This window comes from Slackia heliotrinireducens DSM 20476 (genome assembly GCF_000023885.1).
Lineage (GTDB): Bacteria > Actinomycetota > Coriobacteriia > Coriobacteriales > Eggerthellaceae > Slackia > Slackia heliotrinireducens.
Genome location: NC_013165.1, coordinates 3041327 through 3156669 on the forward strand (window position 1 = coordinate 3041327; position 115343 = coordinate 3156669).

General features: G+C 59.8%; 90 protein-coding genes, 8 tRNA genes, 2 pseudogenes and 1 riboswitch (2 of these 101 running past the window's edge). Of the genes and pseudogenes, 34 read left to right on the forward strand and 66 right to left on the reverse strand.

All coding sequences use genetic code 11. The features are described from left to right. The 5 genes from SHEL_RS13525 to purE all read right to left on the reverse strand — a co-directional run. On the reverse strand, positions 1 to 383 hold the 5' portion of the coding sequence (locus SHEL_RS13525; RefSeq protein WP_012799841.1) for a DMT family transporter. 487 nt of this gene lie to the left of the window's left edge; the window shows 383 of its 870 coding nt (coding positions 1–383); it begins with the start codon at positions 381 to 383; its stop codon lies off the left edge, out of view. Positions 384 to 528: 145 nt separating this feature from the next. Continuing rightward, a complete protein-coding gene (locus tag SHEL_RS13530) occupies positions 529 to 1767 on the reverse strand; it encodes a phenylacetate--CoA ligase family protein (RefSeq protein WP_012799842.1) in 1239 nt (412 codons plus the stop codon). A 359-nt stretch (positions 1768 to 2126) separates the two neighbouring features. Next, the gene (locus SHEL_RS13535; protein ID WP_012799843.1) at positions 2127 to 2723 is read right to left on the reverse strand and encodes an indolepyruvate oxidoreductase subunit beta; all 597 of its coding nucleotides are present in this window, start codon (positions 2721 to 2723) and stop codon (positions 2127 to 2129) included. Positions 2724 to 2726: 3 nt separating this feature from the next. Then, positions 2727 to 4640 carry a thiamine pyrophosphate-dependent enzyme gene (locus SHEL_RS13540; protein WP_012799844.1) on the reverse strand — a complete coding sequence of 638 codons (1914 nt, stop codon included), beginning with the start codon at positions 4638 to 4640 and terminating at the stop codon, positions 2727 to 2729. 599 nt (positions 4641 to 5239) lie between these two features. Then, complete coding sequence (gene purE, locus SHEL_RS13545; protein ID WP_012799845.1) at positions 5240 to 5704, reverse strand: 5-(carboxyamino)imidazole ribonucleotide mutase; 465 nt, start codon at positions 5702 to 5704, stop codon at positions 5240 to 5242. A 284-nt stretch (positions 5705 to 5988) separates the two neighbouring features. On the opposite strand from purE, the gene SHEL_RS13550 reads away from it, so the two are divergent. Continuing rightward, positions 5989 to 7095 (forward strand): IS110 family RNA-guided transposase, encoded by a 1107-nt coding sequence (locus tag SHEL_RS13550; protein ID WP_012799846.1) that lies wholly within the window; start codon positions 5989 to 5991, stop codon positions 7093 to 7095. A 587-nt stretch (positions 7096 to 7682) separates the two neighbouring features. Here SHEL_RS13550 and SHEL_RS13555 read toward each other — a convergent pair. Beyond that, the gene (locus SHEL_RS13555) at positions 7683 to 9692 is read right to left on the reverse strand and encodes a DUF2207 domain-containing protein (RefSeq protein WP_012799847.1); all 2010 of its coding nucleotides are present in this window, start codon (positions 9690 to 9692) and stop codon (positions 7683 to 7685) included. A gap of 58 nt (positions 9693 to 9750) precedes the next feature. On the opposite strand from SHEL_RS13555, the gene SHEL_RS13560 reads away from it, so the two are divergent. After that, a tRNA-Ser gene (locus SHEL_RS13560) sits at positions 9751 to 9841 on the forward strand. Between the two features lie 346 nt (positions 9842 to 10187). Here the strand turns inward: SHEL_RS13560 and SHEL_RS13565 are convergent. Together SHEL_RS13565 and SHEL_RS13570 are read right to left on the reverse strand one after the other, a co-directional pair. Beyond that, the gene (locus SHEL_RS13565) at positions 10188 to 11294 is read right to left on the reverse strand and encodes an IS110 family RNA-guided transposase (protein WP_012799846.1); all 1107 of its coding nucleotides are present in this window, start codon (positions 11292 to 11294) and stop codon (positions 10188 to 10190) included. 181 nt (positions 11295 to 11475) lie between these two features. Further along, positions 11476 to 12951 (reverse strand): PucR family transcriptional regulator, encoded by a 1476-nt coding sequence (locus SHEL_RS13570; protein WP_083762389.1) that lies wholly within the window; start codon positions 12949 to 12951, stop codon positions 11476 to 11478. Positions 12952 to 13083: 132 nt separating this feature from the next. Between SHEL_RS13570 and SHEL_RS13575 the strand changes: the two genes are divergently transcribed. From SHEL_RS13575 to SHEL_RS13590, 4 genes are all read left to right on the forward strand, one after another. Next, positions 13084 to 15873, forward strand: a complete 2790-nt coding sequence (locus tag SHEL_RS13575) for a molybdopterin-dependent oxidoreductase (protein WP_012799849.1) — start codon at positions 13084 to 13086, stop codon at positions 15871 to 15873. 12 nt (positions 15874 to 15885) lie between these two features. After that, a complete protein-coding gene (locus tag SHEL_RS13580) occupies positions 15886 to 16464 on the forward strand; it encodes a 4Fe-4S dicluster domain-containing protein (RefSeq protein ID WP_012799850.1) in 579 nt (192 codons plus the stop codon). A 144-nt stretch (positions 16465 to 16608) separates the two neighbouring features. Beyond that, complete coding sequence (locus tag SHEL_RS13585; protein WP_012799851.1) at positions 16609 to 17421, forward strand: TorD/DmsD family molecular chaperone; 813 nt, start codon at positions 16609 to 16611, stop codon at positions 17419 to 17421. 226 nt (positions 17422 to 17647) lie between these two features. Further along, complete coding sequence (locus SHEL_RS13590; RefSeq protein WP_012799852.1) at positions 17648 to 18412, forward strand: hypothetical protein; 765 nt, start codon at positions 17648 to 17650, stop codon at positions 18410 to 18412. Between the two features lie 5 nt (positions 18413 to 18417). Here the strand turns inward: SHEL_RS13590 and SHEL_RS13595 are convergent, their stop codons facing one another. Next, the gene (locus SHEL_RS13595) at positions 18418 to 19083 is read right to left on the reverse strand and encodes a TetR/AcrR family transcriptional regulator (protein ID WP_012799853.1); all 666 of its coding nucleotides are present in this window, start codon (positions 19081 to 19083) and stop codon (positions 18418 to 18420) included. An 80-nt stretch (positions 19084 to 19163) separates the two neighbouring features. Further along, positions 19164 to 19937, reverse strand: a complete 774-nt coding sequence (locus tag SHEL_RS14635) for a spermidine synthase (RefSeq protein ID WP_012799854.1) — start codon at positions 19935 to 19937, stop codon at positions 19164 to 19166. Between the two features lie 236 nt (positions 19938 to 20173). Between SHEL_RS14635 and SHEL_RS13605 the strand changes: the two genes are divergently transcribed. The 6 genes from SHEL_RS13605 to nrfD (SHEL_RS13630) all read left to right on the forward strand — a co-directional run bounded on the left by SHEL_RS13605 (position 20174) and on the right by nrfD (SHEL_RS13630) (position 28804). Further along, positions 20174 to 21337 carry a hypothetical protein gene (locus SHEL_RS13605; RefSeq protein ID WP_041422605.1) on the forward strand — a complete coding sequence of 388 codons (1164 nt, stop codon included), beginning with the start codon at positions 20174 to 20176 and terminating at the stop codon, positions 21335 to 21337. Positions 21338 to 21741: 404 nt separating this feature from the next. Continuing rightward, positions 21742 to 23895 (forward strand): hypothetical protein, encoded by a 2154-nt coding sequence (locus SHEL_RS13610; protein ID WP_012799857.1) that lies wholly within the window; start codon positions 21742 to 21744, stop codon positions 23893 to 23895. Positions 23896 to 23918: 23 nt separating this feature from the next. Further along, positions 23919 to 24185, forward strand: a complete 267-nt coding sequence (locus SHEL_RS13615; RefSeq protein WP_012799858.1) for a hypothetical protein — start codon at positions 23919 to 23921, stop codon at positions 24183 to 24185. Positions 24186 to 24569: 384 nt separating this feature from the next. Continuing rightward, positions 24570 to 27011, forward strand: coding sequence for a molybdopterin-dependent oxidoreductase (locus tag SHEL_RS13620; protein ID WP_012799859.1), 2442 nt, complete (start codon positions 24570 to 24572; stop codon positions 27009 to 27011). A 10-nt stretch (positions 27012 to 27021) separates the two neighbouring features. After that, positions 27022 to 27639, forward strand: coding sequence for a 4Fe-4S dicluster domain-containing protein (locus SHEL_RS13625; RefSeq protein WP_012799860.1), 618 nt, complete (start codon positions 27022 to 27024; stop codon positions 27637 to 27639). Between the two features lie 10 nt (positions 27640 to 27649). Next, positions 27650 to 28804, forward strand: coding sequence for an NrfD/PsrC family molybdoenzyme membrane anchor subunit (gene nrfD, locus SHEL_RS13630; protein WP_012799861.1), 1155 nt, complete (start codon positions 27650 to 27652; stop codon positions 28802 to 28804). 153 nt (positions 28805 to 28957) lie between these two features. Here the strand turns inward: nrfD (SHEL_RS13630) and SHEL_RS15505 are convergent, their stop codons facing one another. From SHEL_RS15505 to SHEL_RS13645, 4 genes are all read right to left on the reverse strand, one after another. Further along, the gene (locus SHEL_RS15505) at positions 28958 to 29581 is read right to left on the reverse strand and encodes a P1 family peptidase (RefSeq protein WP_197720364.1); all 624 of its coding nucleotides are present in this window, start codon (positions 29579 to 29581) and stop codon (positions 28958 to 28960) included. After that, on the reverse strand, positions 29482 to 29964 hold the full coding sequence (locus tag SHEL_RS15510; RefSeq protein WP_197720365.1) for a P1 family peptidase: 483 nt from the start codon (positions 29962 to 29964) through the stop codon (positions 29482 to 29484). Before SHEL_RS15510 ends, SHEL_RS15505 begins: the two co-directional genes overlap by 100 nt. 312 nt (positions 29965 to 30276) lie before the next feature. Next, a tRNA-Phe gene (locus tag SHEL_RS13640) sits at positions 30277 to 30352 on the reverse strand. 85 nt (positions 30353 to 30437) lie between these two features. Continuing rightward, a complete protein-coding gene (locus tag SHEL_RS13645; RefSeq protein WP_012799862.1) occupies positions 30438 to 31010 on the reverse strand; it encodes a TetR/AcrR family transcriptional regulator in 573 nt (190 codons plus the stop codon). A 245-nt stretch (positions 31011 to 31255) separates the two neighbouring features. Here SHEL_RS13645 and SHEL_RS13650 point away from each other — a divergent pair, with 245 nt between their 5' ends. From SHEL_RS13650 to SHEL_RS13665, 4 genes are all read left to right on the forward strand, one after another. Further along, positions 31256 to 33661 carry a molybdopterin-dependent oxidoreductase gene (locus SHEL_RS13650; RefSeq protein WP_012799863.1) on the forward strand — a complete coding sequence of 802 codons (2406 nt, stop codon included), beginning with the start codon at positions 31256 to 31258 and terminating at the stop codon, positions 33659 to 33661. A gap of 3 nt (positions 33662 to 33664) precedes the next feature. Continuing rightward, positions 33665 to 34282: a 4Fe-4S dicluster domain-containing protein gene (locus tag SHEL_RS13655; RefSeq protein WP_012799864.1), complete on the forward strand. Its 618-nt coding sequence runs from the start codon at positions 33665 to 33667 to the stop codon at positions 34280 to 34282. A gap of 12 nt (positions 34283 to 34294) precedes the next feature. Then, on the forward strand, positions 34295 to 35461 hold the full coding sequence (gene nrfD, locus SHEL_RS13660) for an NrfD/PsrC family molybdoenzyme membrane anchor subunit (protein WP_012799865.1): 1167 nt from the start codon (positions 34295 to 34297) through the stop codon (positions 35459 to 35461). Between the two features lie 189 nt (positions 35462 to 35650). Continuing rightward, a complete protein-coding gene (locus SHEL_RS13665) occupies positions 35651 to 36979 on the forward strand; it encodes an ATP-binding protein (RefSeq protein WP_012799866.1) in 1329 nt (442 codons plus the stop codon). A gap of 119 nt (positions 36980 to 37098) precedes the next feature. On the opposite strand, the gene SHEL_RS13670 is transcribed toward SHEL_RS13665, so the two are convergent. Then, a complete protein-coding gene (locus tag SHEL_RS13670) occupies positions 37099 to 37629 on the reverse strand; it encodes an acyl-CoA dehydrogenase family protein (RefSeq protein WP_041422606.1) in 531 nt (176 codons plus the stop codon). 17 nt (positions 37630 to 37646) lie between these two features. Between SHEL_RS13670 and SHEL_RS13675 the strand changes: the two are divergent. The 3 genes and pseudogenes from SHEL_RS13675 to SHEL_RS13685 form a co-directional block, all read left to right on the forward strand. Then, positions 37647 to 37847 (forward strand): annotated as a pseudogene (locus tag SHEL_RS13675) (FAD-binding protein); the annotation flags it as partial. Between the two features lie 374 nt (positions 37848 to 38221). Further along, complete coding sequence (locus SHEL_RS13680) at positions 38222 to 39541, forward strand: FAD-dependent oxidoreductase (protein ID WP_012799868.1); 1320 nt, start codon at positions 38222 to 38224, stop codon at positions 39539 to 39541. Then, positions 39538 to 39849, forward strand: coding sequence for a ferredoxin family protein (locus SHEL_RS13685; protein ID WP_012799869.1), 312 nt, complete (start codon positions 39538 to 39540; stop codon positions 39847 to 39849). The genes SHEL_RS13680 and SHEL_RS13685 overlap by 4 nt, the downstream gene beginning before the upstream one ends. Before the next feature lie 424 nt (positions 39850 to 40273). On the opposite strand, the gene SHEL_RS13690 is transcribed toward SHEL_RS13685, so the two are convergent. From SHEL_RS13690 to rpsF, 10 genes are all read right to left on the reverse strand, one after another. Then, positions 40274 to 41686: a radical SAM protein gene (locus SHEL_RS13690; RefSeq protein WP_050749600.1), complete on the reverse strand. Its 1413-nt coding sequence runs from the start codon at positions 41684 to 41686 to the stop codon at positions 40274 to 40276. A gap of 11 nt (positions 41687 to 41697) precedes the next feature. Continuing rightward, entirely contained in the window at positions 41698 to 42963 is a 1266-nt protein-coding gene (gene purD, locus SHEL_RS13695) for a phosphoribosylamine--glycine ligase (protein ID WP_012799871.1), read from the reverse strand. Positions 42964 to 43044: 81 nt separating this feature from the next. Then, positions 43045 to 44361 carry an adenylosuccinate synthase gene (locus SHEL_RS13700; RefSeq protein WP_012799872.1) on the reverse strand — a complete coding sequence of 439 codons (1317 nt, stop codon included), beginning with the start codon at positions 44359 to 44361 and terminating at the stop codon, positions 43045 to 43047. A gap of 33 nt (positions 44362 to 44394) precedes the next feature. Continuing rightward, on the reverse strand, positions 44395 to 46584 hold the full coding sequence (locus SHEL_RS13705; RefSeq protein WP_012799873.1) for an ATP-binding protein: 2190 nt from the start codon (positions 46582 to 46584) through the stop codon (positions 44395 to 44397). Then, a complete protein-coding gene (locus SHEL_RS13710) occupies positions 46581 to 47843 on the reverse strand; it encodes a metallophosphoesterase family protein (RefSeq protein ID WP_012799874.1) in 1263 nt (420 codons plus the stop codon). Before SHEL_RS13710 ends, SHEL_RS13705 begins: the two co-directional genes overlap by 4 nt. Before the next feature lie 9 nt (positions 47844 to 47852). After that, a complete protein-coding gene (dnaB, locus tag SHEL_RS13715) occupies positions 47853 to 49247 on the reverse strand; it encodes a replicative DNA helicase (RefSeq protein ID WP_012799875.1) in 1395 nt (464 codons plus the stop codon). Positions 49248 to 49708: 461 nt separating this feature from the next. Further along, entirely contained in the window at positions 49709 to 50254 is a 546-nt protein-coding gene (gene rplI / locus SHEL_RS13725; RefSeq protein WP_012799877.1) for a 50S ribosomal protein L9, read from the reverse strand. Positions 50255 to 50265: 11 nt separating this feature from the next. Beyond that, complete coding sequence (rpsR, locus tag SHEL_RS13730; protein WP_012799878.1) at positions 50266 to 50526, reverse strand: 30S ribosomal protein S18; 261 nt, start codon at positions 50524 to 50526, stop codon at positions 50266 to 50268. A gap of 48 nt (positions 50527 to 50574) precedes the next feature. Further along, a complete protein-coding gene (locus SHEL_RS13735; protein ID WP_012799879.1) occupies positions 50575 to 51027 on the reverse strand; it encodes a single-stranded DNA-binding protein in 453 nt (150 codons plus the stop codon). A gap of 58 nt (positions 51028 to 51085) precedes the next feature. Continuing rightward, complete coding sequence (gene rpsF, locus SHEL_RS13740) at positions 51086 to 51379, reverse strand: 30S ribosomal protein S6 (protein ID WP_012799880.1); 294 nt, start codon at positions 51377 to 51379, stop codon at positions 51086 to 51088. A gap of 392 nt (positions 51380 to 51771) precedes the next feature. Here rpsF and SHEL_RS13745 point away from each other — a divergent pair, with 392 nt between their 5' ends. Beyond that, complete coding sequence (locus SHEL_RS13745) at positions 51772 to 52260, forward strand: hypothetical protein (protein ID WP_012799881.1); 489 nt, start codon at positions 51772 to 51774, stop codon at positions 52258 to 52260. 82 nt (positions 52261 to 52342) lie between these two features. Here the strand turns inward: SHEL_RS13745 and SHEL_RS13750 are convergent, their stop codons facing one another. The 3 genes from SHEL_RS13750 to SHEL_RS13760 form a co-directional block, all read right to left on the reverse strand. Then, positions 52343 to 52909, reverse strand: a complete 567-nt coding sequence (locus SHEL_RS13750) for an MptD family putative ECF transporter S component (RefSeq protein WP_012799882.1) — start codon at positions 52907 to 52909, stop codon at positions 52343 to 52345. A gap of 99 nt (positions 52910 to 53008) precedes the next feature. After that, a complete protein-coding gene (locus SHEL_RS13755; RefSeq protein WP_012799883.1) occupies positions 53009 to 53632 on the reverse strand; it encodes a TetR/AcrR family transcriptional regulator in 624 nt (207 codons plus the stop codon). A 600-nt stretch (positions 53633 to 54232) separates the two neighbouring features. After that, a tRNA-Ser gene (locus tag SHEL_RS13760) sits at positions 54233 to 54325 on the reverse strand. Between the two features lie 229 nt (positions 54326 to 54554). On the opposite strand from SHEL_RS13760, the gene SHEL_RS13765 reads away from it, so the two are divergent. Beyond that, a complete protein-coding gene (locus SHEL_RS13765) occupies positions 54555 to 55148 on the forward strand; it encodes a DUF4126 domain-containing protein (RefSeq protein ID WP_012799884.1) in 594 nt (197 codons plus the stop codon). A 51-nt stretch (positions 55149 to 55199) separates the two neighbouring features. Here the strand turns inward: SHEL_RS13765 and SHEL_RS14640 are convergent, their stop codons facing one another. Then, a complete protein-coding gene (locus SHEL_RS14640) occupies positions 55200 to 57101 on the reverse strand; it encodes a C40 family peptidase (protein WP_169304531.1) in 1902 nt (633 codons plus the stop codon). Between SHEL_RS14640 and SHEL_RS15355 the strand changes: the two genes are divergently transcribed. Continuing rightward, positions 57100 to 57360, forward strand: coding sequence for a hypothetical protein (locus SHEL_RS15355; protein ID WP_169304532.1), 261 nt, complete (start codon positions 57100 to 57102; stop codon positions 57358 to 57360). The genes SHEL_RS14640 and SHEL_RS15355 overlap by 2 nt on opposite strands. 392 nt (positions 57361 to 57752) lie before the next feature. Here the strand turns inward: SHEL_RS15355 and SHEL_RS13775 are convergent. From SHEL_RS13775 to SHEL_RS13800, 6 genes are all read right to left on the reverse strand, one after another. Next, positions 57753 to 57844 (reverse strand) — tRNA-Ser (locus SHEL_RS13775). A gap of 307 nt (positions 57845 to 58151) precedes the next feature. Next, positions 58152 to 59468, reverse strand: a complete 1317-nt coding sequence (locus SHEL_RS13780; protein WP_012799886.1) for a peptidylprolyl isomerase — start codon at positions 59466 to 59468, stop codon at positions 58152 to 58154. Between the two features lie 207 nt (positions 59469 to 59675). Beyond that, positions 59676 to 61487, reverse strand: coding sequence for a translational GTPase TypA (typA, locus tag SHEL_RS13785; RefSeq protein WP_012799887.1), 1812 nt, complete (start codon positions 61485 to 61487; stop codon positions 59676 to 59678). Further along, positions 61488 to 62021 (reverse strand): J domain-containing protein, encoded by a 534-nt coding sequence (locus tag SHEL_RS13790; protein WP_012799888.1) that lies wholly within the window; start codon positions 62019 to 62021, stop codon positions 61488 to 61490. It lies immediately after the preceding gene. A gap of 212 nt (positions 62022 to 62233) precedes the next feature. Continuing rightward, positions 62234 to 63130, reverse strand: coding sequence for a zinc ribbon domain-containing protein (locus SHEL_RS13795; protein WP_083762393.1), 897 nt, complete (start codon positions 63128 to 63130; stop codon positions 62234 to 62236). 210 nt (positions 63131 to 63340) lie between these two features. Next, positions 63341 to 64570: a zinc ribbon domain-containing protein gene (locus tag SHEL_RS13800; protein WP_012799890.1), complete on the reverse strand. Its 1230-nt coding sequence runs from the start codon at positions 64568 to 64570 to the stop codon at positions 63341 to 63343. Positions 64571 to 64765: 195 nt separating this feature from the next. On the opposite strand from SHEL_RS13800, the gene SHEL_RS13805 reads away from it, so the two are divergent. Further along, positions 64766 to 66196, forward strand: a complete 1431-nt coding sequence (locus SHEL_RS13805; protein WP_012799891.1) for an NCS2 family permease — start codon at positions 64766 to 64768, stop codon at positions 66194 to 66196. A 173-nt stretch (positions 66197 to 66369) separates the two neighbouring features. Here SHEL_RS13805 and SHEL_RS13810 read toward each other — a convergent pair whose 3' ends face one another. From SHEL_RS13810 to SHEL_RS13825, 4 genes are all read right to left on the reverse strand, one after another. Further along, positions 66370 to 66984, reverse strand: coding sequence for a TetR/AcrR family transcriptional regulator (locus tag SHEL_RS13810; protein ID WP_012799892.1), 615 nt, complete (start codon positions 66982 to 66984; stop codon positions 66370 to 66372). 253 nt (positions 66985 to 67237) lie between these two features. Beyond that, positions 67238 to 68536: a YjiH family protein gene (locus tag SHEL_RS13815; RefSeq protein WP_197720367.1), complete on the reverse strand. Its 1299-nt coding sequence runs from the start codon at positions 68534 to 68536 to the stop codon at positions 67238 to 67240. 194 nt (positions 68537 to 68730) lie between these two features. Then, a complete protein-coding gene (locus SHEL_RS13820) occupies positions 68731 to 69129 on the reverse strand; it encodes a LemA family protein (RefSeq protein WP_012799894.1) in 399 nt (132 codons plus the stop codon). A 567-nt stretch (positions 69130 to 69696) separates the two neighbouring features. Then, a tRNA-Ser gene (locus SHEL_RS13825) sits at positions 69697 to 69784 on the reverse strand. A 218-nt stretch (positions 69785 to 70002) separates the two neighbouring features. Here SHEL_RS13825 and SHEL_RS13830 point away from each other — a divergent pair. Next, positions 70003 to 74445: an acyl-CoA dehydratase activase gene (locus SHEL_RS13830; RefSeq protein WP_012799895.1), complete on the forward strand. Its 4443-nt coding sequence runs from the start codon at positions 70003 to 70005 to the stop codon at positions 74443 to 74445. 86 nt (positions 74446 to 74531) lie between these two features. Here SHEL_RS13830 and pstB read toward each other — a convergent pair whose 3' ends face one another. The 8 genes from pstB to SHEL_RS13870 all read right to left on the reverse strand — a co-directional run bounded on the left by pstB (position 74532) and on the right by SHEL_RS13870 (position 82137). Beyond that, positions 74532 to 75284, reverse strand: a complete 753-nt coding sequence (gene pstB / locus SHEL_RS13835) for a phosphate ABC transporter ATP-binding protein PstB (protein WP_012799896.1) — start codon at positions 75282 to 75284, stop codon at positions 74532 to 74534. A gap of 1 nt (position 75285) precedes the next feature. Next, on the reverse strand, positions 75286 to 76143 hold the full coding sequence (gene pstA, locus SHEL_RS13840; protein WP_012799897.1) for a phosphate ABC transporter permease PstA: 858 nt from the start codon (positions 76141 to 76143) through the stop codon (positions 75286 to 75288). Next, a complete protein-coding gene (pstC, locus tag SHEL_RS13845) occupies positions 76144 to 77010 on the reverse strand; it encodes a phosphate ABC transporter permease subunit PstC (RefSeq protein ID WP_012799898.1) in 867 nt (288 codons plus the stop codon). 74 nt (positions 77011 to 77084) lie between these two features. Beyond that, a complete protein-coding gene (locus tag SHEL_RS13850; protein WP_012799899.1) occupies positions 77085 to 77942 on the reverse strand; it encodes a phosphate ABC transporter substrate-binding protein in 858 nt (285 codons plus the stop codon). Between the two features lie 512 nt (positions 77943 to 78454). Next, entirely contained in the window at positions 78455 to 79147 is a 693-nt protein-coding gene (dapD, locus tag SHEL_RS13855; RefSeq protein WP_012799900.1) for a 2,3,4,5-tetrahydropyridine-2,6-dicarboxylate N-acetyltransferase, read from the reverse strand. A gap of 67 nt (positions 79148 to 79214) precedes the next feature. Further along, positions 79215 to 79925, reverse strand: coding sequence for a 4-hydroxy-tetrahydrodipicolinate reductase (gene dapB / locus SHEL_RS13860; RefSeq protein ID WP_232001659.1), 711 nt, complete (start codon positions 79923 to 79925; stop codon positions 79215 to 79217). A gap of 1 nt (position 79926) precedes the next feature. Next, positions 79927 to 80817 (reverse strand): 4-hydroxy-tetrahydrodipicolinate synthase, encoded by an 891-nt coding sequence (gene dapA / locus SHEL_RS13865; RefSeq protein ID WP_012799902.1) that lies wholly within the window; start codon positions 80815 to 80817, stop codon positions 79927 to 79929. Between the two features lie 21 nt (positions 80818 to 80838). Next, positions 80839 to 82137, reverse strand: coding sequence for a diaminopimelate decarboxylase (locus tag SHEL_RS13870; RefSeq protein WP_012799903.1), 1299 nt, complete (start codon positions 82135 to 82137; stop codon positions 80839 to 80841). A gap of 61 nt (positions 82138 to 82198) precedes the next feature. Next, positions 82199 to 82364, reverse strand: a riboswitch (Lysine riboswitch). A gap of 136 nt (positions 82365 to 82500) precedes the next feature. Between SHEL_RS13870 and SHEL_RS13875 the strand changes: the two genes are divergently transcribed. After that, positions 82501 to 83637: a M20 metallopeptidase family protein gene (locus SHEL_RS13875; RefSeq protein ID WP_012799904.1), complete on the forward strand. Its 1137-nt coding sequence runs from the start codon at positions 82501 to 82503 to the stop codon at positions 83635 to 83637. Positions 83638 to 83847: 210 nt separating this feature from the next. Here SHEL_RS13875 and SHEL_RS13880 read toward each other — a convergent pair whose 3' ends face one another. From SHEL_RS13880 to serC, 4 genes are all read right to left on the reverse strand, one after another. Next, positions 83848 to 84987: a pyridoxal phosphate-dependent aminotransferase gene (locus SHEL_RS13880; RefSeq protein WP_012799905.1), complete on the reverse strand. Its 1140-nt coding sequence runs from the start codon at positions 84985 to 84987 to the stop codon at positions 83848 to 83850. A gap of 65 nt (positions 84988 to 85052) precedes the next feature. Further along, positions 85053 to 86390, reverse strand: coding sequence for a citrate/2-methylcitrate synthase (locus tag SHEL_RS13885; RefSeq protein WP_012799906.1), 1338 nt, complete (start codon positions 86388 to 86390; stop codon positions 85053 to 85055). Between the two features lie 213 nt (positions 86391 to 86603). Continuing rightward, positions 86604 to 87518, reverse strand: a complete 915-nt coding sequence (locus SHEL_RS13890; protein WP_012799907.1) for a 3-phosphoglycerate dehydrogenase — start codon at positions 87516 to 87518, stop codon at positions 86604 to 86606. 65 nt (positions 87519 to 87583) lie between these two features. Next, positions 87584 to 88666: a 3-phosphoserine/phosphohydroxythreonine transaminase gene (gene serC / locus SHEL_RS13895; RefSeq protein WP_012799908.1), complete on the reverse strand. Its 1083-nt coding sequence runs from the start codon at positions 88664 to 88666 to the stop codon at positions 87584 to 87586. Between the two features lie 518 nt (positions 88667 to 89184). Here serC and hcp point away from each other — a divergent pair. The 5 genes from hcp to SHEL_RS13925 all read left to right on the forward strand — a co-directional run bounded on the left by hcp (position 89185) and on the right by SHEL_RS13925 (position 94978). Further along, on the forward strand, positions 89185 to 90762 hold the full coding sequence (gene hcp, locus SHEL_RS13900) for a hydroxylamine reductase (RefSeq protein WP_012799909.1): 1578 nt from the start codon (positions 89185 to 89187) through the stop codon (positions 90760 to 90762). A 311-nt stretch (positions 90763 to 91073) separates the two neighbouring features. After that, positions 91074 to 91856, forward strand: a complete 783-nt coding sequence (locus tag SHEL_RS13905) for a hypothetical protein (RefSeq protein ID WP_126513847.1) — start codon at positions 91074 to 91076, stop codon at positions 91854 to 91856. Between the two features lie 340 nt (positions 91857 to 92196). After that, entirely contained in the window at positions 92197 to 92814 is a 618-nt protein-coding gene (locus SHEL_RS14645) for a TetR/AcrR family transcriptional regulator (protein WP_012799912.1), read from the forward strand. A gap of 91 nt (positions 92815 to 92905) precedes the next feature. Beyond that, a complete protein-coding gene (locus SHEL_RS13915) occupies positions 92906 to 93478 on the forward strand; it encodes an MptD family putative ECF transporter S component (protein ID WP_012799913.1) in 573 nt (190 codons plus the stop codon). 402 nt (positions 93479 to 93880) lie between these two features. Further along, positions 93881 to 94978 carry a PD-(D/E)XK nuclease family transposase gene (locus tag SHEL_RS13925; RefSeq protein WP_012799915.1) on the forward strand — a complete coding sequence of 366 codons (1098 nt, stop codon included), beginning with the start codon at positions 93881 to 93883 and terminating at the stop codon, positions 94976 to 94978. A gap of 200 nt (positions 94979 to 95178) precedes the next feature. On the opposite strand, the gene SHEL_RS13930 is transcribed toward SHEL_RS13925, so the two are convergent. Together SHEL_RS13930 and SHEL_RS15710 are read right to left on the reverse strand one after the other, a co-directional pair. Next, entirely contained in the window at positions 95179 to 96927 is a 1749-nt protein-coding gene (locus SHEL_RS13930; RefSeq protein ID WP_012799916.1) for an ABC transporter ATP-binding protein, read from the reverse strand. Continuing rightward, positions 96924 to 97322 (reverse strand): annotated as a pseudogene (locus SHEL_RS15710) (hypothetical protein); the annotation flags it as partial. The gene SHEL_RS13930 and the pseudogene SHEL_RS15710, both read right to left, overlap by 4 nt. Before the next feature lie 36 nt (positions 97323 to 97358). Between SHEL_RS15710 and SHEL_RS15860 the strand changes: the two are divergent. Then, complete coding sequence (locus tag SHEL_RS15860; protein WP_420542169.1) at positions 97359 to 97562, forward strand: hypothetical protein; 204 nt, start codon at positions 97359 to 97361, stop codon at positions 97560 to 97562. Between the two features lie 377 nt (positions 97563 to 97939). Continuing rightward, on the forward strand, positions 97940 to 98200 hold the full coding sequence (locus tag SHEL_RS13940) for a hypothetical protein (protein WP_012799917.1): 261 nt from the start codon (positions 97940 to 97942) through the stop codon (positions 98198 to 98200). 378 nt (positions 98201 to 98578) lie between these two features. On the opposite strand, the gene SHEL_RS13945 is transcribed toward SHEL_RS13940, so the two are convergent. Together SHEL_RS13945 and SHEL_RS13950 are read right to left on the reverse strand one after the other, a co-directional pair. Next, positions 98579 to 98654: transfer RNA gene (locus SHEL_RS13945), tRNA-Ala, on the reverse strand. A gap of 59 nt (positions 98655 to 98713) precedes the next feature. After that, positions 98714 to 98790: transfer RNA gene (locus SHEL_RS13950), tRNA-Ile, on the reverse strand. 217 nt (positions 98791 to 99007) lie between these two features. Between SHEL_RS13950 and SHEL_RS13955 the strand changes: the two genes are divergently transcribed. Further along, a complete protein-coding gene (locus tag SHEL_RS13955; RefSeq protein ID WP_050749604.1) occupies positions 99008 to 100687 on the forward strand; it encodes a KAP family P-loop NTPase fold protein in 1680 nt (559 codons plus the stop codon). A 102-nt stretch (positions 100688 to 100789) separates the two neighbouring features. Here the strand turns inward: SHEL_RS13955 and SHEL_RS13960 are convergent, their stop codons facing one another. The 8 genes from SHEL_RS13960 to SHEL_RS13995 all read right to left on the reverse strand — a co-directional run bounded on the left by SHEL_RS13960 (position 100790) and on the right by SHEL_RS13995 (position 112198). Beyond that, positions 100790 to 101374 carry a hypothetical protein gene (locus SHEL_RS13960; RefSeq protein ID WP_012799919.1) on the reverse strand — a complete coding sequence of 195 codons (585 nt, stop codon included), beginning with the start codon at positions 101372 to 101374 and terminating at the stop codon, positions 100790 to 100792. A gap of 75 nt (positions 101375 to 101449) precedes the next feature. Further along, positions 101450 to 102787 (reverse strand): VirD4-like conjugal transfer protein, CD1115 family, encoded by a 1338-nt coding sequence (locus tag SHEL_RS13965; protein WP_012799920.1) that lies wholly within the window; start codon positions 102785 to 102787, stop codon positions 101450 to 101452. A 70-nt stretch (positions 102788 to 102857) separates the two neighbouring features. Beyond that, positions 102858 to 103451, reverse strand: a complete 594-nt coding sequence (locus SHEL_RS13970) for a ClpP family protease (RefSeq protein WP_012799921.1) — start codon at positions 103449 to 103451, stop codon at positions 102858 to 102860. Between the two features lie 721 nt (positions 103452 to 104172). Then, positions 104173 to 104247: transfer RNA gene (locus SHEL_RS13975), tRNA-Gly, on the reverse strand. A 187-nt stretch (positions 104248 to 104434) separates the two neighbouring features. After that, the gene (locus SHEL_RS15165; protein WP_050749678.1) at positions 104435 to 104587 is read right to left on the reverse strand and encodes a DUF5679 domain-containing protein; all 153 of its coding nucleotides are present in this window, start codon (positions 104585 to 104587) and stop codon (positions 104435 to 104437) included. Between the two features lie 243 nt (positions 104588 to 104830). Continuing rightward, positions 104831 to 107794 carry a hypothetical protein gene (locus SHEL_RS15170; RefSeq protein WP_012799923.1) on the reverse strand — a complete coding sequence of 988 codons (2964 nt, stop codon included), beginning with the start codon at positions 107792 to 107794 and terminating at the stop codon, positions 104831 to 104833. A gap of 54 nt (positions 107795 to 107848) precedes the next feature. Continuing rightward, on the reverse strand, positions 107849 to 109105 hold the full coding sequence (locus tag SHEL_RS13990) for a hypothetical protein (RefSeq protein ID WP_012799924.1): 1257 nt from the start codon (positions 109103 to 109105) through the stop codon (positions 107849 to 107851). A gap of 36 nt (positions 109106 to 109141) precedes the next feature. Beyond that, the gene (locus SHEL_RS13995) at positions 109142 to 112198 is read right to left on the reverse strand and encodes a helicase C-terminal domain-containing protein (protein WP_012799925.1); all 3057 of its coding nucleotides are present in this window, start codon (positions 112196 to 112198) and stop codon (positions 109142 to 109144) included. 53 nt (positions 112199 to 112251) lie between these two features. Here SHEL_RS13995 and SHEL_RS14000 point away from each other — a divergent pair, with 53 nt between their 5' ends. Then, a complete protein-coding gene (locus SHEL_RS14000) occupies positions 112252 to 112911 on the forward strand; it encodes a hypothetical protein (protein WP_012799926.1) in 660 nt (219 codons plus the stop codon). 3 nt (positions 112912 to 112914) lie between these two features. Here SHEL_RS14000 and SHEL_RS14005 read toward each other — a convergent pair whose 3' ends face one another. From SHEL_RS14005 to SHEL_RS14975, 3 genes are all read right to left on the reverse strand, one after another. Continuing rightward, positions 112915 to 113868: a D-alanine--D-alanine ligase family protein gene (locus tag SHEL_RS14005; RefSeq protein ID WP_012799927.1), complete on the reverse strand. Its 954-nt coding sequence runs from the start codon at positions 113866 to 113868 to the stop codon at positions 112915 to 112917. Between the two features lie 144 nt (positions 113869 to 114012). Continuing rightward, positions 114013 to 115047: a dual-specificity RNA methyltransferase RlmN gene (gene rlmN, locus SHEL_RS14010; RefSeq protein WP_012799928.1), complete on the reverse strand. Its 1035-nt coding sequence runs from the start codon at positions 115045 to 115047 to the stop codon at positions 114013 to 114015. Between the two features lie 80 nt (positions 115048 to 115127). Next, positions 115128 to 115343: the 3' end of a ParB/RepB/Spo0J family partition protein gene (locus SHEL_RS14975; protein ID WP_012799929.1), read on the reverse strand. The gene runs 1053 nt beyond the window's last position; the window shows 216 of its 1269 coding nt (coding positions 1054–1269); its start codon lies beyond the right edge, outside the window; the stop codon is at positions 115128 to 115130.

Sequence of the window (115343 nt, forward strand, 5' to 3'; positions counted from 1 at the left end):
ACCGCCTTCGGCAACGTAATCTTCTCTTTGAACACGAGTACCGACCCAAGCACCACGAGCGCCGGATAGGTGTACAGCAGAAGAGCCGCAACGCTGGCCGTCGTGTACTCCAGCGCTGCAAAATAGAAGAACGACTGGGCCACATAGCCTATGCCGCCCAACAGGAGAAACGTGATTATTTCCCGCCGCGAGGGCATGGGCAGCTTCAGGATGAACATCAGCGGGAAAATGCATACCGCCCCGAACACGAACCGCAGGAACAACGTGGTATACACGCTGGCGCCGGCCGCGTAGGCCATTTTGATGAAGACGGGCATGACGCCGAAAGCGAACGCCGATCCGGCAACAAGAAGCAAGCCTACGGCACGGGACGAATGGTTCATTGGCATATCTCTAAACTACGCGTGGTCGAACAATGCAAAGCAAAAGCGGGGACAAGGAGCATTCCTTGTCCCCGCGAGGGCACACTATACTACATCGTACGCATATGGGACAGACGGGGCTTGCTTTTTTCACCCTGCCGTTCCGCTAGTCGTAACGCTCGTCGAACACGCGCTTGGTCTTCTTCTCGCTGCGAGGCAGAAGGCCCAGCTCGACGATCTTGACCAGCGGCGTGAAGCCGATCTTCGCCTTGACGCTGCTTGCCACGCGCTTACGCAGGTCTTCCCAGTCCACGCTGCCGTTGGTCTCGACGTAGATGCGCATGGTGTCGCGGCCGTCCAGGTGCGACAGGCGAATCTGGTACTCGCTGGACAGCTCGGGGAAGGTGGCCAGAATCTCTTCGATCTGCGCCGGGAACACGTTGACGCCGTGAATCTTCATCATGTCGTCGGAACGGCCCGTAATGGTGTCGATGCGCGGATGCTCGTTGTGGCCGCAGGCGCACTCGCCGGGGATGATGCGCGACAGGTCGTGGGTGCGGAAGCGGATCAGCGGCGCGCCCTCTTTCTGCAGCGTGGTCAGGACGATTTCGCCCCACTCGCCATCGGGCAGGACCTTTCCGGTATCGGGGTCGATGATCTCCAGATACACGTAGTCGCTCCACACGTGCATGCCGTGGCTGTGCTGGCAGCTGATGCCGATGCCGGGGCCGTACACCTCGGTCAGGCCGTAGATGTCGTAGTACTCCACACCCAGCGCCTCGATGATACGGTTGCGAATCTTCTCGCCGGCGCGCTCGGAACCGGTGATGAGCTTCTTGAGCTTGATCTTATCCTGGATGCCGCGCTTCTCGATTTCCTCGGCGAGCAGCAGGGCGTAGCTGGCGGTGGCGGTCAGCACCGTGGTTTCCATATCCATCATGAACTGAATCTGCTTCTCGGTGTTGCCCGGACCCATGGGCACGGCCATCGCGCCCAGAAGCTCGGCACCCGCCTGGAAGCCGATGCCTGCGGTCCACAGACCGTAACCTGGCGTAATCTGCACGCGGTCGGCGGGCGTGACGCCTGCGTATTCGTAGCAGCGGGCGAACTGGACAGCCCAATCCTCGACGTCCTTCTTGGTGTAGGGCACGATGACCGGCGTGCCCGTGGTGCCCGAAGAGCTGTGGATACGCACGATCTTCTCCATGGGAACGGCGGTCAGTCCCAGCGGATAGGCCTCACGCAAGTCGCCCTTGTCCGTAAACGGCAGGGTTTCGAATTCCTCTTGCGTTTTGATGGCGGCCAAATCGATGCCGTCGAACTTCTTAGCGTAGAACGGCGAACGATCTTTCAGCGTTTTGAACTGCTCGGTAATCATCTCGAGCTGCTCGGGCATGATATTCATGATGTCTCCTGTCGTGGATGAGGTCATCGGCGCCGATGGCGATGTGCCATTCGTGTTGCCGTGCGCCGATTAGCGAATACGAATCGTAGGCGCTTCAAGCTTGCATGCAGAGCAAGGCTTGAAGCTAATGCCATCGACCCGCCGAAACCACGGCTGGCATATGATTCGGTATGTTCGTATAGAAACGCATGCCGCTATTGTACGCTAAAGCACCTGTCTCGGACCGAGAATTTCAATCATGCACACAAAGGCTTGCGCCCGTCCCGCACCGAACACCGAAAAGCGGCGGTCCGCATGGGGAATCCGCCGCTTGAAGGTTCGATGTCCGTTGCCCGGCTGCGTCGCCGCCGGGCCGGAGGCTAGTTGCCGGCCAGCCGCTTCGTCACCAGGTCGATGGCCTGCATGTTCATGTCCACGAACCGCGGCTTCACGCACTCGGACACGGCGGTTTTGTACTCGTCCGGCGAAAGGTCCAGCACGCCTTGGGCCATGGCCACCGTGAGCAGCACGATGTTCAGGGTTTTCGGGTTGCCGATTTCCGCCAGCAGCGGCACCTCGTCCACCACAACGGTGCGACCTTCACGCTGCTGCAGCGCCTGGATGACCGGCTCGGAGGCGTACACCGTATTAGACAGCGACGCGGTGACCGGCTGGATGGCACGGCTCGCCGTGATGAGCACTCCGTCGCGCCTGAGCAGGGGCAGCGTGCGGGCCGCTTCGCCTGGCTCGAAGGCAATCAGCATGTCGGCCTGGCCAGTCGGGACCAGCGGGGCGTTCACCACCTCGCCGCAATCCCCCATGCGCACGTGGCTGACCACCGAACCGCCGCGCTGGGCCATACCGATGGTTTCGGCGGTACGCACGTTCCATCCGCGGTTCTGCGCGGCCTGGGCCAGGATTTTCGCCGCAAGGACGGTGCCCTGTCCGCCGATGCCGGTAAGGACAACGTTCTTCATGGGTTAGCCCTCCTTCACAATCGCGTCGAACGGGCAGACCTGCATGCACAGGCCGCAGCCGTTGCACAACGACCTGTCGACGACGGCCTTTTCGCCGTCGAAGCCGATGGCCGGGCAGCCGATCTGCGTGATGCAGCGCTTGCAGCCGATGCAGGCATCCGTAATGGCAGCCGGCGCTGCGGGCTTGATCAGGTTGACGCAGGGCGCCCGGAAGATGACTGCGCTGGGACCTTCGAACTCGATAGCCTCGCGAGCTGCGGCGATGCTTTCGTCCAGATGGTGCGGGTTGGCGAAGGTGATGCACTTCACGCCCAGCGCCCGCAGCACGTCCTCGATCACCAGAGGCTCGGAGGCCGTGCCCATGAGCGTGTTGCCCGTGCCCGGGTGGGGCTGGCCGCCGGTCATGGCCGTGATGCGGTTGTCCAGCACGCACACCGTGATGTCGTGGTTGTTGTAGACCGCATTGGCCACACCCGTCATGCCGCTGGCGAAAAACGTGGAGTCGCCCACGAATGCAAGCTGCTTGACCTCGGGGTTCGCCACGGATAAACCCTGGGCCATGGTGATGCCGGCACCCATGCACAGGCAGGTGTCCACCGCGTCCAGGGGCTTGGCGTTGCCCAGCGTATAGCAGCCGATGTCGCCCGAGAAGGTGGCCTTGACGCGCATCTTGCGCACGGCCTGCTTGCATGCGTAGAACGCGCCGCGATGGGGGCACCCCGCGCACAGCACGGGCGGACGGACGGGCAGCTCGCAGTCGGCTGCGTCGCCCTCGTCGGCAAGGGTTGGGGGCACGTCGGCTTCCAGACCGAAGCATTCAACCAGCAGCTGATAGCTGCTTTCGACGGTGTTTTCGCCCGCCACCTGGCCGAACCCCGAATTGCGACCCACGACGCGCACCGTCGGGAAACCCGCCATGGCACGCATGCCCTGCAGCTTGACGAACTCGTCTTCCAGCACGTGGTCCAGCTCTTCGAACACGACGATGCGGTCCAAACCCTCGCAGAATTCGTGGGCCCGCTGCTCCGGGAAGGGATACGGGGTTCCCACCTGCATGAGCCTATAGGCGGGCAGCTCGGCGCGCTGCGCCAGGATGCTCAGGGCCTCGCGCACGTACGCCGTCGACACACCGCCGCACACGATGCCCAAGCGGGGCGCTTCGCCCACCGTCTCGACGGGGTTGAACCGCGACAGGTCCACCGGCTCCTCATCGGTTTGGGACAATGGGGGCTGCCCCTTTTGTCCCACGCCCGAGAACTCGGCGGCGGTGCGGCGCAGGCGCTGGTCAATGTCGAGATGCGCGCGGTAGGATCGGCGCGGGAAGATGACGAAGCGGCTGTCGTCCTTGGTGAACCCCTTGGCCTGAACGCCCTGGGTGGACGGCTCCACCTCGACGAAGGTGGACGAATGGCACACGCGGGTGGTAGACCTGAAGATGACCGGCATCTGGTAGCGTTCGGACAGCGCGAAAGCCTCGCCCATCATGTCCATACCCTGTTCGATGTTGCAAGGATCGAAGACCGGCACCTTGGCGAAGGACGCGAAACGCCTGGTGTCTTGCTCAGTCTGGCTGGAAATGGGACCCGGGTCGTCGGCCACGTACAGCACGCAGCCGCCTTCGACGCCGACGTAGTTCAGGCTCATGAGCGGGTCGGACGCCACGTTCAGACCCACCTGCTTGCAGGTGAACAGGGTCCGCGCGCCGGAATAGGCGGCGCCGGCCAGCACCTCCAGAGCGGCCTTCTCGTTGGTGGACCATTCCACATGCACGCCCGTTGCCGAGCCGTCGGCCACGCGCTTGGCCACGGTCTCGATGACCTCGCTGGACGGCGTGCCGGGGTAGCCGGCGATCACCGATGCGCCGGCCTCGAGCGCCGCGCAGGCAAAGGCTTCGTTTCCCATCAGGAGTTTCTTCATGGATATCCCCCTGTACATACAGTTATCGTAGGAGCATTGTACCCATACTTGCCGCGCACGAACGTCGCAAGGCGTCAATCGGCATGTTTTTCACGTGCCGACAGGGCAGGCCGCCCGAAGGGTTGCCTACGAAACGCGTCTGAACCTCACCCGTGCAACGAAAACCTCAAGTGCTCCGCGGTTTCGATTTTCGTTGCACAGCCAGTCCATACGCGGCAAGATGCCCATTTGCGCCGGCCTGGCGGCTGCTGCCGAGCCGCCTCCGCAGCAGACATGCCGGCATGCTGTTGGCGAAATCGCCGTTTTTTGCATCAGACTGGAAATTGTGCATTCCCGTTGGGTGAAAGTGGCTCGCAGCGGGTTTCGCGACCTGGGCAAACGCCGTTCCCAATATCTGAAAACGCGCAGCACCCGCAAAACCGAACGCACAACTTGGGATCTCGTGCAGCAAACGGCGATTCAGCCAACAAAAAAGACGACCCCGAAGGGCCGTCCGAAACGACTGCACTACAATGCCTTGGTCTCCGGCCGGCAAGCCTGGAGACCCGACGCGCCGCCCGAGCCGGCCACGTTGGCCGAATCCGGCGGACCATCTGGGCTTACTGGGCCATATCGGCCTTCAGGTCCTTGATCTTCTGGCGCATGGCCTCGTCGCCGGTGCCCAGCATCTGAACAGCCAGGATGGCGGCGTTCTTGGCGCCGTTGATGGCCACCGTGGCCACGGGCACGCCGGAGGGCATCTGCACCATGGACAGCAGCGAGTCAAGTCCGCCCAGGTCAGAGGTCTTCATCGGCACGGCGATCACCGGCAGCGGGGTGTAGGCCGCAACCACGCCGCCCAGATGGGCCGCCTTGCCGGCAGCCGCGATGATCACGCGCAGGCCGCGCTCCTCGGCGGTGGATGCCCACTCGTGGACCTCCAGCGGCTTGCGGTGGGCGCTGGCCACCTTGAGCTCGTAGGGAATGCCCATGTCCTCGAGCTGCTTGGTGCAGCCTTCCATGGTGGGCAGGTCGGAGGTGCTGCCCATGATGATGCCGACGATCGGCGTTGCGGTTTCGGTCATAACGTCCCCTTTCGCAAGCGGCCGGCGCACGCCGCGCCGCGGAACTGACAGGTATGCGCCCAAGTATAAGGCCCTCTGCACCCGATTCGGCCCAACCGTCAGAATTCAAGCGAAATCACCAGGTTGGCGAAGCATGCAAGAGGTCCGGAAAGACGATATGAGCAGAGCATTAGGTGAGCCCCTTCTGCATGTCGCCTTTGGTGTTCGTGGGTCAGGGCCGATAATGGTCTCATCGTAGAAACCGGCGACCGGCCAGGTTGCCACAGACATGGAAGGGGCCCACCATGGCACATGTTACCTCCATCGGACTAGACGTGCACGCCAGATCGATCAAGGCGTGCGCCTTCAACCCGTTCACAGGGGAGGTCGCGCGGCGCTCTTTCGCGTACGCCCCCTCGGAGGTGGCCGCATGGATCGCCTCCTTCGAGGCCCCCAAGGCGGTCTACGAGTCCGGCGTGACCGGGTTCCACCTGCAGCGGGAGCTCGAGGCGCTCGGCGTCGACTGCGTGATCGGCGCCGTGTCCAAGATGGACAAGCCGGCGGCCGACAGGCGCAAGAAGACCGACAGGCGCGACGCCGCCTTCCTCGCGAGGCAGCTCGCGCTCGGCACCGTGACGGAGGTGCACGTCCCCGACCCCGAGTGCGAGGCCTGCCGCGACATCTCCCGCGCCCTGGAGGACGCGCGCGAGGACGTCGTCGCGTGCAAGCAGCGCCTCTCGAAGATGCTCCTGCGCTACGGCTACGTCTACGACGAGGTCAACGAGAGGGGGCAGCGGAAGAAGGCGTGGACGAAGGCGCACTGGGCCTGGATCGAGTCGATAAGGCTGGCGGAGCCGGCCGCGCAGGAGGCCCTCGACTACTACGTCGACCGCTGCAGGCGGGCCATCGACGAGAAGCGCGCGCTGGCGGCGAAGGTCGCGGCACACGCGTCCGGGCCGCGGTGGAAGCCCGAGGTCGACGCGCTCAGGCTGTTCAAGGGCGTCGAGGTCGTGACGGCCTTCGCCTTCGCGTGCGAGGTCGACGGCTTCTCGAGGTTCCGCAGCGCGTCGGCTTTCGCGTCGTGGCTGGGCCTCGTCCCCTCGGAGGCGTCCAGCGCCGACGCCAGGCGCCAGGGCGGGATAACGAAGTCCGGCAACAGGCACCTGCGGAGGCTGCTCGTCGAGGCGGCCTGGCACTACGCGAGCGCGACGAGGAGCCCGAAGAGGCCCGCGGCCGGCTGCGAGGTCCCTCCCGAGGTTGCCAGGCATGCGGCGAAGGGGGTGCGCAGGCTCGTGGACAGGCGCGCCGCGCTGTCCGCAGCGGGAAAGAAGCCGGTCGTCGCGAACTGCGCGACGGCGCGCGAGCTCGCGTGCTGGATCTGGGCCGTGGGCTGCATGGTGGAGGCCGAGTAGCGCGACCCGTCTGAGACAATGGCGTCCGACCCCGTTCCGCCCGCGCTCGGAGCCGTTGGCCCCACCCACGTATTTTTTTCGCGCAGCGCGAACGCGCCACGCGCGCCCAAAGACCGATGACGAGGGGCCAGCCGTAGCAACGAGATGCACCGGCGCACGCCGCGCCACGGGCGAATATTAAACCGCAAAACGAGCGTCCGAAGGACACGCGATCCTGGCGGGCGGGCTACGGGTGAAGATACAGGGCCAGGCCGGCAGTAGGCTGGTCTGGCCCATTTTGCCCTCTTGACAATGCTCTGCTCATATTAAACAAAAATGGCGGGCCGACTGAAGCACGTTAAGGGGGAAGAAACGTGTCTTCTGTGTCGCCCGCCTTCGGATAGGTGAGGAAGTTGCCAGCGTTTGTTAGCTGGTGGAAACTTTATACAGCACCTCAGGAGTTAATGCAAGGAAACTTTTCCCAAACGGCGTTTGCCGACGGTTTCTCCACAAGTCGGCCCGATGGCACAACGAAGCGTCGGCCGTTGGCGACGGCAGTCGGCTCGCCGTTGGCACCGGGCGTTCGCGCCATCCATCAGCACCGGCCGTTAGCGTGCGCCGCCACCGCCGCCGCCGAAGCCTCCGCCTCCGCCGCCGGAGAATCCGCCGCCACCGCCGCCGCCGCTAGACATGACGTCGCCGATGAAGTTGCCGGTCTCCGCCGCCGCGATGGTCGCCTTGGCTGTGCGCACCGTGTTGGAATACATGGTCGAGAACATGTCGAGGGGGCTGACCGGCGCCGCGTTCGGACCCACGACGTAGCCGTTGCGATACCCCATCCATGTGGACGTGCTCACGAAACCGGCGTCGGAAACCACGTTCGGCAGGCTTACCTGAAGCTGCTCCATGGCGCGCTTCGCCACCCCGAAAACGTAGGCGTACACCATGAAGGCGCCCCACACCTTGACGTCGGTGGGAAGCCGCTCGTTGAGCAGGCTGAAGTCCTTCAGCCAGTTGCGCAGGCCCTCGCATCGGCCGTAGATCTCCGCCGCGACCCAAGAGCGGCGCGGCATGAAGAAGCTGATCACGAGCAGGACCACCGCCGCGATGGACAGGGCGATCAGCTCGATGAGCTCCATGAACATAATCGAGCAGAACACGCCGATGATGACGCACAAAGCCGCAAAGATACGCATGGTGTAGCAGTACAGCTCCCCGTTGTCCTCGAAGTAGCCGCGCTGGTCGGTCTGGGACGTGACGATTTCCTGCCACCGATCCATCATCCTGACGAGGGATTCGGGGTGCTGTTTGCCGTACACCTCGATGTTGCCGAACCAGATGGCGTCGGCCCCGCGTCCGACCTTGTCGAACAGGATGCGCATGGCCTCCTTGTCGATGGGGCTGTTGTTCACCTTGTCCTGCCACCCGTCGAGCCGCGTGATGTAGTAATCGCTGACGGTCTTACGTTTGCGCTGGTAGGTGCCGGGGTCGATGCGGATGGCGCCGATGTTGCACAGGTGCATGAGCGTGGCCACGAAGTCGTTGTTGTCCTCTCGGTTCCACGACCACAGGCGGCTGATGACCGCAGGGTGCACGCCGGGGGCCGGCAGGTCGCGCCAGTATTTGTCCTTGGGCAGCCTGTATTCCCGCCCATGCCGGAAGAACATGACGATCGACCAGATGATCAAGCCGATGGAAGCGAGTATGCCCATGGCCATGTGCGACACGGCCATGATGCGCTGCGTGTTGGCCTTGTCGGCCCACTCCTGCTCTTCGGCCAGGATCTCGTCCATCTTCTCGGTGCCGCTCTGGTCGTTGTAGGCGCCCGGCGCGACGCCCGACAGCCACTCGGTGGGAATGGTCGCGCGCACCTCGGCGAACTCGCCCGACGGAACAACGGGGACATCGGCCGTGACCAGGCCCGTCTGGTCCACATGGACCGTCGCATCCAAAGGCCCGTGGCCCCAGACACGCACGTTCTCGCCGGCCGTGACGGTTTCGCCGTCGGGCACCGGCAGCTGCAGGTTCAGCGTGACGTCGTAGGAGTCTATGGCCCAGTCGCCGCCGACGAACTGCCAGTACACCTCACCCGTGTCGGCATACAGCGTGGCCATGTTCTCGGCGTGCCATTCCAGCGTAATGGTGTAGGTGCCATCCGCCATGGGGCAGAACACGTACACGGTGTTCTGCTCGGCGTCCCAGGTCCAGGCGGGTTCGTCGGAGGCGCCGTACTCGCGCCAATACTCCTGGAAGGGCACTTCGTCCAGGTCCAGGGACTCCCCCGTAGCATCGTTGGTGACCACGGCGTTGTCGATCACAATCTGCGCGTCGTAGCCGAGCTGCTCGAACACCCACCAGATCGCCGTGAAGCTTCCGTCGAAATCGAAGGTGCGGTTCTCCTGGACGGTCAAGGTACCGTCGTCGGACACGTCGGCGTTCATGACGGTTTGCGGGCAGGTGTATTCCTTGGCGTACGCTTCGGCCGGGCGCATGAACATGAACAGAGCAAGCACCGCCGCCATGACGACGGCAAGCACCAAGAGGGATTTCGAGAAGACCTGCAGCCTGCCCAGGCTCCTGCCCTTTGGAAGGTGTGTGTATGAGGTGTTTCTCCGCATAGTGAATCCTTGCATTCGTCGCGTTGCAACGGTATCATTCATAACCGCATCTTTTTATGGAGAGCTGACCGAGAGGCCGAAGGTGCTCGCCTGCTAAGCGAGTATACCCCAAAAGGGTATCTGGGGTTCGAATCCCCAGCTCTCCGCCAGATATTCCAGCAGGTTCGGTAACGGACCTGCTCTTTTTTAATATGAGCAGAGCATTGTCAAGAGGGCAAAATGGGCCAGACCAGCCTACTGCCGGCCTGGCCCTGTATCTTCACCCGTAGCCCGCCCGCCAGGATCGCGTGTCCTTCGGACGCTCGTTTTGCGGTTTAATATTCGCCCGTGGCGCGGCGTGCGCCGGTGCATCTCGTTGCTACGGCTGGCCCCTCGTCATCGGTCTTTGGGCGCGCGTGGCGCGTTCGCGCTGCGCGAAAAAAATACGTGGGTGGGGCCAACGGCTCCGAGCGCGGGCGGAACGGGGTCGGACGCCATTGTCTCAGACGGGTCGCGCTACTCGGCCTCCACCATGCAGCCCACGGCCCAGATCCAGCACGCGAGCTCGCGCGCCGTCGCGCAGTTCGCGACGACCGGCTTCTTTCCCGCTGCGGACAGCGCGGCGCGCCTGTCCACGAGCCTGCGCACCCCCTTCGCCGCATGCCTGGCAACCTCGGGAGGGACCTCGCAGCCGGCCGCGGGCCTCTTCGGGCTCCTCGTCGCGCTCGCGTAGTGCCAGGCCGCCTCGACGAGCAGCCTCCGCAGGTGCCTGTTGCCGGACTTCGTTATCCCGCCCTGGCGCCTGGCGTCGGCGCTGGACGCCTCCGAGGGGACGAGGCCCAGCCACGACGCGAAAGCCGACGCGCTGCGGAACCTCGAGAAGCCGTCGACCTCGCACGCGAAGGCGAAGGCCGTCACGACCTCGACGCCCTTGAACAGCCTGAGCGCGTCGACCTCGGGCTTCCACCGCGGCCCGGACGCGTGTGCCGCGACCTTCGCCGCCAGCGCGCGCTTCTCGTCGATGGCCCGCCTGCAGCGGTCGACGTAGTAGTCGAGGGCCTCCTGCGCGGCCGGCTCCGCCAGCCTTATCGACTCGATCCAGGCCCAGTGCGCCTTCGTCCACGCCTTCTTCCGCTGCCCCCTCTCGTTGACCTCGTCGTAGACGTAGCCGTAGCGCAGGAGCATCTTCGAGAGGCGCTGCTTGCACGCGACGACGTCCTCGCGCGCGTCCTCCAGGGCGCGGGAGATGTCGCGGCAGGCCTCGCACTCGGGGTCGGGGACGTGCACCTCCGTCACGGTGCCGAGCGCGAGCTGCCTCGCGAGGAAGGCGGCGTCGCGCCTGTCGGTCTTCTTGCGCCTGTCGGCCGCCGGCTTGTCCATCTTGGACACGGCGCCGATCACGCAGTCGACGCCGAGCGCCTCGAGCTCCCGCTGCAGGTGGAACCCGGTCACGCCGGACTCGTAGACCGCCTTGGGGGCCTCGAAGGAGGCGATCCATGCGGCCACCTCCGAGGGGGCGTACGCGAAAGAGCGCCGCGCGACCTCCCCTGTGAACGGGTTGAAGGCGCACGCCTTGATCGATCTGGCGTGCACGTCTAGTCCGATGGAGGTAACATGTGCCATGGTGGGCCCCTTCCATGTCTGTGGCAACCTGGCCGGTCGCCGGTTTCTACGATGAGACCATTATCGGCCCTGACCCACGAACACCAAAGGCGACATGCAGAAGGGGCTCACCTAATGCTCTGCTCATATCGTCTTTGCCGGAATTCGTGCCCGCGTCGCTTCGCCGAGCCCCCTCGACCCGCTACTCGCCCATCGCCAGCCGACACGACAGCAGGAGCAGCAAAACGACATCCTTCCCCTGAACAGGGACGGAAAGGTCGATTCCATACTCATCGCGGAAGCGCTTCAAGCGATACGAAATGGTGTTGCGATGCACATGCAGGGCCTCCGCCGTAGCGCCCAAACTGAATCCGGTCTCGATGTAGGCGCACAGCGTTTCGACGTTATCGGTCCCCGCGGCTTCGTCATCCGCCCGCATGCGGGCAATCCGCCCATCCACGATCAGCGATTTGTTCTCGTCAAGGTCGCACAGCTCGTTCAGATAGGCGAATCGGCATTCCTCAAAGCACACCGCCCCGCCTTTCTTGCTTTTCGAGATGCGGGCCGCGAATTCCGCGTGTTCATACCCTTCATGCAACAGGCCGACGCCCTGCATGATCTCACTGGCACCAATATAGATAGGCATTTTGAGCTGCGTAAGGAAATCGGCAACCGAATCAAGAGCCTTCTCCCGGCCGATGAAACGCCCATTGACCACGGCGACCACCATTTCGCCCATCTGCTGGCTGACGGAATACGGCAGCAGAAGCCTCAGCATGCGAACGACATGATCCACGGAAAGCTTGTCGCCGGTTTTCTCTTCAGGCAGGCACACCGCAATAACGTAGGTGCCGTCGTCTTTGGCCCAATGCAATGCCGAAAACCAACTTGACGTAAGGTCTCCCTTGACGCCGCGCCCCTCCAGACGACTGATGAGGAATCCGCTCTCCTCGAAGGAATAGGGCGATGCCGAAGCTATGTCTGCAGCCGCCTCCAGCGCAACCATTTCCCCGTCGGTAATGGGCTTATAGACCTCGAAAATCTCGATATAGCCCATGAACTCGCCTTTGAACAGCACATTGACCGCCGCTGTAGGCTGATCTCCCGAGCTGTCGGAGATCCTCTTCGCGCCCACGCGGGTGAACACGTCCTCGTTGTTCTCGCGTTTCCAGTCGGGAACGGTATGGAGTACAAACTCCTTGTTCGCCTTTTCGGCCCCGAACATCTGCAGCGCGATGTCTTTGGGAATGATCGATTGCGCCACAGGCAGCAACGACGCATCGTAGGCCACCACGGGATTGCCGACGAATTCCGACAGGGCCTGGCAGAAGCCCTGCAGGTCTTTATTGCGGTAATACGCTTCTCTCATGGCGTCGCAGCATGATTGAAATTCGTTTGTGTATTTTGATAGGGCGTTGACCAGCTGCGCCGCATTCGCCCCCATGACAGCAGCAGTTCCGTTTGTGCTTTTATCACTACGACTCCATAGCAGCTGGGATTGTGTATAGGGGCCTTCAGCCAGGTCGTTGTGCACAATATATAAAATACCTGGCTCAATAGATTGCGTTGTAAACAATTCTACTCGCTTGAAAACAATCGGGTCTTTTGCGTTGTCTTCAGATATCAGCAGGTCAAATTCGGATAATGCATCTCTAAGCTGAGAAATAGTGAGATTCATACATTTCCTCTCTAACGTGCATTTTGCATAATTATACGACAGTCTCTTTTCGATTAGGCACAATGACACCGACTATTTCCCTCTTTAAACTGAACCCACCGTTTGAAACAAAGATATATAGAAGGGGGAACTATGGGGATTATCGACCATCCTATGGATCGTAGGAAGTTCTTGCGCGCTGGCGCCATCGCAGGCGTTGCGGCAGCCGGACTGGCCGGCTGCACGCCCGAAGCAGGAACGCCCGACGGCGGATCGACCGACTCAAAATCAAGCGCAAACGGCGACGTCCAAGCGACCGTCTGCGAAAACGACCAGGCCATCATCGACGGCCTCGGCGAATGGAAGTGCGGCCTGTGCTGGGCCAACTCCAGCTGCGGCGGCTACTGCGTCAACTACCGCTACGTCGTCGACGGCGTCGTTGTCCGCAGCGGCACCGACAACGGCCATGAGGACACCGAGGAAACGCCCCAGTGGCGCGCATGCCCCCGCGGACGCTCCAAGAGCCAGAACGTATACGGCGCAGAGCGCCTTCGTTATCCCCTGAAGCGCAAGAACTGGCAGCCCGGCGGCGTGGATTACCACCCCGAACTGCGCGGTAAGGACGAATGGGAGCGCATCACCTGGGAAGAGGCCATCGAACTGGCCGGCGGCGAAATCAAGCGCATCTACGACAACTTCGGCCCCGAATCCGTCCTTCTGACCAGCTACTACGTCGTGCCCAGTCTGTTCGGCAAACTGGGCGGCTACTGGAGCTGGGAAGACACCGTTTCCTACGGCTCCTACACCGCAACCTGCGAGACGCTGGGACTCGGCTACTACGGCGAACCCGGTCTGCCCGCCATGAACGACCGCCTCGACCTCAAGAACGCCGAGTACATCGTCATGGCCAGCGGCAACCCCGCCTGGGCAGCCACCGGCAATCCTCTGTACTACCTGCAGCTGGCCCGCGACAACGGCACCCAGTTCGCCTACATCGGCCCCTCCTACAACGTAAGCGCTTCCGCCCTGGACGCCAAGTGGATTCCCGTGCGCAACGGCACCGACACGGCGTTGTGGCTGGCCGTCGCCTACGAAATGATCCGCATGGACGAAGAGACCGGCGACATCATCGACTGGGACTTCCTGAATACATACACCCTGGGCTTCGACATGAACCACATGCCCGAAGACGCCAAGCTCGAGGAATGCTTCAAGGACTACATCCTGGGCGAATACGACGACCTGCCGAAGACCCCCGAATGGGCCACCGAGATCTGCGGCACGCCCGTCGAGGACATCACCTGGCTCGCCGACGTCATGAGCAAGAAGTACAAGACCATGCTGCTGCACTCCTTCGCCGCATTCCGCACCACCGGTTCTGAGAACCTTTCCCAGGCCATGATGACCGTCGCCCTGATGGGCGGCCATGCGGGCAAGTCCGGCCACTGCTTCGGCCCCGGCCTGTACGCCCAGTTCGCAGCCAACGGCGGCGAGCACCTGGTTCGCTTCGGCAAGTACGACTACATCTGGAGCGACGACCCCTTCTCCGCTTCCGCCCTCATCCCCGGCATCAAGGGCTGGACTGCTGTCGCCGACGGCCACTTCACGTCGTACAGCAACTCCAACCTTGCAGGCACCACCAGCGATTTCCATGCGGCCGAAGAGCACGACCTTGACATCCGCCTGTGGTATAGCTGCGCCAACAACTCGCTGCACACCAAGGGCAACGGACAGCTCGAGGGCGTCCGTGCGGTCCGCGAAGGCAACATTGAATGCATCATCGCCCAGGATCTTCTGGTCACCGACACCGTGATGTTCTCCGACATCATCCTGCCGGCAACCACGCCCTGGGAAGGCAACCTGGATCCGGCGGAAGGCGACGTCATGTGGGTGGGCAACACCACCGCCATCGACGGCGACCTCAACGGCGACCACAACAAGGAGATCTTCCCCGCCATCCATCCCATCATCAAGCCCCTCTTCGACACCAAGAGCGACGGCTGGATCTGGCGCAAGCTGACCGAGGCCGTGGGCGTTGCCGTCGAGGACATCTTCCCCGTCAGCGAGGTCCAGTTCTGGTTCGACCTGACCGCCGACGCCACCTTCTGCAACGAGAACGGCGAATGGCAGCACATCTTCAACGTGACCCAGGAGACCATCGACAAATACGGCGTCGATTACCAGGTCCAGACCGACGGCGTCATGGATCTGGAAGAGTTCTTCAAGCAGGGCTATTTCAGCGTCGACCGCAAGCTTGAAAACGACCCGCACCTGTTCATCAAGTTCAAGGACTTCATCGACGACCCCGAGGCCAACCCCCTGACCACCGCCACCGGCAAGTTCGAGATCTATTCCCAGTCCAAGGCGGACGGCTACAACACCACCGGCCTTTCGGAAGAGCCCATCAAGCCCTATGCGAACTACTTCACCCCCAACAACGGCTACGTCGCCTCCTTCAAGAATTGGGAGACCAAGGAGCCGGGCGACTATCCCTTCGTGCTGAGCCAGCCCCACTACCTGCGTCGCGCCCACACCCAGAACGACGGTTCCACCTGGCTGCGCGAGGCCCTGCAGAACCCCTTCTTCGTCAGCCGCCCCGACGCGGACGCCAAGGGCATCAAGACCGGCGACACCGTCCGTGTGTGGAACGAATACGGCCAGATCCTGCGTCAGGCATCCGTCTTGAGCTCGCTGGTCCCCGGATGCGTGGCACTGCCCCATGGCGCCCACTTCGACCTGGACGAGAGCGACCCCGACAACCCCATCGACCTCGGCGGATCCGAGGCCATGCTGCTCGGCCCGAAGGTGAGCAACTACCACTACGCCCTGTCCGGCTACAACAGCACGCTGGTGAACTTCGAGAAGTACGATGGCGATCCCATCCCCCACGATGGCGAGCGCATGGTTGCCCACATCGATTTCGATCAGTTCGACGCCGAGTAAGGAGAAGCAGCAATGACCTACGGTTTTTATTTCAACATGCAGCGCTGCATCGGATGCGGCGCCTGCCAGATCGCCTGCAAAGACAAGTTTGATTTCCAGGAATGCGGTCCCCGTCCGCGTCGTGTAGACACGTACGAAACCGGCGACTTCCCCAACTGCAGCATTTTCACCATGTCCATCGGCTGCAACCACTGCGACAACCCCGCATGCACCGCCGTGTGCCCGACCGGCGCCATGTTCAAGAACGACGAGGGCCTGGTCCTGCACGACGACAACGTGTGCATCGGATGCCAGTCCTGCGTCAACGCATGCCCCTACAGCGCCCCGCAGTACATCGAGTCGAAGAACATCGTCCAGAAATGCGACACCTGCCACGCCCTGCGCGAGATCGGCGAGCTTCCGATCTGCGTGGCCGCCTGTTCCCAGCGCGCGCTGGACTTCGGCGACGTCGACGAGCTACGCGCCAAGTACGGCGACGACCTGGTCAGCGAGTGCGTGGCCATCGAAAGCGCCAGCACCACCAACCCGAACCTGCTGATCCTGCCTCGCGAGGCAAGCCTGTCCGGAGAATGCTTCCCGGTCATCCTCTAGCCTACCTCGGCCGTCGCGCCTGAGACGCGACGGCAACCCATCCCTCCCCCTCCGGGCTGAAGGAGGCGCTCCGAAAACCGCGCCTCCTTCAGCCGAATCGAGCATCGGCAAGCCCCGCCCGACCGACGACGAATCGAGTACACCATGCAAGAAGAAATCCGCTCCATCGGCAGCCTCATCGTTTCCCGCGCCTGGCTGTATGAACTGTTCCGCAAAGCCATAGGCGGCCAGCCCACCGAGGATATCGTTTCCTTCCTCACGTGCGCCACCACCGCCGACGTCTTAAGCGAGTACGCTGCGGACGACACCGAGGACTGTGCTGTTGTGCGGAATTTAGCTGAGATGTGCAGCAGGCAGGATGCGGTTACCCTTGAAGTCTGCGCCAGCGACTACAATTCCGTGGTCAATGCGCTTGGCAGCCGCAGCGTGCCTCTGTGGGAATCCTCCTGGATTGCACCGGACGGAGCCCTGTTCAGCGCGCGGACGCTCGCCGTTCGTCAGGCGTTTCGCAGCAAGGACCTGCAGGCGAAACGCTTCAACCGCGTTCCCGAAGACAGCCTGGCCATGATGCTCGAATTCGGAGCGAAGCTCGCAAAAGACGACTACCGCTCCTTCGTCAACGGCGACGCCGCAAAGCTTGCGTCGTGCCTGTCCGACGAGGCCGCGTTCATCAACGAGCACCTGCTGAACTGGCTGCCTCAAGCCGTAGCGAAGGCCCAGGAGAAGAACGGCGCCGAAAACCTGTACGTTGTCATGCTCAAGACCATCGAGGCGTTCCTCCGTCTGGATGCGGCATTCGCAGCCAACGCCGTCGCATGGCTGCAAGGCCAGCCGAGCTATGGCGCGGTGGAGGACGGTCCGGAACTCAGGGCGTTCGACGCCATCATGGTCGAGCTGAAGGAGCTCGAAACCATACAGCCACCGTTCATCGTCGATTCGGAGATCGTCTCGATCTAACCGAGGGAGCACATACCAACCTGCAACACGCAGGGCCGGAAAGCTTCTTCTCCGGCCCTGCGCGTTCCGCATGCCGGAACAAGGACGCCCTCCGCTTCAAACGGCATGCGCGCGGCCGAAGGGATTCCGATTGCGAGAACTTCACGGTCCTCTTCTATTGACTATATGCATATAGGGTGATAGGATGCCCCCAACGTCCTATACGCATATAGTCGAGAGGAGCATCATGCACGAAGACTACACCGTTCAGCACATCATCGACACGTTCTCGCTGAGCAACCCGGATTTCACGGGAATCATCATCGCATTCGCCATCGCCAACGCCATCGGCCTGCTGGAATACGCCTGGGCCGTCGCCCTTAGCCTGAAGGAGAACAAGACGCCGTTCCCGGCCTGGTGCCACGCGTTCATGTTCGCCCACGACCTCACCGCCGGCATCGTGTTTGCGACCCTCGCCTTCCAGCATCATTTCTTCTGGCTTTTCGTCGTGTACGGTTTGGGCATGCTGACCTGGACGTGCCTCGAAGCCATCAACATACGCACCGTCATCAAATACGAGAAGGAGGAGGCTTTCGGCATCGGCGTATCCACCCGGGACGCGGTCATCGCCCTCGTCCTTATGGTGGCGTTCTTCCTGTGCGTAGTGAACATCCTGCGCTGGAACATGAACGATGTGGCCATGTTCTACTGGCTACCGCTGACCAACGTGGTCATGGCGGTCGCGCCCGGTTACGTGCTGGCCAAGCGCCGCAGCCGCGAAGGCAGCTCCGTCATGGTCTACATCTTCGTCGTGATCGGCACCGTCTTCAACTTCATGCCGGCGCCCATCGGCCTGTTCACCAGCACGACGCCGTGGATCTACAACCAGCCCATCTGGTTCGCGGTCGGCGCGGTATGCACGGTTACCGCCGTGTACAACCTGTATCGCATCCTGCAGCTCCCGCCGAAGACGATCGACATGGGCACCTACAAGAAGAAGCCCATCTGGTAAGCATTCTACGCAAGCATCCCTCGACGCACAGATTCGACCAGGCTGTCCACTACGGCCTGGTCGATTTTTTCTGCCATAAGCCGGTCGTAGGCCGCAACGTACGGCGACGCCCCGACAAGAGCCAGAAACGCAGCCGTGTTCTGTGCGGAAAGGTCGGCGGGATCGACGGGCGTCTTCTCCTTGATGCGGAGCCAGAGCATCTCGTACACGCCGCCTGTCGCCTTGATGCTGGCCTCGCGCATAGCGACGGCCGCATCCTCGTCTTGACCGACGGAATACAGCGGCAAGGATTCTTCGGCGTTCACTTTGACGATGCGCCCCGTGATGCCGCGGTCCGAGAGAAGGTCGAAGGTGAGCGACGTCGTCTGCGCGTCGCGAAGCAGGAACGAATAGTAGACCTGTCCCATATGCATGATGCGCAGTTCAGGCGCTTCGCCTGGCACGTCCGCCGTCTCGAGAGCCTTCGCGATACCGCGCAGGATTTCGAGCACGAGCGCCACGGCCATGTCCTCTTTTTTCGGGAAGTAGTACTGCACCAACGGACGGCCTTGCCCCGACTCTGCCGATATGCGCGTGTAATTCGCCTGCTTATAGCCCTCTTCGAGCATGAGTTTGAATGCGGCGGATTGAATCTGCTCGCGGCTCGTTTGCTCTTCGGATGACGTAGCCATGGTACCTCCTTGCGGTCACAGCCATTATATACGTCCGCGCCGCAGAACGCCCTTCGCAACGTCCGACTGCGCCCATGGCGCTACAGCACCAGTAGCCCCGGCAGGTCGACCGACGCATCCGACGCGATGATCAGGTTGTTTTCGGACCCGTCGAAATCCTCGTCGGGGCAGCGCAACAGGTGCACGTGGACGAACACCTCGTGCAGCGTCCATACGAAGGCCTCGATGTCGCCGATGGTTTCTGACACGGCGTTAACCAGGTACAACCCGCCATCGGTCATGGCGTATTTCGTGGCCTGCAGGGTTTCCGGAGCAAGCAGGCCGCTGGTGGGGTTGGTGCCGTCGAAGGAATCGTTCACCACCACGTCATAGGTCGAAGGCGCCGCAGCCCGCACTGCCTCTACCCCGTCGCCGACGATGATGCCCAAACGCCCCGTTCCGGCCGGTCCGTGCAAACGTTCGACCTCGTCAAGAAAGAAATGACGCCGCGCGATGTCCACAATGGCCGGATCGATTTCCACCACGTCTATGGAAGCCTTCTGCAGGCGCACATCGTCGCTGGTCAAAAGGTGTTTTGGGTAGGAGAATGCCCCGCCGCCGATCATGAGCATGCGCCGCACGGGGCGCACGTCGAACGCGCGGTCGATGGCTCGGCAATAGGCGAACACGGGCTCGAAGCGCCGCCCGCCCAGATACGTGGCCGACTGGAACCCGCCTCCCACATACAGCGCCCGTACAGGCACGCCGTCGTCGGTTTCCATCGTGAATACGTCCGCATCGCCGAACATGGTGGGGTACGTGTATTTTTCCAGCAGCGGGCCTGCTTCGTTTCCGCAGACGAGCGAATCAGGCATGATGGCGTTTCCTTTCCTGAAAAGCGGCAGCTCGAAAGGTCCGTGTCGATAATCGCCGCGTTACATTTCGCTCTTGATGATAGTGCAAAAGCCAGACTCTTGCAGGCATTTCGCACGAATGCCGCGCGGCGCAAACAGGCCAGGGGCAGCCAGGCCGTTTCAGCATCGTTTGACGCAAGAGGGGGAAGAGTCGATATAATTACCCACGTTGAACCAACAAATTAAAGGAGATGCCCATGAAGAAAGCCTTGATTGCAGTTGCAATGGTTTGCTCGCTCTGCCTGTTTGCCAGCTGCGGGTCGGGAATCCAGCCTGGTTCGTCTTCCGGTTCGACTCTAGAGGAGAGAAGCGCATCGGCGCCCGAGCCCATGGACATCCAGCTGGGCAGCGAAACACTCGATTACCACGGCGTTCGCATGACCCTTCCCGATTCCATGATCATCTACGACGACGGCGACGACATCGACAACGGCATCGTCAGCCTCAACGACACCAGCATTCCGGAATCGGGCGAGATCTCGCTCACCGTCTACAGCGAGGGAGCCGCCGATTTGTTCAGCGTTGAAACGCTCGACCCGGAAACGTACACGCCGGAAGCCGCCCTGTTTAACTTTGCGGAAGGTAACTTCGAAGGCAGGGTTGCCGAGCAGGAGATGCACCGCGTGATGGTCGGCGGCACATATGCGCTGGTCAGATACTGGGATTGGGATGTGGCGGAAACGTACGCCACCATTGTCGACCTGGTTCTGAAGGACGAGGTCATCGAGATCACGTTCATGGACAAGTATAACCTTTACGGCGATGTCATCCAGCAGTGCATCGACAGCATTACCATCGACGAGGAGTGCATCCCCGATGTGGCCACCAGGCTCTCCCCCGAAGGCTTGCAAGCGGCCGGCCTCCGCACGCAGGCGTGGGAGGCCTACGGCCTGTACATGAACGTGCCTGAGGGCTACACGCTCATCGACCTCGGCGACGGCAACCTCGTTTGGGGAGCCCCGGAAGGGCAGACGTACTTTGCCGTGCAGCAAACCGACACTGCGATTCTCCAGGCTATGGTCTATGCCCCCGAAGAGGCTGAACAGATCCTTGTGGACGGCTTGTCCGCTAACCCGAGCTTCGTCGAGCTGTCGGGCTACAGCGTCGGCACGCTCAACAGCATGCTTGCCCTGAACTATCAGTACAGGGCCGTCGACTCGAGCGGCGTGGAGTATATCGCCTATGTACTGGTGGTGCAGCCCTACCAGTATTCCGACATGGCGGTTTCCGTCTTGTCATTCTGCTACTCCAACGAGGCGCTCGACCTCATGAGCAACATGCAGCAGACGATCCGCGTCGCTGACGGATGGGTGGGCGACGGCCTGGTCGAAGACGAGCCCGTGCCGGCTGACGAACTCTAACGAGCCGAAAACCGCATAGCGAACCCCGAGCATCAACGCTTCGGCAATCAACGCCGGCCCGGTCAATCCAGGTCGGCGTTTTGATTGCAGCGTATGGCATCGCAGCTCATCTTCAGCCGAAAGAAAACAAGCGGACCACTGAATGCAACCTGGGGAAATCGACCCCTTTTGTCGTATTTTTGCCCGCTCTGAGAGATGTGACGCTCGCCCGTTCGCAAAACAAAAAGGGCGCCCGAGAACCGAGCGCCGAAGCTGTCACGAGGGCCGGAGAAGATTAAGAGTCTAAAAGTAGCCGACCCAACGACTGCGATGCCAGTATAGCGCACCTCAGGCCCAAGCGCACGACCCCGGCCTTGCACGCACGGCTATAATGAAGGAACCATCCGCAACGCAAGGAGCGCACTATGATTCAGGCCGACCGCGACGCATTCGAAGGCTTTGGCATCCTGTATTACGACATCTACGGGCTGGGACGGAACATCCTGTTCCCGGAAAACGTTTCCATAACCGACGCCGACATGACCGCAGCTGTGACCTGCGCCATGAACATGAACGGAACCGGGTTCGCGCTCACGCCCGCTTCCGTGGCCACGCTGGCCGCCCACTTCGCCGTCCTGCGCGAACGCGCCTCGGAGCCCGCGCTTGAAGGTGCGCTCGTCAACCCAGGCATCGACATCCGCATGCTGGTACCGTCCATCAAAGTGGCGCCCATGTACCCCAAATTCCCGCACCAGGTCATGGATATGTCTGAAGCCCGGTTCCGCTTCGACCAGCTGCTGCACTATGCGTCCACCTACGGCGTCGAAGACGTCGCAGCGCAGCTCGGCATCCCCCTCACCGTCAGCAAAGGATGGCTTCCCGAAGGCGGCGGCCAGACCGCCGAACCACCCGAGTCGGCCGCAGAAGCGCCCAACGCCCCACGTGGCGAAACCCCCTTCGCAAACGCAAAGCTGCTCACCTTGGTGGTCGACCGGACGCAGCTGATGCACATGGTCATCGAGCGTTTAGAGCGGCCCACGCGCATGCATCCGGCCGAAGCGCGCGTGGCCGTGGGCGTCTTGCGGGACATCCCCACCATGCACATGCCGCGCATCGCGTTCCACGAGAACATTTTGGAAATCATCGCGGCTGCCATCGACGAGCCCAACGCGGTGCTGACCGACGCGTTGGAAAGGACCGTTCAGCACCCCGGTGACGTGCTGAAAGCCCTCACGCATATCATCCGCGTCAAGGGCCGCAAGCACCTGACCACCCGCCAGAAGAAGGTGTTCTGCAACTTCCTCAACCAGTACACGTTCGAATCGCTGGCTGGAAACTTCGCCGACGCGCACCCCATCGACTACCGCTCGCTGAACTACCTTTCGGTCGAACGGTTCGGCGGCGTAACGCTGCGCCAGGCCATGCAAGCCGTGGAGGAAGGGCGCTTCCGCTCGTGGTATTCCCAGATAGAACGCGAATGGGACCGCTCCGCCGAAGTCGGCTTCGCTCCGCTTCTGGACAAATACATGGAACGTCCCGGCGTGTTGTTGCGTTCCATGACGCGCCTGATCAAGGCAGGCGTCACGGCCGAGCAGCTTACCGAGGCCATGGGCCGGTCGAACGCCTACTCGCTGCCCAGCATCGTCCGCACGCTGACCCTGATGGCAGCCGAGGACGTGACGCCCGGCCGCAACTGGCATGATGACGAAGAACCAGATGAACGCATGAAAGCCGAACGCATCAAGCGCCAGCAAGACGCCTACAAGGTTGCCGAAACCGTCCTGCGCAACCTGCTCGAGCGCCGCCTACGCACCCTGGACACCCCGCTGCAGGGCAAGCGCGTGTACGTGGATGCGGGCCCGTTCTCGCTGCTTGGATCGGTGCTACTCCCCAACGACACGGGCTCCACCGGCACCGCGTATCCGCCCATCGGCATGGCATACCGTATACCGCGTGACGGGCGCTTGCGTTTCTTCACCTTCTGGGACGACCGCGCCAAGCGTGTCGATGTGGACCTGCACTTCAAGGGGAGCCTGCGCGACGGCAGCCCCTTCTCCATCGGCTGGAACGCCGATTACAATCTTGCCGGCATGGTGACCAGCGGCGACATCACGCATAGCACCAACGCCGTCGAGTATCTGGACATCGACATGAACGTCGCGCGCGAACAGGACGTGGATTATGTCATGCAGCGGTGCCACATCTTCGCTGGCGCCGAAAAATGGGGCGACATCGCAACCTGCTTCTCCGGTGCGCTGCTCGTGGATTCGATCGATCCTGGCAAGCCCATCTATCAGGGCGAAAACCTGATCTTCCGGGACTCCATGACGGGTGCGGATCGCGAAATGGACTATGCGCTGGTTGATGTCCAGGCATGCTACGTGCGCCTGCTGCGCGGCGCCAACCCGATGTTCGTCCGCACGCGCTTCACGCTGAACAACTATATCGACATGCTTTTGACCTGCCAAAACGCTGTGCGTGTAGGCTCGTCTGACGAAGCGGACGTGGTGCTTTCCGTCGGCCGCAACGATAACAAGGACGCCGTATGCCTGATTGACGAGGGGTTCTTCCTGAAATAGGCTGCGCAAAACAGCCCTACAATATGGGTCACTTCTACGAGCGGGCCCGCCACGAGCGCGCCAAGGTCGTCGAGAAGGCGACGGGCACCCGGCCCTCCGACGGGGCGGTCGCAGAGGCGCTGCGCAACATGACCGGACATCGGCTGGACGCCAACGTCTACCACTTCGACTACCGCACCGACCTCACCGACGCGCTCTGCTCCTGCGTCGGCATCGACCTGTCGCGCGAGGCCATGACGAAGTCCCAGATGAACAAGGTGATGTCGGTTGTGAAGAAACCGCGCAGCTAAGCTGTTGCACTACAAAGAATGTCACTGGAAAAACGGCCGTTTGCCCAGCTCGTATTGGGCAGACGGCCGCTTTGCGCTGCAAAAGTCAGGTTATACCAATGCCCGCGAATCGGGTCAATGAACGATTTCCCTTCCCAACAAAGTCTGCCAATCGACCGACGGTCCAACCGACAGCTCCGCAACCTCCCTCAATCCTGCGGCAATACAATTACGCAGCCCCAACGCTGGGCGCATTCGTTTCGCGTGGCCCCGTTCATCCATGCGTCTTAAAGGATTATCTCAATCTGCCCGTATCAAATAACATCGTTCTGACCATTTTGCACAGGTCAGTTTGTCATTACTCTACCGAGGTATAGGGGCAAACCAACAACAGAGGAGATGAATATGAAGGGTTCTTCCACCTTTGGTGCGTCGTCGTCCGCGCATGCGCTGACACGTCGTTCCTTCCTCAAGACCACCGGCACCCTTGCTGCGGCCGGAGCCTTGGGGGTCGGATGCTCGCTCGCCCATAACGAGCTCCAAGCGCTCGCCGACGAGAACGCCGACGAAACCGCCGAAAAGACCTGCTATCTGTGCCACAACTTCCACTGTCTGGGCGGTTGCGGCCTTAAGGTCACGGTCCGCGACGGCCACCTAGCCAAGATCGAGCCTCGCCAGATGCCCGACGACCGCTACCGCAAGGTGTGCCTGCGCGGCATCAACGAGGTGCAGCACGTGTACGCCACCGACCGCCTGCAGTATCCCATGCGCCGCACCGGCGAGCGCGGCGAGGGCAAGTTCGAGCGCATCAGCTGGGAAGAGGCCATCCACGAGATCGCCGAGAACGTGAAGGCCGTCCAGGAAAAGTACGGGGCAGGTTCGCTGTACGTAAAGAAGTCCGTAGAAGCGAGCCTTGGCCAGGGCTTTTCCTTCACCGACGTGCTGCTGAACGCCGAGGGCGGCGGGCTCACCGGCCTGGACCGCGGCATCGCCAACGGCTGCGAGCCCGCGCTGCAGACCGTGAACGCCAACTCCGTGAACAGCATTTGGGAGTGGAAGAAGGCCGCCACGGTCATCAACCTGGGCAACAACATCTGCGAGTCCGGCATCATCTGGTCGCAGGCGCTGGTTGAGGCCCGCGAGGCCGGCGCCAAGGTCATCACCTTCGACCCGCGCTTCAGCCCCACCGCCGCCAAGAGCGACCAGTGGGTGCCCGTGAAGCCCGCCGAGGACGGCGCCGTGGTGCTGGGCATGATCTACCACATCCTTGACCAGGGCTGGTACGACCAGGAGTTCATGGCCGCGCACACCTCGCTGCCGTTCCTGGTGGACGTGGAAACCGGCCAGCTGGTGGGCGAAGTGGAAACCGGCGTGAACCGCCTGGGCAAGGAAGAGCAGCCCATCGTGCACTCCGTGGTGTTCAGCCAAAGCGCCGGCATGCCCGTGCCCTACGACGCTCCCGAAGCCGCCGACGCCATGCTGGAAGGCACCTGGAGCTACGAAGGCCGTCAGGTGACCACCCAGTTCATGCTGCTGAAAGACCAGATGGCGCAGTACGACCTGGCCTGGGCCGCCGGCCGCTCGGGCATCTCCGAAGACGTTATCATGCAGCTGGCCGACGACTATGCCAACCGCGGCCCGGCCATCATCAACTACGGCATCGGCGGCCCCGACAAGTACGCCAACGCCGACGTTCTGGGCCACAGCATCGCCATCCTGGTGGCGCTCACCGGCAACTACGGCAAGGCGGGCGCAGGCTGCGGCTTCTACAACTCCGGCGGCGGCGGACTGTCCGGCGCGCTGAACCCGTGGCCCCTGCCCGAGTTCGCCGGCCTGGCCGAGAACAAGATGCGCCTGTACGAGGTGGCCAGCAAGCCCAACGACATCCATGCCGCCATCACCTTCGGCGACGCCTTCACCCTGCGCGCGGCCAACGCAAACGCCACGGTGGAATGGATCAAGTCCATGGACTTCTTCGCCATCATCGACATCTACCATTCGTCCGCCGTGGACTACGCCGACATCGTGCTGCCCGCCTGCAGCAAGTTCGAGAACACCGAGGACTACAAGAACGTGCGCATCTCGCAGAACCACGTGTACATTGCCCAGAAGTGCATCGATCCGCTGTTCGAGAGCAAGACCGACCTGGAAATCGAGCGCCTGCTGATGGCCGAGTGGGGCTACGACCAGTACCTGCCGCAGTCCTATGACGAGCTGAACCGCCACCAGCTGGAGAACCTGGAGGGCCCGCTGGCCGGCATTACCTACGACAAGCTCATCGAGAACGACTGCTGCCTGCCGCTGGCCGGCGGCGACGACCCCATCGAGCCGCAGGTCGGCTACCACGAGCCCGTCATCAAAACGCCGACCGGCCGCATTGAGCTGTATTACGAGGACCTGGTCGACGAAGGTCAGGCGCTTCCCACCTACGAGCCCTGCAACGAGGCCTACGACGAGAACCCCGCCAAGGACACCTACCCCCTGGTGTTCATGCAGGGCAAGACGCGCTACCGCATCCACGCGTTCTTCAGCGCCAGCGAATGGTTCCGCCAGAACTACACCCCGTGCGTGACCATGCACCCCTCCGACGCGGCGGCGCGCGGCATTGCGGAAGGCGACGACGTGCACATCTTCAACGACCGCGGCGAGTTCGTGTGCCGTGCGGTGCTTGACGAGGGCATCCGTCCCGGCGTGCTGTTCATGGCCGAAACCACTTACAGCAGCTACTACAAGCAAGGCTTCCTGCAGAACGTGACGAACTCCAACCTGCAGGAGCGCTGCTACAAGATGAAGTTCGGCCCGCAGATCAACTACAACGACGTGCTGGTGCAAGTCGAGAAAGCGTAAGGTGTGAACCATGACCAAATTAGCAATCGGCATTAAGCTGGAGCGCTGCATTGGGTGCCAGACCTGCGCCTTCAGCTGCAAGATGCAGAACAACGTGCCCGACGGCATGCTGTGGAACCGCGTGATTTCCGAAGGCGCCGACAACGAGGACGGCAGCGTGGGCACCTATCCCAACGTGAGCCGCACCTACCTGCCGCTGGCCTGCCAGCACTGCGAGAACCCCGCCTGCCAGAAGGTGTGCCCCACCGGCGCCACCTACAAGGACGAGATGGGCCGCGTGGAAATCGACTACCAGAAGTGCATCGGCTGCCGCATGTGCATGGCCGCCTGCCCGTTCAACGCACGCGTGTTCAACTGGGTGAAGCCCGAGCGCGCCACCGGGTTCGACTACGGCGACGCCGAGGTGCCCGCGCGCAAGAAGGGCGTCATGGAGAAGTGCACCCTGTGCAAGGAGCGCACCGACCGCGGCGAGAACCCCATGTGCGTCGAGTGCTGCCCGGCCCGCGCCCGCGTGTTCGGCGACCTGGACGACCCCGAGTCCGAGATCTCGAAACTGCGCGCCTCGGGCAACGTCCGCATCCTGCTGGAAGAAAAGGGCACGCGCCCGCAAGTCTTTTACGTCAAATAAGGGGGCTGCAATGCAACTTTCTAGCAAATCTAAGGGCGTGCTGGGCGTACTTGCCCTGATCACGCTGGCGGGCGTTGGCTGCTGGTGCTACCAGTTGGCTAATGGCCTGGGCGTCACCGGCATGTCGAACGTGAACTCGTGGGGCGCTTACATCTGCATGTTCATGCTGTTCGTGGGCCTTTCGGCCGGCGGCCTTATCGTGGCCAGCTCGGCGCACGTGTTCGGCATCGAGGACTTCAAGCGCATCAGCATGCCGGCGGTCATTCTTTCCACGGTGTGCATCTGCGTGGCGGGCGTGCTGATCCTCATCGACATGGGCGGCATCCAGCGCGTGTGGCGCCTTTTCACCGGCCCGAACTTCACGTCTCCTTTGATTTGGGACGTGTGCATCATCACTGCGTACCTGGTCATCAACATCCTCGACCTGGTGTGGATGAGCCGCGGCCAGGAGGAGAAGGTCCGCAAGCTTTCCTATGTGGCGCTGCCGGTGGCCATCCTGGTGCACAGCGTGACCGCGTGGATCTTCGGCCTGCAGATCGCCCGTGCCTGGTACACGGCCATCATGGCCCCCATCTTCGTGGCTTCGGCCCTCGACTCCGGCCTGGCGCTGCTCATCCTGGCGCTGTTGGGCCTACGCGCAGCCGGCATCTTCAACGTCGAGCAGGGGCTTTTGAGCAAGCTGGCGCGCCTGCTGGCGGTGTTCATCTGCGTTGACGCGTTCTTCGTGGGCTGCGAGCTTCTGACCATGGGCTATCCCGGCGCCGGCGAGGCCAATGCGCTGGCCATCATGACGAGCGGTGTCACTGCCCCGTACTTCTGGTTCGAGCTGGTGGGCGGCCTGCTGATCCCCTTCCTGCTGCTGGCTTCGGCCAAGCGCCGCGAGTCCATGGGCATCGTGGCATGCGCAAGCGCCCTGGTGGTACTGGGCGTCGCCTGCAAGCGCATCTGGCTGCTGTTCACCAGCTTCGTGCAGCCGAACGTGTTCGGCGGCCCCGGCATCACGCTGGGCACCGCACAGGCGGCGAACGACCCCGTGTTCGAGAACGTGTGGGCCATCATCGGCTCCTACGCCCCCACGCTGCCCGAGCTGGTCATCATCTGCGGCGTCATCGCGCTCGGCGTCATCGCGTTCTACCTGCTGGCGCAGAAGCTCTGCACCAAGTAGCTTCCAACCCCAAACCCCCTCCGCGAAAGAGGCCTGCCGGTTCGTCCGACAGGCCTCTTCGTTGAAACGGGGGTCATGAACCGTGTTTCACGAATGGGAGTTCCTGCCAAGTAGAAAACTCCCATTGTGGGAAACTTACCTGATAGAAAAACTTCAACTCAGGGACTTGACGCTGGGGAGGCCGTATGCCGGCTCGGCGTTGCGCGCCGCCACGAGAATGGCTTGCTCCATCACCTTTGCCGCAAGCACGCCCACCGTGTCGGAATCGGCGACCTCGTCGCCCACCGACAGCGCATAGATGCTGTCGCCGTCCATGGACGTGTGAACAGGGCGAATGGTGCGTGCAAACCCGTCGTGCGCCATCGAGGCCACCTTGCACAGGCGGGCCTTGGGAAGCTTTGCATTGGTGATGACGGCGGCGATCGTCGTGTTCGTTACCACCTGAGAATCGGCTGCCAAGGCGTCCGCCTCCGCATCGCGCGCAGTTGCGGCCTGAGCTTCGTAGCCCGCGACAAAGATGTCTTCGGTGCTGCGAAAACCCGTCTTGTCCTGGCTCAACACCCCCGCAACGCATGCGCCCGTCGCAGGGTCAATCACGTCGCCGATCGCGTTCACCGCAACGATGGCGCCGACCTTCAGGTCGCCCGCCTGCACAGCGAAGCTGCCGATGCTTGACTTCATGCAGAACTCGCCACCGAGAATCTTGCCCACCGTGGCGCCGCATCCCGCTCCGTAATTGCCGTCGCGATAGTTGCCGCCCTGCAGGCCGCCTCGCACGCTGCATGCCCCATGGCGGCGTCGGGGCGCACGTCGCTTCGGCCGATGAGCAGGTCGAAGATGTCGGACTGGCACACCAGCGGCACCTTCACGGGGCCCACGTCCAAGCCGATGCCGTGCTCTTCCAGATAGCGCATGGCGCCGCCCGCCGCGTCGAGGCCGAACGCGCTGCCGCCGCCCAAAAGCACGGCATGCACGAACTCGGCGTTGGCCAGGGGATCCAGCGTGCGCGAGTCGCGCGACGCCGGTCCGCCGCCCCGCACGTCAATGCCCGTCGCCATTCCGTCTGGCGCCACGATGGCCGTCACGCCCGTTGCCGCTTCGGCGTTTTCAGCCTGTCCGATGAAAAACCCCGGAATATCCGTTATGGCGATTGGTTTCATGGTCATCCCCTTTCAGGCCCGATTGGCCTCATGATACCGAAAACCATCGCGGGTTTCCGCTGCACTGCAAAGTTGGCGTTACGGTTTCAGCTTCTTTTCAGGAGTCGGACGTATCATTCCAGCATTGCTTGTTCAATGCATCGCACTGTCGCAGAAATGTGTTGTTCGTTGTTTCGTTACTTTACTGCACTAACGTGTTATTGCAGGAACGGGGGCCCTGTGTTCCTAGCGTCCGATTTGCACTAGATTTGCTTCAACGACGCCGCCCAAGGCATCAAAAAAGGCCAACCATGCGGCTGACCTGAGAATTCATGGTGGTTAGGGAGGGACTTGAACCCCCGGCACGGGGATTTTCAGTCCCCTGCTCTACCAACTGAGCTACCTAACCAGTTGCTTAAACGCGAATATGTATGTTACCGTTTGCCGCTCGTTCGCGCAAGTACTTTTTCAAATTCACGAAATGTGCGTGTCCGCTAGCTGCGCAACAGCGGCTCCACACCGCGGCAGGTCAAATCGCTCAACAGCTGAGCAGCTTCTTCAGGATCCACCTTCTTGCCCTCGGCCACCCACACCCGATAGAAATCGAGCGCCGTCGCACGGATGAACCGATACAGCAAGGTTTGCGCGCCCTCCGACATCGGCACGAACGGATTGCCTGCTTCCCTATAGCGATCCATCTGCTCGTAATACACCTTTTCGCCGAATCGGTAATAGCTGGGCGTACACACCAGCTTCTCCACATACTCCGGCTGCCCCGCCAGGAACAGAAAGAACCGCTGAGCATGGCCGTCGATGTCCTCGGGCACGTCGGGCGTGGTCTCATAATTCGCGAAATAGTCGTCCATAACCTCGGTCAACACGTCTTCGAACAGCGCCTCGATGGTCTCGTAATGCAGATAGAACGTCTTGCGGTTGATGCCCGCACGCTCGGTCAGGCTTTTAACCGACATCCTGTCCAGCCCCACCTCGACCACCAACTCGATGAATGCCTGCTTGATGGCGGCCCTCGTACGCAACACGCGCAAGTCGGTCTTTTCTTGATCCATGGAACCTCCGTGCACCTCGCAAATCATCCCCATGCGCATTGTCTCATACGCGCGCGGCATTGTTGACCAGCGATAATGCCCACTTTTTTCTTTGTGGGGTTTAAACACCTCGAACAAGACTCTGGGCAGTGCATTCGGCGCATACGCCCCGTAAAGTGCAAGCCAGCGAAGGACCTGGCGGCGGAACAGCGAAAATCCGCTTGTCAGGATTCATATTGGGGGAACAATTCGAGAAGGAGAAACGCATGACCAAGAGCATCGCACGTACGGCGCTCACCCGTCGCGGGTTCCTGAAGACCGCTGCCGCCGGCATGGCAGGCGCGGGACTGAGCGGCCTGACCCTGACCGGCTGCGCCGCGACCACGCCCGGTGCCGAGGACACATCCGGCGACACGCTGGCCTACACCTACCACAACGAGCACTGCCTGTGCAACTGCATGTTCCAGTGCACCGTGCGCGACGGTAAGCTGGTGAAGATCCAGCCCCGCCCGAACGAGGACCATCGCTATCAGAACGTGTGCCTGAAGGGTATTTCCGAAATCCAAAACATCTACGGCGAGGCCCGCATCCAGCAGCCCATGAAGCGCGTGGGCGAGCGCGGCAGCGGCGAGTTCGAGGCCATCAGCTGGGACGAAGCCTTCCAGATGTGCGCGGATGCGTTCAAGGCCTGCGACGAAACCTACGGCGAAGGCCACATTTGGATGCAATTCTCCACCGAAGCGCAGCAGCGCTTTGCCCCGCTTCTGCCTTCGCTCGTGAAGGCGCAAACCGGTATCCCGCCGCTGAACGGCTACGACATGGGCCAGGGCAACGGCCAGAACCAGGCATTCGCCTGGAGCGGCATGTTCGCGCAGAACACCATCTGGGAGTGGCCCATGGCGCGCACCGTCCTGATGGTGAACTGCAACGTGGTCGAAACGGGCATGATGTGGTCCCGCGGCATGCTGGACGCGCAGGAGGCCGGCACGAAGATCATCGTGGTGGACCCCCGCTTCTCCCCCACGGCCGCCAAAGCCGACGAATGGGTGCCGCTGACTGCCGGCACCGACCCCGCCCTGTTCATGGGCATGATCCATCACATCCTTGAGAACGACCTGTACGACCGCGAGCACGTGATCGCCCACACCGCCCTTCCGCACCTGATCGACGCCGCAACGGGCACCACGGTGGGTACATCCCGCGAGGTCCAGGACCCCGAAACCGGCGAGACCAGCACCGTGGTCGACCCCTACGTGTGGGACGCGAAGTCGAACACGTTCAAGCCGTACAACCAGGAGGGCGTCGAGCCCGAGCTGGAAGGCACCTTCAAGGTGAACGGCGTCGAGTGCGTGACCCAGTTCACGAAGCTCAAGAACGACTACGCCGGCTACACCCTGGAGTGGGCCGAAGGCATTACCGGCACGCCGGCCGCACAGATCGCCCAGGTGGCCGAAGAATACGCCAAGGGCCCGTCCATCATCTGCAACGGCGTCGGCGGCATCGACAAGTTCCAGGCCTCCGACATCGCGGGCCACTGCTACGCGCTCATCGCCAGCCTCACCGGCAACTACGGCAAGCGCGGCACCGGCTTAGGGATCTACTGCTATCACACCAGCCTGTACGAAGCCGCGCTGGGCGGTTGGCCGCTGCCCGAGGAGTACCATGTCACCGCTCCGATGGGCTTCTACGACGTGGTGCAGAAGTCCGACGACGTGCACGCCGCCATGTTCTTCGGCGACATTCCCACGCAGAAGGCCGCGAACTGGGCTAAGACCGAGGAGTGGCTGAACTCGCTGGACTTCGTGGCCCTGGCCGACATCTACAAGAGCTCGGTTATGGACTACGTCGATCTGGTGCTGCCCGTATGCTCGAAGCTCGAGTGCCCCGACAGCGTGGGCGGCGTGAAGAACGCCAACGGCTACATCCTGCAGAACCAGAAGGTGCTGGACCCACTGTTCGAAAGCAAGAGCGACTTCTACATCGAGCGCGGCATCGCCGAGGCCATGGGCCTGGGCGACCTGATGCCCAAGGACGGCGAGGAATACGCCCGCGCCATTCTGACCAGCGACGACCCGCAAATCGCCGGCTTCACGCTGGAGAAGCTGACCGAGGCGAACGGCGCCCTGAAGCTGCTGGGCTCCGAAGACGAGCTCGGCCCCGAAGTCGGCTTCGAGTACCACACCCCCACCGGCAAGCAGGAGCCCTACTACGAGAACATGCTGAAGTGGGGCCAGGCCTTCCCCATGTGGGAAGAGCCCAATGAGACCTACGCGGACAACCCGCTGCGCGAGAAGTACCCGCTGCAGTTCGGCCAGGCGCGCACCCGCTTCCGCGTGCATTCCGCCTACTCCGGCGCCGGCTGGATCCAGGACCTGTACGAGCCGCATATCGAGCTCAACCCCGTTGACGCCGCCGAGCGCGGGCTGTCCGACGGCGACCAGGTGGAGGCCTTCAACGACCGCGGCAGCTTCACCACGAAGCTGCGCGTGAACAACGCCATCCGCCCGGGCAGCGCGTTCATGGCCGAGAGCACGTACCGCCAGTACATGGACGGCACGATGATGCAGAATGTAACGAACGACCAGCTCAGCGAGCGCGGCTACGACCTCATCTTCGGCCCCATGATTCCCTACAACGACACCCTCATCGAGATCAAGAAGGTTGGTGCATAACCCATGACGAAGCTCGCCATTGCCATTGACCTGCATCGTTGCCTCGGCTGCAACACCTGCTCGCTGGCCTGCAAGATGCAGAACAACATCCCCGACGGCATGCTGTGGAACCGCGTGCTCACCGAGAACTGCGACATCTTCGACGGCGCCGAAGGCACCTACCCGAACCTGAGCCGCACCTACCGCCCCGTGGCCTGCCAGCACTGCACCAACGCCGCGTGCAAGCGCGTGTGCCCCACTGGCGCCACCTACCGCGACGAGATGGGCCGCATCGAGATCGACTACGACAAGTGCATCGGCTGCCGCATGTGCATGGCAGCCTGCCCGTTCAACGCCCGCACCTTCAACTGGAACGAGCCCGTGCGCTCCACCGGCTTCAGCTACGGCGACGCCCGCGTGCCCGAGCGCCACAAGGGCGTCATGGAGAAGTGCACGCTGTGCAAAGAGCGCACCGACGAGGGCGAAGAGCCCATGTGCGTGCACTGCTGCCCGGGCGACGCCCGCATCTTCGGCGACCTGGACGACCCCGATTCGCGCATCTCGCAGCTGCGCCGCAGCTCAACCGCGCACGTTCTGTTGGAAGAAAAGGGCACGCAGCCCCAGGTCTTCTACTTCAACTAGGAAGGGTGCATCATGGCTAAACTTATGAAAAACCCGCTGGTCATTGGACTGGCTGCCATTGTCCTCATCGGCTTCGGCATGTATGTGTACCAGCTGGCGAACGGCCTGGGTGTCACCGGCATGAACAACTCCACCAGCTGGGGCGCGTACCTGACCTGCTTCATGTTCTTCGTGGGCCTGTCCGCGGGCGGTCTGATCGTGGCCAGCTCCGCCAGCATCTTCCACGTTGAGAAGTACAAGGCCGTGGCGCTGCCCGCCGTCATCTGCTCGCTGGTGTGCATCTGCGCCGCAGGTCTGTGCGTGCTCATCGACCTGGGCGGCATCCAGCGCATCTGGCGCATGTTCACGGGTATGAACTTCCTCAGCCCCCTGGCATGGGACGTGTGCGTGATCACCATCTATATCATCATCAACCTGTTCTACCTGTACTTTATGTGCTCGAAGAAGGCCGATCCTGCAAAGGTTTCCATCGTGTCGCGCTTCGCCTTGCCCGTGGCTATCCTGGTGCACAGCGTCACCGCTTGGGTGTTCGGCATGGAGATTGCCCGCGAGGCCTGGCACACCGCCATCCTGGCCCCCATCTTCGTGGCGTCCGCCCTTGACTCCGGCCTGGCGCTGCTGCTGTTGGCCCTGTTCGCGCTGCGTGTCCGCGGCATCTTCCACACTGCCGACGAGCTGATCACCAGCCTGGCCGGCCTGCTGTGCGCCTGCGTGTCCGTGGACTTCTACTTCATCTTCTGCGAGATCCTGACCACGGCCTACAACGGCACCGAGGGCGGCATGGCGGTCATCAACACGCTGCTCTTCGGCGGCACGGCCCCCTTCTTCTGGTTCGAGATCGTGTGCGGCTTAGGTGTTCCCTTCATCATCCTGGTGTTCGCGAAGAACCGTCGCAACATGAAGCTGGTCGGCATCGCAAGCGCCCTGATTGTGGCCGGCGTCTTCTGCAAGCGCTGCTGGCTCATGTTCACCGGCTTCGCCACGCCGAACATCGTGGGCGCCAACGGCATTACGCTGGGCACCACGGCGGCCCAGACCGGCGGCGCGGCCAACATGTGGTCGGTGCTGGGCACCTACATGCCCACCCTGCCCGAGGTGTGTATCTCGGTGAGCGTGTTCGCCCTGGCAGGCCTTGCGTTCATCGTCCTGTGCCACGCGCTCATCAAGCCGCAAGCCTAACTACCGCAGCAATCCAACCAGATTGATTTGCCACAAAGCGAAGGAGCGGCCCGGGGGCTTTCCCGGGCCGCTCCTCTGTATTACAATTGCTTCAAAAAAGTGCGGAAATCTGCAATTTTGACTTGATAAAAAGTGCGGAAATCGGTAAATTCTGCTCATTAAAAAGTGCGGAAATCGGGGTGAACCTTTATGTTCAGGCGAAAAGTATATGATGAACTGGTCAAATGGAAACGCTCGTCTCAGGGACGCACTGCGTTGTTGATTGAAGGCGCCCGCCGCGTGGGCAAATCTACCGTCGTCGAAGAATTTGCCAAAAACGAGTATCGCAGCTACATCCTCATTGACTTCGCTTTTGCATCGAAACAGGTCCGCGAGCTGTTTGAAGACGTATCCGACCTTGATTATCTGTTCCTTCAGTTGCAGCTCCAATATGGAGTACGGCTTTTCAATCGCGAGTCGCTCATTGTGTTCGACGAGGTGCAGTTATGCCCGCTCGCCCGTCAAGCTGTAAAGCGCTTGGTGCAAGACGGCCGATACGACTATGTAGAAACCGGCTCGCTCATCAGTATTAAGCGAAACACGACGGGCATACTCATCCCCAGCGAAGAGCAAAAGCTGCAGATGCACCCCATGGACTTCGAGGAGTTTCGTTGGGTCTTAGGAGACAATGCCACCATTCCCCTTCTCCGTCAGGCATTCGAGGCACACGCGCAGTTGGGCGAGCAAACGAATCGCAAGCTCATGCGCGATTTCCGTCTCTATATGCTTGTGGGGGGCATGCCGCAGGCGGTCGACGCGTATCTTTCAACGAATAACCTCCAGGAGGTCGACCAGACTAAACGCACTATTATTTCCCTCTACGAAGATGACTTCCACAAAATAGATCCCAGCGGAGCCGTCTCTCGCTTGTTCGATGCCATTCCAGCCCAGCTTGCGAAGAAGGCCTCGAGGTATCAGGTGTCCAGCATCTTGGCCAATCGGCAGGCTTCAGATTTAATTGAAGAACTGTCCGAGCTTCGGGAATCGAAAACCGTCCTGTTCGCCCATCACGTCAGCGATCCCAATGTCGGGATGTCAGCAACCGTAGACCTCGAGAAGTTCAAGTTGTATCTTGCCGACACGGGGCTGTTCGTGACCCTTATGTTTAAGGACGCAGGTTTTACAGAAAACATCGTCTACGACAGGCTGCTTTCCGATAAGCTGCCGGTCAATTTGGGCGCGGTATATGAAAACGTTGTAGCCCAGGAGCTGGCCGCTCAGGGAAACGGGCTTTTCTATCATACGTGGGAAAAGGAAGGCGCCCATCGTAACTACGAGATTGACTTCGTCCTTTCAAGAGGCAAAAAGATTTGCCCCCTAGAGGTTAAGTCTTCCAGCTACAAGACGCACGCTTCGCTTGACGCGTTTGCGTTGAAGTACCCCTCGCGCATCGGCGACCAGTATCTCGTATACACAAAGGACCAGCATAAAAGCGGCGCCATCTCCTGCATACCCACCTACATGGCACGATTCATCTAAGCCCAAAACGCAAGACGAATGGAGCGTCCAACGCCTTCAAAACAAAACGCGGCCCCGAGCTTTCATCGCTCGGGGCCGCGTCGTTCAGCTTACGCCAGGCCGCGCAGTGCGCTCCTGGCCTACTCCTGGGGCTGGTTGTAGCCTTCGTACGCAACGTCGGTCCAATGGACGAAGTCGAGCTGCGTCTCGACCGGCAGGCCTTCCTTCTGCGCGATGATGTCGAGCAGAAGGAAGGTCGGGTACTCGCCCGGGCCAGCGGCGATAGCGTCGCGCATGTAGCGGGCCACGCAGGCTTCCTCGGTGACGCCCACGCCGCCCCAGAGCTCGAGCAGCGACTCGATGGTCTTCATGGCCGTCTGGCGGCAGTACACCTTAGCGCCGAAGCACAGGACCGAGTTGGCGTTGCCCGTGGTCACGTTGTCGATGGCGTTCAGGATCAGACCGCGCATAGCCTCGATGTTGACCTTGGCGTTGGCAACGGCATGGGCCACAGCCTGGAAGGTGCCCAGCGGCTTGTCCATGCGGGTGCGCTGCATGACGTATTCCTTGGCCATCTCGTACACGCGCTCGGTCATGCCCAGGAAGTTGGCGGCATAGGTGATCCAGATGGTGCCGTTCAGGCCGGAAAGGGCGGTCGCGGGAGGCAGCACGTTGGCGGGATCTGTGCGTGGCCGGCGCTGTCATCAAGCCGAAGGCCTACTTCGCGCTGGGCATCTCCGGCCAGATGCAGCACATGGTGGGCTGCAACGGCGCCGGCACCGTGGTTGCGGTGAACAAGGACAAGAACGCCCCCGTGCTCAAACAGTGCGACCTCGGCTTCGCGGGCGACCTCAGGGCCGTCCTGCCCGAGCTGACCGCCGCCCTGTAGGCCCGGCGGGCCCTTCCCCACGAATCGGTTCACACCGTCGTTGGGAAAGGCGCCTTCTTCAGCGAACGCCTCGCTGCCAGATCGGCGGCGAGGCGTTTCAGGTCCGAAGAGGTCGATTCGCACCTGGCAGGAAGGCTGATCATCCTTTTCGGACCATCGGTTTATCGACTTTGGCTTCCGAAGACCTATTGAGCAAAGCCTTGCGGAGCAGCACAATGACCCCAATGGTTCCGCACGTCGGGACTCCCACTTAAGGACTGATATATGCAACCTTAAGTTGATGGGTTTTCAACCTTTTAGTATGTGGTTGCGCCAGGTCGGCGCGGCTAGAATGAACGCAACAGAAGACCACTCTTACTCAGAAGGGGGCAAAGATGGCACTAGAAGAGCGCGACTTCGACGTCATCGTGGTCGGGTGCGGATGCGCCGGCGCGATTGCGGCCTATGTCGCGGCCAAGAAGGGCAAGAGCGTTTTGGTCGTCGAGCGCGGCGAGTATGCCGGCGCCAAGAACATGACCGGCGGGCGCATCTACGCGCACAGCCTGCGTGCGGTGTTCGACGAGTACGCCGACGGCGAGGTCGACTGGGACGAGATCCCGTTCGAGCGCAAGATCACGCATGAGCGCATCGCGATGATGGACCCCGCGTCCAACATGACCATCGATTACACCAGCGAGAACCTGGGCGAGGCCGGCCAGGAATCCTACTCGGTGCTGCGCGGCGAGTTCGACCAGTGGCTCATGGGCCTGGTCGAGGAGGGCGGCTGCGAGATCATCCCCGGCATCGCCGTTGAGGCGCTGCTGAAGGACGAGGGCGGCTGCGTCACCGGCATCCGCGCAGGCGAGGACGAGATCACCGCGCACGTGGTCATCGTGGCCGAAGGGCAGAACAGCCTGCTGGCCGAGCGCTTCCTGGGCGCCCCGCGCCCCAAGGCCAACCAGATGGCCGTCGGCATCAAGGAGGTCTTCGAGCTGGACGAGAAGACGATCGAGGACCGCTTCCTCACCCCCGAGGGCGAGGGCGCCGCGATGCTGTTCGTGGGCGACTGCACCCACGGCGTGGTCGGCGGCGGCTTCATGTACGCCAACAAGACCAGCGTGAGCCTGGGCCTGGTCTCGACGATTTCCGAGATGGAGAAGGCGGACACCACCATCTACCAGGCCATGGAGGATTTCAAGAACCACCCGGCCGTGGCGCCCATCATCCGCGGCGCCGAGATGGTCGAGCATTCCGGCCACATGGTGAGCGAGGGCGGCGCCGAGATGGTGTCCGAGCTTGTGCACGACGGCGCACTGGTCGCCGGCGATGCCGCCATGCTGTGCATGAACCTGGGCTACATGGTCCGCGGCATGGACCTGGCCGTGGCCTCCGGGCGGTTCGCCGCCGAGGCCGCGTGCGAGGCCATCGACGCCGAGAACGTGAGTCGCGCAGGCCTTGCCGGCTACAAGACCCGCATGGACGGCTCCTTCGTCATGAAGGACCTGCGCACCTTCGCCAAATGGCCCCACACCATGGAGACGTGGGAGCGCATGTTCACCGACTACCCCAAGATGGTCGGCGAGATCTTCGATTCGATGTTCGTCGTCGACGGCACGCCGCAGCAGCCGCTGCGCAAGCGCATCATGCCCATCGTCAAGCAGCGCGGGCTGTTCAAGCTCGCCAAGGAAGTGAAGGGAGCTCTGAGCGCGCTATGATGAAGCTGTCCGAGATCACGGTAAACGTCGACGAGCTCATCGGCGTTAACAAGTACAACGTGGACGAGGAGAACGCCCATATCGAGCTGTGCGCCGAGGACCTGGACACGCTGCCCGACGACGAGTTCGGCAAGCTGGTCCGCGTGTGCCCCGCCGCCCTGTACAAGGTGGACGAGGACGGCCATAAGACATTCGACTACGCCGGCTGCCTGGAGTGCGGCACCTGCCGCATCGCCTGCGAGGGGACCATCGTCTCCAAGTGGGAGCAGCCCGGCCCCACCATGGGAGTGCAGTACCGGTTCGGCTAAGAAGAAACGAGCCCATCCGGTTGGCTGGTCCTCATTTCAGGAACCCGCTAAACCCAAACCGGCAAATAACCGGTTCCGCACAACCAAATGCACGCAGCGACCCGCCATGTGGCGGGTCGCTTTGGTCTGTGCTGGGGTTGGCGTGCATCGCGCGGGCGTTTTGGGCGATTTTTGCACGAGAATTGAAGTTGTGCATTCTATTTCGGGAGCATGCTCCGAATTCGGGCGTTTCGGTAAATTCCCACCTGGGCAAACGCACCGACGGCAAGCCTTGATTCAAGCAAGGCAATGCACAACTTCGAATCCGGTGCAGATTTCGCAGGATTCGCCAACGCAAACTCGATACACCACTCATATGCCCGATGCGCCAATGCGCTCGTTAGTGTCGGTTTGGCGGTTTCCTGATTTCAGGAACCCGACAAACCTATTCCATGGCGCATCCGGCACCGAAGAGCAGTTCACGCTCGTCGGCGGGCAGGGCCGCACGAGCCTGGTCGCGCAGGTTGTTTACGCCGATGAAGAACTGGCGCATCATAACCACCATGAGGTAGCGGCCCTTTGGCGTCAGGGTGATCTGCTCGTCGTCATCGAGGGCAAAGGCGCCGTTGAGCTTCATGAACAGGTACTCCACAGGCAGGCCGGCGGCCACGGTGCAGCCGAAGTCCCGTTCCCACTGACGCTTGTCCAGGCGCAGGCCGAACAGCTGCATCATGAAGCGGTAGCGCATGCGGTTCGTCTTGCTGAACTTGGCCTTGCCCATGATGGACATGCTGCCGTTTTCGATAAGCTCGTTGTACTCGCGGATGCTGAAGGTGTTCACATACTGCGTATGCCCCAGATAAGTCATACCGCCGGATCCGATGGCCGGGTACTCCTCGTAATCGACGATATACTCGTCGATCATCTGGCCCTCTTCGCGGGCAGCCACACGACCATCGTGGTCGAGCACGTCACCCGCCGCATTCACGCCCACCTTCGAGGCGACGTTCGCTTTCTTGGCACCTTGCGGTCCCTTCAGCAGCGCGTTGAACGTCCACGCCGACCCCAGCTTGAAAGCGGGGTTATCGCCACCGATAAGGGTGTCGCAGATGATTTCGTAAAAGCGCTGCTCGCGCTCGTAGTCCACCTTGCCCACCGTACGGGCCAGAGATTTCTCCACCGAAGGCGACGCCATGAGCGGGTAGAACGTGGTCTGCGAGGTGCCGGACTCCAGAATCATCTCCAAATCGCGGCGCAGCGACTTCTCGGTCTGGGCCGGGAAGTTGTAGATCATGTCCACGTTGAGCGACTTGAAGTACGGCACCGCAACCTTGATGCGCTCCAGCGCCTCTTCGCCGCTGCCGTACTTCTCAAAGCGATCCATTTGCTTGAGCAGGTCGTTGTCGAAGCTTTGCACGCCGACGCTCATGCGGTCCACGCGGCCCCGCAGCTGTTCGAGGTAGAGCGGGGTCAGGTGGTTCGGGTTGGTCTCGCAGGAAACCTCCTGGATGGAGAATTCGCTGCGAGCCAGGTCGATGGTGTCGCAGAGCTCGTCCATCATGATGGTGGGCGTGCCGCCGCCGATGTAGAGCGAGTCGAAATCGTATCCCAGCTCCTTCACCATCATGAGCTCGCGACGCAGGTTTTTGAAGTACCTGACCGTACGCTCCTCAGAGTGCGGGAAGCGGTTGAACGAGCAGTACGGGCAGAGCCTCTCGCAGAACGGAACATGCATGTAGAGCATGTAGGGCTGCCCAGGTTCTGGCTCGGGAATCCGTGCCTCGTGGCACGGTTCGATTTTCATATACGAGTCGGCGCAAAAACGCACCACGCGGGATAGAAGTCTTTCGCTCAGCATTCCTTTACGACCTAAAGTGCACGTTTTCCAATGTCGAGGCGGAGCTGCTTGCCTTCGAAGTCGATCTTGTCGCATGCCTCGTAGGCACGTGCAATGGCTTCGGCGAAGGTGTCGCCCATGGCCGTCACGGTGAGCACGCGGCCGCCCGAAGTGACCAGCTGCCCGGCGTCGTTCACAGCCGTGCCCGCATGGAAGACGATGACGTCGTCCATGGCCGCAGCGTCTTCGATACCCGTGATGACCTTGCCTTTTTCGTATGAACCGGGGTATCCGCCGCTGGCGAGCACCACGGTGACGGCGCAGCGGGGGTCCCACTCGGCGCCGATTTCGTCAATCTTGCCGTCGGCCACGGCCTTGAAAGCAGTCAGCGCGTCGCTGGCCAGACGCGGCATGATGACCTGGGTTTCCGGGTCGCCGAAGCGCGCGTTGAACTCCAGCAGCTTCGGGCCTTCGGGGGTCAGCATGAAGCCGCCGTACAGAACGCCGCGATAACCTGCCGCGAAATCCTCCATGGTGGCAGCCGCAGCGTCAGCCATGACCTTCTGCATGGCCGCTTCGGTCTCGGCGTCCACGCAGGGCACCGGCGAATAGGCGCCCATGCCGCCCGTGTTGGGACCCTTGTCGCCGTCGTAGGCGCGCTTGTGGTCCTGGGAGCAGGGCATGCAGGATGCCTTGCCGTCGGCCAGAAACGCCAGCATGCTGCACTCGGGGCCGACGAGCATCTCCTCGATGACCACAACAGCGCCGGCATCGCCGAAGGCACCGTCGAAGCAGCTGCGGACGCCCTCTTCGGCGGTTTCCATGTCATCGGCAACGATGACGCCCTTGCCGGCGGCCAAACCGTCGGCCTTCACGACGATGGGAGCGCCCACCTCGTGCAGATAGTCCATGGCCTCCTCCAGCGTGACGCACTTCTTGTACGCCGCGGTGGGCAGATTATGGGCCAGCATGAATTCCTTGGAGAAGCTCTTCGAGCCTTCGAGCTGCGCCGCGTCCTGGTTGGGACCGAACACGGAGACACCTTCGGCACGCACGGCATCGGCGATGCCGGCCACCAGCGGAGCCTCAGGGCCGATGACGACGAGCTCGATGCCGTGCTCCTTCACGAAGGCGACAACTTCGTCAGCATTCAGCGGATCAACCGTCACATTCTGCGCAATGGCGGCCGTACCGCCGTTACCGGGGGCGACAAACAGGTCGCCAATGTTCTCGGAGCGCGAAAGTGCCCAGGTCAGAGCATGTTCGCGGCCGCCGCTGCCCAAAACGAGTACGTTCACTAGAATCCTCTCCTTCGCCTGAATTCGGATTTACAGCAAAAAACGGGACAAAGGGGACAGTCCCCTTTGTCCCACATGTTGTTACAGGTCCCAGCCGCGCAGCAGGGTTTGGTCGTGGTCCGGGCCCACCGACACGATGGAGGCGCGCACGCCGCTCAGACGCTCGATTTCCAGAACGTAATCCTGGCAGGTCTGGGGCAGGTCCTCGAAGGACTTGGCGCCGGTGATGTCCTGACCCTTCCAGCCAGGCATGGTCTTATACAGCGGCTTCGCGTGGAACAGCACGCTCTGCTGCATGGGGAAGTAATCGTAGGTCTCGCCGTTGCACTCGTAGGCGACGCAGATTTTGATCTCGTCGAAAGCGCTCAGCACGTCGAGCTTGGTCAGCGCGATATCGGTCAGGCCGTTGACCTCGGCGGCATAGCGCGCGATGACCGCGTCGAACCAACCGCAGCGGCGCTTACGGCCGGTGGTCACGCCATACTCGTGGCCTTCGGTGCACAGGATGTCGCCATCGATGGCGTCCTGGCCCTCGCCGCCGTTTTCGGCATACAGCAGCTCCGTGGGGAACGGACCTGCACCGACGCGGGTGACGTAGGCCTTCTGGATGCCCAGCACGCGGTCGATGGCCGTCGGGCCCACGCCCGAGCCGGTCGCCGCACCGCCGGCGCAGCAGGCCGAGCTGGTAACGAAGGGATACGTGCCGTGGTCGATGTCGAGCAGCGTGCCCTGCGCGCCCTCGAACAGGATGTTCTTGCCCATGCGCACGGCCTGATTGAGCATCAGCGCGGTTTCGGCCATGTGCGGACGGATGACGTCGGCGTAAGGCAGGTACGCGTCGCAGATCTCTTCCAGCGTGAAGCCCTCTTTGCCGTACACCTTCTCCAGGATGGCGTTCTTCACCTCAAGGGCGGCGGCAACCTTCATGCGAAACACCTTCTCATCCAGCAGATCCTGGATGCGGATGCCGCTGCGGGCGGCTTTGTCCTGGTAGCAGGGCCCGATGCCGCGGTTGGTGGTACCAATCTCGTTCTTGCCCAGCTTGAACTCGGATGCCTGGTCAAGGGCGATGTGGTACGGCATGATAACGTGGGCGTCGCAGGAAATCTTCAGGCGCTCGCAGCTGAGGCCCTCGCTTTCCAGCATCTGCATTTCCTCAACGAGGACCTGCGGGTTCACAACAACGCCGTTGCCGATGACGGGGATGGCGGATTTGTACATGACACCGGAAGGAATGAGGTGCAGCGCCAGCTTCTTGCCGCCGTTGATAACGGTGTGGCCTGCGTTGTTGCCGCCCTGATAGCGGACGACGTAATCGAACTGCGGTGCAATCAGGTCTGTGACCTTGCCTTTTCCTTCGTCGCCCCACTGGGCGCCGACCAAAACTACGTTGGGCATGTTTCCCTCTTTCGTATGTAGACAGCCGATTGATTATAACTCTATCAAGGTGGAGCGTGCCGCTTGGCTGCGCACTGCGCTCACTATCTCCTTATGACAGGTGAACAATATGACCTGGCGCGTACGGGAAAGTTCCTCCAGCGCCTTGATGGCGCCGGTCCGACGTGCGTCGTCGAAGTGCACCAGGATATCGTCGGCCAGCACGGGCACCGATGCGCCCACGTTGCCGGCGCATTCCAGAAGCGCGATGCGCAGCGCCAGATACAGCTGCTGACGCGTGCCCAACGACAGTAGGTGCGGCTCGCGGCGCACGCCTGCAGCATCCGACACGGTAAGGGTTCCGCCCTGCCCCATATGCACGCCCGTCCACGCCCCGTCGGTCATGAGCGCCATGAGCTCCGAGGCCCGGGCGTACACCTCGGGCTGGCTTTCGCGCTCCCAAATCCGAACCGCCTGAACCAGCATGCGCCGCGCGATCAGGTCGCGCGCAAGGTCGCCCGCCAGGTCTTCGTATAGGCAGTTCAACTGGGCTCGTTGGATTTTCAGCTCCTCAAGAGCGGTGTCCCCCGCCCCTGCCGCCAGGCGCTCTTTGAGCTCGCCGTAGCGAAGGGCCGATTCGTCTAGAGCTGCAGCAATGCCGTCGCGCTGCGCAGCGGCCGCAACCAGGGCCGCATCCACCTCTGCCAGGGTGGCATCGTCGGAAAGGCCGACGTCAGCCAGCACCTCTGCACGGCGGGCACGTTCTGCCGTCAAGGCCTCCGCCACCTGCTCGAGCGACTCCTGATGAAGCGCCACGCGCCGATCGTAGCTTTCGCGCTGCCGTTCGGCCTGATAGGAGCCTTCCACCATAAACTGCGCCTGCTGAAGCGACCCGTAGGCGCCTTCCAATCCCATAGCGTTGAGCTCTTCCGCCACGTCGGCGTCGAAGCGGTCCAGAGCCTCCGTCGCCGCCATGAGTTTCGATCGTTCCTGGTCAAGCCGCTGGTAGGCCTCGTCCATGCGCCCTTGGCCGCCGTCCGCGGGCCTGCCGCCGAACACCGCCTGAGCAGAAAGCGCGGCCGCGACGGCGCACCCCAGAGCCGCAGCAGCCGTTATGGCCGCCATGACCAGCGGCAGCGTTTCGCCATGGCGGCTCCACAACAAGGCGAATGCGACGGCTGCAGCCGCGCACACAACTGCGACGGCCGCCTGCACGACGGTCTTCCGCGTGGCACGGCGGCGCTCCAGCGCGGCGCCTTGATAGGTTTTTGCGCCCTTGGCCTCGACATATGCGGAACTCACGTCCTCGAAACGCTCCTGGGCGTGCTGCACTTTCGCCTGGGCGGCGGCACGCTGCTCCATCAACTCAAATACGCGCGCTCGTGTTTTACCCACTTCCTGAACAGGGGGTACGTCTGCGTAGGACCTGCCCTCTCCTGCCAGCAGAATCTTCTCCGATGCCAGGCGGTCCAGCGATTCCTGGGCCTGGGCGATGCGCCCGTCTATATGGACGAGCGAAGCCTCCGCAGCCGTCAGGCGCTCGACCTCGGCGTTCGCGGCCGCCAGCTGCTCGTTCAAAAGCACCCGGTCCGCCTCGAGCTCGGCAAGTTCGCAATCCTGCGCCTTAAGCGCATCGGCGACTTTGCGGGCCTCGGCCATGGCAAGCCGGTTCTCCTCCAAACGGTCCTTCACGCGCGCCAGCGAGCGGTCCGCCGATGCCGCACGGCTCGTGTAGCCGGCGATGCGCGCGTCCAGCTCGTCCAAGGCCTCCGCAGGGCTCACCTGCGTGCCCGACCCTGCCGTGAGCAGGTGAGACGTCACTTCCGCGGTCCGATTCAAACCCTGAAGCGACTCGGAGTTTATGGCGAACACGGTAGCGAAGGTGTCCTTGTCGATATCAGCCACGATGTCTTCGGCATCCTGGCCGGCAAACGACAGCCCGTCTGCATTGCGCACGCGGGTCAGCTCCAAAGGCTCGTCAACCGCACTGTTATGGAAGATGAGCGTTCCGGATCGTTCCAGCTCAGCGGGCTTATAGGTGTTCTTCATACCGCGACCGCGGGCATCTTCCCACCCGAACAGCACGCCCTTCACGAAGGCGCTCACCGTGGACTTGCCGGCCTCGTTGGCACCGTACACGATGTTCAAACCTTCCGAGAAGGGACCTAGCGTGGTGCGGTAGAACCTGCCGAATGCGTTGATGCGCAGGTATTCGAGCCAGGTACGGTTGGCGACGTGCCTCATTGCGCACCACCTTCGCCTTCCAGCAGGTCAAGCGCGATGTTTTCCGCATCGGGGATAAGCTCCTCGTAGGCATGGGCCACCAAACGCGGCATGCTCAGGCCTCGGGTGGCGAACTCATCGGTCAGATAGTCCAGAATATCCTTGCTGTCTGCCGTCATGCCCTCGGACACATTCAGAAGCGACGCCGGAAACAGCCCCTCGTCGCGAAGTGCGTCCTTGTCCAGCGGCGCCTTCGTGCCATCCAGCAACGCGTCGCAGAAAAACGTCGGATAGCTCGCGTTCAAATCGTTGCGAAGGTCCTCCAAGGCACCGGGCTTGCGCAGGTAGCCATGGAGCGGCGTGGTGCCCGTCAACGTGATGCGTGCCACCATCTCCTCGCATTTGGCGTCCGCGTTGGCGTCGAACATGGCGCGCACACAGGCGGACACGATGCTGGCCGCACCCGCGCATTCGGAGATGTCCACCTCGAGAATCTCCCATTGCACCGACGCCGTGGAGATGAATTCCACCTGGTTGGGCATGCCTTCCTCCAGAGTGACCAACAGGCACCCCCGGTCGCCGGTCTCGTGGATGTCGCGCCCTTGGATGTCGCCGCAAAACGCCAGCTTCGGATGGTCCTCCGGCTTCGAGTAGCGCATGTGTATGTGTCCCAGCGCCCAGTAGTCGATGCCGCTGCCAAGCAGCGCTTCTTCGCTGGTGGGGGCCTTGTAGGGGTCCATCCACAGACCCGTGTGCAGCATGCCCACCACAAAGGGCGCCTCGACGCCGGTTGCTTCGAATGCCTCCTGGCGGCCGATGCCTTCGGCGATGCTTTCCCCCACGCTCAGGTTCGTGAAGCCGCGGGCCGCGATGATGGCCGCAGGCTTTCCGTCGCGACGGAAAACGGCGAATCCAGGTTCGGACGAAGGCATGAGCTGGGCGTTGTCGGGCAACGACGGCAGAATCTGTTGCCAGTTGGCATAGGGGTCGTGGTTGCCCGCCACGATGTAGACGGGAATGCCGGCGCTTTGCAGGCGTTGCAACCCGTGTATGAAATGCAGCTGGTGCGCATAGCTGGGCTTGTCGGTGTCGAACTCGTCGCCGGCAAGCAGCAGGAAATCGACCTTTCGCCTGATGCAGGTCTCGATCAGGCGGTCGTAGGCTTCGGGGATCGCATCCACCAGACGGTCGGCCCACCGGTCCGACAGGGCCCGCAGACCGCGGAAAGGCGCCCCCAAATGCAGGTCGCCGGAATGGATGAATGTGATCTTCTCGGCCATGCGCCTCCGTTACATGATCAGCGACTGGTCGACATAGTCGCCGAATTTGGTGTACTCGCCGTTGAAGGTGAGCGTGATGTCGCGTGTGGAACCGTTACGGTGCTTCGCCACGATCAGGCGGGCGGTGCCCCAGTCGGGACGGCCGTCCTTTTCGGCCTCCAGCTCATCCATGGATCGGTCGATAAACATGACGATGTCGGCGTCCTGCTCGATGGAGCCGGATTCGCGCAGGTCAGACAGCATGGGGCGCTTGTCGCCGCGCATTTCGACGGAACGGGACAACTGCGACAGCGCCAAAATGGGTACGTCGAGCTCTTTGGCCAGCACCTTCAGACCTCGGGAAATCTCCGCGACTTCCACGGCTCGGTTGCCGTCGCGGCGGGTGCTAGGCGGCTGCATGAGCTGCAGGTAGTCGACCACGATCAGGCCCTTTTTGGAATCCTTCAGCTGGCGGCGCGCCTTCGCACGCATCTCCAGCAACGACAGACCGGGCGTGTCGTCGATGTACAGGTTGAGTTTCGAAAGGGTGTCGGACGCATTCAGGATAGGGGTCCAGTCGTTCTCGGTCAGGCTGCCCGTACGCAAACGGCTCAAATTCACGCGGGCCTCGGAGCACAGCACGCGCTGGACCAGCTGCGCGCCGCTCATTTCCAGACTGAAGAACACCACGTCGGCGCCAAGTTTTGCCGCGTTGACAGCCAAGTTCAAAGCGAACGAGGTCTTGCCCACGGCGGGTCGGGCCGCCAGAATGAGCAGGTCGCCGCCGCGCCATCCCCAGAACAGCTTGTCCACATCCTTAAAGCCGGTGGCCACGCCGGCGATTTCGTCGTGGTTCTTGGACATGGCGTCGATCTGGTCGAACACCTGGGTCAGCAGCTCGTCGACGCGCTGGAACGTCGAAGACACCCGTTTCTGGGTGACCGAGAACAGCATCTTCTCAGCCTCTTCAATCACTTCGCTCGTGTCGTCGGGCGCGTCGTAGGCCAGCGCGTTGATATTGGTGGATGCGTACACCAAATCGCGAAGGACGCTTTGGCGCTTGACCACTTCGGTGTGGTTGCGCCAGTTGGTGAGCGCCAGCGTGTTGTTGGCCAAATCGACGATGTATCCTCGGCCGCCGGCGGCTTCCAGCTGCCCCATGGCGCTCAGGCGCTCGGCCAGCGAAATCTGGTCGATGGGAATATGCCGTTCGGCCAGGTTGAGAATGGCCTCGAAGATGATCCGATGGGCCGGACGGTAGAAGTTCTCCGGCGTCAGCACGCTGCCTATTTCGTCGATGGCGTCTTCGTTCAAGATGCATGCGGCCAGTACCGATTGCTCAGCTTCGACATTATGGGGCAGAGGACGGTTGTTCAGGCCCTGCTGCGGTGCGTTTTGTTGTGAAGCGTTCGGATAATCAGGCATGATGCTCCTTGTAGACGTGCATAACCCATTGGTTCGGTCGTTGTTCAGCGCTAGTTTACCGCATAGCAGCTGTTGAAGCAGGGCGGCAAACGGTACAGACGAGGCCCCTCAGCGGCCAAAAAAGACCTCAATCCCTGGTTTTCCACAATATGGCCTTCCTTTTGCCTGGGTTCAAGCAGCCATATAGTAGTTTTCCACTTTATCCACAATTTCGCTCTGTGCATGCATTGTGGATAACCATTTGTGACGGGATTCCACAACCCGCGGCACCCTTTCCGCAACGGGCTTTTTGCCTTGGTTCCCACCCGCCGCGCCCCGATGCCGAACCAGGTCCGCATCTCTCTCCCGACCTGCCTTGTTCTGCTGCGAAATTCCAGGCACGACCACGGTCCGACACGCAATAAAAACCCCGCCACGGAATGTGACGGGGTTGGACATGCATTGCAACATGTAGCCAGAAGCTATTCGGCAGCTTCCTCGGCGGTCTCTTCGACAGCTTCCTCAGCGGCTTCCTCGGCGACATCGGCCTCAGCCTCGGCGGCCTGGGCGGCGGCACGCTCAGCGGCGTCGCCGACCAGCAGCTCCAGGTTGACCTTGACGTCACGATAGATGGACAGTTCCACCTCGTGCTTGCCAGCGGTCTTCAGGGGCTGACGCAGAACCAGACGCTTGCGGTCGATCTCGACGTCGGCCTCGGCCTTGACAGCGTCGGCGATCATGCCGGCGGTAACGGAACCGAACAGGACGCCTTCTTCGCCCACGCGAGCGGGAACGAAGATCTCCTTGCCCTCGAGGGCAGCCTTGAGCTCGTTAGCGTTGGCCAGACGAACTTCTTCGCGCTTGGCGATGTTCTTGCGGCGCTGCTCGAGCTGCTTGATGTTGCCCTTGGTGGCCAGGATGGCCATGCGCTGGGGGCCCAGGTAGTTGTTGAAGTAGCCGGGGGCAACCTCGACGATATCGCCTTCGCCGCCCTTGCCGGGGAGTTCAGTAAGCAAGATAACCTTCATGAGGCACCTCCTTAGCGGTTACGACGGTCGCCGCGGCCGCTCACTGCAGGAACCGTGTAGGGCATGAGGCCCATCTCACGAGCGTTCTTGATGGCGTTGGCGACGTCACGCTGGTGCTGGACGCAAGCGCCAGTCACGCGGCGGGGCTTGATTTTGCCACGATCGGTCATGTATTTGCGCAGCAGAGCCGTGTCTTTGTAGTCGACGTACTCGGTGTCGTCCTTGCAGAACTGACAGTACTTACGGCGAGGCTGCTTGGAGTATTCAGCCATAATTTCCTCTTTCAGAATCCAAATAAAGCGTTGCTGGTAAAGATTGCCCTAGAAGGGGATGTCTTCGTCGTAGACGGAGGTATCCACCATCGGGGCCTGCGGTGCGGAAGAGCCATACGACTGGCCGTAGGAAGGTGCGGACTGCACGCGCGGAGCCTGCGGAGCGGAGCCGTCGCGGGAGCTCATGAACTCGATCTCATCAACGATGACTTCGATCTTGTTGCGCTTCTGGCCATCACGCTCCCACTGGGACCAGCGGAGCTTGCCTTCGATGGCGACCTTGGAGCCCTTGGTCAAAAAGTTCGAGACGCTTTGGGCACGGGCACCGAACATCGTGCAATCGATAAAGTTGGCGTAGTCCTCCCATGCGCCAGTCTGCTGGTTCTTGCGGCGATCGTTCACCGCAACGCCGAAGCTGAGAATGGGGAACCCGCTCGCTGTAATGCGCAGTTCGGGGTCACGAGTCAAATTGCCTGTGATGAGAACTTTGTTGATGCTCATTGATCTTCCTCTTCCTTAAGTCTTGTGGGCGAAATCCGCCCGCTCCGAAAAAATCGGATTACTCGCGGTCGTCACGACGGACGATCTTGTGGCGCACGATAGCGTCGGTAATGCGCAGGACGCGATCGAGCTCAGCGACGCTAGCAGGATCCATGTGGAAATCGATGAGCGTGTAGTCACCCTCGGTCAGACCGGCAATCTCGTAAGCGAGCTTGCGGCGACCCCAGTTCTCGACGTTGTCAACCTGGCCGTTGTTGGCGGCGATGGTGGTTTCGACGCGCTTCATAGCAGCGAGACGAGTTTCGTCGTCGAGCGTGGGAGCGACAAAGAACAGCATTTCATAAGCCTTCATAGTTTCACCTCCTCTGGACTGTACGGTCCCGGGGCGCATGAAGGCTTCTGCCCGGGACAGGAAACCTGGTTATAGTACCAGCCAATCCTCATCTGCGCAAACCCCGATTGTCCACATGTGCAAACCTTTCACATCTGCTCCATGAGTCTACGATTCGAACCTTGCCGAATCGTATGTAAACTTTGCATCGAAGCACGATGCGAGCCTGAAATGGATTCGAACGTTTTCCGAAAAAACCTTGCCGAAATCTAAGTTTTGCCTTAGCCCCTGCCGCCTGACCTCGTATGCGTCTTTCGTATGACAATCGGCAAGTCAGGATTTTTCAATCTGATCGCTCCCGTATACTTTCCGCAGTAATTACCCCGCACGTTGCGGAACAGATTGGAGACACCATGGCAGACTTCGAAGTCGACGCGCAATATAGCAAGGATCCCGAGATCGACGAGACGCTCAACGCCCTTATCGAAATGGCCTTCGGCCTGGCCCAGGAAGACCTGGAAAAGGGCGAGGTCCTGAGCCCGTTCACCCTGACCCTGTTCGGCGAGAACGTTTCCCAGGACTTCTTCACCGGCGAAACCCCCGACGAGTTCCGCGTGGCTGCAGAACTGCACGTGGTGCGCCAGGCCAACATCGCCGACGGGTATGCGTTCTGCTACGACGGCTATCTGGAAACCAACCAGGGCGTCATGGACGCCATCATCGTCGAAGCCGCCATGAAGGATGACCTGGCCGGCGTCGTGTACGGCCTGCTGTACGAAGAGCATGACGACAAGCTGGTCTTCGAGGAGAAGCCGCGTTTCATCGATGTCATTTCCAGCTTCCTGGCCGAGATCGAGCCCGAAGAAGACGAAGCGGAAGACGACGAGACCGACGAGGACTAAGCGTCGGATTCCTTACCTATATATAAGAAGGACGGCGAAACGAACCTCGCCGTCCTTTTTTGTTTTGCAGGCAGCCTGACGCCTAGCGCTTCTCCAACTTGAACAGCTTCGCCGTAAGATATGCGACCGCAACGGACACCACGATGCCGATCACGATGACCAGCGGCAACGACCATGCGGGGCTTGCCGCCATAAGTCCGTCGGCATATCCGGCCGGCATTTCCTCGATGGCGCATTCGTAGGTGTATGCCCGGTTGAACCAGATTTGGCCGTAGTATCCGAACGTCGAGAACGTCATGACGGCCGTGGCGATCACGTCTCCCAGCCAGTCGTATTTCCTGACGGCGCGGACCGCTTCCGCCAGCAAGCCGATCACCACAAGAGGCACCACGTGCCACATGACGGCATCGCCGATGGCCACCAGCAGCAGGATCATGGCCAAAGCAAGGCAGGCTGCGACGCCCGGCGCCTGCACGTTGCGAAACGCCCAGATCGCAATACCCGAAAGCAGGATGCCTGCCGTGATCTGGTATCCCACGAAGAAAATCGGGTGGACGGCGCCCGTGAAGCACACGACCGCGCTCAAAGCGGCATACAGCACCGCGCACAGGAGCACCCGCAACGCGCTTTTGGAATTCCACGTGTTCATGTTCTTTCTCTCCTTTGAGTTAATGGTTTCGGCTAGCGTTAACTAACCCCTAATACGAAGAAAGTCCCGATTGCTCGGGATCTTTCTTTGGTGCCGCTTTTATGTCTCCAGTTCGAAAAGCCGTCTCCACCCGGGATACAGCAGGTCACTCACGAACCGCGCATGACGCATCGCCTCGTCTTTCGTCATGTCGTGACGAACCGCTTCAAACAGCAGGTGGACATAGGCCGTCGACAACATGTGCCACTGCATGTCCGATACTCCCTTGGTCCGCTTACCCGCGCGACGCAGGGCCTCGACGTATGCCCTGTTCCCTTCGGCTTCCATTTGGATCAAGTCCTCCTCGAAGGATTCGAACGGAGAACCCTTCGAGCAGCAAATCAGGAGCTTCATGCCCTCGTAGTGCTCGTATATGAAATCCACCCAGGCGCTTGCCCAGTCGAAGTCGAACGGGTTGTACTCCGCATCGATTTCCATATCCGCCTTGCCGCTGTCGGCAAGCTTGCGGAAGGCGTCCAACGTGTCCTGCACAAGATGCGCGAACATGTCCTCTTTGTTTGCAAAGTGGCGGTACAGACCCGCCGTCGTGATGCCCACACGCGCAGAAACCCTGTTCAGGGAGGCTTTTTCGTAACCATGGGCAAGAAATTCCTCCCGCATGCACCGCACGATCCGCACATGCGTTTCCGTCTTGTCCTTAGGCACGTCTTCACCACCCTTCATAGTTTGCTTAGGCTTACTTCTTTTGTTAACACCATTAACTTATGAAGTCAAGGCTGCATCGCATTGGCGTCCGTCTCATGACGGCGGAACTGGGGCATCTGTCTTCACGAAGCCAAACCCACGATGTGTCGGAATCTGCTTCCAGAAGGTGGGGCTGGGGCATCCGCCCACCAAGCGAAAATGAAATCGACTACAGTTGCAAGCCGAAATGGCCATTCCGACTACACATGCCGCCCCCGAAAACCAAACCGAATACAGATAGAGAGGCCAAAACCGAGTCCAAAGGTGGCATAAACAGCGTAAATCGCCCGAAATCCACCTTGGCGGGCTGTATTTGAGGTTAATCCGACCCCGATAGACCTTGGTAACTGTACGCGGGTTGGTTTTCGAGGTTGGCATCTGTATTCGAGATGGCTTTTCGAGCGCCTAAGTGTAGTCGGAATGAGTTGGCCGGGTTGGCAATCGGCGCTCGATCTGGGTTGCAGGGGCCGATCCGTCGCTTCGACCGGGCTCAATCCAAGCGGAAGAGTGCCGAACGACCAACTTGCCGAATGGCAGCCCCAACAAAAAAGCCGCTCTTGCGAACGGCTTTCAAAATTCTGGCGGAGGAGGAGGGATTCGAACCCTCGTAGCCGGGGATACCGGCTAAACGGTTTTCGAGACCGCCGCATTCAACCACTCTGCCACCCCTCCGTTGGGTGTGCGCGTCATTGTTTCAGGTTGACGACGTGCATTAGGGAATGATACCAGTTTTACGCCGCATTCACAACGAATCCCGAACTCATGGGAAAAAATGCCGATATCGGCAACGCGCCACACTCCGAAGAACCACCATGCGGTAACGCCTTGCCAGGTCTTTTCGCATGTCGCGTGATTTGGATGTAAGCTGTTGTCAGTGCAAAAGCCTGAGAAAGGGGCCGTCGTGGATGCTTCGCAAATCGCCCAAATCGCCCTCGCCTTGGCGCTGGGCGTCTCCCTCAGCGCTTCCTGCGGATTTCGCGTGTTCATCCCGCCGCTGATCCTGAGCGGCGCCTCTATGGCGGGTTTTGTGGACTTGAGCTCGGATTTCGCATGGATGTCCACCTGGCAGGCAACCTTGGGGTTCGCCACGGCAGCGGTTGCCGAGGTCGCAGCTTACTACATTCCGGCCGTCGACAACCTGCTGGACACGATTGCCGGCCCCGCCTCGGCCGTTGCGGGAGCCGTCATGACCGCCGCCCTCATCGGCGGCGACGTGGACCCCGCCCTGAGGTGGGCCTTGGCCGCCATCGCCGGCGGCGGCACCGCGTTTGCGACCACGTCGAGCACTGCGCCAATCAGGGCCGCGTCCACCACCGCAACGGCGGGCTTGGGAAACGGGCTGTTCTCCACCCTCGAAGCGGTTGTCGCAACACTGCTGAGCATCGTGGCCATCGCCTTGCCCGTGCTGGGATTTGTTCTGGCCGTCGTCATCGTGGTAACCGTCGCGCAGTCAATCGGTCGCATCCGGTCCAAGCGTAGCGAAACCACCGCATAAGAAAAGGAGGCCCGCTTGGGCCTCCTTTCATTTTTCGTGAGTCTTGAAGATTTACGCCTCGGGGTCGGCGGCTTCGACGTCCACATCGACCGGCTGGGTTTCCAAGATGCGCTTGGCTATGACCGGCGATCCGTTCTCCAGGGCCGTCACCTGCACGCCGTTGTCGGCAGACTCGATGTAGCACCCTTCGCCCAGGTACATGGCCACATGCACCACCGTGCCTCCGCTGTTGACGAAGAACAGCAGGTCGCCCGCGTGCAGGTCGGCAAAGTCGACATCCTGCCCCACCTGAACCTGGGAGGCCGACTCGCGCGGCAGCGTGGTGCCCAGGGCGTCCTGGTAGCTGCGCCACACCAGACCGGAGCAGTCGAAGGCGTCCGGACCGGCGGCACCCAGCAGATAGGGCGTGCCAAGATGGGTAGTGGCTTCGACGGTCAGGTCGACCAGGTCGCGGCTCTCCTCAACGGCGGTCACGTTGCGGGCGCCGTCGATGGTCACTCGCATGGGACCGTAATGATTTTCGGCAGCCAGGGCAGAAAGCGCCGCGCTCAGCATGTCCGCCTCGGTCGCGTCGCTTGCGATGGCGGCTTCGCCCGATTCGACATCGGCCACGTTCAAATCGGCCACAGAAGCGGGCACGTTGACTTCTCCGCTCAGAACCGCCTGAGCAACCGGGTAGTTCGAAAGCGTTCCGGCAAGCCAGTCAGCCGTGATGGTTGCAGGCAGCGAGCCTTCGTCGATGGCAAGAACGTCGCACAGTTCCTTATCGGAAACCCCGACCCAGTACTCTTCGGACAGCTCGTAATCAAGCGGCTCGTCGAAGCGGGTCAGGTCGTACGTCAGAATAAGGTCTTGCAGGTTCTCGGAATACGAGGTGCTGGTTGCGTAACGACCCTCGAGGTAGTTGCAGACGGCCGCCGGCGAACCCGCCACGGACTTGCGCGCGCCCGCGTAATAGGAGGACGTCAGCAGGTCCACGTAGTCGAGCAGCGAGGCCCGGTAGGAAGGATAGCTCCTGAACTGGGCGTTGATCGTGTAGTACGAACCCGTGCCGTCGTCTTCCGAGGTCAGCATGGTGACGCCTTCGCCATCGTAGGCGCCCTTCACGCCGAACAGGTTGAAGTAGGGCGGCTGCGAAAGCCCCGAGTTGCCGGAACCGGACTCGAGGATGGCCTGGGCGATCATGACCGATGCGTACAGGTCGTTTTCGGCAGCATACTTACGCGAGGCCTCGCCAATCACGGCGATAAACTTCTCGGTGGTCAGGCTCACGCCATAGGCGCGCGGGGTATAGGAGGTGTCGCCGTTGTAGGACCAGTTGGGAACGATGACCTCGGCTTCAGCTTCGGCTGCGGTTTCGGTAGGAGCGGCCTCGACGACAGGCTCCTGTTCCTCAACGACAGGCTCTTCGACGGCCGGCTTGTCTTCGTCAGTTGTTTTGTCATCGGTACTCGGCTGGTCGGGTTCGGGCTCCGTAATGTCCGCGGGGGTTTGCAGAGCCGCAATCTGGGCAGCCAGATCGGCATCGATGGTTGCAAGCACCGCGACGTCGATACGCGCCAGCTCCTCGACGGAGAGCTGTTCGCCGTTCAGGTAGCGGGTGAGCTCGTCCAAACCGGCCATTCCCGCTGCGCGGGCGGCCTCGAGAATAGCCGCGACGTCGCGCTCGACCGCAGGCGTCTCGACAACGTCGTCAGCAGCTTCGCTTTCGCCATCTTCGGCAGCAGGGGTGGTTTCGCCATCGGATTCCACGGGCTCTTCGGCGGTAACTTCGTCTTCCGCGGATGCCTCCTCAGGCGTTTCGACCACGGCAGGCTGATTTTCCGCAGGTACGGCCCCTTCCACGATCACGGGAGTTTCGGCGGTATTGGTTTCTTCGGCAGCCACGGGCTCGGTCGCGGCACCTTCGGCCCCTTCCGACTCCTCGGCAAACGCGCCGAGGGGCGATGTCATGCCGAAAGGTAAGACCAGCGTAAGGGCCAACGTCAACGATATCGACAGCGCACTTCGCGCCACGCGTACGGAAGTATTCTTTGCGGTAGCATTTGCTCCGTTCATAGAGACACCTCGAAACATATCTATTGCATATGCCGCGGGCGTGTGGTGTGTGTGCGTCGTTTACCCATGTGCAGCCATGTCCAAGAGCTATTATCTGCCCGGCTGCAACATGCTCATATCAGAATGGCCCGTTTTTGCCGAACTGCGGATTTAACCCCCCGCTCTTGGAGAAATATAGTTCAATATTATCACCAGAGCAGCATATGTCAAAGCACATTTTTTTCGTGAACAGCCCCTCCAAGCAATACCTTGCGAGCCTGTTCAACGGTGGGAAACACCTGGGCGAAACGCCCTCGGGCAGACGCCGCAGGTTATTGCCCAAGACGTACTGATGGATTCCGTTTGCGGGCGGGGGCGGCCCCACCCATCCGCCTCCTCAGTCTGCACCTTTTCCCGAAAACGGCCTTTCGCGCCAAGAAAAACGAGGTTTTTACCGAGAGGAGCAGGCGGCGGGCTTGATTCGGCAGGAAGAAAGCTCAATTCGCGGCACCTCGGCCACGTGAATACAAAAAAAGCAGGCCCCTTTCGGGACCTGCTTAGATTTCCTGGCGGAGAGATGGGGATTCGAACCCCAGATACCCTTTCGGGGTATACACGATTTCCAATCGTGCTCCTTCGGCCAGCTCGGACATCTCTCCATTTGGTCGTTTTGCTACTTCAGCAGCAGCAAAACGGAAGTATAGCAAAAATTAACGCTTTGTGCGCGAGGTTTTGCTTCTTCCCCATTGCATCACAATTCCTGCGCGTATGCTCGCCGTGCCGGCGGATGCCGAGGTCGCCAAGCCTGCACGATGCGGATGCCCGTTCAGAACGGCTGCGCTTCGGCATGCGGTTGGCTCCAAATTACTATCAGGAGCGGCAAAAACCCTCCGCACGCCTGACCGAGCGCGCAAAAAGGCGCCGCCCATTGGGACGGCGCCTTACAAAAGCTTTGTCGGATGGCTGCTAGTTCGCGGTGGGAGCGTCAGCGGTCTCCTCTTCGGCAGGCTGATCGGCCGGGCTGCCTTCGGCGGTTTCGTCAACCGTGCTCGCGGAAGGATCGCCGGACTCTTCGGCAGCCGCGCCGTTCACGGTTTCCTCGATAGCGGCATCAACGTCATCAGCGGATTCGTCAGCCGCGGCACCATCGGAAGGAGCCTCTTCGGTGGCGGTATCGGCGCTTTCGGCACCGGTATCGCTGGCGGCCATGGCGGCCTCGGCCTCAGAGGTGTCGACGTCGTAGGGCAGACCCTCGGGCATGTCGTTAATCACGATGTCGGCGCCCTCCTGATAAGAGGAGAACCATTCCTGGTATGCCATGTCCTGAGCGCTGGAAGAAACGTAGTCCATGATCAGGTCCTGCAGCTCCTGGGGCAGCTCTTCGATGGAGGTGACCTCTTCGGGGCAGGTGAAGACCTCGGTGCACTTGATGATATGAATGCCGTAGTCGGAGGTGACAAGACCGCTGACCTGGCCTTCTTCAAGATTAGAAAGGGCATCGGTGTATTCGGTCACGAAGCTGTTCAAGGCGTCCCAGCCCACGTTGCCGCCATCAGCTGCAGATGCGGTGTCGATGGAGTATTGCGCAGCAGCATCGGCGAAGTCGATCTCGCCGTTGTTGATCTGGTCGAGCACCTGCTGCGCGGTGGCTTCGTCGTCAGCTGCGAACAAGATGTGGCTGGACTTCTTGGCGCCGTCATAGGCAGGGCCGTACATCTGCGCGTACATGAGCAGATCCTCTTCAGAGGGCTCGGCGTCGCCTGCCACGATGGGAACAAGCGCCTGCTCCATGGCGTAAAGCTCCAGTTCAGAGCGGTACACCTCTTCGCTCTGGATACCAACGGACTGCAGCGCCTCATCCCAGGCGGCTTCGTCCTCGTAGTTGCTCTTCATGGTTTCGACCTGCGAATCGATTTCCGCAGAATCGACCGTCACGCCGTTCTCCTCGGCAGCCTGGCGAACGAGCGTCTGATTAACGTAGTAGTTGATGACTTCGCTACGAAGATCCTCGGCGGTGTAGCCGGCATTGACCATCCATTCGGCCCAAGCTGCGTCTTCGGTCAGGCCGTTCAGCGAGCGGAAGTCCTCGATGTAACCGGTGATGGAATTCTCGCCGATTTCGACGCCGTTGACCGTAGCGGCCACGCCGCCGGTGGTGTCGGACACGTCGAGCTGATCGTACGTCGCCTCTTCCTGGTTGCCGGAGCAGCCCGCAATCATGGCGGCCATGGCGCAGGCGATGGCGAACACGGCCATCGGTTTGATGATACGAGTAGCACTCATAGGATACCCATCCTTTACTTAGGTAACGGCGTGCAAAGACGTACGCCACGTGTGGTATCGCGTATTTTCCCACATGCGTAGAATCGATATCCGTAGTCCACAATACACACATCGCCCTGTCACATTGTTGTCGAAAACCATCATGAAGAAAGCCGCACCCGGGTTCGGATGCGGCTTCTCAATCTGATGTATGCCCAGATGCGGAACCTACTGCTTGTTGGCCTTCTTGCGGTCGATGGCGGAAAGCAGGCGCTTGCGCAGGCGGATGCTCTTAGGGGTGACCTCCACCAGCTCGTCGTCCTGAATGTACTCCAGGGCCTCTTCCAACGTGAAGGTAACCGGCGGCGTCAGCTGGATTGCCTTGTCGGCGCCGGAAGAACGCTGGTTGCCCAGCTGCTTGGCCTTCTCCACGTTTACGACCATGTCGCCCTCTTTGGCGCTTTCGCCCACGATCATGCCCTCGTAGCAGTCCTCGCCCGGACCGACGAACATGCGGCCGCGCTGCTGCAACGTATCAAGCGCGTAGGCCACCGATTTGCCCGTGGACATGGCGATCATGCTGCCGTTCTTGCGGCCGGCGAACTCGCCGCGGTAGGCGCCGTACTCGCTGAAGTGGTGGAACATGTTCGCTTCGCCATGGGTAGCGTTGAGCAGCCTGGTCTTCAGGCCCATGGTGCCGCGAGACGGAATCTTGAACACCAGGTGGGTCTGGTCCTCGCGGGTGAACATGTCGGTCATCTCGCCGCCGGCGTTGCCGAACACCTCGATGACCTTGCCGGCGTATTCGCTGGGCACGTCGACGGTTGCCTCCTCGATGGGCTCGAGCTTGCGGCCCTGCTCATCGGTCTTGATGATGACCTGCGGGCGGCCGACCTGGAATTCGAAGCCTTCGCGACGCATGGTTTCCATAAGAACGGACAGATGCAGAACGCCGCGGCCTGCCACGGAAATGCCGGAGCCTTCCTCCAGCGGCTCGATGCGCATGGAGATGTTGCTTTCGGCCTCACGCATGAGGCGCTCGTTGAGCTGGCGTGAACCGACGATTTCGCCTTCGCGGCCGACCAGCGGGCTGCTGGATGCCTCGAACACGACGGCCATCGTGGGCTCCTCCACGGCGATGGGGTCCAGGCGCACGGGGTTCTCGCGGCTGGTGACCATATCTCCGATGTCGGCATCGTCGACACCGACCACCGCGATGATGTCGCCTGCGCTGACCTCCTGCACCTCGGCCTTGCCCAGGGCCTCGAAGGTGAACACCTGCTTGATGACGGTGTTGTAGCGGGTGCCGTTGTTCTTGATGACCAGCACCTGCTCGTTCTTGTGCATGGTACCGCTGTGCAGACGGCCCACGCCGATGCGGCCCACGAAGCTGGAGTGGTCCACGGTGCAGATCTGCAGCGCCACAGGACCGTCGGGATCAACCTCGGGAGCAGGGATTTCCTTCAGAATGGTGTCCAGCAGGGGCACCATATCCATGTTGTCGTCGTCGTACTCGTAGCGGGCGAAGCCGTTGACGGCGGAAGCGTACACCACGGGGAAGTCGAGCTGCTCGTCGGAGGCGCCCAGTTCGACCATCAGATCGAAGACCTCGTCCAGCACCTCTTCGGGACGCGAACCCGGACGGTCGATCTTGTTGATGACAAGCACGATGCGCAGGCCCTGGTCAAGAGCGTGCGAAAGCACGAAGCGGGTCTGCGGCATGGGGCCTTCGAAGGCGTCCACGATCAGCAACGCGCCGTCGGCCATGTTGAGCACGCGCTCCACCTCGCCGCCGAAGTCGGCGTGGCCCGGGGTGTCGATGACGTTGATCTTCACATTCTTGTACTGAATGGAGATGTTCTTGGACAGGATGGTGATGCCGCGTTCACGTTCCTGGTCGTTGCTGTCGAGCACGCGCTCTTCGACCTGCTGGTTGCTGCGGAACACGTTTGCCGCATACAGAAGGCGGTCCACCAGCGTGGTTTTGCCGTGGTCAACGTGGGCGATAATCGCCACGTTGCGGATGTTTTCCTGCTTCATTTACTCTTCTTCCATTTCGTTCTCGAGCTTGCGACGTTGCGCATCAATCCCCTTGATGTGGTCGTCGATGTTTCCGATGGATTGCTGGGTGGAAATCAGACTGACGATGCCCCAGATCATGACCGTGGCGGCAAGGCCGGCCACCGCGACGAACCGGCGCAGCAACAGCGCTATGATGCCGCCGCCCACCAACATGATGAGGGCGTTGCGACGCTCGTCGAGAAGCGTGTCGCGCTGGGCCACCAGCTGGGTTTTCGCAGCCTCAAGACCGGCAAGCTGAGCCTCGGCGGAACTGTACGCGCGACGCCCCGACGAGCCGGAGGAGCCTTTCTTGCTGCCCTTTCCGCTGGTCAGATAGTCGTAGGCGTCCTGCAGCCGCTTGAACTGCTCGGTGGCACGGTCCTGGAGCTTCTTGTTGTTGGCGAAACGGTCGGGGTGCATGATCTGAACGCACTCTTTGTAGGCGGTTTTGATGTCCTCCTGCGTTGCGTCGGAGTCCAGACCCAAGATGTTCAACGCTTCAATGCGGTTCATTTCTCCCCCTTCCGGTGCCGTTTTGCCTGATAACAAGTCAGGGATTATAGCATCGGCATGCAGATGGGGGCCGCAATACGCACAAAGCCCACGATGCACGCGGGCTTTGCTATGTGTCATCTACCCGAACCTTGATCGTCATCACATCCGATCGACAACGAAGGCCGTCCCCCTCCGGGTTTCCGCCGACACAGCCGCCGGCGTGTTCGGGGCTACACCCAAGGGGTCTTGTTCAGGGACTCGAACTGGGCGTAGGCACAGGGCTTTTCGATCTCAACCCACTTCACGGTGACCGTGGTGTCACTCGTTGGGTTGTACATCGACACGATGTTGCCGTCCTCGTCGACTTCAATATCCAGCTCCGTCGTCTCTCCCGCTTCGATCAGCTGCGCGGCACCCCCATCGAGATCCCACTCGTACGTTAACAAAACGTTGAAGTCTTCTGACGAAACCACACGTCCGTCTTCGAACTCCTGCTCCCGCCGGTATTCTCCGTCATCCAAATCAGAACGTTTGAGCTGGCCGTCCTCGTCGTATTCGTAGGACTGCGTCTCCTTCCAGTCGAAACCCTCCCAGGTCTCGGCGACCAAGCGGCCGTCCTCGTCGAACTCGCAGTCCACCTCCAGCGTCTCCTTAATGGGATCGCTGCCGTCGTGGACGTCTGTCGTGCTCTCCACGCTCACAGGACAGCCGTTCTCGTAGGTGTACGTGCGCTCGACATCGCGCTCGTTGCCGTCGCCCTCCCATTTCATTTCCCTGTGCCAGCTGTCTATCGCTCCATCTTCGGCACGGTCCATGGCAAGCTCCATCCGGTAGCTCTGGTCGCCCGTCTCTACGGTCAGCTCTTCAATCACGAAAACCGGTTCGAGCTTTTCGCCAGGCAGCAGCCTTGGAACCAAGAGCATAGCCGCAACCACGACCAAGGCAACCACACCGACAAGCCCCACAAGGAGATACGGCTTATACGTTTTCGCCCTGGGAGCCGCAGCCATCGGTGCAGCAGCAGGCATCGGAGCCGCGCCGGCAGGCGCGGCACTAATCGGATTTCCACATTTGGGGCAGAAAGGCGCGTTGTCGGCGATTTGGCTGCCACAGTTTCTGCAATACATAAGTCCCCCTCCGCTGGTTTTCGTATCTATATAGAGAATACCAGCGTGCCCCGAACCCTGGTTGTACAACTTCGCCCAATGCGCCAATCACCCGACCCCTTGTTGCCGCATCGGCCCTATTCTGCCGACCCACAAAACGACCGCTGCCCCGTTCCATGGAAAGAAACGGGGCAGCGTATGTATTCAAGCGTTGTCCGCCAGCCGAGTCCATTACATCCACGGAGTCTTGTTCAGGCTTTCAAACTGGGCATAGCCGCACGGCTTGTCCACTTTCACCCATTCGACGGTGATGCTGGCGTCCTCTTCCCCACCAACCATCGACACGATGTTGCCAGCGTCATCCGTCTGGACGTCGAACTCGTACTCCCCTAAATCATCGGTCTGCTTCATGGTGCCCGCTTCGACATCCCAGTCGTATTTCACCTTAGACGAATAATCGCCATCGCCGGCGTTCATCGTGGTCAGCATGCCGCCTCTGTACTTTTTAGACAGCTGATAATTGCTTTCGCCATCCATCTCGGATTCCATTTTAGAGCTCTTGAGCTGGCCTTCGTCGTCATACGTGTACCGATAGCTCTCGACCCAGTCGCTGCCCTCCCACGTCTCGGCGGTCACGAAACCCTCGTCGTTTATCTCGTGCGTGGTCTCCATGGGGTTCGTCTGCGACGTCTCGTCACCAGAGAACTGAGATGTGCTGTCAACCGTCGTTGGGAATCCGTCCTCATAGGTATAATCTCGGTCGATGGTAAGCGTTTCCCCTTCGATCAGCATTGCGTTGCGCGTCCAGTGTGTAATCGTGCCGTCGTCGGCGCGTTCGATCGTCACCTCGTATTCGCCGACGGTGCTCACTTTGCCGTCGCCGTCCAGATCAAGCGAATACTTCACGGGCACGTACACCGGACCGGACGATCCGCCGATCAGGCGAGGTATCAGCAGAAACGCCCCGATCAGGACAACTGCTGCCACGCCTGCGACAATCCCGATCATCAGTCCTTTTTTCGGCTTGGCTGCAGGCGGCGTTACGTTGCTGGCTGCAACATCCGCAGGAACCGGAGCAAACGGAGGCGCTTGCATCTGCGGTGCGTTGTTCACGGGCGCAGCCGAAGGCTCCACAGGAGCCGTTGCGGAACCGCCGGCAGACAGGGACTCGAGCGCAGCCTCCGCGTATTCGGATGCAGGCGCCTGGCCGAGAGCGGGTTCAGGCGCAACGGGTTCGGTCGCGGGCTCAGGTTCAGGCTCGACTGCTACGGTTTCGATCTCGGCCTCGGTTGTGAGTTCGACCGCGGCTTCAGGCTCGACTGTAGATTCGACCGCTGCCGGCTCTGCAGGCGCGGCTGCCTCCGCAGGCGCGGTGCTTGCGGTGGACTCGACCGGACATCCGCACTTGGTGCAGAACTTCGCATTATCGGCAACTGGATTGCCGCATCTCATGCAGAACATAGAATCCCTTTCTAAATAATGGAGATATATATTCAGCATACCAGTATATTCGACGGAACCAACGGCCAACATGTCCCAAAATCACAATGAGATTCTTGGATACGCCCGCGCATCATCAACCGAAATCCTTTCAAGCATGATACTATCGCACGGTCAGACAAAAGTCTGATGTGTCCTACGGAAGGAAAAAGGGAAGTGGATAAGATCTTCAAGCTAACCGAGAACGGCACTTCGGTAAAGACCGAAGTCATCGCCGGCCTCACCACGTTCATGACGATGGCGTACATCATCGCCCTGAACCCCAACATCCTGGCCAACTACGGTTTCACCGATGGCGGCATGAACCTGTGGAACGCCGTGTTCCTGGCAACCTGCATCGCCTCGGGCATCGCCATGATGTGCATGGCGTTCATCGCGAACAAGCCCTTCTGTCTCGCACCTGGTATGGGTCTGAACAGCTTCTTCGCGGTGGTCGTCGGAAACGTAGCCGCCATCACGGGCATGACGTACGTCGCATCGTTCCAGTCGGCGCTCATCATCATCCTCGTCGAAGGCATCGTGTTCGTCATCTTAACCTTGTGCAACATCCGCGAGAAGATCGTCGACGCCATTCCGTTGGGCGTTCGCCTGGGCATCGCCCCCGCCATCGGCATGATGCTGCTGAACATCGGCCTGGGCTCCAACGTCTACATCGCCGACTCCGAGCAGAACCAGTTCTTCGTTATGAAGGACTTCTTCGGTTCGCTCACCGCCACCCACGCCTCCGAGATGATGACCGACGCCTACCCCGTCATGGTCCTGTCCGTCATCACCATGTTCATCGGCCTGTTCATCATCGTGGTTCTGGCCAAGCAGGGCGTAAAGGCCAACGTCATCATCGGCATGCTGGTCGCCTCCATCATCTATTGGATCGGCGACGCCGTGTTCTTGGGCGGCAGCCCCTTCGCCTCGCTGGCAACCGCATCCTGGGTGCCGGCCTTCAGCGACCTGGTGGACCTGACGCTGTTCAAGCTCAATTTCTCAGGCTTCCTGCAAATCGGATGGTTCACTGCCATCACGCTGATCATCACCTTCTGCATGATCGACATGTTCGACACCATCGGCACGCTGGTCGGCACCGCCTCCCGCGCCGGCATGGTTGACGACAAGGGCAAGATGCCCGGCATGAAGCAGGCCCTGCTTGCCGACTCCATCGGCACCGTCACCGGCTCCCTTACCGGCACCTCCACCGTCACCACCTTCGTCGAATCCGCATCCGGCGTCGAGGCTGGCGGCCGCACGGGTCTGACCGCATTCACCTGCGGCGTCATGTTCCTGCTGTGCATCTTCATCGCGCCTCTGGCCGCCATCATCCCGGCCGCTGCCACGTCTTCCGCCCTCATCTACGTCGGCGTTCTGATGCTCTCCGGCCTGGAGAAAGTCGACTGGGGCGACCTGGACGTGGTCGTGCCCGTCACGCTGATGCTCATCGCCATGCCGATCTCCGGCTCCATCGGACATGCCATCGGCATCGCCATGATCGCCTACACCGTCATCAAGGTCTGCTCCGCCCAGGCCAGGGAGGTTTCCGCCCTGACCTACGTCATCGCCGGCCTGTTCCTCATCAAGTTCTTCCTGGTCGTGTAAGCCCACGCCCTGCGAAAACCTGACGCACCGAACAAAGCCGCCGCCCGAGACTCCTCGGACGGCGGTTTTTTCATGCCTCAAAAACAAACCGGCATACAAACAGAGGGCGCCGAACCACGTCGGCGCCCTTCGGAAATCCATACGACCCGAAAGCTGAAACTCCAGATCCTGCGTTAACGCTTTTCGGCCGAAGCCAGCGCCTTGCGGCCCTTCTTGGTGAGCAGCTGCGCAAACAGCACGGTCAGGGCCTCGTCGATGGTCATGTTGTCCATGGACGGATTCGCGTCGGGGGCGGACTCGATCAGCCAGGTACTTTCCATATGTACCATCATGAACGCGATGGCCTCAAAGGTATCGCTACTGATGTTGTCGCGCACCAGCTCGCCCTTCTGGAGCTTCTTCAGGCAGGTCACGTAGTGCGCCTGCAGGTCGGCCTCGAAGGCGTCGTTCTCTTCACGAACCGCCTGGGAGCTGGCGTAGATCTGGTTGAGGTTGCGGAAGTAGAACGGGTACTCCTCCTCGCTGCGCTTGGCTGCGCGGAAGGTCGAAACCATATGCTTCATCAGGTCGTCGCCCTTAAGACCCGACTCCAGCTTGCTCTTGAAGTCCTTGTGCAGGTCGCGCAGCAGCACGGCGAGCAGGTCTTCTTTCTTGCCGAAGTGGTACGTCACGTTGCCGACGCTGGTCTGGGCGGCTGCGGCAATGTCACGCAGCGACACCGCATCGTACCCTTTCTCGTTGAACAGGCGCAATGCCGTCTCGCAGATGCGTTCCTTCGTGGTTGCCATTATGGTTACCCTCCCATGAGTTTTTAAAAGACGATTCGGCCATTTTTCCCGCGCGTCGTACTGTTGTCAAGCGAAAACCGCCGCTAAGCATGCTCAGCGATGCAAAAACCGTCAGTTTCTCCAATTTTGACCTGCAAATAACATGTGCCGAATCGCCGCACTATGGCGAAGCGCAAAATGCAACGTCCGGACGCCAAAACGAAAATGGGACACCGGGGACCGTCCCCAGTGTCCCAAAAGGACGCACAACACGTTAGAAGATGAGGTGTGCGATAGGCGCCACGATGAACAGGCTGACCAGGGTACGCTCGAGGAAGATAACGAAAAGCTCAAGCAGGTTCACGGGGATCTTCGAGCCCAGGATCAGGCCGCCGACCTCGGAAAGGTAGATGACCTGCGTGACCGAAACGACCGCGACGATGAAGCGCGACATGGGGCTCTCGATGCAACCGGCTGCGATGACCGACGGGGTGAACATGTCCGTGAAGCCGACGATCATGGTCTTCGACACGTCAACGGCTTCGGGAATCTGCAGCAGGTTCAGCAGCGGCATGAAGGGCAGGCCCAGGTAGTCGAAAATGGGCGTGTTGTTCGCAAGCACCAGAGCGAAGGTGCCGATGCACATGACGACGGGCATGACGCCGAACCACATGCCGCAGGCGTTTTTCAGGCCGCTCTCGAAGAACTGTACGATGCCGCGATGGCCGTCGACGCGCTGGACTGCCAGGTGGATGCCGTAGGCAGCGGAGCTGTCGAATCCTTCGGGCAGGTCCTCAGGCATGGCGTTGCCCTCGACCAGGTAGTCGTCCTTCTTCATGCTCAGGGGTGGGATGCGTGGCAGAATGATGGCGCAGACGATGCCAATCAAGCAGATGCACAGGTAATACAGGCCGAAGTACTGCATGAGGTCGACCTGGGACAGAACCACGATGCTGAAGGTGATGGACACCGCGGAGAACGTGGTGGAGATGACGGACGCTTCGCGGGCCGAGTAATAGCCGCTCTCGTACTGGTTGCACGTGAGCATGACGCCCAGCGTGCCGTCGCCGACCCAAGAGGTGATGCAGTCGACCGCCGCGCGGCCGGGGATATTGAACACAGGGCGCATGAACTTGGTGAGCAGCGCGCCGATGAACTCAAGCAAACCGAAGTCGAGCAGCAGCGGAAGCAGCAGGCCCGCCAGGAAGAAAATGATGACCAACACCGTGAGCAGATCGCTCAGCACGAAGCCGCCGGCGCCGCTTTCGGTAAACATATGGATGATGCCCGTGTCGTCGTCGCCAGCCTGAACACCCAGGAACGTGAGCCAAATCAGGATGGCGCCGATGACGCGGATGACCGCCCAGACCGGCGTGGTGGAGAAGGTCTTGTCGATGATCGGGTAGGTGCGCAAAAACGACGGATGGTTCAGCGACGCTACGCCCAGAATTGCCGAAATCGTCACGATAATGACGCACAGAACCGGAAGGAACCCTTCCATAAGCCCCGCTAGGGCGTCGGCAAGAATCTTTACAACGATGGTAATTTCCCCATTGAACTTAACGGGGATCATGAATAAGAGAACACCTATGATGGAAGGGATGAGAAATCCCGCCAGTTGCCTCTTGCTGTACTTGTCCATGACAATCACTCGCCTTTATTCGGTTGCATTCCTCTGAAACGAAAGTATAGCACTGCCCGCCGCAACGGGCTCCATACGAAACGCGAAGGGCCGCCGGCGCGACCCTTCGGCAGTATGCGTGGTGGTTAGAACTGGATTTGCGGAGCAACGGCAGCGCTTGCGTCAGCGGCGAAGCTCTCGCGCTTGTGGAAGCCCATGAGGCCCGCGAACAGCATGGCCGGGAACGTCTCGATGGACGTGTTGTACTTCATGACCGTGTCGTTGTAGCTCTGGCGCATGTAGCTGATCTTGTCCTCAGTGTTGGAAAGCTCCTGCTGCAAACTAAGGAAGTTCGTGTTGGCCTTGAGGTCGGGGTAGCCCTCGGCAACGTTGGGAATGAGGTCCAAACGGCGCTGCAGCTGGACGTCGATCTGCGCCCAGGCGTTATCGACCATGTTGCGCATCTTGACCAGGTTGTTGTACAGCGCGATAAGTGCAACCACGCAGACAATCAACACCACAAGGATTACGAGAAAAACGCTCATGGATATCTCCTCAGGTCGGCGTCTTCCGACGCTTGCTTGGCATGTATGGCCACGATTATACCGCTACCCGCTTATTCCGTCCCCCTCGCCCCCACCCAACGGCGCGTAGCACCCATCCAGTCGCAACCACCCCGGCGGCACGGCCCGCGCCAAGCAAGGCGGTGAAGGGCGGCGTTTTGCCGCAGGCAAACAGCCGCCCGGCGGGACGGCCCTTCCGGGTAAGGCAGCGAAGGGCGGGGCTCCCTGGGCAAGGCGGTGAAGGGGCACGCTTTGCCGAAGGCAACAGCGCCCCGGCGGGACGGGTTTGGCGCAAGGCAGCGAAGGGCGGGCCATCGTTCGCGAAGCGAACCGCCCGCCCGGCGGGACGGCCTCCCCCGCAACAACCGTGGTTGAGCCGATGAACAGGCCAAAGTCAGCGAAAAGGGCCCAGGCACCCCAGATTGCCGCGCCGAGAGGGCAAGCGCGCCTCTTGGCGGCGAGCCCGAGCGGAAGCGGCAAGATGGGGTGCCTGGGCCCTTTGCAGCGTCGACAGCAAGGGCCGCCCCATGGCGGCCCTTGCGCAAAGTCTGGCGGAGGAAGTAGGATTCGAACCCACGAGAGCTTTCACTCTGCTTGTTTTCAAGACAAGTGCCTTCAACCACTCGGCCATTCCTCCAAAGCGCAAACAGAATACCACACCGCCGATGCTTCGCGGTTGTTCGCCATAAAGTGGGCAATTTCTCCAGCAGCAAACAGCTTTGACCCGTAGCGTATCGCCAAGGCCGCCTCTCGAACTATGGTCATGAAGTGTAAATGAATCGTATCTTTTGTAACAAACGAAACACCTCGCACACTCAACTACTAGAATGGCAAAACCGCACATCAGATGCGGAATTGAAATACTACACAAGAGGTGCAGAACTGTCCAATAACGAAGACATACCGTCCTTTTTGAACCTAGGTATCGACGTCGGCTCAACCACCACCAAGGCGGTTGTGCTCGATCCCAAAACCCATGAGGTGCTGTACCACAGCTACCGCCGACACCAAGCCCGCCAGGCTCAATCCGTGGCAAACGCATTCCGCGACGTAGCCGAGCGCTTTCTCGGCTCCAGGTTCCGAGTTGCCATCAGCGGGTCTGGTGCCAAGGACATCGCCACGGCGCTCAATATCCCCTATGTTCAAGAAGTTGTTGCGAACTCCATCGCCATCCAGGAGCTGCATCCGACGGCTCGCTGCGCCATCGAGCTCGGCGGCCAAGATGCGAAGATGATTTTCTTCACCTACGACTCGAAAACCGACCGGCTGGCCGTCTCGGACATGCGTATGAACGGCTCTTGTGCGGGCGGTACGGGCGCGTTTATTGACGAAATTGCCTCGCTGCTCAAAACGCCTGTCGAGAAATTCAACGACCTGGCTTCGAAGGGTGAATCCGTCTTCAACATTTCCGGACGCTGCGGCGTCTACGCTAAAACCGACATCCAACCCCTGCTCAACCAGGGCGTTCCCAAGGAAGACATCGCGCTTTCCAGTTTTCATGCCATTGCGAAGCAGACCCTCGGCGGCCTGGCCCAGGGCCTCGAAATCCATCCGCCCGTGGTGTTTGAAGGTGGTCCGATGACCTTCAACCCAAGGCTCATCGAAGTGTTCTGCGAGCGTCTGCACCTGAACGACGATCAGATCATCATTCCAGACATGCCGGAAACCATCGTCGCCCGCGGAACAGCGCTTTCGCTGGAAGGCCTGTTCGCAGACGAGGACGCCAGCATCAACCTGCTGTGCTCGGCAGAACTGCTCGAGGCAAGCGGCACCGAGCTGGCCTCCGAGAAAACCGTCGGCAAGCCCTTCTTCTCCTCCGACGAGGAGCTTGATGCGTTCCGCGAACGGCACGCCTTGCCGGACCATCGTGATCCGCTAGAAGGCAAACCCCAGGTCATCAATGCGTACTTGGGTATCGACTCCGGTTCGACCACCACGAAATTCGCCCTCGTCGATGAGGACACGCACCTGATCGACGAGTTTTACGCCAATAACGAGGGCGAGCCGTTGGACATCGCCAAGGCCGCGCTGACCGAGCTGCGCGAAAAGTACCGCGCCGCGGGCACGAAGCTCAACATTTTGGCCTGCGGCACCACTGGCTACGGCGAATTGCTCTTCCATAGGGCTTTTCACGCAGACTACCATGTGGTGGAAACCGTGGCTCATGCCACCGCCGCCCGCAAATACGTTCCCGACGCCTCGTTCATTTTGGACATCGGCGGCCAGGATATGAAGGCCATCTGGATCGACAACGGCGTCGTCACGGATATCGTTGTGAATGAGGCCTGCTCATCGGGATGCGGATCGTTCTTGGAGAACTTCGGCGCTTCGCTGGGCATCCCCACGAAGGAAATCGCCACCGCAGCGTTCCGCTCGCCCTCCCCTGCGGTGCTGGGCAGCCGCTGCACCGTGTTCATGACCAGCAGCATCGTCACCGAGCAGAAGAACGGCAAGACCTCTGACGACATCATGGCAGGCCTGTGCCGTTCCATCATCGAGAACGTGTTCACCAAGGTCATTCGCGTGTCGAACCTTTCGAGCCTGGGCGACAAGGTGGTCGTGCAAGGCGGCACGTTCAACAACGACGCCGTGCTGCGCGCCTTCGAGCAATATATAGGTAAGAACGTGGTTCGCGCGCCCTACCCCGGACTTATGGGCGCCATCGGCGCAGCCATGCTGGCCAAGCAGAACCGCGAAGACAGGATGGCCGAAGGTCAGACCGGCGAATCCACCTTCATCGGGCTGGACAACCTGGATGACTTCTCCTACGAACGCGTCTCGGGCGTTATCTGCCCCTTCTGCGCGAACCGCTGCAACCGTACGCTCATGACCTTCTCCGACGGCGTAACCTGGGTTACCGGCAACCGCTGCACGAAGGGCGAAATCATCGGCGACCCTTCGGACGAAACCACCCGCGACCTGCTGCGGCACACCATAGCCTCGCAGAATGCCGTGCCTGACCTGTTCAAAACCCGCCAACGGTTGCTGTTCCAGGATTACCCCTGCGAGCCCCTGTCCGAAGACCGCGGCATCACGGTCGGACTGCCCCGCGTGCTGGCCATCTGGGATACCATGCCGTTCTGGTCCACGTTCTTGCGCGCGCTGGGCTTCACCGTGAAAACCTCGCGCCTGTCCACCCGCGCCATGTACGAAAACGGCCTGTCCGCCGTAGCATCCGACACGGTCTGCTTCCCTGCGAAGCTGGTCCATGGGCACCTGCGCGAACTCGTCGGCATGGGCGTCGACCGCATCTTCATGCCGGTCATCACCGCCGTCGAGCCCGAGAACCAGCACGACACCAGCGAATCCATGTGTGCTGTTGTGAAGGGATATCCCCTGGTCATCCGTAATTCGGATAATCCTGAGGAGCAGTTCGGCGTGCCCTTCGACAGTCCGCTGTGGCACTGGCACACGAACAACGACCGCGACCGCCAGCTCAGCCAATACATGCTGGACGCGTTCGGCGTGCCGAAGGAGCTGACCCTGCAGGCCATCGCGCAGGCGGACATCGCCCAGGCCACATTCCGCAGTCTGATGGACGAGGCGGGGCGCGAAGCCATCGATTACGCCCACAATCACGATACCTTCGCCGTGGTGCTGGCGTCACGTCCTTACCACAACGATCCTTTGGTCAACCACGACCTGCCGTCGATGTTCACCGAGATGGGCCTGCCCGTGCTCACACCCGACGCCGTGCCAGGCGTGCGCGAGGTGGATTTGTCCAACAGCCGCATCGACGTGGTCAACAACTACCACGCTCGCATGTTGGGTTCTGCTGTAATCGCAGCTCAGCGGGAAGATTTGGAATACGTGCAGCTGGTCAGCTTCGGCTGCGGCCACGACGCGTACCTATCCGATGAGATCATCCGCCTGATGAAGGAGGTCTCAGGCAAGACGCCGTTGGTCGTGAAGGTGGACGAGTCTGACATCCAGGGCCCGCTGCGCATCCGCGCACGGTCGTTCATCGAGACCATCAACATGAAACGCCGGCTGATGCGCTCCGGAGGAGTGCGTGCGGACGTGCATGAGCTGCAGGATTCCTATCCCGTGAAGTTCACGAAAACAGACGCGCGCGAACGCGTCATTCTGGTGCCCAACACCTCGCATGCCTTCTCCCGCCTGATGGCCGCCGTGTTCAGCAAGCAGGGCGTGAAGGCGCTGCCGCTGGACATCGGTCGTGAACGCGCAATTGAACTGGGTAAACGATACGTTCATAACGACATTTGCTTCCCGGCGCAGATCGTCATCGGCGAGGCGCTGGCTGCTTTGGAATCCGGCGAATACGACCAATACGACGTGGCCATCGGAACCGGCAAGTACATCGGCGACTGCCGTCTGACCCATTACGCGGCGCTGCTGCGCAAGGCTCTCGACGACGCCGGATACGAAGACATCCCCATCGTCACCAACGACGACGTGGACTTCCACAACATCCACCCCGGGTTCAAGATGAGCCTGCCCAGCGCCATCCGCATCGCCATGACGCTGCCCATGATCGATATTCTGGAAGAGCTTGTGCGCAAGATGCGCCCTTACGAACTGGTTCCCGGTGCGGCAAATGCCGCGTTTGACCAGGCCATGGACGTGTTGATGGAGGGACTCGAGAAGCATGGCGTGACCGGCGCGACCGCCGGGTTCAAGCGCGCCATAGCCATCATGAAGGACGTTCCCTACGACCGCTCCGCCCTGAGGCCCAGCGTGCTCATCGTGGGCGAGTATCTGCTGAACTTCCACCCCGGCGCGAACCACGACATCGAGGATTACCTGGAACGCAACGGCTTGGAAGTTATCGAGGCGCGCATGACCGACGTCATCCGCAAGACGTATTTCTATCAGGATGCCCAGGTCAAAGAGTATAAGATCGAAACCTCCCTGCAGAACAAGGCGTGGCTGAGCATTGCGAACGGCCTGTTCGAGCGGGCCCACGACAACGCCGACCGCATCGCTAAGGCCCATCCGCTCTACGAGCCGACCGCTCGCATGGGCGATTTGGTGGTGGACAGCGACCCCATCATCCACCACACCTTCGACGCGGGAGAAGGCGTTCTTATCCCTGGTGAGATTCTGCATCACGCCAAGCACGGCTGCCGGGCGTTCCTCATCCTGCAGCCCTTCGGCTGTCTGCCGAACCACATCGTCGGCCGCGGTATCTCGAAGAAGCTGAAGCAGATGTACCCCGATGCGCAGATCCTGCCGCTGGACTACGACCCTGACGTGAGCTTCGCCAACGTGGAGAACCGCCTGCAGATGCTCATCATGAACGCCCGAGAGCATGACCGCGAGCGCAACCAGGCATAACACCCCAGAAAGACAACGCCCCCTGCCGCATTGCTGCTTCAAGGGGCGTTCTGTTTGAAGGCCGTGTCAGGCTCGGGCTTTGTCGCCTAGCCGAACAGGCCGTTGACGTAGTCTGCTGTCTGAGGCTGTTGCGGGTTGTTGAACAGCTCGTCGGTGGGGGCGAACTCGATCAGGTCGCCCAGCAGGAAGAACGCGGCGTAGTCGGACACGCGCACCGCCTGCTGCATGTTGTGGGTGACCATGATCACGGTGTAGTCCTTCTTGAGTTCGCCGACCAGCTCTTCGATCTGGCCCGTGGAAATGGGGTCCAAAGCGCTGGTGGACTCGTCGAGGAGCAGCACCTTCGGCTTTACCGCCAGGGCGCGCGCGATGCACAGGCGCTGCTGCTGGCCGCCGGACAGGCCCAAGGCGCTCTTCTCGAGGCGGTCTTTCGTCTCGTCCCAAAGGGCGGCGCCGCGCAGCGACTCTTCGACGATCTGGTCCAGCTCCTTCTTGCTCCGGATTCCATGGATCTTCGGTCCGTACGCGACGTTCTCGTAGATGCTCATGGGGAACGGATTCGCTTTCTGGAACACCATGCCGACTTCTTTTCGGATTTCGTTGACGTCGGCCTTGGGGTCGTAGATGTCCTGGCCTTCGAAGAGCACCTGGCCCTCGATCTTTACGGTCTTGACCAGGTCTTGCATGCGGTTCAACGTCTTGAGGAAGGTGGATTTGCCGCATCCGCTGGGGCCGATCAGCGCGGTGACCTTGTTTTTGGGGATGTTGATATTGATGTCATGGAGCGCATGGTGGCTGCCATACCAGAGGTTGAGTCCGGTTACTTCGAATGCGTTCACGCTATTTCTCCTTGTTGTTGAGCTTGGAAGCAGATACGTTGGCGGCTAGGTTGAGCAGCAGGGTCAGGATCAGTAGGATGGTCGCGATGGAGAATGCGACGTTCAACTCTCCTCGTTCCGTCGCGTAGACGTACAGGGCGACGGTCAGCGTGGCGCTCGACGACTGCAGCGCCGTCATGAAGCTGTTGAGGATCAGGCCGAAACCTGCCGTGTACAGCAGCGCGGCGGACTCGCCGACGATGCGGCCGACTGCCAGGATGCACCCGGTAACGATGCCGTCGATGGAGCTGGGCAGCACCACAGTACGGATCATGTGCCACTTGCCGCTCCCCAATGCCAGCGCACCTTCGCGGTAGGAGTCGGGAACGGTTTTCAGGCTTTCCAGCGTGTTGCTGATGATGGTGGGCAGAACCATGACCACCAGCGTGAGGCCGCCGACCAGGATGCCTGCTTTCAGGCCCATCAGTTGGATGAACGCCAGCATGCCTACCAGGCCGAAGATGACCGAGGGGATGCCGGTGAGGGTTTCTACGGCGAATCCGATCAGTCTGACAAGACGGTAGTTCTTGGCGTACTCGTTCAGATACACCGCGGCGCACACGCCCAAGGGGATTACGATGACCATGGCGACCAGTACGATGTACAGGGTGTTCAGGATGTTCGGCAGGATGCCGATGGTGTCGTGGACATAGCTGCTCTCCGTCGTCAGGAGCTCCGACGTGATGCCGGGGAAGCCCCGATAGAAGATGTAGGCGATGATGAACAGAAGCACCAGGCACACAAGGATGCCGCCCGCATAGACGAGGCCTTTCAGCATCGCGTTTTTGGCCTTGCGGGCGTTGAAGGTATTCGCCTGCATTTACTTCTCCTCCTTTCGGACGATGACGTTGAGCAGAATGTTGATGAACACGATCAGGACGAACAGGACCAGGCCGATGGAGAACAGCGCGTCGCGATGGAGGCTGCCGTATGAGGCGTAGGACATTTCGCTCACGATGGCGGTGGTCAAGAATCGCACCGACCCGAACAGGTGCGGCATGTTGGCTACATTGCCCGCGACCATGATGATGGCCATTGCCTCGCCTAACGCACGGCCGATTCCCTGGACGACGGCGGCGGCGATGCCGCTGCGGGCGGTGTGGAGGGACACCTTGAAATAGGTCTCCGTTTCGGTCGCGCCCAGCGCCAAGGAACCTTCTTCGTACTCCGGAGGCACCGCATCAAGGGCAGTGGCGGAGACGTTGATGATGTACGGGAGAATCATGATCGCCAGAACCACGATGGCTGCCAGCAGCGTGGCGCCGGAACTGAGGCTGAAGATCTTCTGGATGGCCGGGACGAGCACGATCATGCCCACAAGACCGTAGACGACCGAAGGGATGCCCGCCAGCAGCTCCACGGCGGAGCGCATGACGCGGCTTGCCTTGGGTCCGGCGAATTTCGAGAGGAACAGCGCCGCCAGCAGTCCCAGGGGAATGCCGATGGTGATGGCCCCGACGGTGCCGTACAGGCTGGTAAGGATGAACGGCAAAATGCCGAACTGACCTTGGGAAGGACTCCACAGCTGCCCGAGCAGGAAATCGACGGGACCGATTTCTGCAATGGCTGGCAGGCCGGAGATGATCAGGTACGCGGTGATTCCGAACACGAAGACCACCGAGAGAAGACCGCACATGAGGAAGACGCCGTGGAATATCGCTTCGATTGGTTTGTTCAATTGCTTCAAAGTAAAGCTCCTAACAGCAGAATAGCCGAGCACCGCTTGCAGGGACGCTCGGCTATCCGAGGTGTTGACGAGGATTAGGAGGCCGGGATGGCGTCCGCCGAGCGCACGAGGTCAGCTGCTTCGGGGCTGGTCGCGAATTCGATGAAGGCTTCGGCTGCGGGCGAAGGCGTGGCGCCTTCCATCAGGACGAAGTTGAAGGGACGCTGGATCTTGTACGAACCGTCGGCGACCGTCTCTTCGGTGCAGGCGACGCCGTCCACGGTGACGGCCTTGATGCCCTGTTGGCCCTCGACAGAGGAGAGGGACGCATAGCCGATGGCGTTCTCGGAGCTGCTGACAGCCGTGATGACCGCGCCGGTGGACGTCAGCTCCTGCTCAAGCTTGCAGGTGTCTTCGGTGCCGGTGATGGACTCGAAGCCGTCGCGGGTACCCGATCCGCTCTCGCGGCCGATGCAGGAGATTGCCAGGTCAGCGCCGCCGACTTCTTTCCAATTGGTGATTTCGCCATTGAAGATGGCGGCGATCTGCTCGAGGGACAAGTCGTCGACGCCACAGCCCTCGTTCACGATGACCACGATGCCATCCAGGGCGACGGTGACGGTTTCAAGGCCGGTCTCCTCATCCTTAAGATCGCGGGAGGCCAGGCCGATGTCGGCCGAGCCGTTCTTGGCGCACTCGATGCCCGTGCCGGAACCGGTGGCATCGTAGGTGATGGTTACGCCAGGGTTGTCGGCCATGAATTGCTCGGCCAGCGTGCCGATGACCTTCTCCATAGAGGTCGATCCGTTGGTGGCGATGGTTCCCGAGAGCTCGCCCGACGCCCCATCCGCACCCCCTTCGGCACCGGAGCCGCCGCACGCTACCATCGAGCAAGCCAGAGCTGCAACTGCGGCCATGCATCCAGCCGCCCTTACAATGTTCTTGAATTTCATTCTTTCCCTTTCGATTCAGACTGCCTCGCAGTCGTTGATGCAGGCCGTTCAGGCCCGCATGCCATTAAATGGCCCCAATGAAAAGGAGTTGACAGGCGGCAGCAAAAGAACGGCAGGGTCTTTGCAAAGCGAGTGTCAACAACGAATGGCGGAATCGAGGGAAACGAACCCGACGGATGCCGCCGCCAACATGTGTGCGGGCATCGGTTTTGCAGGTTCTTGATTCGGGGTTTGCACAAGCTTGACCGTACAGACGCAGGTTCTCCAACCTGCTACAACGTTGCACCAGGTCAAGGCTGGTAGTAGACGATTGGGAGATGCATAGAGAAATCGAGTTGGCGTTATTTAAAGAACGTGTCAAAAGGACATGCGGCCCTCGTCAATTGTCTGCAGAGGACCGCTTCCGTGTTAGATGTTTGATGCAAGACGCACCCCGTCAACGAGTTGACCCGTCGCAGGGCGCAAAAAACCGCAGCACGGGGCTGCGGCTTTCGGTGGTTTCGCAAGGTGAATTAGAGGGAGCGCAGGGCGTCGACCAGAGCGGTCTTCGACGAGGTCTGCTCGTCCTTCATCTTGATGACCTTAGCGGGGATGCCTGCGACCACGGCGTTTTCGGGAACATCCTTGGTCACCACGGCACCGGCGGCCACAACGGCGCCCTTGCCGATGCGGCAGCCCTCGAGCACCACGGCGTTCGCGCCGATGAGCACGTCGTCTTCGACGATGACCGGGGTTGCGCTGGCCGGCTCCACCACGCCGGCGAGCACGGTGCCCGCGCCGATGTGGCAGTTGTCGCCCACCATGGCGCGGCCGCCCAGCACGGCGCCCATGTCGATCATGGTGCCTGCGCCGATCACGGCTCCGATGTTGATGACGGCGCCCATCATGATGACGGCGGCGTCGCCGATCTCCACCTGGTCGCGGATGATGGCGCCCGGCTCGATGCGCGCGTTGATGTTCTTCTTATCCAGCAGCGGCACTGCGGAGTTGCGGCAGTCGTTCTCGATCACGATGTCTTCGATGTTGTCGGCGTTGGCCTCCAGAATGGGAGCCAGCTCCTTCCAGTCGGCGAACACGACCTTGTCGCCTGCGCCAAACACCTGAGCGGTGCCGTAGTCGATGGGGGCCTTCTCCTTGATGTACGCCTTGACCGGCGTCTTCTTCTCGGCGTTCGCGATAAAATCGATAATGTACTGTGCGTCCATGCTGTCCTTTCGGTGGCGTTTCGTGAAAATGGGACAAAGGGGACTGTCCCCTTTGTCCCAACTTGGGTTAGGCGAACATCAGCTCGTCGAAAGTGTAGAACTTCTTCTCGGCGTTGACCAGCTTTTTCGCACCGGCCACGGCACCTGCCGCAAAAACGGTACGACTCTGGGCGCGATGGGTCAGTTCAACCTCTTCGTTGTTGCCGAAGAAATGCACCGTGTGCGTGCCTGCAACCGTGCCGCCGCGCAGGGCATGCATGCCGATTTCGCGCTTCGGGCGCTTTCCTACCATGCCGTCGCGACCGCTCACCACGTCGCACTCGCCTTCGGGGTCCACGGACTTGAGCAGAAGTTTCGCCGTACCGGAGGGCGCGTCGGCCTTCTGGTTGTGATGTGTCTCGGTGATTTCGATATCGAAGCCTTCCAAGGCTTTGGCTGCGTCGGCGGCCAGGTGCTTCAGCACCGCCACGCCAAGCGAGTAGTTGGCACTGTGGATCGTCGGCGCCACTTCGCCCAACGCGCGAAGCACGTCCATATCAGCTTCGTCGTAGCCCGTCGTGCCCGACAGCAGCGCGGCACCCGTACGCCGCACATACTCGTCCACCAACGGCAGCATGTCCTTGTGGGAGAAGTCGATAACCACGTCGGCTTCAGGTTCCCAAACTGCGGAATCGTCCTTGTTCTCGATGCCGATCATGCTTACGACCTGCATGTTCTCTTCAGCCTCGATCAGTCCGGCAATCACCGTTCCCATGCGGCCGTTTCCGACCATCAACACGTTAATCAAGAAGACCGACCTCCTTCATGGCCTGCTGCACGCGGACGGCGCTGGCTTCGGCCATCGGCCACAGCGGCTGGCGGTACACACCCTTGATCAGGCCCATCATCTCCATGGCGCCCTTAACCGGAATCGGATTGGTCTCGCAGAACAACGCGTGGATCAGATCCAGGTTGTCCAGCTGAATCTTCAGAGCCTCGTCGTGGCGGCCTTCCAGATACGCAGTGGTCATGTTGTGCACGGCGGCCGGATCCACGTTCGCCCACACAGAGATGACGCCGCGGGCGCCCAGGGACATCAGCGGAATGACCATGTCGTCGTTGCCGGAGAACATGAAGAAGTCGTCGCTCAGGTAGCGGGCGATGTTGGTGGCATACGCGATGGAGCCCGAAGCCTCCTTGATACCCAGGGCGTTGGGGTGCTGGGCCAGGCGCTTCACGTTGTTCTCGGAGATGCTGCAACCGGTGCGGCTAGGCACGTTGTACAGGATGCAGGGGATTTCCACCGCATCAAGAACGGTCTTGAAGTGCTGGTAGATGCCCTCTTCGTTGGACTTGTTGTAATACGGGGTGATGACCAGCAGACCGTCGGCGCCTAGCTTCTGGTAGCTGAGGCTCTTCATGCGCATGGTCTCGGTATCGTTGGAGCCGGAACCCGCGATAACGGGCACGCGGCCAGCCACGCGCTTGACGGTGAAGTCGCACACCGCGTCGTCTTCCTCATGGGACATGGTGGAGGACTCGCCGGTGGTGCCCAGCACCAGGATGGAGTCGGTGCCCTTTTCCAGATGGAAGTCGATAAGCCCGGCCAGGGCGTCGAAGTCGACGGATCCGTCCTCGTTGAACGGGGTGACGAGGGCGACGATGGAGCCTTGCAGGTTCTTGATATCCATGGTGGATTCCTTTCGTTTCAGTTACGCCTGCGGGGTTTCCCGCTGCGCGATGGTCTGGAGTTTCGTGCCGATTTCGAAGCAGTCGAGGGTGGCGAAGTAATCGGAGGGTCGCTCGGCGCGGCGGATGAGCTTCGGCGTGCCATCCGTCTGCAGAAGCACCTCCGCGGACTTCAAGCGGCCGTTGTAGTTGTAGCCCATGGCGTGTCCATGGGCACCGGCATCGTGGATGACCAGCAGGTCGCCCATCTCGATCTCCGGCAGCGAACGGTCAACGGCGAACTTGTCGTTGTTTTCGCACAGGTTACCGACCACGTCGTACACGTGATCGCACGGCGCATCCTCCTTTCCTGCGACGGTGATGTGATGGTACGCGCCGTACATGGCCGGGCGGATGAGGTTCACCGCGTTGGCGTCGACGCCGATGTATTCCTTATAGGTATGCTTCTCGTGGATGGCACGTGTGACCAGGCATCCGTAAGGCGCCAGCATGAAACGGCCCATCTCGGTGTAAATGGCGACGTCGCCCATGCCCGCCGGTACCAGAACCTCGTCGTACACGCGGCGGACGCCTTCGCCAATGGCCCGAATGTCGTTGGGCTCCTGGTCGGGGCTGTAGGCCACGCCCACGCCGCCGGACAGGTTGATGAACGCGATGTGCACGTCGGTTTCGCGGGCTATGTCCACGGCGAGCTGGAACAGCACGCCCGCCAGCTGGGGGTAGTACTCGTTGGTCACGGTGTTGCTGGCCAGAAACGCGTGGATGCCGAAGTGCTTGGCACCCTTGGCCTTGCACATGCGGAAGGCTTCGCGCAACTGGTCGGCGGTCATGCCGTACTTGGCATCGCCGGGGGCGTCCATAATGCCGTTTGCCATTTCGAACAGGCCGCCCGGGTTGAAACGGCAGCATACGGTTTCGGGAATGTGGCCGGTGAGCTGCTCGTAGAATTCGATATGGGTGATGTCGTCGAAGTTCACCAGGGCGCCCAGCTTGTCGGCCAACACGAAATCTTCGGCCGGCGTGTCGTTGGACGAGAACATGATGTCGTGGCCGGTAATGCCCACCGCCTCGGAAATCATGAGCTCCGTAAACGACGAGCAATCGCAGCCGCAGCCGTATTCCTTCAGGATGTTGATGATGAACGGGTTCGGGTTGGCCTTGACGGCGAAATACTCCTTGAAGCCCGGGTTCCATGCGAAGGCATCGCGGACAGCTTCCATATTCTTGCGGATGCCCGCTTCGTCGTACAGGTGGAAAGGCGTGGGGAACTGCTCGGCAATAGCTTCGAGCTGGTCCTTCGTTACAAACGGCTTCTTTTCCATTTTCGCTCCAAATACACGTATCGCCAGCAGGACGCATGCCTGCTGGCGACAAAAATCGACTCAGCAAGATAGCGCACCTGCAATTTTGCAGACAGTCTGACGGGTGTTCCCCGACAGCCCACCGTTGCGCCATGCCTGTCGCAACGATTCGGCGGAATTGCCTCGCTTCGGGATAATCGCCTGCCGGCTGGCCCGAAACCCTTCGCATCCGCGCCTCTATCGTGTTGGCATAGTAACGCTTGTCACCCTGCATTTACAAGCACTTTCACGCGTTTGCATGAAATGAGACCATGGGCGGCAGCTTTTCGGGTTCGAACTTGTATAATCCTGACAATCGTCTGACCTGAAACGACAAGGAACCGTATGTCGACCGTACTTCTTTCTGATGCAGAACGTGCCGAGCTTCAGCCCATGCTGACCCGGTGGCGCCGCGACCTGCATCGTATTCCCGAATTGGATTTCGATTTGCCCAAGACCATGGCCTACATCCAAGCGGCTTTGGAGCCGTTGCCCTGCGAAGTGCTTTCGCCCTGCGAAAGCACCTTGTGCGCATGGTTCGACCGCGGATCCGAGCACGCCACGGCCATCCGCACCGACATGGACGCCCTGCCGGTGACCGAGGTCACGGGTGTGGAGTTCACTTCCACCCACCCTGGGCAGATGCATGCCTGCGGCCACGACGGCCACATGTCCATGGCGCTTGGCCTCGCCCATCATGTGGCGCGGCACCTGGATGAGCTGGACCGCAGCGTGCTTATCGTGTTCCAGCCCGCCGAGGAAACCACCGGAGGTGCCAAGGTGGTGTGCGAAAGCGGCGTGTTCGAACGCTACAACGTCGACCGCATTTTCGGGTTCCATCTGTGGCCCGACCTGCCGAAAGACAGTATCGCCAGCCGGCCGGGTCCGCTGCTTGCAGCCGCCAACGAGACCACCGTCACCTTCACTGGCAAAAGCAGCCACATCGCCAAGGCCGATCAAGGCCGCGACGCACTGCAGGCCTGCAGCCACTTTTTGATCGACGTGTACCAATATATAGAGGAACGCCAAAAAGAGGAGCCCTGCCTGCTCAAGTTCGGCTGCATGACCGCAGGGTCCGTTCGCAACGCCATCGCCGCGAACGCCCGCATCGCCGGCAGTCTGCGCACCTTCTCGCTGGACATGCGCGAACGCGCCCGCCGCGAGATCGCCGAGATTGCCGACGCTGCCGCCGCCCGGTTCGGATGCACAGCCGAAACCGTGTATTCGGAAGGCTACCCGCCCGTCATAAACAACGCCGACGTGTTTGACCTGGCCGCAGCCGCCCTGCCCGAGCTTGACACGGTTCCCGAACCGCTGCTGATCGCCGAGGACTTCGCCTGGTATCAGCAGTATCTACCTGGGGTTTTCATCCTGCTGGGCACCGGCACCGGCATCCCGCTGCACGCCGACACGTTCAACTTCGACGAAGATATCCTGATGCGCGGCGTGGAAACCTACGCCAAGCTGGTTCGCATTCCATAAGGAGACATGGGGCCGAACCGCATACGTCAGATGCGGCAGAAGTCCTGGTCAATCTGCTAACCACGCGTCCCCCCGCGCCAAATTCCGATGCGGCGCAGGGGGGCATCGCGGGGTCGATCCATTGAGAAACCAGGCTATATGGCAGCAACAGAGAAGGGCGCCCACCGAGGACACCCTTCGAGCAAAGCTGTTTTCAGCAAGATACAGCCGTTAGCGCAAGCCGTCCACAAAGGTTGCCATGCGGGAGAGCCCCTCTTCAAGCACGTCGTAGCTGCTGGCGAACGACGGGCGTACGTGCCCTTCGCCGTTGAAGAACACGCCCGGCGTGAGGGCCACGCCGCCTTCGAAAATCAAGCGGCGGCAGAACTCCTCGGAGGTCATGCCGAACTGCTCGATCGAGGGGAACGCATAGAAAGCGCCTTCGGGTTCCACCAGGTCAAGACCCATTTCGCGCAAGCGCGAAACCACCAGGTCGCGACGCTGCCGATACATCTTGCGCATGGGTGCGATGTCCGTGGCCAGCGCCTCGACGCCGGCATGCTGCAGGAAGGACGGAATGCACGAAACCATGTACTGGTGGATCTTCGACGCCTGAGCGATAAAGCTTGCATCGGCGGCAATCCAGCCCATGCGCCAGCCGGTCATAGCGTACGGCTTGCTGAAGCTATCCACGCGGATGGTCTGTTCCCGCAGGTCAGGATAGCTTTCTGCAAAGCTCTTGTAACCGTCGGCGTACACCAGCTGGTTGTACACATCGTCGCAAATCACGTAGATGCCGCGCTCGCGGGCCACTTTCGCCACAGCCGCCAGGCTATCCTTGTTGAGGATGACGCCGGTCGGGTTGTTGGGCGACGTGAGCACAATGGCTTTGGTGCGGTCGGTCACCGCAGCCTCCAGCGCCTCGGGCGTGATCTGGTAGTTCGTCGGCGTGGTGTCGAATACCACCGGCGTGCCGTGGTTAACGATGGTCATGGATTCGTACAGGATGAAGCCGGGGCCGGGGATGACCACCTCGTCGCCGGGGCTCAGCACCGTCGTTGCCGCTGCGTACAGCGCCTCGGTGGCGCCGGCGGTCACGATGATCTCGTCAGGCGAATACGCCAGGCCCTGGCGAGCCATGAACTCCGAGATGGCTTCTTTCAAAAACGCGTGCCCGTTGTTGGGCGGATAGTGCGTCATGTTTGCCGCCAAGTCCAGTGCGACCTGGTCTTTTATGGCGTCGGGGGTGTTTTCGCCCGGCTCGCCCATAGTAAGCGAAATGCATCCGGGAACTTCTTTCGCCAAAGCTGCGAACTTGCGGATTCCCGACAGTTGCAGACGATCAAGTGCAGAATTCAGAGGCAGCGACATGGAGGTTCCCTTCCTAAAAACGAAAATGGGACAAAGGGGATTTCCCCCTTTGTCCCAAACGGCGATTAGCGGTCGGACATCGGCACGTAGTCGCGGGAGGCACCGGTCTTCTTGTAGGCAGGACGCATGATGCGACGTCCGGAGACGATTTCCTCAAAACGGTGTGCAGCCCAGCCGGCGATGCGGGCGCTGGCGAAAATCGGCGTCAGCATGGGCTCGGGAATACCGAGCGTGGCATACACGGTTCCACTGTACAGGTCAACGTTGGCGCAGATGGCCTTCTTGCGGCCGCGCTCCGCCATCAGCTGCGGCGTAAGCGCCTCGATAATCTCCAACAGGCGGAAGTCGTCTTCGTACGCCGTGTTCTTGACCAGGTCTTTCGCGTATTTGTGGCAGATGACCGCGCGAGGGTCCGAAAGCGTGTACACCGCATGGCCCATGCCGTACACCAGTCCGGTGCGGTCGTAGCCGTCCTTGTCCATAATCTTGTTCAGGTAGTCGGCCACCTGGCCTTCGTCGGTGATGTTCGCCACATGGTCCTTGATGTCGGCGACCATGCCCAGCACGCGGTTGTTGGCACCGCCGTGGCGCGCGCCCTTGAGCGAGCCGATGGCTCCGGCGTATGCGGAGTACGGATCGGTATCGGCGCTGGTCAGCGTGCGACAGGTGAAGGTGGAGTTGTTGCCGCCACCGTGCTCGGCGTGAATCATGAGCATGATGTCCAGCACGCGCGCCTCAAGCTCGGTGTATTTGCGGTCAGGACGCATCATGGACAGGATGGTCTGGGCGGTCTTTTCGCCCTCGGTAAAGTGATGGATGATCATCGAGTCGCCGTAGAACTTGTCGCGCATGGCGTGATAGCCCAGCACCATGATGCGAGGCAGGCGGCTCATCAGCATGATTGCCGTTTCGACCTCATGCTTGGGGGAACGGTCCTCGGCCTGTTCGTCGAAAGCATACAGCGTCAGGACCGCTCGGGACATGGCGTTCATCAGGTCGCGGGTCGGGGGGCGCATGACGTAGTTAGCCGTGAACCCGTCGGGCAGGTCGCGGTAGTCGTCGATGGCGCGCTGGAACTGGGCGAGTTCATCGGTTGTAGGCAGGTTGCCGGAAAGCAGCAGGTACGCCACTTCCTCAAAACCGTAGCGATCCTCCTCAACCGCGGCCGAGACCAGGTCGTTGATGTCATACCCGCGATAGGACAGGCGGCCCCTGTCGGGGACCTTGTCCTCGTCGGACATGAGGTAGCCGTGCACGTTGGAGATGTTCGTAACGCCGACCACAACGCCCGTGCCGTCCGCATTGCGCAGGCCGCGCTTGATGTCATACCTGGAGTAATACGAAGGGTCAACCTTGTTGATGTCGTTGAAGTTCTGATACAGCGGCAACGCGGTGATATCCATGGAAAACCAGCCTTTCATTCCTCAAACCGAATGATTGTGCAATTTTACCCCAGGTCAGCCCGATTTTCGCAAGCGGAGCGGAATCGTCATGAACTCGGAACAGCTTTATGGACAGAAAACGCGGCGCGTGTAAAAGCGCCGCGTCTTCAAACGTATTCGAGCCGCACGTCAGCGGCGCCGGCCAAAAGTCACGAATCGGCCGGCTTGAAGTGGTTAATTCACCTTGTGGAAGGTGTTGCCCTCTTCGAGGTACGCCATGACGGAGTTGACTGCCATGGTTGCGCAGTTGTCCTCGGCCTCGGCGGTGGAAGCGCCCAGGTGCGGAATGACCAAAGCGGCAGGAATCTTCACCACGGCGGGGTTGGCGAAGTCGGTCACGTAGCGGGCAACCTTGCCGGCCTCGCAGGCAGCGGCCAAGTCAGCATCGTTGACCAGGGTATCACGGGCGAAGTTCAGGAACACGACGCCGTCCTTCATCTGGGCGAAGGCCTCGGCGTTGATCATACCCTTGGTGGTGGCCATGGCGGGAACATGAATGGTGATGTAGTCGCAGACCGGATACAGGTCGGCCAGATCGGTGACGAAGGTCATGTTCTCGGAGATGGCAGCGGCCTTTTCGGCATCCAGGAACGGGTCGTAGCCGACGACCTTCATGCCCAGAGCCTCGGCGGCACCCACGACCAGGCGGCCGATGGCGCCCAGGCCGATGACACCCAGGGTCTTGCCCATGATCTCGCCGCCGGCGAACTGCTTTTTGGCCTTTTCGGCAGCCTTGCCCACGTTGGGGTCGTCGGCGTTGGCCTTGACCCATTCGATACCGCCGACGATGTCGCGGGCGGCCATGAACATGCCGGCCAACACGAGTTCCTTAACGGCGTTGGCATTGGCTCCTGGGGTGTTGAAGACGGCGATGCCGGCCTCGGCGAACTTGTCCAGCGGGATGTTGTTGACGCCGGCGCCAGCACGGGCGACGACCTTCAGGTTCGCGGGAATTTCCATCTCATGCATGTCGGCGGAGCGGACCAGAATGGCATCGGCTTCGTTGATGTCGTCAGTGAGCTCGTAGCCTTCCTTCAAGTTGGCAAGGCCGACAGGCGAAATGTTGTTGAGGCAATGTACCTTGTACATGATGGTGTCCTTTCAAAAATGGGACAAAGGGGACTGTCCCCTTTGTCCCACGCACGAGCTGGTAACTAGGCGTTTTCGGCTTCGAACTTCTTCATGAACTCGACCAGAGCTTCGACGCCGGCCTTGGGCATGGCGTTGTAGATGCTGGCGCGCATGCCGCCGACGCTGCGGTGGCCCTTGATGTTCTCAAGGCCGGCAGCCTTGGCCTCGGCCACGAACTTGGCATCCAGGTCCTTGTCGCCGGTGACGAACGGGATGTTCATGAGGGAGCGGTCTTCCTTGGCGGCGGTTGCCTTGAAGAGTTTGCTCTGGTCCAGATAGTCGTACAGGAGCTGGGCCTTCTCGACGTTGCGCCGCTTGGCGCCCTCGAGACCGCCGTTCGCCTTCAACCACTTGAACACGAGGCCGCAAATGTAGATGCCCCAGCACGGAGGCGTGTTGTACAGGCTTTTCGCGTCGGCCTGGGTCTTGTACTGAAGCATGGTGGGAACGTTCGGCAGCTCTTCTTCGGGGATGAGGTCCTCGCGGATGATGACGATAGCCACGCCGGCGGGGCCTACGTTCTTCTGGACGCCGCCGAAGATGACGCCGTAGTCTTCAACGTTGACGGGCTCGCTCAGGAAGCAGGACGAAACGTCCGCGACCAGCGGTTTGCCTTTGGTGTCGGGAAGTTTGTGGTACTTGGTGCCGTAAATGGTCTCGTTCTCGCAGATGTAGACGTAGTCGGCGTCGTCGTCGATTTCCAGAGCGTCCACGTCGGGAATGTAAGAGAAGGTTTTGTCCTCGGAGCTGGCGATGCAGCGGGCGTCGCCGAACTTCTTGGCCTCCTTCCAAGCCTTCTTCGACCAGGAGCCGCTGACGATGTAGTCGGCCACGCCGGTCTTCATCAGGTTCAACGGAACCTGGGCGAACTGCATGCTGCCGCCGCCCTGCAGGAACAGGACGCGGTAGTTGTCAGGAATGCCCATGAGGTCACGCAGATCCTGCTCCGCCTCGGTGATGATTTCCTCAAACATCTTTGAACGGTGGCTCATCTCCATGACTGACATGCCGCAGCCCTTGTAATCAAGCATATCATTTGCAGCTGCTTGCAGAACCTCCTCAGGCAGCACAGCGGGGCCGGCCGAGAAATTGTAAACTCTGCCCATATCGATGACCTCCTTTTCGTTATTCGTTGTTTATCGATACGCAGTCGTCATCCGTCAGGGGGTGACTAAGTTGGCATTATAGTCCAATTCCTACCAATTTGGTCTACTTTATTGGGTCAAAGTGATTTTTTTCACAAGCGGTTCTTATCGCCGCCTTAAAACCGCAGTTCCACCTGTGGCAAGACCTGTCCGAAGCCGGCTCGAACGTCCGTTCACGAAACTCAGGAAGGGGCCCTCGGTTCCGAAGAGCCTGGCGCGTTAAGGTGTTGGCTCCATATTGGGCATACGCCGGCCATGGCAAAACAGGAGTCACCCCCACTACCTGGCACGCACGAATCGCGGATGGAACCCGACGGTTCCTGGTCGTGCAGAATAACAGTAACGTGGTTATAACCACATACTTCCGCCTGCGCGCTCCCTATGATTCCTATTGTGGGTCGAAGAGCGCGGCTGAAAAACGATTCGCGGCCGCTCGCGACCCTATCTATATATTGGTTACTTGAAGGGGGACCGTACCTATGGAGAACATGTTCTGCTTCCAATGCGAACAGACCGCCGGCTGCACCGCCTGCACCGGAAAGGCGGGCGTCTGCGGCAAGACCGCCGAAGTCGCCATCGATCAGGACGAGCTGACCGGTGCGCTCATCGGATTGGCTGCCACGTGCAAAGCCGCCGGCACGCAAACCGCAACCGCGACGAAACTCCTGGTGGACGGACTGTTCGCCACTGTGACAAATGTGAACTTCGACGGCGCCTCCATCGATTCGCTCATTGAGCGCGTCCATGCTGAAACCGCCGCCATCGCGCAAGCCGAAGGCATCGAGGCCGCTGCGGACTACCCGCTTGCCGAGCTGTGGTCCGCCGACGAGGACATCCGCTCTCTCAAGTCGCTCATCCTGTTCGGCCTGCGCGGCATGGCGGCCTACGCCTATCACGCGCGCGTGCTCGGCCGCACCGATGCAGCCGTCGATGCGTTCTTCGTCGAAGCCCTGGCGGCCCTGGTCCAGCCGGGCACCATGGACGACCTGCTGCCCCTGGTGTTGAAGGTAGGCGAAGTCAACCTGACCTGCATGGGCATGCTGGACGCCGCCAACACCGAAACCTTCGGCACGCCCGAACCCACCGAGGTCACCCTCAACGTCGAGGCCGGCCCGTTCATCGTGATCACCGGCCACGACCTGTACGACCTGAAGCTGCTGCTTGAGCAGACCGAGGGCAAGGGCATCAACGTGTACACCCACGGCGAGATGCTGCCGGCCCACGCCTACCCCGAACTGAAGAAGTTCTCCCACCTCAAGGGCAACTTCGGAACCGCCTGGCAGAACCAGAAGCGCGAGTTCGACAACCTGCCGGCCCCCGTCCTGTTCACCACCAACTGTCTGATGCCGCCCAAGGACAGCTACGCCGACCGCGTGTTCACCACCGAGATGGTGGAATACCCCGGCACCGTCCACATCGGCGAGGACAAAGACTTCACGCCGGTCATCGAGAAGGCCCTGGAGCTGGGAGGATTCTCCGAGGAGCAGCATTTCACGGGCATCAACGGCGGCGACCACGTCCTTACCGGGTTCGCGCAGGGCACGGTTCTCGGCGTGGCCGACACGGTTGTCGACGCCGTCAAGTCGGGTGCCATCAAGCATTTCTTCCTGGTGGGCGGATGCGACGGCGCACGCCCGGGCCGCAACTACTTCACAGACTTCGTGAAGGCCACTCCCGATGACACCGTCGTGCTGACGTTGGCCTGCGGAAAGTACCGGTTCAACGACCTTGACCTGGGCACCATCGGCGGACTGCCGCGCCTGATGGACGTCGGCCAGTGCAACGACGCCTACAGCGCCATCCAGATCGCCGTGGCGTTGGCGAACGCTTTCGGCTGCGGCGTGAACGAGCTGCCGCTGTCCATGGTGCTTTCCTGGTACGAGCAGAAGGCGGTGTGCATCCTGCTCACGCTACTGTACCTGGGCATCACCAACATCAAGCTGGGCCCGACGCTGCCGGCGTTCGTGAGCCCCGCGGTGTTGGACTTCCTGGTGGAGCAGTTCCACATCGCCCCGACGACCACCGTCGAGGCCGACCTGGCCGAACTGCTCGGCTAGCAACCGCCGTCTCCCCTCCTTTTCAGATGGAAAGGGCCGGATGCAACGTCCGGCCCTTTCCATTATTAAAGAGAGAACGCATTGCCGCCGATCGGATCAAACCGATATAGAGGAAGCGTAGCACCGCAGATGTCGCGCTACCTCGGGTCTTCAGGAAACAGCAGCTCAAGCAGATGAACGCCTGTTTTGCCGCCCATGTTTATGCCTCCGTTGCAGAACTTGCAGTAGCACACCGTCCGTTCAGTTTCGATTTGACGACAATGTTGTTGGAAATGCCTGATTTGCTCTTCGTGCTCCATCGGGGTGAACATGTGCGGGAACCTCACGACATACCGCTCGTGCGCAAGAGCCGCATTGCTCTCGGTACAGGGCGCAAGCAGGTTCACGCCGCAGCCGAAAGCGTACAGGGCATCATCCAGGATGCCGTTTCCGCCCAACAAGATGCCGAAAAACCCACCGTTGAGCTGGTGGTAAACACCGTGAAGAGCCCCATTTTCGCGAACACCGTGCAGTCGAGCATGGCCGGCGCCTTGGCTGGCGCAGGCATCAACGTCGAGGTCACGAGCGTGGGCGAGGCCAGTGAAGACGCAAGCCCCCTCTCAGGCATGATCGGCGTGCAGATGGCAGTCATGCCGCTCATGGTGCTATCGCTGACAATGTCGCTCATCGCCTTCGTGGTTCTGCATGTGCAAGACACCGAGCGCACGCATGCGAGCAAGGCTCGCATGACCGGCATCCAGGTTGCGTATGCGCTGGTCGCATCACTGGTTGCCGCGCTCGCCGCCTTCGGCATCGTGTCGTGGCTCAGGGGCTTGGGCGTGCCCGCGCAGGCCATCCTGCTGCTGTGGCTCGCAAGCTTCTGCATCATGCTGGCGAACTTTGGCCTGCTCAGCATTTCTATCCCGCTCGGCGCGCTCGTTATGGTCTGTGTGTTCGCGCTCGGCATGGGCACGGCCATCCTGCCGCCCGAAATGCTGCCGACGTTCTGGGCCGACTGGGTGTACCCGTGGGGCCGCAGGTTTCCATCGGCAACGGCCTGCGCAGCATCATCTACCTGGGCAGCGGACCTTTCGATGCAGGAGTTGCTCGCCTGATTGCCTGGGGCTGCGTCGGCCTGGCCGCCCTTGCGGTCGGAGTTTTCATCCCTTCGCACAAGAAGACCGCATAAAGCGCCCCAACATAGTCGTCGTCAAAAAAGAGCTGGTCGCACGTTGCATACGGCCAGCTCTTCGGTTTATTTCCCTATGCGCTCGGTTCTGATGCTCGATTCGGGTTTTCGGCTGATACGGCAGATTCCCTCATGCATGTTCGACATGCTTTGATTGAGGCACACGTCCTGCTGTCGAGGATTGGACCCGCATCGATTCATACTTGCCAAATAAAATATTACAGCGTAATATTACGTCGCACTAAACATTCGACGAAGGCTAACCTATGGGCTACGATTTCGACAAGACGCACGAAAGCATACTGGAAAGCGCTGCGCGGCATTTCTTGGACGCAGGGTTTGCCGGCGCCTCCATCCGGCAGATTTGCAGAGACGCCGGCGTGACGAACGGGGCGTTCTATGCTCATTTCGAAAGCAAGGATGACCTGTTCGCCAGCCTTGTAGAGCCAACACTGGAAGGCTTGAACAACCTGTACGGCGCCGAGGCATCCCGTTTTCGGGAAATCCACAGCACCGACGACGTGCTGGAGGCCCTTGACCTCGCATTTTCCGCTGACGAAGCCATCATTCGCTACATCTACGACCACGCCGAAGCGTTCAATCTGCTGCTAAAAGCGAACGGCGGAACCTCGTATGAGCAGCTCCCAGACAGCATCGCCGAAACGGAAAAAGAAAATACGCTCGCCTTCTTCGAACTGTGCAAGCCGTTCGTCAACAAACCGGAGAACATCTCAGGCAGCATCGCCGCACAGGCCAGCACATTCATCGTCAAGACCGTCTTCGACTGTCTGCTTTCCGGCAAATCCGAGAGCGAGGCCATTCGCGAGGCACAGCTGGCGTCGGAATTCTGCCTTGCTGGGTTGAAACAGATTTGGGGCATTTAACAGGTATTTTGAGGCTTGGTATGTGCCAGGCCTTCTTTTATACATATGAGTTAGCCACGACTAATTTTTAAGAGAAAGAGAGGAGCTTCGAATGAAACCATCATCCATCGTTCGCGTGCTGGTCGCATCCCTCGTTTATCTGGCGGTTTACCCTCTCGCCTCGTCAAGCGGTCTCATTCATCCGGCGTGCTACGCCTACGCGGGCACGGTAACCCCTTTGCTTTTCGCGTTCGTATACCTTTATGCTTCCGCCAATATGCAATGTTTCGGGGCCGCCGCAATCCCGAATGGAGTCCTCCTGGTCATCGGGCTTGTCACAGGCGAAGGGGGCCTCGGTTTTGTCGTCATCATTATCGCGCTTACTGCAATTGCCGAGGTCATTCGCGCACTTTGCGGTTATAGCACCTTGAAAGGGGTGCGGCTGAGCTTCATCCCCTTCGCGTTTTCGTTCTATGCGTACTCCGCCCACTGGTGGACAGACACCGCAGGATCGCTTGCTGCCGCCGTTGCGGAGATGCCCGCAGGCTATGCGGACACGATGGCTCCCGTCATCGACAACACGCCGATGCTGGTCGTCATGCTGATCCTTGTGATTCCTGTCGCTTTGCTAGCAATCAGGCTTGCCGAAAAGGTTCTTAAGAAGCAGGCGGCGGAGCTCGAATAGTTCGTTCGACCCTATGGCGGCCGCCGTTTTTTTGGTGGCTGCCATAGGAACCAAATCGATATTGCTAGAACTTTTATTGTTGTTTTTACACCTTATTTATCAGGCATTTTGCATATTATTCCAGGTCATCAAACGGTTGCAATACGAACATCCGTTTGTTATCATGCTTTCACGACATCGGGTCGAAGGGGCCTTCTAAAACACCCGCACCCCGTTGTCGAGTTTCGCGGCTGAGAGCCCTCCCGCCAGATAGTCGTACCATACGTGTTACAGCTCTCTAACCCACATTCCGGGGACAACCTTCCAATTTATCGAAGGGGCACGTGTGTCGCGCGACTTCTGCTGCGTTGCTGCATGCCCCGCACGTTCGGCTGCATGCATGTGGCCAGAGAGGAGCTCGCCATGAGCGAAAAGAACCGTCCGTCGTCCATCGACAAAGCCCAAGCGCATCCGTACCCGGATATGAGCTACCGGGAAGCAGAAGGCATACCCAATATTGAGCCGCTGTTCAACGATGCTTTCATTCGGATATTCGGGCGAGAAGAATCCCGCGGTATCACGCGCAGTCTCATTAATGCCGTGCTTTCGCACGCAAACATTGAACCGATCGACGAAATCGTATCAATCGAAGCCGAGCACACCTCGTTGGAAGGCAGCATCAACTGCAAAGCCCCGCGTATGGATGTAAGAATCATCGCGACGAACCGCAGGGTCATCGACTTCGAGGCGCAATGTTATCCCGAAGACATCGAAAACCGATCGCTGTTATATGCGTCGCAGCTCATGTCCGCAAATACTATGCGTGGTACCAAATTCAAGGATATTCCCCAGGTCATCGTCATCACCCTCCTCGACGACGCTGCGCTGTTCCCGGATACCTCCGAATATGTGAGCACATGCCAACTTGGCTGGCACAACGATGGCAAACAGATCCAGGCAACGGACAGGATGCTGTTCGTGCTCGTTGAACTCGAGAAAGTGCGCAAGCGGTATAATCTGCTTGATGATGAGGTTCTCGGCGACGAGCTGCTCTCGTGGCTGTACCTCCTCACATCAGGGTTCAACAAATCCGAGGAGGCGAGTGCCATCATGGATGCATTCCCCGATATCGAAGAGTTCGCGAAAATGTACGGCTATGCGCTCAACGACCCCAAGGTTGTCCGGGCTTATGCCGATTTCGAGTCTGCCGAACGCGAATACCAGTCTCGCAAGGACTATTTCGAGCGAGTCGAACGCGAAGCAAAAGAGCGCGGCTTCAAGCAGGGTCAAGAAGAAGGGCTCGAAATAGGAATCGAGCAAGGGCTTCAACAAGGTCTTGAGCAAGGTCTTCAGCAAGGTCTTCAGCAAGGTCTTCAGCAAGGTCTTCAGCAAGGTCTTCAGCAAGGCCTTCAGCGGGGACTTGAACAGGGGCTTGAGCAGAGCATCGCAGCGCTCCGGGCCGTCGGCATGGACGAAGCCGCTGACCTGCTGGAACATCAGGCTGGTACGAACAGGGCCTAGCATGTAGCATGCAACAGCCCTTACGAGCAAGAAGGCGCGGTGTTGAAAACCGAAAATCCAGATGAGAAGGACCGCAAACCCTTCACGTAATTCAGTTTTCACACATAAAGACAGCGGGTCAGAAAGTAGCTTCTGACCTGCTGTTTAACAACAGATCATAAGGGTATCAACCCTGGCCTCAGGATTGCAAACGCAGAGGGCTACCCTATACGCCACCCTTCAGCCTGCGCGCGTACCTCGACGAAGCGTCGATAAGTGCCTTCTTCGGCCACGAGCTGCGCATGTGTGCCCTTCTGCACAACGCGTCCGCCATCCACGACCAGAATCTGATCGGCATGTTCGATGGTCGCCAGGCGATGCGCGATGACAACAACCGTCTTCCCGTGCGTGAGTTCGGTTAAAGCCTGTTGCACCATACGCTCGTTCTCGGGGTCGATGGACGCTGTCGCCTCGTCCAGAATGACGATCGGCGCATCCTTCAGCAAGGCCCGCGCAATGGAGATGCGCTGACGCTCGCCGCCCGAAAGGCTCGTGCCGCCCATCTTGACTACGGTGTCGTAACCTTGCGGAAGCTCCATGATGAAGTCGTGGCACTGTGCCCGCTTGGCCGCCTCGACCACCATTTCGTGGGTTGCGCCCTCGCGGCCGAAAGCGATGTTGGCCTCGATAGTGTCGTCGAACAGGTACACGTCCTGGAACACCATCGAGAAGTTGCGCAGCAGGCTGTCGACGGTGAATTCGCGTACGTCGTGGCCGCCGATGCACACCGCGCCGGAATTCACGTCGTAGAAGCGTGCCATCAGGCTGGATAGCGTCGTCTTGCCCGAACCGCTCGGGCCGACGATAGCGGTCGTTGTGCCTTCGGGAATATCGAACGACACGTCGTGGATGACTTCGCGACCATCGTAGGAGAAGCTCACGTCGTCGAAGACGATGTCATAACGGTCCAGCTTCATGTCGCTGCCATCGTCGTCGATGAACTCGGCATGTTCGACGGCTTGGATGCGATCGAGCGAATCATTCAGGTCCGCGAACATGTGCGCAGCGTCGGAGAGTTTGATGATGGGTGTGAATATCGTCATGGAGACCAGCACGACGCCGGCGAACATCCACAGCTCCAGCTGCCCTGCGACCAGTGCCGCAGCGGCGACGGCGGGCAACACGGCCGAAGCGACCGTGAGGATGATGCGATGGACGGTCGCGGGTGCGGTAAAGCCGTACTCGATTGCGATGCGCGCTTTCTTCAACTCCTCATTCGCTGCGTGGTAAGGCGCCAGGCCTTCCTTTGTCGCTCCATAGGATTTGATGGTTCCGAGCCCCTCGTACAGCCCGATGACCGCTCCGGAAAGATGGTCGGTCGCACGTCGCGCTGCGGGGGTGAGCCGTGCGGCATTGCGGTTGATGGCCCTCAGCGTGAGCGTCGCAAGCGCAATGGCCGCAACAGAGACAACGCCCGCAAGCGGACACACGGCGAACAGCCATGCGGTAATGAGAGCTGCAGCGATGTAGCCGCCGAGGGCCGCGTCGGCCTGGCGGACAGCCTCGAGCTCGACCACGTTCAGGCTCGTCGTGACCGTGGAAAGAATGTCACCCGTCTTCACGTTTTGGAAATAGCCGAGCGAAACGCGCTTCAGAACCTCGCCGATTTCGAGTCGTGTGGCCGCACCTCGCTCGTAGCCGACGCTTTCCTGTTGCGTATCCTTAACGAACCAGGCGATTGCACGAACGATCATGCACGCTCCGATTGCACCGAGTGCCATCCAGGCTACGCTCGCATCCAGCGACTGTTGACCACGCGCGACGTCGATGAGCTGCCCGAGCACCCATGCCGCCACGAAAAGGGGCATGCAGGTGGCTGCCGCGATGAGTATCTCGATAAGGAACCCGGCAATCACGCGACCCCTCAGGTCTCCAGCCCACGAAAGGATCCTCTTGAACACAGCAATCATCGCACATCACCTCCCTTCCTATCGCTTGCAGGCGTTGCTTCGAGCAGTTTCTCTTGTCCGTCGAGCGCGTCCGCACCGTACGCATCGTTCGAGCCGGCCGCCCAGTTGGCCGCCCCGATGTGCGCCTGCCACATGTCGCGATATAAGGCGCATTCCTCCAAAAGCTGCTCATGGGTACCGCGGGCGACGATCCTCCCGTCGTCCACAACGCAGATGACATCGGCCTGCACGATCGTCGAAAGCCTGTGGGCGATAACGAGAAGCGTCTTGCCCTGCGAAAGCGAAGCCACCGATTTCTGGATGCGCGCCTCGTTTTCGGGGTCGGCGAACGCAGTTGCCTCGTCGAACACGATAATGGGAGCATCTTTCAGGATGGCGCGCGCAATGCAGATGCGTGTTTCGACGGTTTCGCCGAAAACAGCACCATTGCTATCAGCACGAACGGGTGCTTGTCAACCAATTGGGGAAAGGGGCTGCTCGTTGAAGGAACTAGGGAATTAATCATCCAGAAAAAGCCCTATGCAATAGTTGTCTGCGGAAGAGAGCTAGAAGATCTGAACAACTTGTTCGATAACGTTATCTACTATCCTTCGTACTCTCAGCGATGGCATGAGAGGAGCCGCCATGGGAAGTAGGGGGACATTTATCAAAGAGGGAGGCTTCTCCAAATATCAATGGCACTCGACGGGCTTGCTATACGGAACAAAGGTGCTGCAACGCAATGATCCGAACTCTCGGATTGGGCTACCTGACCTATCAAACACCCCAGGAACTGCTTATGTAGCCGTGAATCAAAACGGCAAGTTTCACCAGTTCAGGCAATATAATGACGACCGTATCCCAAAGCTTGATATTGATTACGGAATAGATACGCCGTTGACGGGCAAAGACAGAAGAGCCATTCATATCCACGAGTACGTTGATGGCGCTCGAGGGAAGGGTAGGTTCTTGACGGACGAAGAATATGAAAATACAAGAAATACTTCGTGGGAATCGAGAAACAATGAGGGGTATGTCACTAGAGGAATTCAAGGAGACCCTTGCCGAGGGTTGGGAGATTGATTTCACGATAGGAGAGACAAGCTATCACTATCAACGCTCGTGCCAGGACGGTGTATTCCAGCTGTATCTCACGACCGAAAGCGAAACGCTTTATGAAACGGAGACGAGCGACATGGCTGAATCTGTCGACGAACTGTTGGCGTTAGCCATCTACGACGGCAAAACCATCGATCAACTCGAAGGGGTGATAAAGGTCATTTCGTCTTCGTAATACAGGAGTCGTTCTTGCGACTATTTCAACATGGTTTGGCTCCATCATCCCAACGTTAACCGGTGCACAACGCTAGTTAACGTTGGGTGCACACCAATATGACACCGCGAAAGGACTTTTCCTTTCTTAAACGATCCCGCAGATAAGGCACAAGGGGAACCCAAACGAACAACACGGTGATCGATGATCGTGTCACTTGTGCGGTGTACCTAGGACAGAGAGTCATGCTAGGAATGCGTCCTGAAGATTCTGCAGCATTCTTAAGTGAAAACGAGATAGAACTCGAAGGGTCTCCCAGACAACGCCACCTCGCAGGGTTCGACCCCCTTCTGTTTGCCCATAAAACAACAAAAGGCCCGAAAGGCCTTTTGGAGAATTTGGTGGAGCATAGGGGGATCGAACCCCTGACCTCAGGCTTGCAAAGCCCGCGCTCTCCCAGCTGAGCTAATGCCCCGTTTTCAATAAACGCCCCACCGGCTCGTGGCTCACGATGGGGCGTTTATTAGCGGAAAGTGGTGGGCCCGAATGGATTTGAACCAGCGACCTCACGCTTATCAGGCGTGCGCTCTAACCAACTGAGCTACGGGCCCGCGAAAAACGCTTAGCTAGAATACCGCTCAGAACCCCCTTATGCAAGGATTTTGTTCTGAAGTTTTATTCGAATCACAACTTCACCACACGTGTAAGTCACAGCACAGGACCGAGAAGTCGGCAATGCAGGACCACCGTCCGAAGCGGGGCGGCTATACTGATAATACCTATGATTGGCCATGGCCCCGAACGGTCGATCGCATGCAGGAGGCGCACATGAACACGCACAGCAAATCCAAACGGAACGACAACCTCTGCGGATATCCGGATGCCCCGTCCGAAAAGGATCTGCTCGGCATCCAGAAGTACTGCAACAGCCTGGCCGAGTTCATTTCGAAATGCGAAACGCCTATGACGCTCTCCATCCAAGGCGACTGGGGGTCGGGCAAGACCACCGCGCTCAAACTGATCGCCCAGGCGTTGGAGAGCCGCTACCATGACCTGGTTCCGCAAATCGTCTGGTTCAACACCTGGCAGTACTCTGCATTAGGCCTTGGCGACAACCTGACGTTGGCCCTGATGGAAAGCCTTGCCTCGAAGCTGGGCGAAATGACGCCCATCGAACAGGACAGCGTGCTCGGCCGCATTCCAGAAGCGTTGCGTAAGGTGTGCAAAGGCGCGACCAACGGTGCTGCAGCTGTTGCGTTGTCGCTGGTAGAAGCTAATTTCGGATCGGTTGTCCTCAATTCGATGTCGGGAGCCTTCCTGGACCAAGACAGTAAAGAAAGCCCATCGAAGGTGGTCGAGAACATCAAGCCGAGCATCGCGCAGTCGATCAAGGACGCCATCGGCCAGAACAGCGGCAGACGCATTGTGGTGCTTATCGACGATCTGGACCGGCTGAACCCCCGAATCGCCGTGGAGCTGCTGGAAGGCATCAAGAACTTCCTCGACTTCGAGAACTGCGTGTTCGTGCTGGCCGTCGATGACAAGGTGGTCTACCAAGGTATCGAAAGCAAGTACGGCAAAGATTTCGGCAAGAAGAAGGAGTTCTTCGACAAGATAATCCAGCTGCCTTTCGTGCTGCCTATGGGCCAGTACCGCATCGAAACCTATCTTGAGCAGGAGTTCGGTGTGGACAAGGCACGGGTCGGCGACTACAAGAAGGCCATCACGTCGGTCACGCCCTTCCGCAACAACCCGCGCAGCATCAAACGCGTGTTCAACCTGCTGCAGCTCTACACCATCGTAGCGGGCGACGTTATAGAAACCGAACGTCAGAGGTTTTTCCTGTTCCTTATCCTGCTCATCCAGATGGGCGAACGCTACCGTGACGAAAACGCCGCAGACACCGTTACCAAGGACGGCAAGACCTACGACAAGACGTACAACGGGCTCGTGAACAGCGCGAAGAACAGCAAGGACGCTTCGGAATTCAAGAAATACATGAAGCATTGCTATCCGGATGTTCTGGAAATCGTCTCCGCGAAAGCCGACGGCGAAGATGAAGACGGGCTGGATGAATTCATCAATCTGGTGGTGCAGATCGGCAAGCTGACGAACCCTGTTCCCGCAGGAGAACCCGCCGACCTGACCTGCCCGCCGTGGGCCGAGCCGCTAAAGGCTGTGTTCGACGCGTTCGTCGCCAGCGACGCATACCAGGTGGAAGCCATCGCCGACCGGATCAACGTCAGTGACGAATCAGGTAGCGTGGTCTGTTCCATTCGCAACAAACCCAGCATCGACCAGGGCAAATCCCATATGAACATCGTCATAAAACCCGATGCCAACGGAGTCATTGCGCTGCGGGAACTTCCGAGGGAAGATGCATTGCACGGCTTCGGCGTTCGGTGGGACGGCGGTCCTGCCGACATCATGACCATATGCGACATCACCAAGAACAGCGATGTGGCCTATCTTCTGGAAACGCTGCGCGGTTTTGGGTTCAACATCTAACGCGGGCCGGAGGAATCGCAATCTAATAGAATACGCGGCTCTTGACGAAATCATGCGAGGCATTCTAGACGTTCCATCTGAGGAAACTTCGCAAAGACGAACCTAACCGACGAACTCGCCAGAGGAAGCTTTTGACTGGTTCCTGTAATACTGCAAGCGCTCTACGGCCTTGTAATAGGCCCTGTTGAACAAAGCTGGATCGTTGAACACCGCATACAGCAGGGCGTTGCAGGCAAGATGGACACCGTCCCTCGCGCGCTCGCCTTCCCAAAGCACGGCGAACTCCTCTGTTGCGTCCAAGGCCTGGGAATATTCCTCATCTGACATGTCGTCGTACAGGCCGCGTTCCGCATTGGCGGTAAACACGAGCCCAGGATTGACGAAGCCATCGCGACCGTAAGCGCCTGTCACGTCGTTAAATGACGCGATGACGCCGACCAGCTCCATCAGCGGTTCCATTCGGGGTTTGATCAGCTTGTTCGGCGCCGCGGATGCCCGCGTGCCACACCCGGAGGCGCGTGCCTTCTCCACACTTCGAACCAAATCGTCGAAGGGCACGCCTTCGGATGCTTGCGGTCCGATGCCTTTGATGAAATTCCGCAGTTGCTTCGTTTCGAAAGATTCGTCGGGTTCGGCCGTTTCGGGAAGCAGCTCCCAGGTATCCAGGCCGGTATGTTCGGATTCCATATGGCTCCTTTCTCGAGGTGGGTGGACCGACGGACGTCCACCCACACGGCTTGCAACAGATAAAACGCTATGTGGTTACGCACACAGCCGAGCGTCTTGCGCCGGATCCGCTTCGCTGGATGCATAGGCCTCGACAAGGCTGTGGTAGCGCGGATGCTCCTTCAGCTCGTAACGATGCACCTGTTTGCCGCGACGTCCGCGTTCGAAAAGCCAGGCGTGGTCGAGGGGCATGTCGAGAATGGTTTCCAGCGTGCGATGGGCTTTTTTGGCGATAAGCTCGGCGGTTTCCACATCCTGTCCGCCCAGGTACAACAGGTGGTCGCAGCCGTTCAGGATAGTGGTCGCCTGAGCGTGGGAATACATGGTTTCCAGCTGCGTGATGGATTGAAGCACGATGCTCACCGCTATGTTGCGGGACCGGATGACCGATATGATGTTGTCGAAATCGGGAATCACGCAGTTCGTGGCGAAGTCGTCCAGATACATGCGCACTGGAACCGGCAGCGCGAAACCGGGGCATTCCCTATCCGCATAGTCGCACAGCGCCTGCAGGGCCTGGGTGTAGAACAGGTTCACCATGCGGTCCATGGAGCGGTCCGTGTCGCTGACGGTAAGGAATACCGCCGTTTTCTCACGGCCTAGGGACGTGAAGTCGATGCGCTCCTTGCGGGAAAACATTTCGATTGCGGCACCGGTGGTGTACGGATCGAGCTTTTCGGAAAGGATGCCAAGAATGCTTGCGTACATTTGCGGTGCGCCAACGGTCGGACGGAAAGAGTTCCACTTGCGCGCGGTGTAGCTGTTGGGATACCGCTTGGAATTCTCGTCGAGCATCAGCTCAGTGCGACCCTGCGGATCATACGTGTGCTCGCGGGCGCTGGTGCCTTCCAGCATCTTCATCACGTATTCCAGCGTGCGCTCTTCGGGACGCAGGCGTTCGACCACACACCCGATGAAGCAGTTCAGCAGATTACGGGCGGCCAGGTCCCAAAACGGCTGGCGCTCATCTTCAAAAGGCGTAAGCGCCGCACTGATTTTCTGAATATCCTGTTCATTCGGACGTTTGGTCTTCTTGTCGTAGCGGACGTAGTCCAGCGGGTTGTAGCCGCAGTTGCTACCTTCGTTGGTGAAGTCGATGTTGATGACGCGGTATCCAGCCGCGGACAAGGCCGGCCCCACCTCGCAAAGCAAGCTGCCTTTGGTGTCGGTCACGATGATGGATTCCGTCATCTGGAGCAGATTGGGCTTCACGTAGTAGCGGGTCTTGCCGGAACCGGTGGGCCCGACAATCAGGTCGTTGTTGTTCAGGTGCGTGGCGCGGGTGTCGTTGGACACGGTTTCGCCTTGGGCGAGAATGCGCTCGCCGAAAGATTGGGCCGGCCGATTGGCGGAGGCTTCGATATGTTTGATCATGCGAGATCCTTTCTCTAACCGATTGGGAAAGTTCAGGTAATTGCGCCAGGGTTAAAGGCGCCCCTCTCGGTTAGAAGGTCCTGATGACGCGGTCAGCCAAGCCGTATGCCACCGCCTCTTCCGCCTCGAAATACGCATCGTGAGCGGTGGTTTCCAACACCTCGTCGATGGTTTTGCCCGTGTGCTCGGCTATGATCTCAGCCGTGATGTCGCGGGTGCGCATGAGGTTGTCGGCAATGGTTTTTACCTCCAGGGCGCTACCGCTTACGCCACCTTGTAGGAGCGGATCGTGAATCATCACGCGGGAATGCGGCAGCATGTCGCGCTGGTCGCCGGAGATGAAGAGCAACGCGGCCATGCTGCCCGCCATCCCCAAGCAGACGGTGCGGACGGGACAGCTCACGGCGCGCATCGTGTCGTAAATGGCCAGTCCGCTTTGCACCTCGCCGCCAGGACTGTTGAAGAAGATGGTGATTTCGGCGGCGGGGTCTTCTTTCTGCAGGTAGCGAAGCTGGAGGCACAGCGAGTCAGTCTGGGCTGCGTCGATGGGGCCGATGCAGGCGATTTCGCGGTCGGCCAACATCTTGTCGACGATGCGGAAGGTGTCGTAGCCGCGGTTGGACTCCTTGATGATGTTAGGCGTATCGGCTGACGAGATGTTCATATTCGGTTCCTTGTCTCTCGTTCGAGGTCTTCGTTCGTCGCTGGGGTTCGTTTCGTTATGGATTAAGCTTCTGATCAGGAGATACATGCTGTTGCTTGGATAACGCGCCAAGCGAATCGGTGCGAACGTCACCATGTTCGGGCTCCGCACTGCACCTCATACGTTCGCGTCTTAGGTGCGGAAGACATGCCGGGGTAAGGTTCATGGCAACCGCATCGGATCGGTTCCGATTCGTGCCGGACCCTCCCCTTCAAGGGCGCAGCAACCGGTTGCCCTGTATTCAGTTTTCAAGATGCAAACCCACAGGGGCACAACAGCGGCGCAAGCCGTAGACCAGCAATCGGCCACACGAATCACGCTGCCGCAAGGGGCATGAGAGCGCACGAATGCACTGCTCTCATCCTCCACTATGCAATTGTTTAGAACTGAGGCGAATAAAACGTGTCTCGAAAGTTGTAGATACGATTTAACAAGGAGCCCTATTGAAAGGGCTTCAACGGGTGGAGTGAGGATACTCCCCTCATCCGGCTTCGTCTGTCCCTAAACATGGTCTACATATTTTCTACACATTTAGCAAGAGACAGTCGTCGGGATGTCCGAATGTGTCAGTAGGGACGTTTACTACTGTCACATAAAAATCGGAAGCATTGTGTCAATTGGAAACGTCCCTACTGACACAAAAAGAGCGGCCTCCGTTGATGGAGACCGCTCTGATTCACGATGGAGCGGGTGACGGGACTCGAACCCGCGAATGCGAGCTTGGGAAGCTCGTGCCTTACCACTTGGCGACACCCGCGTAAGTCAGAATCTTAGCACAGTTACCGTAGTCCGGAAGGTTTTCATTCGGGTTTGCCTCCCCCACACACGATAAACCCAGAGTAAACAACAACCAAGATCGTGCTGGCACCTACGAGACGCACGTTGCGTTCCATATAAAGAAACCCGCATGGCGCGGGTTTCAAAATCAACGTGCTTGAGCGGCGCTACTTCTTGATAGCGCCGATACGACAAATGGTGGTACCGCAGTCAGGGCAGGTGCCCTTCGTGATAGGCTTGCCGTTCTTTGTAGTGCTCTCGACCGGATTCTGCATCTCCTTCTTGGTCTTGCACTTCACGCAGTACGCTTCAATGGCCATCTTGGTTGCCTCCATATCTCTTTCTGACATGTGCGGTTGCGGCCTTGGGCCGTTACTGTTTGCTTATGATACCCCATCCATCAGCATTATTATGGTAACGGTTAAGTTTGTGTAGAAAATAGCTCCGTTTTATTAATCTATATATTTCTATAAATACTTTCACCTGCTATTTCACAACTATACATTGTACGGATACAAAAGGGTGCCCGTAGGCACCCTTTATAAAACGGTTGTCATCTCGAACTAGACGTTCTTCAGAACCTCAATGACGAAGTTGGCGCTTTCCTCCAGCTTCTGGGGATTCACGCCTTCAAGCGTGTCGCCTGCTTCGCCCAGGCCAGCCGGCTTGTCGCCATCCATACCAACCAAGGTGATGGCAGGAAGGTTATGCTTCAAGGCATAGCTCGCAGCGGATTCACGCCAATCAATCTTGGCGGAATGCACATTCACTCCCGTACGCTGTGCGGCCTGGCGAACGAACCGTTTCACGCGGCTCGCAGCGGGACGCTGGAAGATTTCGCCTTCGCTCTCAAGATAGCAGGTGTCGCCGTCGCCCAACGCCTCGAGGTTCACAACAATGGCGCCACGCATATCATCGGCATGTTCGGCCATAAAGGCTTTGATGCCGGCTTGGTCGCTGCCCTGCGAGCCCAGAGCCACGAACCACACCTCGGTGGTCACCTGGTCTGCGCCCGCAAAGGCATATACCTGATCGGCAGTTTCGTCCATATGCAGCGGCAGGCCCTCGAAAGGCGAAGCGATGCTCTTACGCACGTGGCGGTCCTGGCCACCCACGGTGCGGTCTTCGCCGCCGCCAGACAGACGGTCGCGAATGCCGTCGAACGCACCGCCGAGCCACTCATCATCATCCTCGCGGAAGCTTTCCCAACCGCCACGCTCCTTACCGACCTTGCGTGCGTCGAAATCATCGTCGACGCCCAACCAGTCATGCGCGGATTCTTCTTCTTTCTTGTCCTTGCGGCGGAAGCGGTTGAAGAAACGGCCCAAGCGAGACTGAGGCATATCGACGTAGCCCTTGCCTGCGAAGGCACCGGTCTCGGTGAATTCCTCGTCGAAGATGGAGTCGTCGGCATCGTCGATAAAGATGTCATCAGGGTCAACATCGGCAAGCAGCTCATCACCGACCGACGTTGCGGCACCCGTAGCTGCAATGGCCGAGAACGAACCTGTCAGGCTGACATTCGTGTTCGTCTGGCCAGACGACTCGTCCTTGTCGGGGTCATCTTCGATGGAAGGCAACGTGGTCGCCAACAGCTTCTTGGCGGCTTCTTTACCCTGCTGCTCGTTGACTTCGGCCAGCGGCGCGCGCTGCTGCAGCTGGGCCGGATCGATCGCTTCGGTCTTCCCGCCGTAAGAAATGGACGGAATATCGAAGGTGCGGGCCGTATCGGCACGGGCCGCATCGGCGTTGATGGGGGGCATCATGATCGTGGCCTGAGCCTCGGTGCTATCGACCAGAATACGGTCCTTGGTACGCTTGTCAGCCTGGGTCAAGAATGGCAGAGGCTGCGTGACGGCCTTCGACGAGTCAATTTCAGGTTCAGGTTCGGGTTCGGGTTCCGGTTCCGGCTCGGGCTCGGGTTCAGGTTCCGGCTCAGGCTCGGGTTCAGGTTCAGGTTCGGTATCCGACATGACAACCGGCTCAAACTCAGGTTCCACCACAGGTTCTGGTTCGGGTTCAGGTGCCGGCTCAGCAACAGACTCGATCACAGGCTCAACTGCGGCCGGCTGTTCTTCAACCACAACAGGCTCAGCAACAGCTTCGACCTCGGCAACCGGTTCGGGCGCGGGCTCGGGCTCCGGCTCGGGCGCGGCAACCGCAGAGGCTTCGGCAGCTGCGCCAAATGCAGCTGCGGGAACCGTCGGATAGTCGGCATAGCGGGAACGCTGCGTGGTTTCAGGAGCGGCTTGCTCGTCTTTGCGGGCGCGCTGCATGGCCTTCTTGTACCACGCGGGAACGTTCGCATCGTCTTCTACAACCTCAGGCTCGACCACCGGTTCGGCTGCGGGCTCTTCGGCAGAAACGCCCTCTGCAGAAGCTTCCTTCACCACAGGCGCAGACTCGGCAGGCTGCGCAACCGGAGCGGGAGCGGGCTGAACAGGAGCCACGGCATCAAGAGCGGTTTCCTTGTCGATCATATCCTCGACGCTGCCGGCGTCCACGGCGGAACGAAGCTCCTCGAATGTTTCCTGTGAAACAGGAGCGAAAGCTGTGGTAGAACCAGCGGCTGCGGCCTGGGCAGCACTCAGCTGTTCATCCATGTTGTCGCGGTCGACGCGGACCAGGTTGCCCGCGATGTCATACATGGGCTGCTGGGCATCCTTCACGTACGCATCGGGATCGTCGTCCTCATACACGATGGTGGCATCCTGCGGAATAAGCCCCTCGTCGCGAAGGGTGTCCTCGTCATGGGTGATGCCGCGCTGCTCGGTAACGGCCGTGTCGGTCTGGCCTTCGCTCAGGCGTCGGGCAACTTCAAGCAGAACCGCAACGCCGGCCGCATTGTCGTTGGCGGCGTCATTGTAAGGAGCAAACTTCTCAACAACCAGGAAAACAAGCGAAATGGCGATGCAGAGCAAGAAGATGCCTTCGAACACATCGGCGACACCGGCTGCAGTGCCGGTAAGACCGTGGATGAAGAAGGCGCGAATCAGCATGAACACAGGAACAGCGATCATCGACACGGCTGTGGCCTGTTGCAACGGCTTCAGGAAACGGATGACGCCACGGTTGTAATCAAGACGCACTTTGCCGCTGTCGTAGTTAGCCGTAAGAATGACTTTGCGGCGGCGCGTGCCAGCGGCGTTTTCCCTACGCGGCGGATCGTACTTCGCTACCACGTTCTGGCTGACGCCCTTCTTGAAGAACCTCGACAGCACAGGGATGTCGAACATCTCCAAAAAATAGAGAGCCGACGATGCAAGAGCCAGAATCGCAGCAACCAGCTCGGCACGTGAAACAATCATGGCCACGATGGCGGCAACGATCGTCACGCCAAAGCAGATCATCTTGTAGGCGTTGGCCTCGATGCTCGCGCTAAAATCTTCAAGATTGACGGAAAGATGTGCGTCCTTCTGCAGGCGCTCGACAATATACAGCGCGCCTTGCTGCTCTTCCTCCGTACCGTAGGGACGGGGACCGATTTCATCGGCCAGGTACGCTACATGATCAATAGGGTTGCTCATAATGGTTGCCTTACGTTTGCTTCGTTTCTTGCTACAGTTGCGCCTAGTATACACCTAATCTGTCTGCGCCGATGCACCGAGGTACTCCCTCAAAAACTCATCGGATGCAGCAGCGGACGAACGGGCGTTGTAATAAGCGTTGCGAGGTTCTTCCATCTCCTCGTCATACGCGTCCAATATCAGGTCTTTTGGATCTTCGGGAATACTCTTCAGCAGCTCAAGCGCCTCTGCGTCGGCCTGGTTGTACAGTTTGTTCTGCTCGTCGGCGGTGGATTTGTCTTGAATGTATATGGCTGCATCGCTGGCCAGCGCATACTCGTTTTCTTCAATCCTCTTATATATGTAAGACTCGATGGCGTCCAACCCGTCCACGTCGTAGATGTCCCGCACCGCCGACAGCTGGTCGAGCGCCGTGTTGAAGGTACTGATGGCCTCGTAGGTCAGCTGTTCGGATTGCTCGGTGTTCTCGGGTGTGGAATCCGCCACCAGTGTGGCGGATTGTTTCATGGTCTCTTCGCCGGCAAGCACCGTGGCCCAGCATTCATCCAACGCCTCCATGGCCTGAACGGTCCGGATGTCCGCTTTCAGGATGATTCCGCCGTATTCGAACATCTCCAGTCGGGCCTGGGCAGCCTTCTCCACCTGGCCGGCGGCTTCCTTATCCTCGGAGTCCCACATGTTTATATCGGCGTCCGTCGCAAAGCTAAGCGCCGCGTTTACGTGCGTTTCCGCAGTTGGGATGCTGTTTATAATGGTTTGCAGATCATCGACGGATTCAATGTCCACTTTACTGGCAATGGCCTCGTCCATACCCACCACCGTGGCGTCGGCGGCTTCGAGTTCATCCATACTGGTGGACAGCAGGTCAAGGTTACGGACATGCTGGTCGTACATGCTCTGCACATACAGAAAACCTGAGCCAGCCACAAGGGCCGCAACCGCCAGAATCGCAACAGAGATGATAGCCGTGCGTATGTGGCGACGGCGTTTGCGCCGGGCTATTTCATTTGACAGCGCGGCTGCAGACGAAGCTGCGGCCCCTCCCCTACCGCTGGACAGGTTCAACGTGCGCGAATCGGCAACTGGCGAAGAGGCCTTCTTCTTTCCGCTGTTCAAGCTCTGGGCGTCTCCAGGCACGGTGAACACCTCAACGCCCGAACCCAGGCTGTCGCTGGGAAGAATCGTCCGAGGCGAGGCCCCTTTCTCGCTCGCCTGGCTCGATCGCTCTTCCAGAATGGACAGTGAAAGCTCGTTGGACGTGCCCTTCGTGCTACCTTTCACATGAAGCCCGCCGAACACGTCCTTCGACATGCTGTTCTTTTTAGAAAATATTCCCATGCAAGCCGATTACTCCGCCTGTGTGCTTTCGTCCAGTAGGTGCTCAATCAACTCGTCGATGGAACACATGGTTATGTTCGTCGAAGGCAGCGAGTTGAGGAACGATTTGCCGTATCCTTTGGTCAGAAGCCTGCGGTCCGCCAGAATAAGCACACCTTCGTCGGTCGCGGTCCTGATCAGACGCCCAGCTGCCTGTTTCACCTCGATGACCGCCTTGGGCAGAACATAATGCGCCCACGCACTGCGGTCGCGGGCCGAACGCTCGCACGACAGAGGGTCGGACGGCTTCGCGAAAGGCAGTTTGGGGATAATCACACCGCGTAGCGTGGCGCCCGGCGCATCGAACCCCTCCCAAAAGCTTTTGAGCGCGAACAGCGACAGATGCTTGTCAGCCAAAAAGTCGTCGCGAAGTCCCTTGACGGACACTCCCCACTTCTGGCAGACCAGCCGCAGGTCGTTGGCTTTCAACTCGGGATTCACGGCGTCGAAGCATTGTTCCATCTCGCGGCGGTTCGTGAACAGAGTAAGCATGCTCCCTTGCTGCGCCAGATGCGCGCGAAGCAGCATATCCTGAAGCCGCGCCATATAACGGGCGTTGTTGGGCTCGGGCATGTCGTTCAGCACAAACACCCGCATATGGTGATTGTAGTCGTAGCTCGAACCCAGCAGGCACTCCTTCGAGCGCGACGCTTCGGACGCATTCAGCCCCAATGCCTGGTTGAACGCCTGGAAATCGTCGCTGATCGAAATGGTGGCGCTGGCATATACCACGCTTTGCGTACGTTCGTAAAGCGTTTCGTCCAGCTCTTGACCAATGTCAACGATCTGAGCCTCCAGAGATTCTGCCACGCGCTCCGGCTTGCGGCACACACGGGCGGAATACACATAGCGAAGGTCCGCGGGACCAAGGATGGTCTCGCACGCCTGCAGCATGTTTTTCGCATCAATCACGATGCTGGCAATTTCACGCTGGTTCTCAGCTACGCCGTCCATATCGTCCAAGAACGCGATAATCTCGTTGCCACTGCTGATCAGTTTCTCAGCCGCGTCGACAAAATCTCTTCCGTACCCCTGCAATCCCTTGAACTCGGGCGTAAGGCGAATATCGTCGTTGATCCACACCTCGAAGGTGTCATAATTCTTGTTGTTTTCTTTCGGTGCGACCTTCACCAGGTCCTTCATACGTTTGGCCAGAATCTCTGCCTTCTCGCCGAAGTCGCGCCCACGCTTTTTGGCCTTCTCGGTCAGCGAGTAGAACAATGTGGACGCCTCAGGCTGCGTTCCGGAATCGACAGGCTTGCGACGCTCCAGGCGCACGAATGCGTTGCGCTTGGCATCTTCGGTTGTCAGACGGCCGGCCAACCGAAGCATCTCCTGCGCGTCCAGATTGATGGCCAACGCCTTGCGGGCCTCAGCTTCGGCACCGTGGGCCTCATCCACAATCCAGAATTTCGCATGGGGCAGAAGATTTCCGTCCGCAGCCAAATCCCGGAAGAACAAAGCGTGATTCGTCACCACCACATGGGCATGCTCCGCTTGCCGGCGCGCACCATGTACGAAGCAATAGGTCCCGAAGAACGGGCAGCGCTTGCGCAGGCATTCGCGAGACGAAGTGGTGATAGCATACCTGGGCAGTGTACGGTAATCAAGTTTTAATGCATCAATATCGTCATATTCGGTCTGCTCAATATATGACAAGATAGCAGCAATGGATGTCGCCTGCGAATACTGCTGACCGGCGATTTCAACCATGTGCGCACCATCGGACACTACATGAGAAATGCGGCGTAGGCATGGGTAATGGCTGAACCCCTTTAAGGCAACATGCTTCAGCTCGCCGGCACCTTCGGCCTCAAGAGCCTTCGCCAGCATGGGAAGCTCCTTGTACACAAGCTGATCGAGCAACGCATTGGTCTTGGTTGCGATGCCAATAGGAATGTTGTTGCGAAGAGCCGTAACCGCAGCCGGAACAAGATACGCCATGGACTTGCCGACGCCCGTGCCAGCCTCAACCACCAGGTTGTTGCTGGTAGAGAACGCGCTCAGAACCTCTTCTGCCATGATCTTCTGCTCGATGCGCGGCTCGTAGTTCTCATACATGCTGCCGATGAGACCGTCCACAGAAAAGGCTTGGTCTATCTCGGTTACAGAAGGGAACTCCAAGTGTCTCGGTCCGTCATCCGCAAGCGGAGTTGTGTTGCGGGCCAGCGCCGGATTCATCCCCGCAGCAACGATGTCGATAGGTTCGGGCGCGGGCTTTTCTGAAGACCGGTTCTTCCCCCTGAAGCGAGAGGATCTCATTCCCCGTACAGTGAACGGGTAATGAACCCGCTTCTGATTGGTTCGCTCGGCTTCAGCTTCAAGCATTGCCTGCTGCAAGTTGGAGATATTCTCGAACACAACACCGGTAGGCCATTCTTCCCTTGGTGCCAGATTCGCTATGTATTCCACCAAATCCGGCGGCATGGTCGCAACCGCCGAAAGGAGAATGCGATACACAGCACACAGCGCCTCAACATCAGCGTCGGCACGGTGTGTGGAAATAGGCGCGTCGAAGGCATGAACCAGATCGATAAGCCTATGGGATTTCATACGCGGCAGCGCAATACGGGCCAATGCCAGGGAATCCACCCATATGTTGCGGTTCAGGCACTCCCCCGATTCCGATTTCGTACAGAAATGCTTGTCGAAATCGGCGTTATGAGCAACGACATACGCGTCGCCAATGAATTCAGCCAGCAGAGCGCGAGCCTCGTCTGGCGTTGGAGCATCAACCACATCTTCGTCATGGATATTGGTCAAGCGGACAATCTCATCCGGAATGGGCTTACCGGGGTTAACGAAGGTAACGAACCAATCGGTAATCTCACCGCATTCCATACGGGCCGCCGCAATCTGGGTCAGCTCGTCGTGGTTGTACGACAAACCAGTGGTCTCAGTATCCAAAACCACAAGGTTACGGTCGAGCATGCCGAAGTCGGCCAACTCGGTATATTCCTTTAGCGCAGCGTACCGCCCGAGGATATCCTCAGGAGTACCATCAGTGATATAGTCGTTCAAAGTCATGTTCGTATCGTAACCTTCTTTCGACTGTTCACGCCTGTCATGAAAGGATTCCCATGACATCGCTAAACGCCCGTGATGTGTATTTTGGCACGTATCTGAAGTTCTTTACAGATGGAAAAAAATACGGAGCCGCCCTTTCAGGACCGGACAACGCTATCGGTGATATAGGAACCATCGAATGGGATCAGGATGCCAACGGCAGGCAGCAGGCCTGGCTAATAAACCCGTACAGCATACGGGTCGGTCACTTCTCCCCCGCCGACTCTTACAACCTTGCCGTGTATCAGGCGAAGGGTTGGACCATACGGTATGTTCTCAGCTTTGTAGCTTTGACGGTCGGTAAATCCAAAAACGACTATTGGGGCGAAGTTGCTCTAATCGCATACAACCCGAGGCACGAAGATGAAATTGGTGCGTTCCTCAAAACCTTCTCTAAGCGTATGGGCGAAGGATTCCGACCTAACCCCGATCTAGACTCCGATTCTCTGGAGCGGGCCATCGCTGACCCTACCAGCTGGACTACAACTCAGAAAATCGCACTTCCGAAATTCGGCAGCGATACCATGATAGTGAAAGACCATCGTACCTTACATGACAAGCTCCTCGACAAAGCGAGGAGCCGTAATCTTGGATGTTATATTATCAGCTGGGCTTTTATCGCCCTTCTGGTGCTGGCCGCCATTTACGTCCTGCATCTTCTGGGGCTCTTTTAGCCTTTACTCAAGAGCCAATGCAATCAGCTTTTCGCAGAGTTGTTGGAAATCCATACCTGCAACCTTTGCTGCATCCGGAACCAACGACGTGCCCGTCATACCAGGAATCGTATTGGTTTCAAGCACCCAACAGGTGTCATCGGCGTCGACAATGATGTCTGTCCTGGACACACCACGGCAACCGAGCACCATATGCGCCGCAACAGCCATCTCCTGAGCGTTCTCCGTCACATCGCGCGAAACCGGAGCCGGACACAGGTGACGGCTTCCGCCGGCAGCATACTTGGCATGGTAGTTATAGAACTCGTCCTCGGTCGGGACAATTTGAATAACAGGTAGTGCCTCAGCATCGTCGTTGCCAATAACGCCAACGGTCAACTCAGTACCGCTGATGAACTGCTCCACCATAGCTTCGACATCCACAGCCAACGCCGTCTTGATGGCTTCTGCAATGTCGGCCGCATCACGCACGATGGTCATACCAAGCGAGCTGCCTTCGGTGGTCGGCTTGACAACGCACGGGATTCCGCAGGTCTCGACAATATCCGAAATCAAATTCTCATCCAGAATATCGTCTTCGCTGATGGTCATCGAAGCTGCAACTCGCAGACCAGCCTGTGCGTAGGCGTCCTTCGCCTTGGATTTGTTGATGGCAACCGAACTGGCATTGATTCCAGATCCTGTATACGGGATACCAACGGTCTCCAGGAATCCCTGGATGGTTCCGTCTTCCCCACCGCGACCATGAAGTGCCAGGAACGCAACGTCAAAAGGCTCGTCGATCAAGCGCTTCAAATCTGCCTTTTCTGCCGTATCCAGCAGCGTGACCTCGAAACCCGATGCTTCCAGGGCTTCGGCGCACGCTTTGCCAGAGTTGAGCGAAACTTCGCGTTCGCCACTCTTGCCGCCACACAGAACGGCGACATTGTATTCAGAAGGATTTCCTGAGTATCCCATGTTTGTATTCCTCTTCCATACAACCGTGAACTGCGGTTTGTTCATCTCGTCAGCTGCTATGCCAGCATGTTCGATAAACTATACCGTAAAGGCATTGCATAAAGCGTGCGCATCATCAGAACACACCGAAGCAGTACTTTGACGCTACTGTTTTCTTTTATTCTTAAGCTGTCCGCAAGCACCATCAATATCGGCACCTCGGGAATCCCTTAAGGTTGCTTCAGTACCGGAAGCATTCAAAACATTAAGGAACTTCTGCGTCTGCTTTTTGGAACTCGGTTGCCAAGGGGAACCTTCAATATTGTTCAAAGGAATCAGATTTACATGGCAGAGCAGGTCGTCGCAGAAATCAACCAAAGCATCCAGATGGTCATCGTCGTCGTTATACCCGTTAATCATAATATATTCGAGCGTCGCCCTACGGCCGGTTCGCTTCACATAGGTCTGCAGCGCTGATTTTAGGCGGAAGAGCGGCTGGTTTGCTACTTTCGGCATCAACTCGTCACGGGTTTCCTGAATGGCGGAATGCAACGATACAGCCAAAGTGAACTGCTCCTTCTCACGAGAGAAATCATCAATGCCTTTAAGAATGCCACAGGTAGAAATGGTTATATGACGTGCACCGATACCACGACCATCTTTGCTGTTCGCAAACCTGAGAGCAGCCATGACGTTGTCATAATTCAAAAGCGGCTCGCCCTGCCCCATACCAACCAGATTACTGACGCGCCGATTCATATCCTTTTCCGCAATGATAATCTGATCGAGCATTTCGCCAGGCAGCAGATTACGAGTAAACCCTTCTTTACCAGTAGCGCAGAACGAGCATGCCATCGGACATCCAACCTGGGTGGAGAAACAAACGGTCATACGGTCTTCGTAAGGCATAGCGACCATCTCAACGGCGGCGCCGTCGTAGAATTGAACTACGTATTTTCGGGTACCATCTTTGGATACTTGCTTATCTATGATTTCCGCCGTACGAAGGGGTGCTTTTTCGCTCAATTCCTGTCGCAGAGCCTTTGACAGGTTAGTCATTTCATCATAAGTCGATGCACCACGACCATATATCCATTGCACCAGCTGCTTGGCCCTAAATGCTGGTTGTTCCATTTCGGCCAGCAAATCGACAATCTGCTGTTGGGAGAGTGCTTTGATGCCCGACTGGGACACATCCATGCTTCAAACTCCTTCATATACAAAGGAGCGATGCTGCTCTAACACCGCTCCTTCGATAGACGTGTAATTCTAACCGTCAGCTATTCGCCGTCCTGATTCATGATTTCAAGAATGCGTTTGAGTTCAGCCTCGTCTTTAAACTCGATTTCAATCTTATTCTTACCATTGGCATTGCTCTTCACGCGCACTTTTGTGCCGAAAGCCTTAGTCAAAACTTTTGCTGTAGATTTGAAAACCGCAGGTACAGGAACTTTAGTCTTCAAGGTGTTAGTCTTCTGGCGACCTGCATACAAACG

Bases quoted from the DNA above. Each gene is read 5' to 3' on its own strand.
- SHEL_RS13610 (WP_012799857.1), top strand. From the start codon at position 21,742: ATGATTCAGGCCGACCGCGACGCATTCGAAGGCTTTGGCATCCTGTAT.
- SHEL_RS13815 (WP_197720367.1), bottom strand. From the start codon at position 68,536: ATGATCCCCGTTAAGTTCAATGGGGAAATTACCATCGTTGTAAAGATT.
- SHEL_RS14000 (WP_012799926.1), top strand. From the start codon at position 112,252: ATGACATCGCTAAACGCCCGTGATGTGTATTTTGGCACGTATCTGAAG.
- nrfD (WP_012799861.1), top strand. From the start codon at position 27,650: ATGCAACTTTCTAGCAAATCTAAGGGCGTGCTGGGCGTACTTGCCCTG.
- SHEL_RS14635 (WP_012799854.1), bottom strand. From the start codon at position 19,937: ATGCCTGATTCGCTCGTCTGCGGAAACGAAGCAGGCCCGCTGCTGGAA.
- SHEL_RS13685 (WP_012799869.1), top strand. From the start codon at position 39,538: ATGATGAAGCTGTCCGAGATCACGGTAAACGTCGACGAGCTCATCGGC.
- SHEL_RS13970 (WP_012799921.1), bottom strand. From the start codon at position 103,451: ATGAACATCTCGTCAGCCGATACGCCTAACATCATCAAGGAGTCCAAC.
- dapD (WP_012799900.1), bottom strand. From the start codon at position 79,147: ATGGACGCACAGTACATTATCGATTTTATCGCGAACGCCGAGAAGAAG.
- SHEL_RS13655 (WP_012799864.1), top strand. From the start codon at position 33,665: ATGACGAAGCTCGCCATTGCCATTGACCTGCATCGTTGCCTCGGCTGC.
- SHEL_RS13930 (WP_012799916.1), bottom strand. From the start codon at position 96,927: ATGATTGCTGTGTTCAAGAGGATCCTTTCGTGGGCTGGAGACCTGAGG.
- SHEL_RS13620 (WP_012799859.1), top strand. From the start codon at position 24,570: ATGAAGGGTTCTTCCACCTTTGGTGCGTCGTCGTCCGCGCATGCGCTG.
- SHEL_RS13780 (WP_012799886.1), bottom strand. From the start codon at position 59,468: ATGAGTGCTACTCGTATCATCAAACCGATGGCCGTGTTCGCCATCGCC.
- SHEL_RS13885 (WP_012799906.1), bottom strand. From the start codon at position 86,390: ATGGATATCACCGCGTTGCCGCTGTATCAGAACTTCAACGACATCAAC.
- SHEL_RS13880 (WP_012799905.1), bottom strand. From the start codon at position 84,987: ATGTCGCTGCCTCTGAATTCTGCACTTGATCGTCTGCAACTGTCGGGA.
- SHEL_RS13615 (WP_012799858.1), top strand. From the start codon at position 23,919: ATGGGTCACTTCTACGAGCGGGCCCGCCACGAGCGCGCCAAGGTCGTC.
- hcp (WP_012799909.1), top strand. From the start codon at position 89,185: ATGGAGAACATGTTCTGCTTCCAATGCGAACAGACCGCCGGCTGCACC.
- serC (WP_012799908.1), bottom strand. From the start codon at position 88,666: ATGGGCAGAGTTTACAATTTCTCGGCCGGCCCCGCTGTGCTGCCTGAG.
- SHEL_RS14645 (WP_012799912.1), top strand. From the start codon at position 92,197: ATGGGCTACGATTTCGACAAGACGCACGAAAGCATACTGGAAAGCGCT.
- SHEL_RS13995 (WP_012799925.1), bottom strand. From the start codon at position 112,198: ATGACTTTGAACGACTATATCACTGATGGTACTCCTGAGGATATCCTC.
- SHEL_RS13550 (WP_012799846.1), top strand. From the start codon at position 5,989: ATGGCACATGTTACCTCCATCGGACTAGACGTGCACGCCAGATCGATC.
- SHEL_RS13800 (WP_012799890.1), bottom strand. From the start codon at position 64,570: ATGTTCTGCATGAGATGCGGCAATCCAGTTGCCGATAATGCGAAGTTC.
- SHEL_RS13810 (WP_012799892.1), bottom strand. From the start codon at position 66,984: ATGGCAACCACGAAGGAACGCATCTGCGAGACGGCATTGCGCCTGTTC.
- dapA (WP_012799902.1), bottom strand. From the start codon at position 80,817: ATGGATATCAAGAACCTGCAAGGCTCCATCGTCGCCCTCGTCACCCCG.
- SHEL_RS13535 (WP_012799843.1), bottom strand. From the start codon at position 2,723: ATGAAGAACGTTGTCCTTACCGGCATCGGCGGACAGGGCACCGTCCTT.
- SHEL_RS13595 (WP_012799853.1), bottom strand. From the start codon at position 19,083: ATGGCTACGTCATCCGAAGAGCAAACGAGCCGCGAGCAGATTCAATCC.
- SHEL_RS13850 (WP_012799899.1), bottom strand. From the start codon at position 77,942: ATGAAATTCAAGAACATTGTAAGGGCGGCTGGATGCATGGCCGCAGTT.
- SHEL_RS15165 (WP_050749678.1), bottom strand. From the start codon at position 104,587: ATGGCCATTGAAGCGTACTGCGTGAAGTGCAAGACCAAGAAGGAGATG.
- SHEL_RS15355 (WP_169304532.1), top strand. From the start codon at position 57,100: ATGCCGAAAGGTAAGACCAGCGTAAGGGCCAACGTCAACGATATCGAC.
- SHEL_RS13795 (WP_083762393.1), bottom strand. From the start codon at position 63,130: ATGTATTGCAGAAACTGTGGCAGCCAAATCGCCGACAACGCGCCTTTC.
- rplI (WP_012799877.1), bottom strand. From the start codon at position 50,254: ATGAAGGTTATCTTGCTTACTGAACTCCCCGGCAAGGGCGGCGAAGGC.
- rlmN (WP_012799928.1), bottom strand. From the start codon at position 115,047: ATGGATGTGTCCCAGTCGGGCATCAAAGCACTCTCCCAACAGCAGATT.
- SHEL_RS13875 (WP_012799904.1), top strand. From the start codon at position 82,501: ATGTCGACCGTACTTCTTTCTGATGCAGAACGTGCCGAGCTTCAGCCC.
- dnaB (WP_012799875.1), bottom strand. From the start codon at position 49,247: ATGCCTGATTATCCGAACGCTTCACAACAAAACGCACCGCAGCAGGGC.
- SHEL_RS13580 (WP_012799850.1), top strand. From the start codon at position 15,886: ATGACCTACGGTTTTTATTTCAACATGCAGCGCTGCATCGGATGCGGC.
- SHEL_RS13940 (WP_012799917.1), top strand. From the start codon at position 97,940: ATGTCACTAGAGGAATTCAAGGAGACCCTTGCCGAGGGTTGGGAGATT.
- SHEL_RS13870 (WP_012799903.1), bottom strand. From the start codon at position 82,137: ATGGAAAAGAAGCCGTTTGTAACGAAGGACCAGCTCGAAGCTATTGCC.
- SHEL_RS13790 (WP_012799888.1), bottom strand. From the start codon at position 62,021: ATGAACCGCATTGAAGCGTTGAACATCTTGGGTCTGGACTCCGACGCA.
- SHEL_RS13690 (WP_050749600.1), bottom strand. From the start codon at position 41,686: ATGCTGAGCGAAAGACTTCTATCCCGCGTGGTGCGTTTTTGCGCCGAC.
- SHEL_RS13565 (WP_012799846.1), bottom strand. From the start codon at position 11,294: ATGGCACATGTTACCTCCATCGGACTAGACGTGCACGCCAGATCGATC.
- SHEL_RS15510 (WP_197720365.1), bottom strand. From the start codon at position 29,964: ATGAAACCAATCGCCATAACGGATATTCCGGGGTTTTTCATCGGACAG.
- SHEL_RS13705 (WP_012799873.1), bottom strand. From the start codon at position 46,584: ATGAGGCACGTCGCCAACCGTACCTGGCTCGAATACCTGCGCATCAAC.
- rpsR (WP_012799878.1), bottom strand. From the start codon at position 50,526: ATGGCTGAATACTCCAAGCAGCCTCGCCGTAAGTACTGTCAGTTCTGC.
- SHEL_RS13585 (WP_012799851.1), top strand. From the start codon at position 16,609: ATGCAAGAAGAAATCCGCTCCATCGGCAGCCTCATCGTTTCCCGCGCC.
- SHEL_RS13540 (WP_012799844.1), bottom strand. From the start codon at position 4,640: ATGAAGAAACTCCTGATGGGAAACGAAGCCTTTGCCTGCGCGGCGCTC.
- SHEL_RS13700 (WP_012799872.1), bottom strand. From the start codon at position 44,361: ATGCCCAACGTAGTTTTGGTCGGCGCCCAGTGGGGCGACGAAGGAAAA.
- SHEL_RS13625 (WP_012799860.1), top strand. From the start codon at position 27,022: ATGACCAAATTAGCAATCGGCATTAAGCTGGAGCGCTGCATTGGGTGC.
- purE (WP_012799845.1), bottom strand. From the start codon at position 5,704: ATGACCGAAACCGCAACGCCGATCGTCGGCATCATCATGGGCAGCACC.
- SHEL_RS13530 (WP_012799842.1), bottom strand. From the start codon at position 1,767: ATGAATATCATGCCCGAGCAGCTCGAGATGATTACCGAGCAGTTCAAA.
- SHEL_RS13925 (WP_012799915.1), top strand. From the start codon at position 93,881: ATGAGCGAAAAGAACCGTCCGTCGTCCATCGACAAAGCCCAAGCGCAT.
- SHEL_RS13650 (WP_012799863.1), top strand. From the start codon at position 31,256: ATGACCAAGAGCATCGCACGTACGGCGCTCACCCGTCGCGGGTTCCTG.
- SHEL_RS13555 (WP_012799847.1), bottom strand. From the start codon at position 9,692: ATGCGGAGAAACACCTCATACACACACCTTCCAAAGGGCAGGAGCCTG.
- SHEL_RS13960 (WP_012799919.1), bottom strand. From the start codon at position 101,374: ATGGAATCCGAACATACCGGCCTGGATACCTGGGAGCTGCTTCCCGAA.
- SHEL_RS13575 (WP_012799849.1), top strand. From the start codon at position 13,084: ATGGGGATTATCGACCATCCTATGGATCGTAGGAAGTTCTTGCGCGCT.
- SHEL_RS13955 (WP_050749604.1), top strand. From the start codon at position 99,008: ATGAACACGCACAGCAAATCCAAACGGAACGACAACCTCTGCGGATAT.
- SHEL_RS13750 (WP_012799882.1), bottom strand. From the start codon at position 52,909: ATGAACACGTGGAATTCCAAAAGCGCGTTGCGGGTGCTCCTGTGCGCG.
- SHEL_RS14005 (WP_012799927.1), bottom strand. From the start codon at position 113,868: ATGGGATACTCAGGAAATCCTTCTGAATACAATGTCGCCGTTCTGTGT.
- SHEL_RS13570 (WP_083762389.1), bottom strand. From the start codon at position 12,951: ATGAATCTCACTATTTCTCAGCTTAGAGATGCATTATCCGAATTTGAC.
- typA (WP_012799887.1), bottom strand. From the start codon at position 61,487: ATGAAGCAGGAAAACATCCGCAACGTGGCGATTATCGCCCACGTTGAC.
- SHEL_RS13820 (WP_012799894.1), bottom strand. From the start codon at position 69,129: ATGAGCGTTTTTCTCGTAATCCTTGTGGTGTTGATTGTCTGCGTGGTT.
- SHEL_RS13735 (WP_012799879.1), bottom strand. From the start codon at position 51,027: ATGAGCATCAACAAAGTTCTCATCACAGGCAATTTGACTCGTGACCCC.
- SHEL_RS13755 (WP_012799883.1), bottom strand. From the start codon at position 53,632: ATGAAGGGTGGTGAAGACGTGCCTAAGGACAAGACGGAAACGCATGTG.
- SHEL_RS13605 (WP_041422605.1), top strand. From the start codon at position 20,174: ATGAAGAAAGCCTTGATTGCAGTTGCAATGGTTTGCTCGCTCTGCCTG.
- rpsF (WP_012799880.1), bottom strand. From the start codon at position 51,379: ATGAAGGCTTATGAAATGCTGTTCTTTGTCGCTCCCACGCTCGACGAC.
- SHEL_RS13590 (WP_012799852.1), top strand. From the start codon at position 17,648: ATGCACGAAGACTACACCGTTCAGCACATCATCGACACGTTCTCGCTG.
- SHEL_RS13645 (WP_012799862.1), bottom strand. From the start codon at position 31,010: ATGGATCAAGAAAAGACCGACTTGCGCGTGTTGCGTACGAGGGCCGCC.
- pstA (WP_012799897.1), bottom strand. From the start codon at position 76,143: ATGCAGGCGAATACCTTCAACGCCCGCAAGGCCAAAAACGCGATGCTG.
- nrfD (WP_012799865.1), top strand. From the start codon at position 34,295: ATGGCTAAACTTATGAAAAACCCGCTGGTCATTGGACTGGCTGCCATT.
- SHEL_RS13990 (WP_012799924.1), bottom strand. From the start codon at position 109,105: ATGTCGAAGGACGTGTTCGGCGGGCTTCATGTGAAAGGTAGCACGAAG.
- SHEL_RS13890 (WP_012799907.1), bottom strand. From the start codon at position 87,518: ATGTACAAGGTACATTGCCTCAACAACATTTCGCCTGTCGGCCTTGCC.
- SHEL_RS15170 (WP_012799923.1), bottom strand. From the start codon at position 107,794: ATGAGCAACCCTATTGATCATGTAGCGTACCTGGCCGATGAAATCGGT.
- SHEL_RS13680 (WP_012799868.1), top strand. From the start codon at position 38,222: ATGGCACTAGAAGAGCGCGACTTCGACGTCATCGTGGTCGGGTGCGGA.
- SHEL_RS13710 (WP_012799874.1), bottom strand. From the start codon at position 47,843: ATGGCCGAGAAGATCACATTCATCCATTCCGGCGACCTGCATTTGGGG.
- SHEL_RS13915 (WP_012799913.1), top strand. From the start codon at position 92,906: ATGAAACCATCATCCATCGTTCGCGTGCTGGTCGCATCCCTCGTTTAT.
- SHEL_RS14640 (WP_169304531.1), bottom strand. From the start codon at position 57,101: ATGACATCGCCCCTCGGCGCGTTTGCCGAGGAGTCGGAAGGGGCCGAA.
- SHEL_RS13965 (WP_012799920.1), bottom strand. From the start codon at position 102,787: ATGATCAAACATATCGAAGCCTCCGCCAATCGGCCGGCCCAATCTTTC.
- SHEL_RS13745 (WP_012799881.1), top strand. From the start codon at position 51,772: ATGGCAGACTTCGAAGTCGACGCGCAATATAGCAAGGATCCCGAGATC.
- SHEL_RS13665 (WP_012799866.1), top strand. From the start codon at position 35,651: ATGTTCAGGCGAAAAGTATATGATGAACTGGTCAAATGGAAACGCTCG.